This is a genomic window from Streptomyces sp. BE20 (assembly GCF_036322525.1).
In the GTDB taxonomy this organism is placed as follows: Bacteria; Actinomycetota; Actinomycetes; order Streptomycetales; family Streptomycetaceae; genus Kitasatospora.
Genome location: NZ_JAQYWW010001090.1, coordinates 57,672 through 173,014 on the forward strand (window position 1 = coordinate 57,672; position 115,343 = coordinate 173,014).

The 115,343-nt window shown below is 72.4% G+C and carries 100 protein-coding genes and 1 tRNA gene (2 of these 101 cut by a window edge); 43 read left to right on the forward strand and 58 right to left on the reverse strand.

The window, feature by feature from the left end:
* From PUR61_RS31795 to PUR61_RS31805, 3 genes are all read left to right on the forward strand, one after another.
* Positions 1-327 carry the 3' end of a helix-turn-helix domain-containing protein gene (locus PUR61_RS31795; protein WP_329882960.1) on the forward strand. Its footprint begins 1,047 nt before the window's first position, so the window shows 327 of its 1,374 coding nt (coding positions 1,048-1,374); its start codon lies beyond the left edge, outside the window; its stop codon occupies positions 325-327.
* 157 nt (positions 328-484) lie between these two features.
* A complete protein-coding gene (locus PUR61_RS31800) occupies positions 485-1,060 on the forward strand; it encodes a DUF4240 domain-containing protein (protein WP_329882961.1) in 576 nt (191 codons plus the stop codon).
* A gap of 173 nt (positions 1,061-1,233) precedes the next feature.
* Positions 1,234-2,613 (forward strand): pyridoxal-phosphate dependent enzyme, encoded by a 1,380-nt coding sequence (locus tag PUR61_RS31805; protein WP_329882962.1) that lies wholly within the window; start codon positions 1,234-1,236, stop codon positions 2,611-2,613.
* 43 nt (positions 2,614-2,656) lie between these two features.
* On the opposite strand, the gene PUR61_RS31810 is transcribed toward PUR61_RS31805, so the two are convergent.
* Complete coding sequence (locus PUR61_RS31810; protein WP_329882963.1) at positions 2,657-3,229, reverse strand: dihydrofolate reductase family protein; 573 nt, start codon at positions 3,227-3,229, stop codon at positions 2,657-2,659.
* A gap of 346 nt (positions 3,230-3,575) precedes the next feature.
* On the opposite strand from PUR61_RS31810, the gene PUR61_RS31815 reads away from it, so the two are divergent.
* From PUR61_RS31815 to PUR61_RS31825, 3 genes are all read left to right on the forward strand, one after another.
* Complete coding sequence (locus PUR61_RS31815) at positions 3,576-3,938, forward strand: type II toxin-antitoxin system RelE/ParE family toxin (protein WP_329882964.1); 363 nt, start codon at positions 3,576-3,578, stop codon at positions 3,936-3,938.
* A gap of 62 nt (positions 3,939-4,000) precedes the next feature.
* The gene (locus tag PUR61_RS31820) at positions 4,001-4,417 is read left to right on the forward strand and encodes a helix-turn-helix domain-containing protein (protein WP_329882965.1); all 417 of its coding nucleotides are present in this window, start codon (positions 4,001-4,003) and stop codon (positions 4,415-4,417) included.
* Positions 4,417-4,899, forward strand: a complete 483-nt coding sequence (locus tag PUR61_RS31825; RefSeq protein WP_329882966.1) for a hypothetical protein — start codon at positions 4,417-4,419, stop codon at positions 4,897-4,899. The genes PUR61_RS31820 and PUR61_RS31825 overlap by 1 nt, the downstream gene beginning before the upstream one ends.
* Before the next feature lie 356 nt (positions 4,900-5,255).
* Here the strand turns inward: PUR61_RS31825 and PUR61_RS31830 are convergent, their stop codons facing one another.
* The 4 genes from PUR61_RS31830 to PUR61_RS31845 form a co-directional block, all read right to left on the reverse strand.
* Positions 5,256-5,753 (reverse strand): ATP-binding protein, encoded by a 498-nt coding sequence (locus PUR61_RS31830; protein WP_329882967.1) that lies wholly within the window; start codon positions 5,751-5,753, stop codon positions 5,256-5,258.
* Between the two features lie 177 nt (positions 5,754-5,930).
* Complete coding sequence (locus PUR61_RS31835; protein WP_329882968.1) at positions 5,931-7,229, reverse strand: L,D-transpeptidase; 1,299 nt, start codon at positions 7,227-7,229, stop codon at positions 5,931-5,933.
* A 211-nt stretch (positions 7,230-7,440) separates the two neighbouring features.
* The gene (locus PUR61_RS31840; RefSeq protein WP_329882969.1) at positions 7,441-8,730 is read right to left on the reverse strand and encodes a L,D-transpeptidase; all 1,290 of its coding nucleotides are present in this window, start codon (positions 8,728-8,730) and stop codon (positions 7,441-7,443) included.
* A gap of 244 nt (positions 8,731-8,974) precedes the next feature.
* The gene (locus PUR61_RS31845; RefSeq protein WP_329882970.1) at positions 8,975-10,294 is read right to left on the reverse strand and encodes a L,D-transpeptidase; all 1,320 of its coding nucleotides are present in this window, start codon (positions 10,292-10,294) and stop codon (positions 8,975-8,977) included.
* Positions 10,295-11,070: 776 nt separating this feature from the next.
* On the opposite strand from PUR61_RS31845, the gene glgX reads away from it, so the two are divergent.
* The 4 genes from glgX (at position 11,071) to PUR61_RS31865 (ending at position 18,224) form a co-directional block, all read left to right on the forward strand.
* Positions 11,071-13,332, forward strand: a complete 2,262-nt coding sequence (gene glgX, locus PUR61_RS31850) for a glycogen debranching protein GlgX (RefSeq protein WP_329882971.1) — start codon at positions 11,071-11,073, stop codon at positions 13,330-13,332.
* Positions 13,333-13,547: 215 nt separating this feature from the next.
* Entirely contained in the window at positions 13,548-15,374 is a 1,827-nt protein-coding gene (locus PUR61_RS31855; protein ID WP_329882972.1) for an ABC transporter ATP-binding protein, read from the forward strand.
* A complete protein-coding gene (locus PUR61_RS31860; protein ID WP_329882973.1) occupies positions 15,371-17,350 on the forward strand; it encodes an ABC transporter ATP-binding protein in 1,980 nt (659 codons plus the stop codon). Before PUR61_RS31855 ends, PUR61_RS31860 begins: the two co-directional genes overlap by 4 nt.
* 121 nt (positions 17,351-17,471) lie before the next feature.
* Entirely contained in the window at positions 17,472-18,224 is a 753-nt protein-coding gene (locus PUR61_RS31865) for a class I SAM-dependent methyltransferase (protein ID WP_329882974.1), read from the forward strand.
* 150 nt (positions 18,225-18,374) lie between these two features.
* Here the strand turns inward: PUR61_RS31865 and glgP are convergent, their stop codons facing one another.
* Positions 18,375-21,149 (reverse strand): alpha-glucan family phosphorylase, encoded by a 2,775-nt coding sequence (glgP, locus tag PUR61_RS31870; protein WP_329882975.1) that lies wholly within the window; start codon positions 21,147-21,149, stop codon positions 18,375-18,377.
* A gap of 1,035 nt (positions 21,150-22,184) precedes the next feature.
* On the opposite strand from glgP, the gene PUR61_RS31875 reads away from it, so the two are divergent.
* The 8 genes from PUR61_RS31875 (at position 22,185) to pyk (ending at position 36,113) form a co-directional block, all read left to right on the forward strand.
* Entirely contained in the window at positions 22,185-24,140 is a 1,956-nt protein-coding gene (locus PUR61_RS31875; RefSeq protein WP_329883199.1) for an alpha-1,4-glucan--maltose-1-phosphate maltosyltransferase, read from the forward strand.
* On the forward strand, positions 24,137-25,861 hold the full coding sequence (gene treS / locus PUR61_RS31880; RefSeq protein ID WP_329882976.1) for a maltose alpha-D-glucosyltransferase: 1,725 nt from the start codon (positions 24,137-24,139) through the stop codon (positions 25,859-25,861). The genes PUR61_RS31875 and treS overlap by 4 nt, the downstream gene beginning before the upstream one ends.
* Positions 25,862-26,101: 240 nt before the next feature.
* Entirely contained in the window at positions 26,102-27,592 is a 1,491-nt protein-coding gene (locus PUR61_RS31885) for a maltokinase N-terminal cap-like domain-containing protein (RefSeq protein ID WP_329882977.1), read from the forward strand.
* A gap of 151 nt (positions 27,593-27,743) precedes the next feature.
* Positions 27,744-30,278 (forward strand): 1,4-alpha-glucan branching enzyme, encoded by a 2,535-nt coding sequence (gene glgB / locus PUR61_RS31890; protein WP_329882978.1) that lies wholly within the window; start codon positions 27,744-27,746, stop codon positions 30,276-30,278.
* 146 nt (positions 30,279-30,424) lie between these two features.
* Entirely contained in the window at positions 30,425-31,105 is a 681-nt protein-coding gene (locus PUR61_RS31895) for a hypothetical protein (protein ID WP_329882979.1), read from the forward strand.
* Positions 31,106-31,214: 109 nt separating this feature from the next.
* Complete coding sequence (gene pta / locus PUR61_RS31900) at positions 31,215-33,377, forward strand: phosphate acetyltransferase (protein WP_329882980.1); 2,163 nt, start codon at positions 31,215-31,217, stop codon at positions 33,375-33,377.
* On the forward strand, positions 33,374-34,588 hold the full coding sequence (locus PUR61_RS31905; protein ID WP_329882981.1) for an acetate kinase: 1,215 nt from the start codon (positions 33,374-33,376) through the stop codon (positions 34,586-34,588). The genes pta and PUR61_RS31905 overlap by 4 nt, the downstream gene beginning before the upstream one ends.
* 94 nt (positions 34,589-34,682) lie before the next feature.
* Positions 34,683-36,113 carry a pyruvate kinase gene (gene pyk, locus PUR61_RS31910; protein WP_329882982.1) on the forward strand — a complete coding sequence of 477 codons (1,431 nt, stop codon included), beginning with the start codon at positions 34,683-34,685 and terminating at the stop codon, positions 36,111-36,113.
* A 94-nt stretch (positions 36,114-36,207) separates the two neighbouring features.
* Here the strand turns inward: pyk and PUR61_RS31915 are convergent, their stop codons facing one another.
* The 4 genes from PUR61_RS31915 to PUR61_RS31930 form a co-directional block, all read right to left on the reverse strand.
* Positions 36,208-37,686, reverse strand: coding sequence for a hypothetical protein (locus tag PUR61_RS31915; protein ID WP_329882983.1), 1,479 nt, complete (start codon positions 37,684-37,686; stop codon positions 36,208-36,210).
* A complete protein-coding gene (locus tag PUR61_RS31920; RefSeq protein ID WP_329882984.1) occupies positions 37,683-38,321 on the reverse strand; it encodes a DUF6114 domain-containing protein in 639 nt (212 codons plus the stop codon). The genes PUR61_RS31915 and PUR61_RS31920 overlap by 4 nt, the downstream gene beginning before the upstream one ends.
* A 130-nt stretch (positions 38,322-38,451) precedes the next feature.
* The gene (locus tag PUR61_RS31925) at positions 38,452-39,117 is read right to left on the reverse strand and encodes a DUF6230 family protein (protein WP_329882985.1); all 666 of its coding nucleotides are present in this window, start codon (positions 39,115-39,117) and stop codon (positions 38,452-38,454) included.
* A gap of 636 nt (positions 39,118-39,753) precedes the next feature.
* Entirely contained in the window at positions 39,754-40,749 is a 996-nt protein-coding gene (locus PUR61_RS31930) for a tetratricopeptide repeat protein (protein ID WP_329882986.1), read from the reverse strand.
* Positions 40,750-41,252: 503 nt separating this feature from the next.
* Between PUR61_RS31930 and PUR61_RS31935 the strand changes: the two genes are divergently transcribed.
* Entirely contained in the window at positions 41,253-41,813 is a 561-nt protein-coding gene (locus PUR61_RS31935) for a TetR/AcrR family transcriptional regulator (protein WP_329883200.1), read from the forward strand.
* 97 nt (positions 41,814-41,910) lie between these two features.
* On the opposite strand, the gene PUR61_RS31940 is transcribed toward PUR61_RS31935, so the two are convergent.
* The 3 genes from PUR61_RS31940 to PUR61_RS31950 all read right to left on the reverse strand — a co-directional run bounded on the left by PUR61_RS31940 (position 41,911) and on the right by PUR61_RS31950 (position 44,773).
* Positions 41,911-43,596 carry an acyl-CoA mutase large subunit family protein gene (locus PUR61_RS31940; RefSeq protein WP_329882987.1) on the reverse strand — a complete coding sequence of 562 codons (1,686 nt, stop codon included), beginning with the start codon at positions 43,594-43,596 and terminating at the stop codon, positions 41,911-41,913.
* A gap of 220 nt (positions 43,597-43,816) precedes the next feature.
* On the reverse strand, positions 43,817-44,158 hold the full coding sequence (locus PUR61_RS31945) for a DUF3817 domain-containing protein (RefSeq protein ID WP_329882988.1): 342 nt from the start codon (positions 44,156-44,158) through the stop codon (positions 43,817-43,819).
* Positions 44,159-44,233: 75 nt separating this feature from the next.
* Positions 44,234-44,773, reverse strand: coding sequence for a MarR family winged helix-turn-helix transcriptional regulator (locus PUR61_RS31950; protein WP_329882989.1), 540 nt, complete (start codon positions 44,771-44,773; stop codon positions 44,234-44,236).
* Between the two features lie 491 nt (positions 44,774-45,264).
* Here PUR61_RS31950 and PUR61_RS31955 point away from each other — a divergent pair, with 491 nt between their 5' ends.
* Positions 45,265-46,902 carry a M4 family metallopeptidase gene (locus PUR61_RS31955; RefSeq protein WP_329882990.1) on the forward strand — a complete coding sequence of 546 codons (1,638 nt, stop codon included), beginning with the start codon at positions 45,265-45,267 and terminating at the stop codon, positions 46,900-46,902.
* A gap of 485 nt (positions 46,903-47,387) precedes the next feature.
* Positions 47,388-49,001: a M4 family metallopeptidase gene (locus PUR61_RS31960; protein WP_329882991.1), complete on the forward strand. Its 1,614-nt coding sequence runs from the start codon at positions 47,388-47,390 to the stop codon at positions 48,999-49,001.
* 124 nt (positions 49,002-49,125) lie between these two features.
* Here the strand turns inward: PUR61_RS31960 and PUR61_RS31965 are convergent, their stop codons facing one another.
* Positions 49,126-49,449: a DUF3817 domain-containing protein gene (locus PUR61_RS31965; protein ID WP_329883201.1), complete on the reverse strand. Its 324-nt coding sequence runs from the start codon at positions 49,447-49,449 to the stop codon at positions 49,126-49,128.
* Between the two features lie 231 nt (positions 49,450-49,680).
* On the opposite strand from PUR61_RS31965, the gene PUR61_RS31970 reads away from it, so the two are divergent.
* The 4 genes from PUR61_RS31970 to PUR61_RS31985 all read left to right on the forward strand — a co-directional run bounded on the left by PUR61_RS31970 (position 49,681) and on the right by PUR61_RS31985 (position 52,637).
* Positions 49,681-50,319, forward strand: coding sequence for an AIM24 family protein (locus PUR61_RS31970; protein ID WP_329882992.1), 639 nt, complete (start codon positions 49,681-49,683; stop codon positions 50,317-50,319).
* Complete coding sequence (locus PUR61_RS31975) at positions 50,319-50,969, forward strand: AIM24 family protein (RefSeq protein WP_329882993.1); 651 nt, start codon at positions 50,319-50,321, stop codon at positions 50,967-50,969. Before PUR61_RS31970 ends, PUR61_RS31975 begins: the two co-directional genes overlap by 1 nt.
* A gap of 257 nt (positions 50,970-51,226) precedes the next feature.
* Positions 51,227-52,027 (forward strand): AIM24 family protein, encoded by an 801-nt coding sequence (locus tag PUR61_RS31980; RefSeq protein ID WP_329883202.1) that lies wholly within the window; start codon positions 51,227-51,229, stop codon positions 52,025-52,027.
* Between the two features lie 85 nt (positions 52,028-52,112).
* The gene (locus PUR61_RS31985; protein ID WP_329882994.1) at positions 52,113-52,637 is read left to right on the forward strand and encodes a MarR family winged helix-turn-helix transcriptional regulator; all 525 of its coding nucleotides are present in this window, start codon (positions 52,113-52,115) and stop codon (positions 52,635-52,637) included.
* 115 nt (positions 52,638-52,752) lie between these two features.
* Here the strand turns inward: PUR61_RS31985 and meaB are convergent, their stop codons facing one another.
* Positions 52,753-53,709 (reverse strand): methylmalonyl Co-A mutase-associated GTPase MeaB, encoded by a 957-nt coding sequence (gene meaB / locus PUR61_RS31990; RefSeq protein WP_329882995.1) that lies wholly within the window; start codon positions 53,707-53,709, stop codon positions 52,753-52,755.
* 79 nt (positions 53,710-53,788) lie between these two features.
* On the reverse strand, positions 53,789-54,982 hold the full coding sequence (locus tag PUR61_RS31995; protein ID WP_329882996.1) for an acetyl-CoA C-acetyltransferase: 1,194 nt from the start codon (positions 54,980-54,982) through the stop codon (positions 53,789-53,791).
* A 258-nt stretch (positions 54,983-55,240) separates the two neighbouring features.
* Here PUR61_RS31995 and mce point away from each other — a divergent pair, with 258 nt between their 5' ends.
* The 3 genes from mce to PUR61_RS32010 all read left to right on the forward strand — a co-directional run bounded on the left by mce (position 55,241) and on the right by PUR61_RS32010 (position 62,037).
* On the forward strand, positions 55,241-55,684 hold the full coding sequence (mce, locus tag PUR61_RS32000) for a methylmalonyl-CoA epimerase (protein WP_329883203.1): 444 nt from the start codon (positions 55,241-55,243) through the stop codon (positions 55,682-55,684).
* Between the two features lie 657 nt (positions 55,685-56,341).
* Positions 56,342-61,000: a hypothetical protein gene (locus tag PUR61_RS32005; RefSeq protein ID WP_443035279.1), complete on the forward strand. Its 4,659-nt coding sequence runs from the start codon at positions 56,342-56,344 to the stop codon at positions 60,998-61,000.
* A gap of 107 nt (positions 61,001-61,107) precedes the next feature.
* A complete protein-coding gene (locus PUR61_RS32010) occupies positions 61,108-62,037 on the forward strand; it encodes a cellulose-binding protein (RefSeq protein ID WP_327680760.1) in 930 nt (309 codons plus the stop codon).
* Positions 62,038-62,232: 195 nt separating this feature from the next.
* Here PUR61_RS32010 and PUR61_RS32015 read toward each other — a convergent pair whose 3' ends face one another.
* Positions 62,233-62,544 (reverse strand): hypothetical protein, encoded by a 312-nt coding sequence (locus PUR61_RS32015; protein WP_329882998.1) that lies wholly within the window; start codon positions 62,542-62,544, stop codon positions 62,233-62,235.
* Positions 62,541-63,338, reverse strand: a complete 798-nt coding sequence (locus PUR61_RS32020; RefSeq protein ID WP_329882999.1) for an alpha/beta fold hydrolase — start codon at positions 63,336-63,338, stop codon at positions 62,541-62,543. The genes PUR61_RS32015 and PUR61_RS32020 overlap by 4 nt, the downstream gene beginning before the upstream one ends.
* Positions 63,339-63,430: 92 nt before the next feature.
* Between PUR61_RS32020 and PUR61_RS32025 the strand changes: the two genes are divergently transcribed.
* Together PUR61_RS32025 and PUR61_RS32030 are read left to right on the forward strand one after the other, a co-directional pair.
* Positions 63,431-64,435 (forward strand): ABC transporter ATP-binding protein, encoded by a 1,005-nt coding sequence (locus tag PUR61_RS32025; RefSeq protein WP_329883000.1) that lies wholly within the window; start codon positions 63,431-63,433, stop codon positions 64,433-64,435.
* 1 nt (position 64,436) lies between these two features.
* Positions 64,437-65,201 carry an ABC transporter permease subunit gene (locus PUR61_RS32030; protein WP_329883001.1) on the forward strand — a complete coding sequence of 255 codons (765 nt, stop codon included), beginning with the start codon at positions 64,437-64,439 and terminating at the stop codon, positions 65,199-65,201.
* 91 nt (positions 65,202-65,292) lie between these two features.
* On the opposite strand, the gene PUR61_RS32035 is transcribed toward PUR61_RS32030, so the two are convergent.
* Positions 65,293-65,616 (reverse strand): ATP/GTP-binding protein, encoded by a 324-nt coding sequence (locus tag PUR61_RS32035; RefSeq protein WP_380361044.1) that lies wholly within the window; start codon positions 65,614-65,616, stop codon positions 65,293-65,295.
* Positions 65,617-66,003: 387 nt separating this feature from the next.
* On the opposite strand from PUR61_RS32035, the gene PUR61_RS32040 reads away from it, so the two are divergent.
* Positions 66,004-67,152 (forward strand): LLM class flavin-dependent oxidoreductase, encoded by a 1,149-nt coding sequence (locus tag PUR61_RS32040; protein WP_329883205.1) that lies wholly within the window; start codon positions 66,004-66,006, stop codon positions 67,150-67,152.
* Positions 67,153-67,445: 293 nt separating this feature from the next.
* On the opposite strand, the gene PUR61_RS32045 is transcribed toward PUR61_RS32040, so the two are convergent.
* The gene (locus PUR61_RS32045) at positions 67,446-67,838 is read right to left on the reverse strand and encodes an SCO5389 family protein (protein WP_329883002.1); all 393 of its coding nucleotides are present in this window, start codon (positions 67,836-67,838) and stop codon (positions 67,446-67,448) included.
* A gap of 514 nt (positions 67,839-68,352) precedes the next feature.
* Between PUR61_RS32045 and nucS the strand changes: the two genes are divergently transcribed.
* A complete protein-coding gene (gene nucS / locus PUR61_RS32050) occupies positions 68,353-69,012 on the forward strand; it encodes an endonuclease NucS (protein ID WP_329883003.1) in 660 nt (219 codons plus the stop codon).
* A gap of 73 nt (positions 69,013-69,085) precedes the next feature.
* On the opposite strand, the gene PUR61_RS32055 is transcribed toward nucS, so the two are convergent.
* The 5 genes from PUR61_RS32055 to PUR61_RS32075 all read right to left on the reverse strand — a co-directional run bounded on the left by PUR61_RS32055 (position 69,086) and on the right by PUR61_RS32075 (position 75,348).
* Positions 69,086-71,497 carry an ATP-binding protein gene (locus PUR61_RS32055; RefSeq protein ID WP_329883004.1) on the reverse strand — a complete coding sequence of 804 codons (2,412 nt, stop codon included), beginning with the start codon at positions 71,495-71,497 and terminating at the stop codon, positions 69,086-69,088.
* Positions 71,498-71,689: 192 nt separating this feature from the next.
* Positions 71,690-72,022: an STAS domain-containing protein gene (locus PUR61_RS32060; protein ID WP_329883005.1), complete on the reverse strand. Its 333-nt coding sequence runs from the start codon at positions 72,020-72,022 to the stop codon at positions 71,690-71,692.
* Positions 72,023-72,438: 416 nt separating this feature from the next.
* The gene (locus tag PUR61_RS32065) at positions 72,439-73,308 is read right to left on the reverse strand and encodes a 3-hydroxyacyl-CoA dehydrogenase family protein (RefSeq protein WP_329883006.1); all 870 of its coding nucleotides are present in this window, start codon (positions 73,306-73,308) and stop codon (positions 72,439-72,441) included.
* 181 nt (positions 73,309-73,489) lie between these two features.
* Positions 73,490-74,140, reverse strand: coding sequence for a response regulator transcription factor (locus PUR61_RS32070; protein ID WP_329883007.1), 651 nt, complete (start codon positions 74,138-74,140; stop codon positions 73,490-73,492).
* Positions 74,137-75,348 carry a sensor histidine kinase gene (locus tag PUR61_RS32075; RefSeq protein ID WP_329883008.1) on the reverse strand — a complete coding sequence of 404 codons (1,212 nt, stop codon included), beginning with the start codon at positions 75,346-75,348 and terminating at the stop codon, positions 74,137-74,139. The genes PUR61_RS32070 and PUR61_RS32075 overlap by 4 nt, the downstream gene beginning before the upstream one ends.
* Positions 75,349-75,506: 158 nt before the next feature.
* Between PUR61_RS32075 and PUR61_RS32080 the strand changes: the two genes are divergently transcribed.
* A complete protein-coding gene (locus PUR61_RS32080) occupies positions 75,507-76,106 on the forward strand; it encodes a hypothetical protein (RefSeq protein ID WP_329883009.1) in 600 nt (199 codons plus the stop codon).
* 25 nt (positions 76,107-76,131) lie between these two features.
* Here the strand turns inward: PUR61_RS32080 and PUR61_RS32085 are convergent, their stop codons facing one another.
* The 26 genes from PUR61_RS32085 to PUR61_RS32210 all read right to left on the reverse strand — a co-directional run bounded on the left by PUR61_RS32085 (position 76,132) and on the right by PUR61_RS32210 (position 104,293).
* On the reverse strand, positions 76,132-76,704 hold the full coding sequence (locus tag PUR61_RS32085) for a cob(I)yrinic acid a,c-diamide adenosyltransferase (protein WP_329883010.1): 573 nt from the start codon (positions 76,702-76,704) through the stop codon (positions 76,132-76,134).
* Positions 76,705-76,912: 208 nt separating this feature from the next.
* Complete coding sequence (locus PUR61_RS32090; RefSeq protein WP_030302766.1) at positions 76,913-77,413, reverse strand: DUF2550 domain-containing protein; 501 nt, start codon at positions 77,411-77,413, stop codon at positions 76,913-76,915.
* Positions 77,414-77,561: 148 nt separating this feature from the next.
* A complete protein-coding gene (locus PUR61_RS32095) occupies positions 77,562-77,945 on the reverse strand; it encodes a F0F1 ATP synthase subunit epsilon (RefSeq protein WP_329883011.1) in 384 nt (127 codons plus the stop codon).
* Positions 77,946-78,131: 186 nt separating this feature from the next.
* Positions 78,132-79,577 carry a F0F1 ATP synthase subunit beta gene (atpD, locus tag PUR61_RS32100; RefSeq protein ID WP_329883012.1) on the reverse strand — a complete coding sequence of 482 codons (1,446 nt, stop codon included), beginning with the start codon at positions 79,575-79,577 and terminating at the stop codon, positions 78,132-78,134.
* Between the two features lie 2 nt (positions 79,578-79,579).
* A complete protein-coding gene (locus PUR61_RS32105; protein ID WP_329883013.1) occupies positions 79,580-80,494 on the reverse strand; it encodes a F0F1 ATP synthase subunit gamma in 915 nt (304 codons plus the stop codon).
* A 32-nt stretch (positions 80,495-80,526) separates the two neighbouring features.
* On the reverse strand, positions 80,527-82,101 hold the full coding sequence (atpA, locus tag PUR61_RS32110) for a F0F1 ATP synthase subunit alpha (RefSeq protein WP_329883014.1): 1,575 nt from the start codon (positions 82,099-82,101) through the stop codon (positions 80,527-80,529).
* 156 nt (positions 82,102-82,257) lie between these two features.
* Positions 82,258-83,073 carry a F0F1 ATP synthase subunit delta gene (locus PUR61_RS32115; RefSeq protein WP_329883015.1) on the reverse strand — a complete coding sequence of 272 codons (816 nt, stop codon included), beginning with the start codon at positions 83,071-83,073 and terminating at the stop codon, positions 82,258-82,260.
* The gene (locus tag PUR61_RS32120) at positions 83,070-83,627 is read right to left on the reverse strand and encodes a F0F1 ATP synthase subunit B (RefSeq protein WP_329883016.1); all 558 of its coding nucleotides are present in this window, start codon (positions 83,625-83,627) and stop codon (positions 83,070-83,072) included. The genes PUR61_RS32115 and PUR61_RS32120 overlap by 4 nt, the downstream gene beginning before the upstream one ends.
* Positions 83,628-83,661: 34 nt before the next feature.
* Positions 83,662-83,898, reverse strand: a complete 237-nt coding sequence (gene atpE / locus PUR61_RS32125; RefSeq protein WP_329883017.1) for an ATP synthase F0 subunit C — start codon at positions 83,896-83,898, stop codon at positions 83,662-83,664.
* Between the two features lie 95 nt (positions 83,899-83,993).
* Positions 83,994-84,806, reverse strand: coding sequence for a F0F1 ATP synthase subunit A (atpB, locus tag PUR61_RS32130; RefSeq protein WP_329883018.1), 813 nt, complete (start codon positions 84,804-84,806; stop codon positions 83,994-83,996).
* A 285-nt stretch (positions 84,807-85,091) separates the two neighbouring features.
* Complete coding sequence (locus tag PUR61_RS32135; protein WP_329883019.1) at positions 85,092-85,535, reverse strand: hypothetical protein; 444 nt, start codon at positions 85,533-85,535, stop codon at positions 85,092-85,094.
* A gap of 291 nt (positions 85,536-85,826) precedes the next feature.
* A complete protein-coding gene (locus tag PUR61_RS32140) occupies positions 85,827-87,188 on the reverse strand; it encodes an MraY family glycosyltransferase (protein ID WP_329883020.1) in 1,362 nt (453 codons plus the stop codon).
* A 160-nt stretch (positions 87,189-87,348) separates the two neighbouring features.
* Complete coding sequence (glyA, locus tag PUR61_RS32145; protein WP_329883021.1) at positions 87,349-88,641, reverse strand: serine hydroxymethyltransferase; 1,293 nt, start codon at positions 88,639-88,641, stop codon at positions 87,349-87,351.
* Positions 88,642-88,803: 162 nt separating this feature from the next.
* On the reverse strand, positions 88,804-89,445 hold the full coding sequence (locus tag PUR61_RS32150) for an arsenate reductase/protein-tyrosine-phosphatase family protein (protein WP_329883206.1): 642 nt from the start codon (positions 89,443-89,445) through the stop codon (positions 88,804-88,806).
* A gap of 29 nt (positions 89,446-89,474) precedes the next feature.
* Positions 89,475-90,122 carry an L-threonylcarbamoyladenylate synthase gene (locus PUR61_RS32155; protein ID WP_329883022.1) on the reverse strand — a complete coding sequence of 216 codons (648 nt, stop codon included), beginning with the start codon at positions 90,120-90,122 and terminating at the stop codon, positions 89,475-89,477.
* 46 nt (positions 90,123-90,168) lie between these two features.
* Positions 90,169-91,035: a peptide chain release factor N(5)-glutamine methyltransferase gene (gene prmC, locus PUR61_RS32160; RefSeq protein WP_329883023.1), complete on the reverse strand. Its 867-nt coding sequence runs from the start codon at positions 91,033-91,035 to the stop codon at positions 90,169-90,171.
* A gap of 58 nt (positions 91,036-91,093) precedes the next feature.
* Entirely contained in the window at positions 91,094-92,170 is a 1,077-nt protein-coding gene (prfA, locus tag PUR61_RS32165) for a peptide chain release factor 1 (protein ID WP_329883024.1), read from the reverse strand.
* 139 nt (positions 92,171-92,309) lie between these two features.
* Complete coding sequence (gene rpmE, locus PUR61_RS32170; protein WP_030057539.1) at positions 92,310-92,531, reverse strand: 50S ribosomal protein L31; 222 nt, start codon at positions 92,529-92,531, stop codon at positions 92,310-92,312.
* Positions 92,532-92,679: 148 nt separating this feature from the next.
* Positions 92,680-93,903 (reverse strand): LCP family protein, encoded by a 1,224-nt coding sequence (locus PUR61_RS32175; RefSeq protein ID WP_329883025.1) that lies wholly within the window; start codon positions 93,901-93,903, stop codon positions 92,680-92,682.
* Between the two features lie 181 nt (positions 93,904-94,084).
* On the reverse strand, positions 94,085-96,202 hold the full coding sequence (gene rho, locus PUR61_RS32180; RefSeq protein ID WP_329883026.1) for a transcription termination factor Rho: 2,118 nt from the start codon (positions 96,200-96,202) through the stop codon (positions 94,085-94,087).
* A 632-nt stretch (positions 96,203-96,834) separates the two neighbouring features.
* The gene (gene thrB, locus PUR61_RS32185; protein ID WP_329883027.1) at positions 96,835-97,770 is read right to left on the reverse strand and encodes a homoserine kinase; all 936 of its coding nucleotides are present in this window, start codon (positions 97,768-97,770) and stop codon (positions 96,835-96,837) included.
* Between the two features lie 340 nt (positions 97,771-98,110).
* On the reverse strand, positions 98,111-99,208 hold the full coding sequence (thrC, locus tag PUR61_RS32190; RefSeq protein WP_329883207.1) for a threonine synthase: 1,098 nt from the start codon (positions 99,206-99,208) through the stop codon (positions 98,111-98,113).
* Between the two features lie 9 nt (positions 99,209-99,217).
* Positions 99,218-100,510 (reverse strand): homoserine dehydrogenase, encoded by a 1,293-nt coding sequence (locus PUR61_RS32195; protein ID WP_329883028.1) that lies wholly within the window; start codon positions 100,508-100,510, stop codon positions 99,218-99,220.
* A gap of 138 nt (positions 100,511-100,648) precedes the next feature.
* Positions 100,649-102,043, reverse strand: a complete 1,395-nt coding sequence (lysA, locus tag PUR61_RS32200; RefSeq protein WP_329883029.1) for a diaminopimelate decarboxylase — start codon at positions 102,041-102,043, stop codon at positions 100,649-100,651.
* A gap of 86 nt (positions 102,044-102,129) precedes the next feature.
* A complete protein-coding gene (gene argS / locus PUR61_RS32205; protein WP_329883030.1) occupies positions 102,130-103,791 on the reverse strand; it encodes an arginine--tRNA ligase in 1,662 nt (553 codons plus the stop codon).
* A gap of 73 nt (positions 103,792-103,864) precedes the next feature.
* Complete coding sequence (locus PUR61_RS32210; protein WP_380358329.1) at positions 103,865-104,293, reverse strand: response regulator; 429 nt, start codon at positions 104,291-104,293, stop codon at positions 103,865-103,867.
* 232 nt (positions 104,294-104,525) lie between these two features.
* On the opposite strand from PUR61_RS32210, the gene PUR61_RS32215 reads away from it, so the two are divergent.
* Both PUR61_RS32215 and PUR61_RS32220 read left to right on the forward strand, forming a co-directional pair.
* Positions 104,526-104,597, forward strand: a tRNA-Arg gene (locus tag PUR61_RS32215).
* Between the two features lie 96 nt (positions 104,598-104,693).
* Positions 104,694-104,882 (forward strand): hypothetical protein, encoded by a 189-nt coding sequence (locus PUR61_RS32220; RefSeq protein WP_329883032.1) that lies wholly within the window; start codon positions 104,694-104,696, stop codon positions 104,880-104,882.
* A 51-nt stretch (positions 104,883-104,933) separates the two neighbouring features.
* Here the strand turns inward: PUR61_RS32220 and PUR61_RS32225 are convergent, their stop codons facing one another.
* Positions 104,934-105,377 carry a MarR family winged helix-turn-helix transcriptional regulator gene (locus PUR61_RS32225; RefSeq protein ID WP_329883033.1) on the reverse strand — a complete coding sequence of 148 codons (444 nt, stop codon included), beginning with the start codon at positions 105,375-105,377 and terminating at the stop codon, positions 104,934-104,936.
* Between the two features lie 89 nt (positions 105,378-105,466).
* Here PUR61_RS32225 and PUR61_RS32230 point away from each other — a divergent pair, with 89 nt between their 5' ends.
* Positions 105,467-107,161 carry an FUSC family protein gene (locus tag PUR61_RS32230; protein WP_329883034.1) on the forward strand — a complete coding sequence of 565 codons (1,695 nt, stop codon included), beginning with the start codon at positions 105,467-105,469 and terminating at the stop codon, positions 107,159-107,161.
* Positions 107,162-107,209: 48 nt separating this feature from the next.
* Here the strand turns inward: PUR61_RS32230 and PUR61_RS32235 are convergent, their stop codons facing one another.
* Genes PUR61_RS32235 through PUR61_RS32245 form a run of 3 tightly spaced genes read right to left on the reverse strand, consistent with a single transcriptional unit; the run spans position 107,210 to position 108,110 of the window.
* Positions 107,210-107,482 carry a hypothetical protein gene (locus PUR61_RS32235; protein WP_329883035.1) on the reverse strand — a complete coding sequence of 91 codons (273 nt, stop codon included), beginning with the start codon at positions 107,480-107,482 and terminating at the stop codon, positions 107,210-107,212.
* Positions 107,479-107,697, reverse strand: a complete 219-nt coding sequence (locus PUR61_RS32240) for a hypothetical protein (protein WP_329883036.1) — start codon at positions 107,695-107,697, stop codon at positions 107,479-107,481. The genes PUR61_RS32235 and PUR61_RS32240 overlap by 4 nt, the downstream gene beginning before the upstream one ends.
* Positions 107,698-107,741: 44 nt before the next feature.
* Positions 107,742-108,110, reverse strand: a complete 369-nt coding sequence (locus PUR61_RS32245) for an ATP-binding protein (RefSeq protein WP_329883037.1) — start codon at positions 108,108-108,110, stop codon at positions 107,742-107,744.
* A 298-nt stretch (positions 108,111-108,408) separates the two neighbouring features.
* Here PUR61_RS32245 and PUR61_RS32250 point away from each other — a divergent pair, with 298 nt between their 5' ends.
* The 7 genes from PUR61_RS32250 to PUR61_RS32280 all read left to right on the forward strand — a co-directional run bounded on the left by PUR61_RS32250 (position 108,409) and on the right by PUR61_RS32280 (position 112,144).
* Complete coding sequence (locus PUR61_RS32250) at positions 108,409-109,272, forward strand: helix-turn-helix domain-containing protein (protein ID WP_329883038.1); 864 nt, start codon at positions 108,409-108,411, stop codon at positions 109,270-109,272.
* Complete coding sequence (locus tag PUR61_RS32255) at positions 109,265-109,456, forward strand: DUF397 domain-containing protein (RefSeq protein WP_329883039.1); 192 nt, start codon at positions 109,265-109,267, stop codon at positions 109,454-109,456. Before PUR61_RS32250 ends, PUR61_RS32255 begins: the two co-directional genes overlap by 8 nt.
* Before the next feature lie 312 nt (positions 109,457-109,768).
* Positions 109,769-109,960 carry a hypothetical protein gene (locus tag PUR61_RS32260; RefSeq protein ID WP_329883040.1) on the forward strand — a complete coding sequence of 64 codons (192 nt, stop codon included), beginning with the start codon at positions 109,769-109,771 and terminating at the stop codon, positions 109,958-109,960.
* The gene (locus PUR61_RS32265; protein WP_329883041.1) at positions 109,944-110,471 is read left to right on the forward strand and encodes a DUF6879 family protein; all 528 of its coding nucleotides are present in this window, start codon (positions 109,944-109,946) and stop codon (positions 110,469-110,471) included. The genes PUR61_RS32260 and PUR61_RS32265 overlap by 17 nt, the downstream gene beginning before the upstream one ends.
* Complete coding sequence (locus PUR61_RS32270) at positions 110,468-111,301, forward strand: helix-turn-helix domain-containing protein (protein WP_329883042.1); 834 nt, start codon at positions 110,468-110,470, stop codon at positions 111,299-111,301. Before PUR61_RS32265 ends, PUR61_RS32270 begins: the two co-directional genes overlap by 4 nt.
* Before the next feature lie 84 nt (positions 111,302-111,385).
* Positions 111,386-111,625, forward strand: a complete 240-nt coding sequence (locus PUR61_RS32275; RefSeq protein WP_329883043.1) for a DUF397 domain-containing protein — start codon at positions 111,386-111,388, stop codon at positions 111,623-111,625.
* 78 nt (positions 111,626-111,703) lie between these two features.
* Positions 111,704-112,144 carry a hypothetical protein gene (locus tag PUR61_RS32280; RefSeq protein ID WP_329883044.1) on the forward strand — a complete coding sequence of 147 codons (441 nt, stop codon included), beginning with the start codon at positions 111,704-111,706 and terminating at the stop codon, positions 112,142-112,144.
* 119 nt (positions 112,145-112,263) lie between these two features.
* Here PUR61_RS32280 and PUR61_RS32285 read toward each other — a convergent pair whose 3' ends face one another.
* The 3 genes in view from PUR61_RS32285 to PUR61_RS32295 are tightly spaced (at most 14 nt apart) and all read right to left on the reverse strand, a layout consistent with a single transcriptional unit that may run on beyond the window.
* Complete coding sequence (locus PUR61_RS32285; protein WP_329883045.1) at positions 112,264-112,953, reverse strand: alpha/beta hydrolase; 690 nt, start codon at positions 112,951-112,953, stop codon at positions 112,264-112,266.
* Between the two features lie 14 nt (positions 112,954-112,967).
* On the reverse strand, positions 112,968-114,278 hold the full coding sequence (locus PUR61_RS32290) for a beta-ketoacyl-[acyl-carrier-protein] synthase family protein (protein WP_329883046.1): 1,311 nt from the start codon (positions 114,276-114,278) through the stop codon (positions 112,968-112,970).
* Positions 114,275-115,343, reverse strand: the 3' portion of a protein-coding gene (locus PUR61_RS32295) for a beta-ketoacyl synthase N-terminal-like domain-containing protein (RefSeq protein WP_329883047.1). It continues 215 nt past the right edge of the window; only the last 1,069 of its 1,284 coding nucleotides appear in the window; its start codon lies beyond the right edge, outside the window; the stop codon is at positions 114,275-114,277. Before PUR61_RS32295 ends, PUR61_RS32290 begins: the two co-directional genes overlap by 4 nt.

Here is a 115,343-nt window from a genome sequence, read left to right on the forward strand (position 1 = left end):
CCGGCGGCCTTCGCCGTCGACCTGGACGCGGCCGCGCCCCGGCCGGTGCCCGTCCCGGCGACGGAGGGCAACACGAGGGGAAAGTCCTCCGACTTCCCGTACCGGGTCTCGTCCACCGACCCGCAGGTGCTGAACGTCGACGCGTCGACGGCCGGCCAGGACGTCAGCTGGTACCTGGAGGTGGTGTGGAGCAGCGGCGACCGCCAGGGCACCCTCACCGTCAACGACCACGGCAAGCCCTTCCGCACGGTCGGCCTGCGCGGTGCCCCCGGCTACTTCTGGGCCGACGGCACCCGTGGCTGGACCCGCACGCCCACCGACGACTGAGCCCGGTGGGAGCAGGGCACCGGACGGGACCGGCCTGCCACCCCCGTCCCCGCTCCCCCTCCGCTCCGTCAGCCCCCTCCGCTCCGTCCACCCTCTCCGCTCCGTCAGCCCCTCCGCTCCGTCCGTGACTGTCGGACCTCCCTGGTTGAGTGCCGCCATGACCACCGGTGCACGCCTGCTCCCCGCCATGCCGCTCGACGACTTCTGGGCGATCGTCGAGACCGCCGCCGCCCGGGCCTCGGCGGAGCGGCCGTTCGCCGGCCGGCTCGCCGCGCTGCTCGCCTCCCGGCCCCGCCCGGAGATCGCCGCGTTCGAGCGGCGGTTCGGCGAGCTGCACGGGGCGCTGTACCGGTGGGACGTGTGGGGCGCGGCCTACGTCATCGGCGGCGGCTGCTCCGACGACGCGTTCACGGACTTCCGCGCCGGGGTGATCTCGCTCGGCCGGGACTGGTACGAGCGCGTGCTCGCCTCCCCCGACAGCCTCGCCGGGCACCCGGTGGCGCGCGGCAGCGACCCGGAGGAGCTGGAGGAGCTGCTCTTCGACGAGGAGGCCAACTACGCGGCGCACCGCGCGTTCGAGCGGACCCCCGGCGAGGAGGACTGGGACGCGCTGACCGCCGGCGGACCGCCCTCCGGGCGCACCGCACCCGACATGGGCGAGGGGTTCGACTTCGACGACGGGGACGAGGTCGGCCGCAGGCTCCCCGGCCTGGCCGCACTGTTCCTGGCCTAGGGTCCGCCCTCGGACCGCCGCCGTCCGCCGTCCGCCTGGCACCGCCCGCCCACCGGCCGTTCCCTGCGGCGACCGAACGATCGCCGGGAAGCGGCCTAACGGTGCGCGGGGCTGGGCAGGCTCGGTCGGACGTCGGGTCGACGACGGTCGCAGAACGAGCTGAGGAGCCGGCGATGGCCGCAGTGCACGAATCCGTACTCGACGCGATCGGCGGGACACCGCTGATCCGTCTCGCCCGACTCGGCGCCGGACTCGCCGCGCCGGTCTACGCGAAGGTCGAGTTCCTCGGCATCGGCGGCAGCGTCAAGGACCGCGCCGCGCTGTCCATGGTGCTGGCCGCCGAGCGGGAGGGCCTGTTGAAGCCCGGCGGGACGATCGTCGAGGCGACCTCCGGCAACACCGGCATCGGCCTGGCGCTCATCGGGCAACAGCGCGGGTACCGGGTGATCGTGGGGGTGGCCGACAAGGCCGCGCCGGAGAAGTCGGACATCCTGCGGGCGTACGGCGCGGAGGTGGTGCTCGCGCCGACCGTCCTGCCGCTGGAGGACCCGGCGCACCTGTTCAACGTCGTCCGGCGGCTCGCCGAGGAGATTCCCGGAGCCTGGTTCGCCAACCAGTACGACAACCCGGCGAATCCCGACGCCCATGTGCGGACCACCGGGCCGGAGGTCTGGGAGCAGACCGGCGGCCGGGTGACCCACTTCGTCGCGGGGGTCGGCACCGGCGGCACCATCACCGGTACCGGGGAGTACCTCAAGGAGGTCTCGGGCGGCGCGGTGACCGTCGTCGGCGCCGACCCCGAGTCCTCGGTCTACGGAGGCGGGGACGGCAGCCCGTACTTCGTCGAGAGCATCGGCCACTTCGTCCACCCCGCCACCGCCGAGGACCGCTGGCCGGCGGCCTACCGGCCGGACGTCGCGGACTCCTTCGAACGCATCCCGGACCGCGAGTCGCTGCTGACGGTGCGCAGACTCGCCCGCGAGGAGGGCATCCTGGCCGGACCGTCGTCCGGCACGGCGGTGGCGGCGGCCCTGCGGGTGGCACGGCGGCTGGGCCCGGACGACCTGGTCGTGGTGCTGCTGCCGGACTCGGGCCGCTCGTACCTGTCCAAGGTGCACAGCGACGCGTGGATGCGGGAGTGGGGCTTCCTGGAGGAGCCGGACGGCCTGCGGCCGCTCCTGGCCGGTGCCGGGCCGCTGGTCACGGTCGACGCCGCGGCGACGGTCGGCGAGGCGACGCGGGCGCTGCGCGCGGTACCGGACGGCGTGGCCCCGGCCGTCCTGGCACGGGCGACGCGCCCGTACGGGGTGAGCGTGATGGAGGTGGTCGGCTCGGTGTCCCGGGAGGTGCTGGCGGCGGCGCTCGCGGACGGCACCGCCAAGCCGGACGCCCCCTTGGGCGCACTGATCGGGCCGGCGCTGCCGACGGTGGGCGTCGGGCAGTCGGCGGCCGAGGCCCGCGCGGCGCTGGGGGAGGCGCATCCGGGCGTGCTGGTCCTGGTGGACGGCCGGGCGGCCGGGGTGCTGCCGAGGTCGGCCCTCGGCAGCGGATAGGACGGGCCCGGCGCGGACCGCCCGGTCGCGGCCGGGTCCCCGGTCAGCGGACGACGTCGAACACGTTCTTCTGCAGGCCGTTGGGGTAGGCCTCGTGCTCGACCAGCTTCAGCTTCTGGACGTCCTTGTCGGTGGCGCTGAACAGCCGCTTCCCGGCGCCGAGCAGGAGCGGGAAGACCAGCAGGTGGTAGCGGTCGATCAGACCGGCGTCGGAGAGGCTCCGGGTCAGGGAGGCACTGCCGTGGATGATGATCGGTCCGCCCTCGGTCTCCTTGAGCGCGGCCACGTCGTCGACCGAGCGCAGGATCGTGGTCTCGCCCCAGCCGGTGACCAGGCCGTCCTCGGTGAGCGTGGTCGAGACGACGTACTTCGGCATCACCTTGTACTCGGCGAAGTCCGCCATGTCCGGCCACACCGCGCTGAACGCCTCGTAGCTGGTCCGGCCCAGCAGCATCGCGGCGGCCTCCTGCTGCTCCCGGCCCTTGATCTCGAATGCCTCGGGGAGGAACTCGACGTCCTTGAAGGTCCAGCCGGAGTTCCGGTATCCGGGCTCGCCGCCCGGAGCCTCGACGACGCCGTCGAGCGAGATGAAGGCGGTGCTGATCAGGGTTCGCATCTGAACGTCCTCGGTGACTCGTGTCCGCTTCCCGGCATGTCCGACCGGTGCGCCCCGACGGCGTCGGCGGCCGCCGGCTTACCGGTCATGATCTATGACTGCCGATCAGGGACGAAGTCATCGGTCCGCACGGTGTTTCTTCGCCGGGAGCCTTCGCCGGGAGCCTTCGCCGGATTCGCGGACCGGCGCCGGGCGGTCCGCCCGTCCCGGCATGCCGGGCGCGTCCGGGCGCGTCCGGGCTCGTCCGGGCGCGTCCGGGCCGCCCTCAACCGGGAACCGGCGCACAGACGTTGATCGGCCCGCCGCCTAGACTGCCCGGAAGGGCGGACGGAGGGGGTGGGGCGGGGTGTCGACGGCACGGGACTGGGCGTTCTACCAAGGCGTCGACGGATCGGCGCCGGTGCAGAAGGAACTGCAGAAGGCCGATCTCGCCCCGCACGAGCGCGCCCGGCTGTTCGTCCTGCTGAACCGCGTCAAGGAGCGGCAGACGCTGCCGGGCGACGTCAAGGACCTGGGCGACGACCTGCTGGAGGTGCGCCTCACCGGCGACCACCGCACCTTCCGCCTGCTCTACGCGGAGGAGTCGGGGGGCCTCGTCCTGCTCGCCCTGTCGTTCTTCCAGAAGAAGTCCCAGAAGACCCCGTCGAACGAGCGCGGCACCGCCTCGAAACGGCTCCGGGAGTGGCGGCGGAGGTCACCGAACGGATGAGTTCCCGGTTCTCGGTATCGGTTTTGGGCGATACTGTGGGAGCACTCGGAGGGGAGGCGGCCATGGCATCGACACTGCATGATCTTCTCGGCATCGACCCGGACGATCCCCGCACCGCAGCCGCACTGGACGACGCGACGGCCTACGCCGAGCTGATCGAGACCCTGGTGGTGGCCCGCCGGAAGTGCGGGCTGACCCAGCGCGACGTGGCGGAGCTGATGGGCACCTCCCAGTCGACGGTCTCCGAGTTCGAGCGCGCCGGCGGCGACGCCCGCTACTCGACGCTCCAGCGCTACGCCCGGGCCGTCGGCGCCCGGCTCCACACGCTGGTCGACCACACCTCCGCCGACCTGACGCCGGTCTGGACGCCCGCGCCCGTCGAGGTGCGGGTGCAGGTCCGGGTGGCGACCCGCGAGGGCGCTCGACGGCCCCGGACGACGGTCTGGACGGACGGCGACGCCCGGTCGGTGACCGTCTGATGACGCCGCCCGCCGCCCGCCGCCCGGTCCGGCGGTTCGGGAGCTTCCAGGAGCTCGCCGAGGCCGCCCAGCTGGACGACGTCGTCTTCCTGGAGGTGGGCGGGAGGCGGCTGTTCGACCGGCCGGAGCCCCGGCCGGAGGAAGAGCTGCGCACCGCGCTGTCGGTCTGGCTCCGGCAGGGCGACGACGGCGCCACCCTGGAGGTGCGCTGCCGGCTGGAGCTGGCCGCCGCCCAGGCGGACTTCGTCGTCGACGCGGTGGCGGCGTTCTCGCTCGGCGGGCCGTTCGAGCTGGGGGCCGAGGCGCAGCAGTGGTTCGTCGACCAGATCGGCGTGACGGTGCTCTACCCGTACCTCCGGGAGTCGGTGCACAGCACGGCCGCCAAGCTGGGAATCGACACCCCGCTGCTCTCGGTGCGCAGCACGTGGCCGTCGGCACATCCCGCACACGCCGCACACACGGGTCATTCCGGCCGTGAATAGCTCCGATCGTGAATAATCTCAGGCGCCAGCGTGAACCTATGCAAATTCCCAAGGTGAACTAAGTTACAAACCTTGCAATCGAAGCCACTCGGTTTGCCCACATGCTGAGATCCGTGCGATAGTCGACATGTCCGACGGCGGGCGACGACAACCCGCCGCGGGCACACCGAGACCACGGCTGGCCCGACCTGGCGCAGCCGTCGCCCATCGCGCGGCACGCACCCCCTTGGCCGGCGCGATGACCTGCACGGGCCCCCAGCCACCGGACCACGGTGAATCGGGGGCCCTGCGTGTTTCCCGGGCCCGTTCGAGCCGCCGGGGCCGTTCGAGCCCCCGGTCCGTTCAGACCGCGGCCCTCAGTGCCGCTCGCGCACCTTCAGCTCGAACCAGACGCCCTTGCCGCGCGGCATCAGGTCGGCGCCCCAGCGGTCCGCCAGGTCGTCGACCACCTTGAGTCCGCGCCCGCGCTCGTTGATCGGCAGCGGCTCGGCCAGGATCATGCACGGCAGCGCCCGCGACGAGTCCCGCACCTCGACCCGGAGCCAGCCGGGTTTCCGCGACACCTGGAGTCCGATGGTGCGCCCGGCGGCATGCCGCACCGCGTTGGCCACCAGCTCGCTGGTCAGTAACTCGCCGACCTCCAGCTGCTGGTGCAGCTCCCAGGTCTCCAGCACCGAGAGCACCAGCCGGCGCGCCACCGGGCCGGACTCCGGCCGGGAAGGCAACCGCACCTCGCCGGACGCCGACTGGTCGCACAGCCTGCCGACGTACATCCGCTCCAGCTCCTCCGAGCTGAGCCGCTCCAGGGCCGCCAGCGCGTCCTGGAAGCACGCCCACGACGCGTCAGCAATCAAGCTGGACGCGAGAAGTGATGACTGATCTGTTTCGCCCCAACCCGCCATGCGGTCCATCATTGCGGAACGCAAGCGGCCGCGTACGGACAATGACCAAACGATCACTACCCGCCGGGCATATGCCGCGAGCAACCCGGGTCCGGCGGACGTCAAGCCCGGGTTGCCGCGTACCGCCTCCTACCAGGCACTCCAGTCCAGGTTCCAGCCGCTGAGGCCATTGTCCGGGGCGACCTGACCGCGCGAGGAATTCTTCACCGACACGACGTCCCCGATCAGCGAGCCGTCGTAGAACGTGCCCGCCGAGGTGCCCGCACCGCCGCCCTTGACGTCCTTCAGGCCCACGCAACCGTGGCTGACGTTGTCGGCGCCGAAGGCGTTGCTCCAGTAGTTCCCGTGCACGTACGTACCGGAGTCGGTGAGCCGCATGGAGTGCGGCACCTGCAGGTCGTAGGGGTCGCCGGTCATACCGGGCATGCTGCTGGACTGCATCCGCACCACGCCCTCCTTCGACATGACGACCATGGTGCCGTTCCAGGTCGGGTGCTCGGGCGAGCCGGAGGTGATGTCGACGACCGAGCTCTGGCCGTCCTGGACCACCGTCATCCGGTGGGACTTGGCGTCAACCGTCGAGACGCGGGATCGCCCGATAGTGAAGGGCTCGTCCCGGTCGACACCCCCGTAGACGCCCGCGGCGATCTCCACGCTCTTCAGCCGGTACTGGACCGTGACCTTGGTCCCCGGCGTCCAGTACTTCTCCGGACGGAAGTCCAGCCGGCGGTTGCCGAACCAGTGGCCCTTCACCACGGTGCCGTTGTCGGTCTTGAAGGTGATGCCCTTCGCGACCGCCTCCTTGTTCTTGACGTCCTTGTCGAAGGTCACCGAGACGATCATGCCGACGCCGTAGGTGGCGTCGTCGACGATGTTGTCGCCGGCCTTCGCCTCGCGCTCCGGCGTCAACGTGCTGAAGCTGCTGTCCGCCGACGCGACCACGCCGCCGGCGTCCACCGCGAGCGCGCTGACCTGGTACGCGGTGCCGACCGCCAGCGGACCGGACGGGCTCCAGCTCGACCCGTCGGCGGCGATGACACCGGCCACCTCCTTGCCGGCCCGGTCGTTCACCTTCACGGTGGTGAGCCTCCCGCCGGCCACCGCGACCTTGAGCGCGCCGTCCGGGGCGACGTCCACGGACCCGCTCTTCGGCTGGACGTCCACCACCGCCTGCGAGACCTTCGGCGTGGCGCTCGGCGTCCCGGTGCCCGGCGCAGCCGCACCCGGCGTCCCCGTGCCCGCCGGGGCGGCCCCGGCGTCCGGACCGCCCGAGGCCGGAGCCGCCGCCGACGAGGCCCCCGCGGCCCCGCCGACACCCAGCTCGGCCCTGGCCGCGCTCCCGTCCCCCCCACCGCCGCCACAGGCGCTGGTCAGCACCAGCGCACCGCCGACCAGACCGGCGGCCACCATCCTGCGTATCGACCTCACCGTCGCTCCCTCCCTCGGTCCCGCGCGCGCGACCCCGCCCCGGTGCCGGGGTGTCGGGGGACCCGACAGATACACGCGGCAGCCACCGGAAAGGTTGCGCCGTTCGGGGGGCGATCGGCCCGGAAAACACGACCGGCCCGACCCCAACGAGTGAGGATCGGGCCGGTCGGTTGCCGAACCGGGACTGCACCAGTCTACCGGCGGGTAGGAGCTACCAGTTGGGCCAGAGGATGTTCCAGCCGCTCAGCCCGTTGTCGGGGGCGACGGTCTTCTCCTTGGAGTTCTTCACGGTGATGACGTCACCGATGATCGAGTCGTTGAAGAACTTGCCGGCCACCGAGGTGTCGCTGCCGCCCTTCTCGTCCTGCATCGAGATGCAGCCGTGACTGGCGTTGCTCTTCCCGAACGGGTTGGCCCAGTAGTTGCCGTGCACGAAGGTGCCGGAGGTGGTCAGCCGCATCGCGTGCGGCACGTCCGGGATGTCGTACTCGCCGCCGAGACCGACGGTCTGCGAGTTCATCCGGGTGACCTTCTCCTTGCTGGAGACCACCATGGTGCCGTTCCAGGACGGGTTCTTCTCGTCCCCGAGGGTCACCGGCACGGTGTGGCTCACGCCGTCCCGGGTCACCGTCATCTGGTGCGAGGCCGAGTCCGCCACGGAGACCTGCGCGCGGCCGATGACGAAGGGCTCGTCCTTCTCGACGTCGCCGTAGACGCCGGGGGCCACCTCGACGTTCTTCAGCCGGTACTTGATGGTCACCTTGGTGCCCGGCGTCCAGTACTTCTCGGGGCGGAAGTCCACCCGGCGGTTGCCGAACCAGTGGCCCTTCACCTCGGTGCCGTTGTTGGTCTCGAAGGAGATGCCCTTGAGGACCTCGGCCTTGTTCTTGATGTCCTTGTTGAAGACCACCGAGACGATCATGCCGACGCCGTAGGTGGCGTTGTCGGCGATGTTGTCGTTGGTGGAGACCTTCTTGTCCGGCGTCAGTGTGGTGAACGAGGTGGTGGACGCGGCCACCAGGCCCTCGGCGTCCGCGGCCTGCGCGTTCACCTTGTACGCCATGCCGACGGCCAGCGCGCCGGCCGGCTTCCAGCCCAGGCCGTCCGGGGTGATGGCGCCCGCGACGGGCTTGCCCTCCTTGTCGGTCACCTCGACCGTGGTGAGCTTGCCGTTGGCCACCGACACCTGGAGCGCGTTGGTCGGCGCGACGTCCTGGGCGCCGTCCTTGGGCTCGACGGTCAGCACCGCCGTCGAGGTCTTCGGCGCCGTCGAGGTCTGCGCGGGCGACGGCGTCCCGCCGTTGCCGCCGGCCCCGCCGTCGGCGCCGGCCGTCGCGGCAGCGTCGCCTCCCCCGGTCGCCTTGTCACCGCCGCTCTTGTCGTCGTTGCAGGCCGCAGTGAGCAGCAGCACCCCGCCCATCGCCAGCGCCACCGCACTGCGACGCAGACGGCGGCTGGTGGTGGTACGTATCGCGGCGTCGGCCGCCCTAACCGGCTTCACGGTTTCTCCCCTCCCGGTGTCCACCCTGATGGACGCGCTTCCGCCCGGGTGGGTTGCACCGGACCGGTGATCTTCCGCGCCGGGCTTCGGCGCGGCAAGCAGGATAGCTCGGCCGAACGGGTGAACCCCGGGGAGGATCCCGGTGAATACGGGTGAATGCGGGTGAAGATCCCCTGCACGGGATCGCCACACGTGGCCGGGCGCCGTCGACGGCCTTCGGCCCGACGGCCCGCGGGTCCGTGACCTACGGGTCGGTGACCGGCGCCCCGGACAGCGAGGGCCCCGCGGACCGGCTCGCCGGACGGCTCGCGGCGGGAGACGCGAAGGGGCTCACGGACGGGCTCACGGACGGACCGGCCGCCGGGGCCGACGACGGGCCGGTCGGCGCACCGGTCACCCCGGCCGCACCGGTCGGCACGCCCGCGACAGGGGACGGCCCGGCGGAAGGGGCGGCCGCGGCACCGGAGGGGCTCGCGGAGAACTGGAGGGCGCTTCCCGCCACCCACTGCGCCCAGGGCAGGTTCCAGCCGTTCAGTCCGTTGCTCGGCGGGACGGTGTCCCCCGTCGATGCCTTCACCTCCAGCACGTCCCCCGGGACGGTGTGCTCGAACAGCCAGCCCGCCGGGCTCTCCTTGCTGGCGCCGCCCTTCACGTCCGCCAGCCCGATACAGCCGTGGCTGGTGTTCGCGGTACCGAACACCCCCGGGTTCGCCCAGTAGTTGCCGTGCACGAACGTGCCCGAGTTGGTCAGCCGCATCGCGTGCGGCACGTCCTTGATGTCGTACTCGTCGCCCATCCCGACCGTCTGCGAGTTCATCCTCGTCACCCGGTACTTCTCCGACACCACCAGCACGCCCCGGTAGGTCGTGTGCTTGGCGTCGCCGCCGGACACCTTGAGCGTGCGCACCACCTTGCCGCCCTGGCCGGCCCGGACGGTGAGGGTGTGGGCGTCCAGGTCCACGGTGGAGACCTGCGCCCGGCCGATCGTGAACCGGACGTCCTTCGTCTGGGTGCCGAACTCGCCCGGCGCGCCCTGCACGTCCTTCAACCGCAGCGCCACCGACACCCTGGTCCCCGCCGCCCAGTAGGCCTTGGGCCGGAAGTCCAGGCGCTGGCCGCCGAACCAGTGCGCGGCCACCTCCACCGGCGGGTCCGCGGTCACCACCACCGCGCGCTCCACCGCCGCCCGGTCGGTGATCGTCCTGCTGAACCGCAGCGAGACCGGCATGCCGACGCCCACCGTCGAACCGTCCTCGGGCGTGAAGAACGCCACGAAGGTGTGCGCCCGGGCCATCGTCGAGAAGTCGGAGTGCTGGGCGGCCTTCTGGCCCTGGTCGTCCTCGGCCACCGCGTCCAGGGTGAAGGCGGTGGCCAGCGGGAGCGGGCCGGACGGCGCCCAGCTCGTGCCGTCCTCGGCGATCGCGCCCGCCACCTCGTTGCCCCGGGTGTCCGCCAGCCGGACGGAGACCAGTCGGCCCTGGGCGACGGTCACCCGGGCCGGGCCCTCCGGCGGGACGTTCTGGGCGTTGTCGGCGGGCAGCGCGGTGATCACCGCGCGGGACACGGGCGGCGGACCCCCCGCGCCCGGCGGGGCGGCGTCGCCGCTCGGGGTCCTCGGTGCACCGCCGCCCGAGCAACCGGCCAGCACGACCAGGCAGCACCACGACGCCGCCGCCCGCCGCGCCCACATCAGTCCTCGGGGCCGCATACCCGGGGCCTCCCGCCGTTTCCGTCCGATACCTCCCACAACGAGGGCAATCCCGGCGGGACACGCGGACACGCCGGAGAATCCCACCCCGGTGGCCGAGAGCACCCCGAGCCTTGACGCCGGGCATGTGGAACGACCGACGTGTCTGCCTCCTCCCCGCGCCTCCCGGTGAGGGCCGACCCGCTTCCCCCACGGAAAGTCGGCCTCGCCGACTTCCCGGTCCGCTGTCGTGGGCGGATGCCGGGATTCCGTGCTCCGGCTCCTACGCCTCCTCCTCTTCGAGGACGCGGCGTTCGACGCCGATCTTCGCGTGCTCGAACCCGTCCTCCTCGACGAGGACCGGGCGGCCTCCGAGAGGGGTCCCGACGGATACGCGCGCAGGGCTCGTGGACGCGGGCCGTGCCCCTTCCCACCGGTCCCCGCCCGCCGGTCACGGCGGGTCGGCCGGTCCGCTCGCACCGCGGAGGCGGCCGACGTGGGTGGCTGCTGCGGGGGACGTCGGACCCGCCGGCTTTCCGTGCGCCCGCCCGCCATCCGCCGGTAAGAAACCGTTCAGCCGCATCCACCCGGTGCGATCAGGGAAAGAGACCCCTCACGGGGTACGGGACACCCCGGCCAGGGAGGGCACCGCCATGGCGTCAGGGCAGGAGCTGGAAACCGCGGCGCGCGCACACGGCACGGCGCGCGGAGCGGCACACGGCGCGGCGCACGGCGACGGGCCGCCGTGGCCGGGCAGCTGGCAACCGCTCGGCGCCCGGTTCCGCACCGAGCCGGACGGCCTCCGCGGCACCAACTTCGCGCTCTGGGCGGCCGGCGCCGAGGCCGTGGAGCTCTGCCTCTTCGACGAGGACGACCGGGAGACCCGGCACCGGCTCACCGAGCAGGACTTCCAGGTCTGGCACGGCTTCGTCCCGGGCGTGCTCCCCGGCACCCGGTACGGCTTCCGCGTGCACGGCCGCTGGGACCCGTGGACCGGCGCCCGCTGGAATCCGGCCAAGCTGCTGCTCGACCCGTACGCCCGCGCGGTCGACGGCTGTTACACCTCCCACGACGCGGCCTGCGCCGCCGCCCGCGGCTGGCCCGAGGCGGAGGTCGCCGACACCGTCCGGGACAACCGCGACTCGGCCCCGTACGTGCCCAGATCCGTCGTGGTCCAGGACGACGACGACTGGTACGACGACCACCGCCCGAAGACCCCGTGGGCCGAGACCGTCCTCTACGAGGTGCACGTGCGGGGCTTCACCCTCCGCCACCCCGGGGTCCCGCCCGAACTGCGCGGCACCTACGCCGGTCTGGCGCACCCTGCCGCCGTCGCCCACCTTACCGGCCTGGGCGTCACCGCGGTCGAACTGCTGCCCGTCCACCAGCACGTCAGCGAGGACCACCTCCAGGCCCGCGGGCTGGTGAACTACTGGGGCTACAACACCGCCGCCTACTTCGCCCCGCACGCCGGCTACTCCGCCGCAGGCTCGCGCGGCGGCCAGGTGGGCGAGTTCAAACGGATGGTGCGCGCGCTGCACGCGGCCGGGATCGAGGTGATCCTCGACGTGGTCTACAACCACACCGCGGAGGGCGCCGAGCTCGGCCCCTCGCTCTCGCTGCGCGGGATCGACAACTCGGGCTACTACCGCCTGCCGCCCAACCGCCCGCGCGGCTACGCCGACTACACCGGCTGCGGGAACACCCTGGACACCCGCCGACCGCAGGTGATCCGGCTGATCACCGACTCGCTGCGGTACTGGGTCACCGAGATGGGCGTGGACGGCTTCCGATTCGACCTGGCGGCCGCGCTGGCCCGGGGCGGCGACGCCGTCGACATGGACCACCCCTTCCTCGCCGCCGTCGCCCAGGACCCGGTCCTGAGCCGGGTGAAGCTGATCGCCGAGCCCTGGGACGTCGGCCCCGGCGGCTACCAGGTCGGCGGTTTCCCGCCGCTGTGGGCCGAGTGGAACGACCGCTACCGGGACACCGTGCGGGACTTCTGGCGCGGCGCCCGCCCGGACGTCCGGGAGCTGGGCTACCGGCTCACCGGCTCCTCCGACCTCTACCAGCGCGGCGGGCGGCGGCCCTACGCCTCGGTCAACTTCGTGACGGCCCACGACGGCTTCACCCTGCGCGACCTCGTCTCGTACGACCGCAAGCACAACGAGGCCAACGGCGAGGCCAACCGGGACGGCACCGACGACAACCGGTCCTGGAACCACGGCGCCGAGGGCGAGACCGCCGACCCGGCCGTCAACTCCCTGCGGCAACGCCAGCTGCGCAACCTGACGGCCACCCTCCTGCTCTCGGCCGGCGTCCCGATGCTCACCGCCGGCGACGAGTTCGGCCGCACCCAGGGAGGCAACAACAACGCCTACTGCCAGGACAACGAGGTCGGCTGGGTGGACTGGTCGCTGCTGGCCGACCCGGCCTGGCGCGGGCTGTACGAGTTCACCGCGCGCCTCGTCCGGCTGCGGCGCGCCCACCCGGTGCTGCGGCAGCGGGCGTTCTTCTCCGGCCGCGCCCCCGCCCCCGGCGGCCAGCCGGACCTGGCCTGGTTCACCGCGCTCGGCAAGGAGATGACCGAGGCCGACTGGTTCACCCCGACCGCCGGTCTGGGCATGCTGCTCTCGGGCGCGGCGATGTCCGAGCGGGACCGGTACGGCCGGCCCCTGCGCGACGACAGCTTCCTCCTGCTGCTCAACTCCGGGCCCGAACCGGTCACCTTCACCCTGCCCGGGGAGCCCTGGGCGGCGCCCGGCGCACGGTACGAGACGGTCGTGGAGACGGCGGCGGACGACACCGGCACGCACCTCCCGCAGGACGCGGTCGTCCTGGCCGGGCGCTCGCTGCGGCTGTTGCGGACACCGGACGGAGGCGGCCGTCCGTCCGGGCCGTCCGCCGGCGCCTGACCCCGGACGCCCCGCCGCCCCCGGAGGCCACGGAGAGCCGGGGAGGGCCAGGGAGGGCCGGGGAGGCCCACCGAGGGTCACCCGTCACCCCGTCACCGGAGCCGCCGGAGCACCACGGCCGGAACACCGCCGCCGCCGGGTCCGTGGCCGGTATTCGACGACAGGTCCGAAAAACCGGATGAGAAATGACGGCCACCCGGCCTACCCTCACGGCGATGGCCGAGAACCAGACTCCCGACTCCGCGCCCGCCCACCGGTCGACGGTGCGCTCACTGCTGCGCCTGTGGCCCTACGTCCGCCCGATCCGCGCCCGGCTGGCCATCTCGGTCAGTGCCGCACTGCTCGCCGCGTTCAGCGTGCTCCTCGTCCCGATCGTGCTCGGACGGATCGTCGACGGGCCGATCGCCGAGCACGACCTCGGCGGGCTCTGGCCGCTGGTCGGCCTGCTGCTCGTGCTGGGCCTCGCCGAAGCGGCCCTCTTCTACACCCGCCGGGTGGTACTGGCCAGACCGCTGTCCAGGGTGGAGACGGCGATGCGCGGCGACCTCTTCGCCAAGCTCCAGCGGCTGCCGGTCTCCTTCCACGACCGCTGGGGCTCCGGCCAGCTGCTCTCCCGCGCCACCTCCGACATGTACACCATGCGGCTGTTCCTGGCGTTCCCACTGGTCTTCCTGATCGTCAACTCGGTCACCTTCCTCGCCGGCACCGGCCTGATGTTCACCCAGGACTGGCGACTCGCCCTGATCGCGCTCGTCCCCGTGGTGCCGCTGTTCCTGCTCACCCGCCGCTTCGAGTCCGGCTACTCCGGTGCCGCCCGCCTAGCGCAGGACCAGAACGGCGACCTCGCGACCGTCGTCGAGGAGTCCGTCCTCGGCATCCGCATCCTCAAGGCCTTCGGCCGCCACCGCTCGATGGCCGAGCGCTTCCGCGACCACTCGCGGGACCTGCGCCGCACCGAGCTGAAGAAGGCCGGACTGCTCGCCAACCTCTGGGCGCTCATCGTCGGGCTGCCCGAGCTGGCCCTCGGCTGCGCCCTCGCCGCCGGCGCCTACCTCGTCGCCCACGACGAGCTGAGCGCCGGCACCCTGGTCGCCTTCCTCTCGACCGCGCTCGCGCTGCGCTGGCCGGTCGAGTCGCTGGGCTGGCTGCTCGCGTACGCCAACGAGGCCGCGACCGCCACCGACCGGTTCTTCGAGGTCATGGACGAACCCGAGACCGAGGCCGGCGCCCCCGGGGCCGACCTCGCCGCAGCCACCACGGCCACCGCCACGGCCGCCGGACTCGACGGCATCCGGCTCACCGGCGTCCGCTTCCGCTACCCCGACGCCCCCGCCGACACCCCCGACCTGCTCCGCGGCATCGACCTGCACATCCGCAGCGGCGAGACGATGGCCCTGGTCGGCGCCACCGGCAGCGGGAAGACCACGCTCACCGCCCTCCTCCCCCGGCTGTACGAGGCCACCGGCGGCACCATCACCCTGGACGGCCGGGACATCCGCGAGCTCGACCGGACCCGGCTGCGCGAGCTGGTCGCGGTGGCCTTCGAGGAACCCACCCTGTTCTCCGCCACCGTCCGGGAGAACGTGCTGATGGGTGCTCCGGGCGCCGGGGACGACCGGCTGCACGCCGCGCTCGCCACCGCCCAGGCCGGCTTCGTCGAGAAGCTGCCGGAGGGCGTCGGCACCGAGGTCGGCGAGCAGGGCCTGAGCCTCTCCGGCGGCCAGCGCCAGCGGCTCGCCCTGGCCCGCGCGGTGGTCGGCGATCCGGCCTTCCTCGTCCTGGACGACCCGCTCTCCGCGTTGGACGTGCACACCGAGGCGCTGGTCGAACGCGCGCTGCGCCAGGTCCTCGGCTCCGCGACCGCCCTGGTGGTCGCCCACAGGCCGAGCACCGTCATGCTCGCCGACCGGGTGGCGGTGCTCGTCGACGGCCGGATCGAGGCGGTCGGCACCCACCAGGAGCTGCTGCACGGCTCCCCGCACTACCGCGAACTGATGTCGGGCGAGGCCGCCCTCGTCCCCGAGGGGAGCACCGCCCGATGACCACCACCGTCGAACCCGCCGGCCGGAAGGCGGGCGACACCGGGACGGCCGATCCGAAGGCCGCCGACCCGAACCCGACCGACGCCGAGGCCCACGGCAGGACGTCGGTGGACGCGAAGTCGGTGGACGTGAAGTCCGCCGGCACGAAGTCCGCCGGTCCGGGCGCCCCGGGCGACGAGGAGGAGCTGCCGCCCCCACCGGCCGACGAGGAGGACATCCCCGTCCCGCCGGGCGCGCCCGGGGTGCTGCTCCGCTCGCTGCTCGGCCCGCACCGGGGCCGGGTCGTCGCCGCCATGGCGGTGATCCTGCTCCAGCAGGCCGCCCTCCAGGCCGGACCGCTGCTCGTCGCGGTCGCGATGGACCGCGGCATCCCCGCGCTGCGCGACGACGACGCCGGACCGCTGATCGCGGTGATCGGCGCGTACCTGGGCTGCGCGCTCCTGGGCACCGTGCTCCAGTGGACGTTCATCAAGATCAGCGCCCGGGTCAACCAGGACATCCTGCTGGAGCTGCGCGGCCGGATCTTCCGGCACGCCCAGCGGCTCAGCCTCGACTTCCACGAGCGCTACACCTCGGGGCGGATCATCTCCCGGGCCACCAGCGACGTGGACGCGCTGCGCGAGCTGCTCTCCGAGGGGCTCCAGGAGCTGCTCACCGTCTTCCTCTCGGTCTGCTCGATCTCGGTCATCCTGCTGGTGCTCGACTGGCGGCTCGGCCTGGTCACGCTGGCCTCGTTCCTGCCGCTCTGGCTGGTCGCCCGGTCGTTCCGGCGCCGTTCGCGCCGGGTCTACCGCCGCTCGCGCACCTCGGCGGCCTCACTGATCGTCCGCTTCACCGAGACGATGAACGGCATCCGCCCGGTGAAGGCGTTCCGCCGCGAGCGGGCCAACGACGCCGCCTTCGGCGTGGTGAACCGCCAGTCGGCGACCGCCACCGCGGACGGCCTCCTGGAGATCGCCCGGTACGTCGGCCTCTCCCGCGGTACCGCCAACGTCTGGACCGCCGGGACGGTGCTGCTCGGCGCCTACCTGGTGACCGACGGCAGTGTGGCGCTGGGCGTGCTGACCGCGTTCGTGATCTACCTGCGCCGGCTGTACGACCCGATCGACCAGCTGGCGATGTTCCTGAACAGCTACCAGTCGGCCGCCGCCGCGCTGGAGAAGATCGCCGGACTGCTGGCCCACGAGCCGACCGTCGCGGAGCCGGCCGAGCCGAAGGAGCTGCCCGCGACGTCCTCCCTGGGCCGCGAGGTGCGCTTCGAGAAGACCCGGTTCGCGTACCGCACCGGCAAGGAGGTGCTGCCGCCCTTCGACCTGGTGCTGCCCGCCGGCCGGACCGTCGCCGTGGTCGGCGCGACCGGGGCCGGCAAGTCGACGGTGGCCAAACTGCTCGCGCGGTTCTACGACCCGACCGAAGGCCGGATCACCCTGGACGGGGTGGACCTGCGCGACCTGGCCGGCCCCGAGCTGCGGCGCGGGGTGGTGATGGTGACCCAGGAGTCCTTCCTGTTCTCCGGCACGGTCGCGGAGAACATCGCGATCGGCCGGCCCGGCGCCACCCGGGACGAGGTCGAGGAGGCCGCCCGGGCGATCGGCGCGCACGCCTTCATCGCCGAGCTGCCGGACGGCTACGACACCGACGTGCGCAAGCGCGGCGGGCGGATCTCGGCCGGCCAGCGCCAGCTGGTCGCCTTCGCCCGCGCCCTGCTCGCCGACCCGGCGGTGCTGATCCTGGACGAGGCGACCAGTTCGCTGGACGTGCCGGGCGAGCAGGCGGTGCAGCGGGCGATGCGCACCGTGCTGGCGGGCCGGACGGCCGTGATCATCGCGCACCGCCTCTCCACCGTGGAGATCGCCGACCGGGTCCTGGTGATGGATCAGGGCCGGATCGTCGAGGACGGCACGCCGCGCGAACTGATCGACGGCGCCGGCCGCTTCGCGGAGCTCCACCAGGCCTGGCGGGACAGCCTGGTCTGACTCCGACCTGCCGCCCCCTTCAAAGCCCGTAAGAGACTCTGGACCCTTTCATCCATTACCGAAAGGGTCTAGAGTCGTTTCCGGGCCTTACCGATCCGTGTTCGGGACCGAAGGAGCGACCATGGTCGACCGACAGCACTGGGAGCAGTGGCAGCGCAGCTGGGACCGCCAGCAGGAGTGGTACCTGCCCGACCGCGAGGAGCGGTTCCGGGTGATGCTCGACGTCGTCGAGGCGGTGACCGGGCCCGAGCCCCGCGTCCTCGACCTCGCCTGCGGGACCGGCAGCATCACCGAGCGGCTGTTCGCCCGGCTGCCCGGCGCCGTCAGCGTCGGCGTCGACCAGGACCCGGCGCTGATGACCATCGCCCGCGGTGTCCTCGGCGACGACCGGCGGTTCACCCTCATGACCGCCGACCTCAAGGACCCGGAGTGGGCCCGGGCCCTGCCGCCCGGGTCGTTCGACGCCGTGGTGACCGCGACCGCCCTGCACTGGCTGCCCACCGACGACCTGGTCCGGCTCTACGGCGATCTCGCCGGGCTGGTCCGGCCCGGCGGCGTCTTCCTCAACGCCGACCACACCCCCGAGGCGTCGATCCCGCTGCTCAGCGCCGCCGACGCGGCCCTCCGGCACCGGCGCCAGGAGCGCGAGACGGCCGAGGGCGTCCTCGACTGGGAGGGCTGGTGGATCGCCGCCGCGGCCGACCCGCTGCTCGCCGAGCAGGTGGCCGCGCGGAACGCGATGTACGGGTCGCACGCCGACGGCGCGTCGCATCCGGCCGACTGGCACACCGGGCGGCTGGTCGAGGCCGGGTTCCGCGAGGCCGGGGTGGCGTGGCGCTCCGTCAGTGACGCCCTGGTCGCGGCGGTCCGCTGACGCCGCGAACGGCGGGTCCCCGGCCACCGGGGGCCGTCGGCCACGGCCCCCGGCCCGGCGGTGAGCCACCGCGGACGGTGCGGCGGGGCGGCGCGCGACACCCGACGGGGCGGGGACCGGACCGCCCGGCTCCCCGCCCCGCCGGCGGGTTCAGCGCAGCAGCCCGGCGTCCATCCCGGACGCCTCCGGGGGCAGCGCGACCAGTCCCAGCTCGGCCGGCGAGGCCAGCCTCGGATGGGCCGGCAGCACCCGGACGGTGTAGCCGAACGGACCGGTGCGGCAGAGCTCCAGGGAACCCTCGTACCTCGTCCGCCCGTCGAGGTCGGGCCCGCCGACCGGTTTGAGGGCGAGCAGGCAGCCGTCCGAGATCCGGTCCGACTCGTCGACCCGGCCGGAGACGGCCTGCACCTCGACGTCCGCGGGTTCCAGCGGACCGAGCGCGACCTGCACCCGCAACGCCAGCGAACTCCCCAGTTCCTGCGCCTCGTCCGGGCAGTCCGCCTCGACGTGCTCCACCCGGACGGCCGGCCAGCCCTCCCGGACCCTGGCCTTCCAGGCGGCCAGTTCACGCGCTCCGGCGTGCGGGACGGCGGTCGGCCCGGTCTCCAAGCCCCCCGCTTCACCGACGACACCCGCCTCCGCCGCCGTCCCGACGACCCCGGCCGCCCCGACGACCCCTGCCGTCCCGACGGCCGGGCCGGCCGCCGCCAGCTCGCGCTGGGCGACCGCCGCCGGGGCGTAGAGCCGCTCCACGTACTCGCGGACCATCCGGCCGGCCAGCACCTTGGGACCGAGGGTCACCAGGGTGTGCCGGACCATCGCGATCCACCGGTGCGGCAGCCCGTCGCCGCCCCGGTCGTAGAAGCGGGCGGCCACCTGCTCCTCGATCAGGTCGTACAGCGCGGCGGCCTCGATGTCGTCCCGCCGCTCGGCCTCCCGGCTCTCCGGGTCGAGCACCCCGTCGCCGGTGTCGGCCGTGGGGATCGCCCAGCCGTTCTGGCCGTCGAACCACTCGTCCCACCAGCCGTCCAGCACGGACAGGTTGAGGCAGCCGTTGAGCGCCGCCTTCATCCCCGAGGTGCCGCAGGCCTCCAGCGGGCGGAGCGGGTTGTTGAGCCAGACGTCGCAGCCCGGGTAGAGGTGCCGGGCCATCGCCATGTCGTAGTCGGGCAGGAAGACGATCCGGTGCCGGACGGCCGGGTCGTCGGCGAAGGCCACCATCTGCTGGATCAGCCGCTTGCCGCCGTCGTCGGCCGGGTGGGCCTTGCCTGCGACCACGATCTGGACCGGTCGGGTCGGGTGCAGCAGCAGGGCGCGCAGGCGCTCCGGGTCGCGGAGCATCAGGGTGAGCCGCTTGTACGAGGGCACCCGGCGGGCGAACCCGATGGTGAGGACGTCCGGGTCGAGCACCGAGGCGACCCAGCCGAGTTCGGCCTCACCGGCGCCGCGCTGGCGCCAGGAGGCGCGCAGCCGGCGGCGGGCCTCGTCGACCAGCTGGGCGCGCAGGGTGCGGCGCAGCTCCCAGATCTCGGTGTTGCCGATCCGCTCCAGGCCGGTCCAGCGCTGGGTGTCGCCGGTGGTCATGGCCGCCTCGGCGCGGTCGGCGCCGATCTCGGCGGCGCCGAGCCGGACCACCGCCGGGTCGATCCAGGTCGCCGCGTGGACGCCGTTGGTGACGGAGGTGATCGGGACGTCGGCGGTGTCGAACCCTGGCCAGAGGCCGCTGAACATGGACCGGCTGACCTCGCCGTGCAGGGTGGAGACGCCGTTGGCGCGCTGGGCGAGCCGCAGACCCATGGCAGCCATGTTGAACAGCTTGGGGTCGCCGCCGCGCCAGCTCTCGGCGCCGAGTGCGAGGACCTGCTCGACCGGGACGCCGGGCAGGGCGGTGTCGCCGCCGAAGTGCCGGGCGACCAGGTCGCGGTCGAACCGGTCGATGCCGGCCGGGACGGGCGTGTGGGTGGTGAAGAGGGTGCCGGCCCGGACCGATTCCAGGGCCGCTGCGAAGTCGAGTCCGGCGTCGGCGACGAGCTCGCGGATCCGCTCGACGCCGAGGAAGCCGGCATGGCCCTCATTGGTGTGGAAGACCTCGGGGGCGGGGTGGCCGGTGAGCCTGCCGTAGGCGCGGACGGCGCGGACACCGCCGATCCCGAGCAGCATCTCCTGAAGGAGCCGGTGCTCGCTCCCGCCGCCGTAGAGGCGGTCGGTGACGTCGCGCTCGGCGGGCGAGTTGGCCTCGATGTCGGAGTCGAGCAGCAGTAGCGGGACGCGCCCGACCTGGGCCTTCCAGACGTGCGCGGCCAGGGTGCGGCCGCCGGGCAGCGCGAGGTCGATCCGGCAGGGGGTGCCGTCGGTCTCGCGGAGCAGGGTGACGGCCAGCTCGTCCGGGTCGAGCAGCGGGTAGCGCTCCTGCTGCCAGCCGTCCCGGTCGAGGGACTGCCGGAAGTAGCCGTGCCGGTAGAAGAGCCCGACGCCGATGATCGGGACGCCGAGGTCGCTCGCGGCCTTGAGGTGGTCCCCGGCGAGGATGCCGAGGCCGCCGGAGTACTGGGGCAGCGCGGCGGCGATGCCGTACTCGGGCGAGAAGTAGGCGACGGCGGCGGGCAGCGGGACGTCGGCCGCCTGCCCGGCCGACTGGTACCAGCGCGGGCCGGCCAGGTACTCCCGGAGGTCGTCGGCGAGGTCTCCGAGTCTGCGCAGGAAGCGCCGGTCGGTGGCGAGCGCGGCGAGCCGGGCGGCCGGGACCTCCCCGAGCAGTCGCACCGGGTCCTCGCCGGTCGCGGCCCAGACCTCCGGGTCCACGGACCGGAAGAGGTCCCTGGTCTCGGGGTGCCAGGACCAGCGCAGGTTGAGGGCCAGCTCGTGCAACGGCTGGAGTTGTTCGGGCAGGACGGTGCGGACGGTGAATCTGCGGATTGCCTTCACGGCGTGAAGCGTAGCCGCGGCCACTGGCATGATGGTGCGTCAGTTGGTCTATTCGACCTCCGTTCGGCCTATTGATGAGATCGCATTCGGCGCATTGGGCTGCACGGGGGGCGCACGAGGCGCACTTTTCCGGGAGCCGCGCCACCAATACGTGAACACGGCGGAAAAGATCCTTTTCCGGTGACGGTTCCGACCCCGATCACGCCCGAAACTACTGTCATACCGCTGCGAAAGTCGTGTCGCCGATGCGACGATGAGCCAAGGTCGTTGATGCTTCGGGGTGTGCGGAGACGGGTGGCGCTCCCCCGAGAAGCAGCACGTCCGAATCCTTTTCGCGTTGACCGTTCCCCTTCTTCCTTGGTCCATTCGGCGCTCACCGCGCACCGACGCGTGTCCTCGGACTCGGCCTGCTCGTTCACGGGTGGGTTGGGTCACCCAGGGGTGTGCCCCGAGAGGCGTGCGCCGGGACGCGCGCGGGCTCTCGGGGGTCCCGCCACGGGCTCGGCGGGAGCGGGGCAGGTTGCCGGGGACGGCGGCGCGGGCAGGCTTCCGGTCGCACGTCCTCCCCACCCAGCAGTCCTCCCGGTACTCCCCTGGCCCCGCCGGCCCGCGGGAGCTGCCGCCGATCTCGGGCAGGAGTTTGGCATGCACGGCGACACGCGGGACCAGTCCACACCGGTGGCCGACAGCCCCGACGCAGCGGTCGCGGAATCGGCCGGACGGATGGATTCTGACATCCGGACAGACGCGTCGATGCCGGGTCCCCGGGGAGCCGGGGCTATCCGTACGGAGCGAGCGGACGAACCGGCCCGACAACCCGGGGCCGAGGAGAGCCGACCTGCGGCACCGCGCAAGCGCACCACCACCACACGGCGCAGCGCGACCGCCGCCGAGCCCGCCACCGCGAAGGCCGGGACCGGCACCGAGCCGGTCGGCCGCGGCGCCGCGACACGCAAGCCCGCCGCCGGCAAACCCGTCACGAGCAAACCCGCCGCCCGCAAGCCCGCCGCCCGCAAGACGACAGAGAGCGACACCGTGATCGGCCGCATCCCCGTCCTGGACGTCAGCCCCCTCGTAGACGCCGGCCGCCGCCCGGCCAAGGCGGTGGCCGGCGAGACCTTCCTGGTCACCGCGACCGTCTTCCGCGAGGGCCACGACGCGGTCAACGCCAACGTGGTCCTGCGCGACCCGCGCGGCCGCAGCGGCCCGTGGACGCCGATGCGCGAGCTGGCCGAGGGCACCGACCGCTGGGGCGCGCACGTCACCCCGACCGCGCCGGGCCGCTGGTCGTACCTGGTGGAGGCGTGGTCCGACCCGGTCGCCACCTGGCGCCGGACGGCGTCGATCAAGCTGCCGGCCGGGATCGACACCGCGCTGGTCCTGGAGGAGGGCGCCCAGCTGCTGGAGCGGGCCGCCTCCGGGGTGCCGAAGAAGGACGGTCGGGCCCAGGTACTGGCCGCGGTCGACGCGCTGCGCGACCCGGGTCTGCCGCCGCTCTCCCGGCTGGCCGCCGCGCTCGCCCCGGACGTCCAGGAGCTGCTGGCCCGGTTCCCGCTGCGCGAGCTGCTGAGCGCCTCCCGCCCGCTCCCGCTCCAGGTGGACCGGGAGCGGGCGCTGTTCGGCTCCTGGTACGAGTTCTTCCCCCGCTCGGAGGGGGCGGTGGTCGACCCGTCGGGCGTCGAGCCGCCGCGGTCCGGCAGTCTCCGGACGGCGGCCGAGCGGCTTCCGGCGGTCGCCGCGATGGGCTTCGACGTGGTCTACCTGCCGCCGGTCCACCCGATCGGACGAGCCTTCCGCAAGGGGCCGGACAACACCCTGACGGCCGGTCCGCACGACGTCGGCTCGCCGTGGGCGATCGGCTCGCCAGAGGGCGGCCACGACGCCGTCCACCCGGACCTCGGCACCATCGAGGACTTCGACCACTTCGTGGCCGAGGCGGCGGCGCTGCACCTGGAGGTGGCGCTGGACTTCGCGCTGCAGTGCTCGCCGGACCACCCGTGGGTGAACAAGCACCCGGAATGGTTCAGCCACCGCACCGACGGCACCATCGCCCATGCCGAGAACCCGCCGAAAAAGTATCAGGATATTTATCCGATCAACTTCGACCAGGACATGGACGGAATCGTCAAGGAGACGATCCGGGTGCTCCGGTTCTGGATGGCCCACGGCGTGCGGATCTTCCGGGTCGACAACCCGCACACCAAACCGGTGGCGTTCTGGGAGAAGGTGCTCGCCGACATCGCCCGCACCGACCCGGACGTGGTGTTCCTGGCCGAGGCGTTCACCCGCCCCGCGATGATGCACACCCTGGGGAAGATCGGTTTCCACCAGTCGTACACGTACTTCACCTGGCGCAACACCAAGCAGGAACTCATCGAGTACCTCACCGAACTCTCCGGTGACGCGGCCGCCTACATGCGGCCCAACTTCTTCCCCAACACGCCGGACATCCTGCACGACTTCCTCCAGCACGGCGGTCCGGCCGCGTTCGCGGTGCGCGCCGTACTGGCCGCCACCCTCTCCCCCAGCTACGGCGTGTACGCCGGCTACGAGCTGTACGAGAACGAGCCGGCACACCCCGGCTCCGAGGAGTACCTGCACTCGGAGAAGTACGAACTGCGCCCCCGGGACTGGAGCCGCACCGACACCCTCGCCCCGCTGCTCACCGTCCTGAACCGGCTGCGCCGCCGTCACCCGGCCCTCCAGCAGCTGCGTTCCCTGCGCTTCCACCCCACCGACAACGACCAGGTGCTCGCCTACTCCAAGACCGCCCTGACGCCCGACGGCCTCACCGACCACGTCATCACCGTGGTGAACCTGGACCCGCACCACGCCCAGGAGGCCACCGTCACCCTCGACGGGGAGGGGCCGTACGCGGTCCACGACGAGCTCACCGGCGCCGCCTACACCTGGGGCCGGCACAACTACGTCCGGCTCGATCCCTCAACCGAGCCGGCTCACCTCCTCACGGTTCGGAGGAACCCAGCGTGACAGTGAACGAGCCCGTTCCCGACACCTTCCCCGAGACCTCGAAGAAGAACCTGGACCCGGAATGGTTCAAGCGTGCGGTCTTCTACGAGGTGCTGGTGCGGTCCTTCCAGGACAGCAACGGCGACGGGGTCGGGGACCTCCGGGGGCTCACGTCCAAACTCGACTACCTGCAGTGGCTCGGGGTCGACTGCCTCTGGCTGCCGCCGTTCTTCGCCTCACCGCTGCGCGACGGCGGGTACGACGTGGCGGACTACAAGTCGGTCCTGCCCGAGTTCGGCGACCTCGCCGACTTCATGGAGTTCGTCGACGCCGCCCACCTGCGCGGCATGCGCGTGGTCATCGACTTCGTCATGAACCACACCAGCGACCAGCACCCGTGGTTCCAGGCCTCCCGGGAGGACCCGGACGGCCCGTACGGCGACTTCTACATGTGGGCCGACGACGACAAGCAGTACCCCGACGCCCGGATCATCTTCGTCGACACCGAGACCTCCAACTGGACCTACGACCCGGTGCGCAAGCAGTACTACTGGCACCGGTTCTTCTCGCACCAGCCGGACCTCAACTACGACAACCCGCGCGTCCAGGACGAGATGATCGCCGGGCTCCGGTTCTGGCTCGACCTCGGCATCGACGGCTTCCGGCTGGACGCGGTGCCGTACCTGTTCGCCCGCGAGGGCACCAACTGCGAGAACCTGCCGGAGACCCACGAGTTCCTCCAGCGGGTCCGCAAGGAGATCGACGCCAACTACCCGGACACCGTGCTGCTCGCCGAGGCCAACCAGTGGCCGGAGGACGTCGTCGACTACTTCGGCGACTTCGCCTCCGGCGGCGACGAGTGCCACATGGCGTTCCACTTCCCGGTGATGCCGCGGATCTTCATGGCGGTCCGCCGGGAGTCCCGGTACCCGGTCTCGGAGATCCTCGCCAAGACGCCGAGCATCCCGCGCGGCTGCCAGTGGGGCATCTTCCTGCGCAACCACGACGAGCTGACCCTGGAGATGGTCACCGACGAGGAGCGCGACTACATGTACGCGGAGTACGCCAAGGACCCGCGGATGCGCGCCAACGTGGGCATCCGCCGCCGGCTCGCCCCGCTGCTGGAGAACGACCGCAACCAGATCGAGCTGTTCACCGCGCTGCTGCTCTCCCTCCCCGGCTCGCCGGTGCTCTACTACGGGGACGAGATCGGCATGGGGGACAACATCTGGCTCGGCGACCGGGACGGCGTCCGGACCCCGATGCAGTGGACCCCGGACCGCAACGCGGGTTTCTCGTCCGCCGACCCGGGCAGGCTCAGTCTGCCGCCCATCATGGATCCGGTGTACGGCTACCAGGTGACCAACGTCGAAGCACAGCAGAGCAGTTCGAGTTCACTGCTGCACTGGACGCGTCGCATGATCGAGATCCGCAAGCTCAACCCGGCCTTCGGCCTCGGGACGTACACCGAACTGCCCTCCAGCAACCCCGCGGTGCTGGCCTTCGTCCGTGAGCACGAAGGGGACCTGGTCATGTGCGTGAACAACTTCTCGCGGTTCGCACAGCCGACCGAACTGGACCTGAGGCAGTTCGGAGGACGCTACCCGGTCGAGCTGATCGGCGGAGTGCGCTTCCCCTCGATCGGCGAGTGGCCGTACCTGCTCACCCTCGCCGGGCACGGCTTCTACTGGTTCCAGCTCCGCCGGCCCCCCCGGTTGAGCGGAACCAGGCATCCGAAGTAACGATCCGGCAGCCGCCGGAAGCACATCGAACCCTCCGGGGGCGCGAGTTCGAACCCGCGCCCCCGGAGTTCTCTGCACCACCGCGTACGGAGAACAGCCCAACGGCCACCCACACGAAGGCGTGACACCCGGGCGCAACGCTCGCGTGCCGTCGCCGCCGCGCCGCCGCAATCCGGAAGACTGACGGACCCGGCCAGACCCGTCGGGCAGTCCGCCCGCCTCTTCCGGGGAAAGGGAGTCATGTCCGAAACCTCCCGTTCTCAAGCTCCACTGCACCGTGACACCCCCGCCGGCTCCGCCGTGCCGGTCGGCACGCGAGGCGCCGGGGCCCGGAGAACCGCCCTGGGGGTCAGCGAACTCGTCCAGGCGGCTCTGCCCCTGATCGCCGAGTGGCTCCCCACCCAGCGCTGGTACGCCGGCAAGGGACGGCCGATCACCGGCCTCACCCCCCTCGTCGGCACCCCCCTCCAGGTCGGCGACCCCGCCCTGCTGCACCTGCTGCTCCGGGTCGAGCACGCCACCACCGCCGGCGCGCCGCACGGCGACCTGTACCAGCTGCTGCTCGGCATCCGCTCGCAGGGCCCGGCCGGCATCGAGCCGACCGCCGTCCTCGGCCGGCTCACCCAGGGCCCGTACGACGGTGCGGCCCTCTACGACGCCGTGCACGACCCCGAACTCACCGGTCGGCTGCTCGAACACCTCGCCACCGGCGACCGGTTCGGCTCGCTGTCGTTCCGCCGCACCCCCGGCTCCGGGCTTCCCACCAACCTCCCGGGCCGCGCCTCCACCGCCGAGCAGTCCAACAGCTCGGTCATCTACGGCACCTCCTACATCCTCAAGCTGTTCCGGCGCATCCACCCCGGCACCAACCCCGACCTCGAACTCTCGCTGGCGCTCTCCCGGGCCGGCTCGACCCGCATCCCCCGGGTCGCCGCCTGGTTCGAGAGCCGTCTGGAGCGCGCCGAGCCGGCCACCCTCGGGCTGCTCCAGCGCTACCTGCCCGAGGCCGAGGACGGCTGGGAACTCGCGCTCGACCAGGTCGGCCGCCTCAAGGGCGACCCGTCCCCCGGCAACTTCGCCATCGAGGCCCACCGGCTCGGCCGGGCCACCGCCGAGGTCCACCGGGTACTGGCCCGCTCGATGCCCGTCGCCCGCCTCGACCGCGCGCAGACCCGACGGCTGGCCTCCGCGATGACCGACCGCCTCGACAGCGCGGTCGCCGCCGTCCCCGGGCTGATGCGCTACCGGGCCGCGCTGCGCTCCGCCTTCCAGCAGATGGCCGACGCCCACCCCGACGGCCTGCCGGTCCAGCGGATCCACGGCGACCTGCACCTCGGCCAGGCCATGCGCACCCCGCACGGCTGGGTGCTGCTCGACTTCGAGGGCGAACCCGCCAAGTCGGTGACCGAGCGGCGCGAACCGCAGACGGCGCTGCGGGACGTGGCAGCGATGCTCCGTTCCTTCGACTACGCCGCCGCCCACCTGCTCGCCGGCGGGCCGTCCGACCCGGAACTGGCCCACCTCGCGGCCGCCTGGGCGCAGCGCAACCGCACCGCCTACAGCGCCGGATACACCGCCGGCGGCGGCACCGACCCGGCCGCCTCCCCCGAACTGATGCGCGCCCTGGAGATCGACAAGGCGGTGTACGAGGTCGTGTACGAGGCCCGGCACCGGCCGAGCTGGCTGCCGATCCCGCTCGCCGCCATCAACCGCCTGGCGCTCACCGTCTGATCCCGCTCCGTCCGGCTCCGTCCGGCTCCACCTGTCGCCACCCGCTGTCCCCCGCTCCACCCGAGTCCACCCTCATCCGCCGGAACCAGCCGCCGGCGAGTTCACCGACGCCCCTCCGAACCCGCCGGCCCCGATCCAGGAGGTCCTCGCAGTGACGCCGCTCGACCCGCCAGGCCGCACCACCCGCACCGTGCCGGCCACCTTCCTGGCCGGCCCGGACTCCCCGCAGCGCGAGCCCGCGACCGCCCGGCGGGCCGAGCCGCGGCCGCCGGCCGTACCGGCCCCGGCCAACGCCGCCCCGGCCAACGCCGCGCCGGCCCCGGTCGGGGCCCCGGTCGCCGGCCCCGAGGCCCGCGACGCCCCCGCCGGCACCAGGACCGCCGCCGCGGCAGCCGGGGTCTCGGCCGGGCGCCCGGCCGACACCGGGACCACCGACCGGGCGGGTGCCGCCGCCGAGGCCGCCGCACCGTCCGGGGCACTGCGGCTGCCCGAGGCGCCGCTGCCGCCCGCCGAGGTCGACCGGCTGGTCGGCGGACAGCACCACGACCCGCACTCCCTGCTCGGCGCCCACCCCGTGCACGGCGGCACCGCCATCCGGGTGCTCCGCCCGTTCGCCGAACGCGTCGTCGTCGAGACCGCGCTCGGACCCGCCGAGCTCACCCACCAGCAGAGCGGCCTCTTCACCGGGCTGCTCCCCGGCACCGGACCCGCCGCGTCGGACCCGGTCGACTACCGGCTGCTGGTCAGCTACCCGGGCATCGAGCCGATCCGCCAGCACGACGGCTACCGCACCCCGCCCACCCTCGGGGACCTCGACCTCCACCTGATCTCCGAGGGCCGGCACGAGCAGCTCTGGCAGGCCCTCGGCTCCCACGTGCGCACCGTCGACGGGGTCGCCGGCACCGCCTTCGCCGTCTGGGCGCCGAACGCCGCCGGGGTCCGCCTGATCGGCGACTTCAACCACTGGGACGGCTCCGGCCACCCGATGCGCTCGCTCGGCTCCTCCGGCATCTGGGAGCTGTTCGTGCCCGGCCTCGGCGAGGGCACCCAGTACAAGTACGAGATCCGCACCCGGCAGGGCTGGATCCTCGACAAGGCGGATCCGCTCGCCCGAGCCGCGCAGATCCCGCCCGGCACCGCCTCGGTCGTCACCACCTCCGCCCACCGCTGGCAGGACGACGAGTGGATGGCCGGCCGGGCCCGCACCGCACACCACCGCGCCCCCATGTCGGTGTACGAGCTGCACCTGGCGTCCTGGCGCCCCGACCTCACCTCGTACCGCGCCATCGCCGAGGAACTCCCCGGGTACCTCAAGGAGTTGAACTTCACCCACGTGGAGCTCATGCCGGTCATGGAGCACCCCTTCGGCGGCTCCTGGGGCTACCAGGTGTCCGGCTACTACGCGCCCACCGCCCGGCTCGGCACCCCCGACGACTTCCGGCACCTGGTCGACACCCTGCACCGGCACGGCATCGGCGTCATCGTCGACTGGGTGCCGGCGCACTTCCCCAAGGACGACTTCGCACTCGCCCGGTTCGACGGCGAGCCGCTGTACGAGCCCGCCGACCCGCTGCGTGCCGAGCACCCCGACTGGGGCACCCTGGAGTTCGACTACGGCCGCGTCGAGGTGCGCAACTTCCTCGTCGCCAACGCGGTCTACTGGTGCGAGGAGTTCCACATCGACGGCCTGCGGGTCGACGCCGTCGCCTCGATGCTCTACCTCGACTACTCGCGCGAGGGCGGCGCCTGGACCCCCAACCAGTACGGCGGGCGGGAGAACCTCGACGCGGCCTCGTTCCTCCAGGAGATGAACGCCACCGTCTACCGCCGCTGCCCCGGCGTCATCACCATCGCCGAGGAGTCCACCGCCTGGGACGGCGTCACCCGGCCCACCGACAGCGGCGGCCTCGGGTTCGGCCTCAAGTGGAACATGGGCTGGATGCACGACTCGCTGGTCTACATCGGCAAGGAACCGGTGCACCGCAGGTACCACCATAACGAGATCACCTTCTCGATGGTGTACGCCTACTCCGAGAACTACATCCTGCCGATCTCGCACGACGAGGTGGTGCACGGCAAGCAGGCCCTGGTCTCCAAGATGCCCGGCGACTGGTGGCAGCAGCGCGCCAACCACCGCGCCTACCTCGGCTTCATGTGGGCCCACCCGGGCAAGCAGCTCCTCTTCATGGGACAGGAGTTCGCCCAGGGCGCCGAATGGGACCACGAGCAGGGCCCGCAGTGGTGGGTGCTCGACGAGCAGTGGCCCGCCCACCAGGACCACCTGGGTGTCCGCCGCCTCGTCCGCGACCTCAACCGCCGCTACCTCGACGCCCCCGCCCTCTGGGAGCTGGACACCACCCCGGCCGGATTCCGCTGGCTCGACGGCGGCGCCGCCGAGGACAACCTGCTCTCCTTCGTCCGGTACGCCGCGGACGGCACCCCGCTGGTCGCCGTCTGCAACTTCTCCCCCGTGGTCCGCCACGGCCGGCGCGTCGGCCTGCCCGCCCTCGACGGCCGCGACCAGCTCTGGGAAGAGGTCCTCAACACCGACGCCGAGACCTACGGCGGCAGCGGCGTCGCCAACTCCCGCCCCGTGAAGTCCGAGCCCGTCGAGTGGAACGGCCAGCCCCGCAGCGCCGAACTGGTCCTCCCCCCGCTCGCCACCCTCTGGCTGCGCCCCGTCTGACGCTCCCGGCGGGTGCCGGCCCCGGGCCCGGCACCCGCCCCCGCGGCGCGGTCGCGCCCCGTGGCAGGGGCCGTTGTGCCTGGCGGCGGTGGCCCCTAGGCTCCCCCGGGCGGTTACTGATCGTCGGCGGCTGGGGGGCCTCGCGCGTGGCAACGTTCCTGGGGTGGGCCTACGTTCTGCTGCCCCCGGCCTGCTGGGCGGTGCTGGCGCGCACCCGCACGACCGGAGCGACGGTCGGCGCCGTCCTCGCCGGCCTGGCGGCCGTCCCGGTCGGACTGGAACACGGCTGGTTCCACAGCCGGGCCACCGCCGAGTCCGAGGCCGGCTATCCGCTGGCCGCCGGCCTGGTCGTCCTGGCCGGTGCGCTGGTCGAGCGGCGGCGGTGCGGCCCCCGGCCGTCCCCGGAGTACAGCCGCCCGGTGGCCGTCGCGACCCTCGCCACCGCCGCCCACAGCCTGATCGGCCTCGTCATCGGCCTCCTCTACCAGCTGGCCGTCCACGAGCCGTACTCCCCCGCCCGGGCCGAGTTCTCGCTGCCGGCCGGGCTCACCGTCGAACACGACAGCGGCGACGATCCCCGCTGCGCCCTGCACTTCTGCGTCCGCGAACTCACCCTCGGCAGCCCCGAGGGCCTGCCCGGCTCCGAGGTGGGCCGCCGGGTGCGCGAACGGCTCGCCGCCGACGGCTGGCGGCCCGGACCGAACGACACCCTCCGCCGCCGGCACGGCTGGCTGCTGGACAAGCGGGTGACCGTGCTCCGCCTCGACGAGCTCGACCGGGGAGCCGTGGTCGAGCTCGTCGGCCCGGACCGCTTCTCGCCCCTGTGACCTTCGCCCCTTGCCGGGGTACGACCACTCTGCTCGCGGACGGGCGTTCAGGGTGCGAAGGTATGGTCGATATGACCACTTTCTGAGACGACGGGACGGAGAGAGCCACGTGGCGCGCAGCGTGTACGTGACCGGGATCGACCGGGGGGACGGGCGACAGGCGGTGGAGCTCGGGGTCATGGAGCTGCTCACCCGCCAGGTGGACCGGGTCGGGGTGTTCCGTCCGCTGGTACACGCGCACGCGCCCGTGGGAGCGGCTTCCGGCCGCCCGGCCGGGGGAGAGCCCGGGTCGGACCACGTGGTCGAGCTGCTGCGGGCCCGGTACCGGCTGGACCTGCCGGCCGGCGAGCTGTACGGGCTGACGTACGAGGAGGCCGCCGCGCTCCAGGCCGCCCAGGGACAGGACGAGCTGGTCTCGGTCCTGGTGGACCGGTTCCGGGCACTGGAGCGGCGCTGCCAGGCCGTACTGGTGCTGGGCACCGACTTCGCGGACACCAACATCCCGGACGAGCTGGCCTTCAACGCCCGGCTCGCCAACGAGTTCGGCGCCGCCGTCCTGCCGGTGGTCGGCGGGCACGGCGAGGACGCCGCCACGGTGGTCGCCGAGGTCCGCAACGCCCACCGGGCCTACACCGACCTGGGCTGCGAGACCCTGGCGATGGTCGCCAACCGGGTCGCACCGGGCGCCAAGCAGCCGGTCCAGCGCAAGCTCACCGAGAAGCTGCCGATCCCCGCGTACGTCATCCCCGAGGAGCCGGCGCTGGCCGCGCCGACCGTCGCCCAGCTGGTCGAGGCGACCGGCGCCGAGGTGCTGATCGGGGACGCCGCCGGCCTGGCCCGGGACGTCCGCGGCTTCGTCTTCGGCGGCGCCATGCTGCCGACCTTCCTCGACGCGCTGACCGAGGGCGCCCTGGTGGTCACCCCCGGGGACCGCGCCGACCTGGTGATCGGCTCGCTGGCCGCGCACGCCGCCGGCGCGCCGCCGATCGCCGGCGTGCTGCTCACCCTCGGCCAGCACCCAGGGCCGAACGTGATGGCACTCGCCGCGCGGCTGGCCCCCGGCACCCCGGTCGCGGTCGTGCCGGAGGGCAGCTGGCTCACCGCCGCCGCGCTCACCCACCTGGAGGGCAAGCTCTCCGCAGCCAGCCCACGGAAGGCCGACATCGCCCTCGGCCTTTTCGAACTGCACGTGGACACGGCCGAGTTGACCAACCTGATCGAGGTCGGCCGGTCCGAGCGGGTGACCCCGATGATGTTCGAGCACGCGCTGCTGGAGCGGGCCCGGGGCGCCCGCCGGCACGTCGTGCTGCCGGAGGGCACCGAGGAACGGGTGCTGCGCGCCGCCGAGATCCTGCTCCGCCGCAACATCTGCGACCTCACCCTGCTCGGCGAGGTCGACGCCGTCCGCCGCAAGGCCGCGGGCCTGAGCATCGACCTCCCGGCCGAGAACCCGGCCGCCGACCGCGCCCAGGTCCGGATCGTCGACCCGACCACCAGCCCGCTGCGCCGCCAGTTCGCCGAGCTGTACGCGAAGCTGCGGGCGCACAAGGGGATGACCGTCGAACTGGCCCTGGACGTGGTCACCGACGTCTCCTACTTCGGCACCCTGATGGTCCAGGAGGGCATCGCCGACGGCATGGTCTCCGGCGCGGTGCACTCCACCGCGGCCACCATCCGGCCCGCCTTCGAGGTGATCAAGACCTCGCCGGGCGCGGCCATCGTGTCGAGCGTCTTCTTCATGTGCCTGGCCGACAAGGTGCTGGTGTACGGCGACTGCGCCGTCAACCCGGACCCGGACGCCCAGCAGCTGGCCGACATCGCCATCCAGTCGGCCGCCACCGCCGCCCAGTTCGGCGTCGAGCCGCGGGTCGCGATGCTGTCCTACTCGACCGGAACCTCCGGCTCGGGTGCGGACGTCGACAAGGTCCGCAGGGCCACCGAACTCGTCCGCGAGCTGCGCCCGGACATCCTGGTCGAGGGGCCGATCCAGTACGACGCGGCGGTCGACGCCCACGTCGCGGCCACCAAGTTGCCGGGGTCCGAGGTGGCCGGCCGGGCCACCGTGCTGATCTTCCCGGACCTCAACACCGGCAACAACACCTACAAGGCCGTCCAGCGCTCGGCCGGCGCGGTCGCCGTCGGCCCGGTGCTCCAGGGACTCCGCAAGCCGGTCAACGACCTCTCGCGCGGTGCGCTGGTGCAGGACATCGTCAACACGGTGGCGATCACCGCCATCCAGTCCCAGGAACGCCGCGAAGGAGCAACGGCATGAGTGAAGGTACCCGCGTCCTGGTGCTGAACGCCGGCTCCTCGTCGGTCAAGTACCAGCTGATCGACATGCTGGACGGCGCCCGGCTGGCCTCCGGGCTGGTCGAGCGGATCGGCGAGGCCGGCGGCCGGCTGGTGCACACCCCGCGCGGCGGCGCCGAGCGGGAGAGCGTCCAGGTCTTCCCCGACCACGGCGCGGGGCTGAAGGCGGTCGCCGAGGAGCTGGCCGCCGACGGCCTCGGGCTGGACTCCCCGGAGCTGGCCGCGATCGGCCACCGGGTGGTGCACGGCGGCCTGCGGTTCACCGAGCCGACCGTGATCACCGACGACGTGCTCCGGGAGATCCGCCGACTGATCCCGGTCGCCCCGCTGCACAACCCGGCCAACATCACCGGCATCGAGGTGGCCCGCGCGCTGCGGCCCGACCTGCCCCAGGTCGCCGTGTTCGACACGGCCTTCCACGCCTCGATGCCGGAGCACGCCGCCCGGTACGCGGTGGACAAGGAGGTCGCCGACCGGCACCGGGTGCGCCGCTACGGCTTCCACGGCACCTCGCACCAGTACGTCTCGCGGGCCACCGCGCGACTGCTCGGCAAGGACCCGGCCGAGGTGAACGTGATCGTGCTGCACCTGGGCAACGGCGCCTCGGCGTCGGCGGTCGCGGGCGGCCGGTGCGTGGACACCTCGATGGGGCTGACCCCGCTGGAGGGCCTGGTGATGGGCACTCGTTCGGGTGATATCGATGCGGGCGTGGTCTTCCACCTGCACCGGGTCGGCGGGCTCTCGATCGACGAGATCGACGACCTGCTCAACCGTCGCAGCGGCCTGCTGGGCCTGTGCGGCGACAACGACATGCGCGAGATCATGCGCCGCGCGGAGGAGGGCGACGAGGACGCTCGGCTGGCGTTCGACGCCTACATCCACCGGCTGCGCAAGTACATCGGCGGGTACTACGCGGTGCTCGGCCGGGTGGACGCGATCGCCTTCACGGCGGGTGTCGGGGAGAACGCGGCACCGGTCCGGGCGGCCGCCACGGCCGGCCTGGACGGGCTGGGCATCGCGGTCGACCCGGAACTCAACTCGGTACGCTCGCGCGAGCCCCGGCTGATCTCCCCCGAGTACGCACGGGTGGCGGTCGCCGTCGTGCCCACCGACGAGGAGTTGGAGATCGCCCGGCAGACCTTCGCCCTGGTGCACCGGTCGTCCGAAAACTGACCCCCCGTCGTCTCGCTCCCCGGAATCCTTCGTCGGCGATTCCTCTCGATTCGGGCCGAATGCACCTATAACACGAACGGATAGACTGATCGATATGCGCCGAGCGAAAATTGTCTGCACCCTGGGTCCGGCGACGGACTCCTACGAACAGCTGAAGGCCATCGTCGAGGCGGGCATGAACGTCGCCCGACTGAACATGAGCCACGGCACCCACGCGGACCACGAGGAGCGGTACCGCAAGGTCCGCCAGGTCTCGGAGGACACCGGCAAGGCCATCGGCGTCCTGGCCGACCTCCAGGGTCCCAAGATCCGTCTGGCGACCTTCGCCAACGGCCCGGTGACCGTCGACAACGGCGACGAGTTCACCATCACCACCGAGGACGTCCCCGGTGACCAGCACATCTGCGGGACCACGTACAAGGGCCTGCCCGGCGACGTCAAGGCCGGCGACCCGATCCTGATCAACGACGGCGTCATCGCCCTGGAGGTCGTCAGCGTCGACGGCCCGCGGGTGCGGACCGTGGTCGTCGAGGGCGGCGTGCTCTCGAACAACAAGGGCATCAACCTTCCCGGCGCGGCCGTCAACGTGCCCGCGCTGTCCGAGAAGGACAAGGACGACCTGCGCTTCGCGCTGGAGCTGGGCGTCGACATGGTCGCCCTCTCGTTCGTCCGCAACGCGGCCGACGTCAAGGACGTCCACGAGGTCATGGACGCGGTCGGCATCCGGGTGCCGGTCATCGCCAAGATCGAGAAGCCGCAGGCCGTCGAGGCCATGGAGGAGATCGTCCTCGCCTTCGACGCCATCATGGTCGCCCGCGGTGACCTGGCCGTCGAGTACCCGCTGGAGCGGGTGCCGCTGGTCCAGAAGCAGCTCATCACGCTGGCCCGCCGGAACGCCAAGCCCGTCATCGTCGCCACCCAGATGATGGAGTCGATGATCCACGCCTCGCGCCCGACCCGCGCCGAGGTCTCCGACGTCGCCAACGCCATCCTGGACGGCACCGACGCGGTCATGCTCTCCGCCGAGTCCAGCGTGGGCAAGTACCCGATCGAGACCGTCCGCACCATGAGCCGGATCTGCGAGAAGGCCGAGGAGGAGCTGCTCTCCCAGGGTCTCCAGCCGCTCAACCCGGGCCGCAAGCCGCGCACCCAGGGCGGCTCGATCGCCCGCGCCGCGTGCGAGCTGGGCGACTTCCTCAACGGCAAGGCGCTGGTCGCGTTCACCAAGTCCGGTGACACCGCGCGCCGGCTCTCCCGGTACCGCTCGCCGATCCCGGTGATCGCGTTCACCCCGGACAACGCCACCCGCAACCAGCTCTCGCTGAGCTGGGGCGTCGAGGCCCACGTGACCGAGCAGGTCGGCTCGACCGACGAGATGGTGGCCCAGGTCGACGGCGAACTGCTCCGCATCGGCGAGCTGACCGAGGGCGACACCGTCATCGTCACCGCCGGCTCCCCGCCCGGCGTCCCCGGCAACACCAACATGGTCCAGGTCCACCACCTCGGTACCCGCAGCGACAAGTAGTCCCCCGCACGACGCCCGTGGGGCGGCTCCTCCGACCGGAGGGGCCGCCCCACGGGCGTTCGGTGCCGGTGTCCGGGCCGGAGCCCGCCCGGGGCTACTTCGCGTTGCCCACGTACGGGGTGTCGTCGTTGTAGAGCTGCATACCGGGGATCGTCAGGGTGCCGCCGAACTGACCGGCCTGGACGGCGGTGACGCCGGTCAGCTCCAGCCAGAGCGGCAGTTGGAGCTGACCTATCAGGTCGTACAGCCACTGCGGCAGGGGCCCGTCCGGCGTGAGGGTGAGCTCCCCCAGGTCGATCGGGATCGGCAGGCCCAGCACCTTGGACAGGTGGCCGGAGAGCCGCTCCACGTACATGGTGACGGTGCCGCTGCGCATGGTCGAGACCGAGCCGGGCGCGCCCTTGACGTGGAAGGTCTTGTCGTTGCCCTCCAGCGTCGACATGTGCAGGTTCTCGATGTCGACGCTCTCGACCTCGAACTTCAGCACCCGCTTGGTGCCGGTGGGCGTCTGGACGTTGACCACACCGAGCAGCACCGCGTGGTTCAGCACCAGCCGGGAGGTCTGCAGGGTCCAGTTCTGGTCCGGGACGAGGATCGGGTTGTCCGGCGGCTTGCCGGCCGGGTTGAGCGCCTTGGTGTCGACCAGGCAGTTCGGGTCCTTGGTCGGCGTGGCCGAGGCCGGACCGGAGGGCGTCGGGGTACCCGGCGCGGAGGACCTGGCCGGGGCCGACGGCGAGGAGCTCGCCCCGGAGCCCGCGGAGGAACCGGCGGTGGGCTTGGTGGAGGGCTTGGCGGCGGGCTTGGCCGAGGCCGAACCGCTCGGTGCTCCGGACGGGGTGCTGCTCGGGACACCGCTCGCCGTACCGCTCGGGGTGACGGGCGCAGGCGCGGTGGCGGTCGGCGCCGGTGCGGTCGGGGCGGGTCCGGTCGGCGAGGGCGCGGGGGCGGCCGGGGCCACCGCGTGGACGCCGGCGGACGGCGCCGCGGTCGGGCTCGGCGCACCGCCCGGGCGGACCAGGTCGATGACGCCCCCGACGATGTCGTCGATGAGCCCGGCCCGGGTGGCCCCGCCCGCGGTGCCGGCGGTCGCGGCCGGCGGCGGGGTCGCGGCCGGCGGCCGAGGTGCCGACGGCGCGGCAGTCGTCGGCGCGGCGGTCGGCGGGACGGCGGGCGTGGGGACGGCGGGCGTGGGGACGGCGGGCGTGGGGACGGCCGTCGGGGCCGTGGCCGGCCCACTCGCCGGTGGGGTCACCGGAGCGGTCGCCTCGGGAAGCGGGACCGACGGGCCCGGGATCGGCGGCGGCAGCTCGCTCTTCGGGACGGGCGTCTCGGCCACCTTCGGCGGCAGCGGCGCGGCGTCCGGCGCGGTGGCGCACGGCTTGCTCGCCGAGGTCTCGGCGATGGCCGAGCCCGGCGTGTAGGCGGCGGCCATCAGCAGGGCGGTCGGTACCGCGGCCATCGCCAGCGCGCGGCCGCGCAGGCGGATCCGGACGGGTGTCCGGGGCGCCGCGTGCCGGGCGGAGCGCGGGGCGGGAACGACGGGATCGCCCTGCCGCTCGTCGGGCTCGGTCACCGAACCTCCTCGGGCTCGCCGGCCTGCGGCGGAACTGTTCCCTCGGCGGGGGGCCCGGCCGGGCCTCCGACCGACGGTTCACCCTGGGCGGGGACGACCGGGAGCGGCGCGGTGGCGGCCTCGGCGGCGGTCCCCTCGGCGGCGAACGCCCCGGCGGCAGTCGTCCCGGTGGCGGTCCTCTCGGCGACGCCCTGGTCGGCCCCCGGGTCGACGGCCTCGACCGCCGCCTCCGGCACCGGCGCCCAGGCCATCATCAGCCCGCCGCCGATGAGCCCGGGCAGCAGGGCCAGGCCGAAGCCGGCCAGGTTCGAGACCGGGATCGAGACGAGGATGAGCAGCGTGGTGGCGACGCCCGCGAAGATCCGCACGGCGGGCTGGAACCAGGCGGTGAAGCCGAGCAGGATCAGCAGCACGCCGATGATCAGCGAACCGGCGCCCGCCGTGGTCGACATGGCGATGGTGACGCCGCCCAGCGACAGGTTCGCATAGGGGAAGTACAGGATCGGGACGCCGGCGATCATGGCCAGCAGACCGCCCCAGAAGGGCCGGGTACGACGGAATTCGCGGAAGTTCCGCCAGAGCCATCCGACCGGGTTCCGGTGTTCGGGCCGAGCGTCGGCCGTTGCGCTGGACATGGTGCAGCTCCTCGATGTCTCTACGAGGGAGAAACAGTGGCGTGGGGCCGGGACCGGCGGTCGCCCGCCGCCCCCGGCCCTGAAGGACCCCTCACTCGGGTGCGCCGACCGGCGCACCGTCAGACGAGGCTCAGAAGCACTCGTTGCCCGGGCCGTCGCCGCTCTTGAGCTTGAGGCTCAGACCGTTGAGGACGAAGGTGCCGGCCGACGTGGCGCGTGCGACCTGCTCGACGCCGGTGAGGTCGGCCTCCCTGGCGGCCTGGGCGAAGCCGACGGCGCCGGTCGGAAGCTTCTTGCCGGCTTCCTTGAGGGCCGGGTGGCCCTTCCAGCCCTGGGTCGCCGAACCGGTGAGGGTCGAGGCGTCCTGACCGATGTTGATGTCGGTGAACTTCGCGTCGGCCTTCAGCTGCTCCAGGTCGATCAGCAGGTTGTGCGCGGTGACCGGCTTGTCCTTGTCGGTACCGGCGTTCAGCTGGAGGGTGATCTTGCCGAGGCCGAGCGCCGAGAGGTCGGTCACCACCGACTGGCAGAGGTTCTCGATGATGGCGTCGTCGAAGGCCGAGACGGCGACCGGGTGCGGCGTGCCGTTGGCCTCGATGTCGACCGTGCCGAACTGGGCGAAGTTGGTGCCCTTGAGGTGCGAGGTCTTCACCTTGAACTGCTGGCCCGAGATGCTGAACGACGCCGCGAGCGCGCTGTTGGCGATCGAGACGCCGACCATCGCGGTGGCCGCGACGCTCGGCACCATCACCAGGGCGAAGCGCTTCCAGCGGGTCTTGCCGTGGGTCTGGGACATGCGTGTCCTCCTATCGGACGTACATCTCCGGCTCCCCGGCGGTGCGTCCCGCACCGGTGGGGGGCCTGGGATGGGAGAGAGCTACGTCCTCGGTAGCGGAGAGCGCCGTGACAACACGGGCGATCCCCCCGAGCGACAACCAGTGACCGCGCGGGCAGCGCGGCCTGACGAAGGACAGGAACCGCCGTGGGACCGCGGATACCCCCCTGCCTTCATGCCGGCGGCCGGGGCCGACGGCTGCCCGGTGGGGATCCCCCGCTCCGTCGTCCCCGGCCGGCTGCCGGGAGTTGGAGTGTGGGGACCGGGCGTGCCGATGCTGCTCGAATCCCGGGCTGAGCACAAGAGGTTCATTACTGACGGGTAATCCAACAGCGGACGGCGATGATCATGGAATCAGCCACATGAACACACAGAGTCACGAATTGAAGGAATCGTGACGGCGAAATCCCCCGGAAACATCAGTGAAACACCCGTGGACGGTCACATGTCGTGACCGTCCACGGGTGTTGTCAAGATTTGGTAAACCTCTGGCGCGGCGACCGGATTGTCGCCAAATCACCAGCGGCACCGCAGGTCGTCCACCGTGCCGGAACAGCGCCCTCCGGCCCGCCCGGCGGGCCCCGGAACGACAGGGCCTCAGAAGAGCACGCGCGCCAGTGCCTGGCGGGCCGCCGTGACCCGCGGGTCCTCGGTGCCGATGACCTCGAACAGCTCCAACAGCCGGACCCGGACGGCGTTCCGCTCCTCGCCGAAGGTCCTGCCCACCGTGTTGACCAGACGGCCGAACGCGTCCTCGACGTGCCCGCCCACCAGGTCCAGGTCGGCCGCCTGCAGCTGCACCTCGACGTTCTTCGGGTCCGCGGCGGCCGCGGCCCGGACCGCCTGCAGGTCCAGACCCTCCACCCGGCGGAGCAGTTCCGCCTGGGCCAGGCCGAGCTTCGCCTCGGTGTTGCCCGGCTGCTCGGCCAGCACGTTCTCGTACGCCTGGACGGCGCCGCCCAGGTCGCCCCGGTCCAGCGCGTCGTGCGCCGCCGCCAGGGCCGGGTCCTCGGGCCTGCCCGGCGCCTCGGCGGACTCGGCGCCGCCCGGCAGACCGGCACCGCCGACGATGCCGAAGCGCTGCTCGGCGACCAGGATCAGCTGGTCCAGCACCTTGCGGACGTTGGCCTCGTTCTCGGCGCCCTGGAAAAGGGGCACCAGCTGGCCGGCCACCACGGCCATCACGGCCGGGATGCCCTGGATGCCGAACTGCTGGGCGATCAGCTGGTTGCTGTCGACGTCGATCTTGGCGAGCACGATCCGGCCGGCGTACTCCTCGGCCAGACGCTCCAGGATCGGACTGAGCTGCTTGCAGGGCCCGCACCACTCGGCCCAGAAGTCGATGACGACCGGCACCTCGGTGGAGCGCTGGACGACCTCGGTCTCGAAGGTGTCCTCGGTGACATCGATGACGAGCGGGTAGTCGGCCCCGACCGGGGCGACTCCGTCCTCCTCGGCGGCGGCCGCCTGGCGGGCCCGCTCGGCCCGGGCCTGCTCGGCCTTCTGGGCAGCTTCGCCGGCTGCCTTCACTGCGGCGAGATCGACCGCACCGCGCAGGGCGGAGCTGTTGGGACGCGAATTCCGTGGCTGCATGGCACCATCCTCCCCCGTCCGCCCTGCCTGCGGGCACCACCTTCCGGAAAACCGACCCGCGCGGGCTGCGCGGCCTCGATTCCCCCGGTGGAGAACCCGACCCCCGATAACCTGAACCGTTCGGCGCGGATCCCCATCCGCACCCGTGCCGCTCCCGTCCCACGGGGTGGCGGCGCCTGGTCGTCGTCAGCTTTCGCTACGAGTCGTAGCGTAACTGGATCGAGGGCACCCGCCGCAACCCCCGCCGGCACTCCCGCAACGTGAGCTGCCCCACTTTCCGGCTCGGCCCGGCTGACCTGGACACGGTGAAGTCGCTACCGTTACCAGCCCCACCCATGTTACTTACCGGTAAACTGCAAGGAGGCCCGGTGCCGGCCCCCCAGCCCCCCGTGACCCCGGCGCACCCGGCCCGCCCGGACGAACCTCCGGAAACCCCGGAGAACTCCGACGGCGCGACCGTCCGCGCCAAGGGTCGTCCACGCAGCGCGGCCGCCGACCGCGCCATCCTGGACGCCACCCGCGAGACCCTCGCCGACCTCGGCTGGGGCGGTCTCACCATGGGCCACGTCGCCACCCGCGCGGGCGTCGCCAAGACCACCCTGTACCGGCGCTGGCCGTCCAAGAACGAGCTGGTGGTGGACGCCGTCGCCAGCCTCTTCGACGAGCTGGTGATGCCCGACCTGGGCAGCCTGCGGGCCGACATCGAGGGCGTGGTCGCCCAGTTCGCCGACCTGCTGGCCCGACCGGAGACCCAGGCGGCCCTGCTCGCCCTGTTCGCCGAGGGCACCCGCGACCGGCAGCTGCGCCGGCGGATCCGCGAGGCGATCGTCGACCCCCAGAAGAGACTGGTCCGGCAGGGCAGGGCCGCCGCCCAGGCGCGCGGCGAGCTGGCCCCGGACTGCGACGAGAAGACCGCCGGGGAGGAGATCGACATCATCTTCGACACCATCGCCGGGACGGTCGAGCACCGGGTGCTGGTCAGCGGCGAGCCGATCACCGGCGAGTGGACCCGGCGGTTCACCAACCTGCTGCTCGGGCCGTTCCCCAGCCTGCTGGCACCCTGACGGCGCCGCCGGAGCCGTCCGGCGGCGCCCCGACGGCCGAGAGCCGCCCCGCACACGGAGGTGCGGGGCGGCTCTCGGCCCGCCGGGGCGGGCGGGGTCAGAACCGGGCGGTCTCCCGGTAGATGCCCCACTCGTCGCGCAGCGCGTTGCAGATCTCGCCCAGGGTCGCCTCGGCCCGCACCGCGTCCAGCATCGGCGGGATCATCGACGCACCGGACCGCGCGGCGGCCAGCATCGCGTCCAGCCCGGCCCGGACCGCGGCGTCGTCCCGGGCCGCCTTGCGTGCGCCCAGCACCCGCACCTGCTCGCGTTCCACCTCGTGGCTGACCCGCAGGATCTCCAGCTCGGGGGTGACGCTGCGCGGGTGGCAGTTGACGCCGACGACCCGCTTCTCCCCCTTCTCCACCCCCTGCTGGTACTGGAAGGCCGCCTCGGCGATCTCGCCGGTGAACCAGCCGTCCTCGATCCCGCGCAGGATGCCGGAGGTGATCGGGCCGATCTCGTGGTCGTCCCGGCCCTTGTCGAGGATCTTCCGGAAGATCTCCTCGGCCTGCTGCTCGATCCGGTCGGTGAGCGCCTCGACGTACCAGGAGCCGCCCAGCGGGTCGGCCACGTTGGTGATGCCGGTCTCCTCCATCAGCACCTGCTGGGTGCGCAGGGCGATCTCGGCGGCCTGCTCGGAGGGCAGCGCCAGGGTCTCGTCCAGCGCGTTGGTGTGCAACGAGTTGGTGCCGCCGAGCACCGCCGAGAGCGCCTCGACGGCGGTGCGGACGACGTTGTTGTACGGCTGCTGGGCGGTGAGCGAGACGCCGGCGGTCTGGGTGTGGAACCGCAGCCACTGCGCCTTGTCGGTCTTCGCGCCGAACCGGTCGCGCATCCACCGGGCCCAGATCCGCCGGGCGGCGCGGAACTTGGCGATCTCCTCGAAGAAGTCCAGGTGCGCGTCGAAGAAGAAGGAGAGGCCGGACGCGAAGTCGTCCACGTCCATGCCCCGGGAGAGGCCCAGCTCGACGTAGCCGAAGCCGTCGGCCAGGGTGTACGCCAGCTCCTGCGCGGCCGTGGCCCCGGCCTCGCGGATGTGGTAGCCGGAGACCGAGAGCGGCTTGTACGCCGGGATGCCCTCGGCGCAGTACTGCATGAGGTCGCCGATCAGGCGCAGGTGCGGCTCCGGGGCGAAGAGCCACTCCTTCTGGGCGATGTACTCCTTGAAGATGTCGGTCTGCAGGGTGCCGTTGAGCACCGCCGGGTCGACGCCCTGGCGCTCGGCGGCGACCAGGTACATGCAGAAGACCGGGACGGCCGGGCCGCTGATCGTCATCGAGGTGGTGACCTCGCCCAGCGGAATGCCGCCGAACAGCACCTCCATGTCGGCGGCCGAGTCGATGGCCACGCCGCAGTGGCCGACCTCGCCGAGCGACTTGGGGTCGTCGGAGTCGTACCCCATCAGCGTGGGCATGTCGAAGGCGACCGAGAGGCCGCCGCCGCCGGCCTCCAGGATCATCCGGTACCGCTCGTTGGTCTGCTGGGCGTTGCCGAAGCCGGCGAACTGGCGGATGGTCCAGGTCCGGCCGCGGTAGCCGGTCGGGTGCAGGCCCCGGGTGTACGGGTACTCGCCCGGCCAGCCGATCCGCTCGAATCCCTCGTAGGCCTGCCCGGGGGCCGGCCCGTAGACGGGCTCGACCTCGTCCCCGGAGAGGGTGGTGAAGTCCGCGTCCCGCTTGCGGGCGCTGTCGTACCGCTGCTGCCAGCGCTGACGTCCGCGCTCGATCTCCTCGGCGTCCATGACCCCGAACTCCGCTCCGTACGGCCGCCGCACCAGCGGGCGACACTGCTGTTAGGACGTCCTACTAATTTACTCGGACGTCCTAGTAATTGTCGACGGACGTCCGGTACGACATGCGGGGAATTCGGCGGCCGACGGGCGGCCCCCGGGCGGAACGGGGTACGGCACGCAGGAGGGCGCCCTCCCCGACGGGGGAGAGCGCCCTGTGGAACACCTGCGGTCAGACGCCCGCGGGCTGGCGGGCGGCGTCGCCGGACGGCAGCTTCGCGGCGGCCTCGGCGACCACCTTGCGCTCCGCGACGAAGGAGGCGAACGGGATGCAGCCGGCGGCCAGGGTCAGGATCATCCGGCCCAGCGGCCACTTGAGCTTCTGCCCGAGCATGAAGGTCACCACGAAGTACCCGATGTAGAGGTAGCCGTGCAGCATCGCCACGTACGTGGTCGCGTCCTCGGCCGCGTCGAAGCCGTACTTCGCCACCATGAAGCCGCAGAACACCAGCAGAGCCGCACCGGTCGCAATGGCCAGGGCCCGGTACCAGCCCAGCAGGGGGGTCGCCTTCATATCTTCAATCGCCTCGCTCGGCAGGATCGGGGGGCACGCCCGTTCCGCGCACCGCTCCCACGAGGGTAACCGTCCTCACGCCCCGCCCCGCGCAGGCCCCTCGGCCTCCGCCTCGTCGAAGTCGCCGGCCGCCACCCGCAGCGGACGCAGCAGGTCGAACACCTCGCGGCACTGGTCCGCGTCGTACTCCTCCAGGCCGAACTCCACCGACATCAGCCCGCGGGTGGCCTCCTCGACGACCTCGCGGCCGCGCGCGGTGATCGTCGCGAGCACGCCGCGGCCGTCCAGCGGATTGGGGCGGCGGGCGACCAGGCCGGCCCGCTCCAGGCGGTCGACCGTGTTGGTGACGCTGGTCGGATGGACCATCAACCGCTCGCCGACCTTGGAGAGCGAGAGCTCGCCGGTCCGGCTGAAGGTGAGCAGCACCAGCGCCTCGTAGCGGGCGAAGGTCAGTCCGTACGGCTTGAGGACCGCGTCCACGCGGGCGAGCAGGATCTGGTGGGCGCGCATGATCGAGGTGATCGCCGCCATCGAGGGGACGGCCCCCCAGCGGCGGGTCCACAGCTCGTCGGCGCGGGCGATCGGATCGAAGTCGAGTGCGAGGGGCTTGGCCACGCCCTTACCGTACCGGCGGGTGGGGCTGGTGCTACCAGGCGTCCTGATGGTGGACAAGTGCGACACGTGGCGGGATCACGCCAGCCGGTCCACCAGGTCCGGACCAGGACGTTGCGCGGATGTGAACCCCCGCCAACCCGCAGGCCGGGTCCGGTGGTTGGCCGACGAACCGACGTCCGGCCCGGGATCAGGCCTCGGTTCGGACGGTGACCCGCCGCGCGAAGGGTGATCCGTCCCCTTTTGTCGCCCTGTTCACGATCCGCCGCATTGGCGAGACCTGGCCAATCGATGAAGCAGACCTGTCATTTCACTTGTTGGATTGTCATGCTTTCGCCCAGCCCCGTCCGGCGATCACCACCCCCACTCACCGGTGACCGCCGGGGACCGCACGGAGCAGCACGTCAGCGCCCGTTCCGCCCCTCAGGTGCCAACCCCGGCATCCCGGAGCGAGGTGCGACCGCGCACACGCGGTTTTCCGGAAGGACCTGTACGTGAAGCGAAAGCTCGCAGCCGGCGCCGTACTCTCCGCCACCGCCCTCCTCACCGGCGTCATCCAGGTGAGCACCGCGGCCCAGGCCACCCCGACCCGGTCCGCCCAGGCGCAGGCCGCGCAGCACCGCGCCGACCTGATCGCGCCGGCGGGCGGCCGGTCCGGCCCGCTGGCCGGGGCGCTCGCCCTGGGCGGCCAGGAGACGCTGGTCGCCAAGGACGCCGTCGTGGACGCCGACGGCACCCGACACCTCCGCTTCGAGCGCACCTTCGCCGGCCTCCCCGTGCTCGGCGGCGACCTGGTGGTGCACCAGGCGCCCGACGGCGCGGTGAAGGCGGTCGACAAGGCCGTCGCCGCGCAGATCTCGGTGCCCAGCCTGACCCCCGGGATCCCCGCCGACCAGGCCGCCTCGCAGGCCACCGGCGCGGTGCAGTCCACCGTCGGCATAGCCGCCGACAAGGACGAGTCCCCGGTGACCGAGGTCCGCCGGGCGGGCGCCGCCCAGCTGGTCGTCTGGGCCGCCGACGGCAACCCGCGCCTGGCGTACCGGACCACCGTCGAGGGCCTCCGCGCCGACGGCACCCCGAGCAGCCAGCTGCTGGTCACCGACGCCGCCACCGGTCAGGTGCTCTCCAGCCACGAGCAGGTGCAGACCGCCTCCGGCACCGGCACCGGCGTCTTCGTCGGCAGCGTCCCGCTGACCACCTCCACCGCGAGCGGCGGCTACTCGCTGAAGGACGCCTCCCGCGGCGGACAGTCCACCAGCGACCTCAAGGGCAGGACCTCCGGGTCGGGCACGCTGCTCACCGACGCCGACAACACCTGGGGCGACGGCACCGCCGCCAACCGCCAGTCGGCCGCCGTGGACGCGCAGTTCGGCGCCGCGGCCACCTGGGACTACTACAAGAACAGCTTCGGCCGCAACGGCATCAAGAACAACGGCGTCGGCGCCACCAGCCGCGTCCACTACGGCAAGAACTACGTCAACGCGTTCTGGAACGACTCCTGCTTCTGCATGACCTACGGCGACGGCGACGGCAACACGCACCCGCTGACCGCACTGGACGTCGCGGGCCACGAGATGACCCACGGCGTCACCTCGGCCACCGCCGGCCTCAACTACTCGGGCGAGTCCGGCGGCCTCAACGAGGCCACCTCGGACATCTTCGGCACCATGGTCGAGTGGTCCGCCGACCTCCCCGCCGACAAGCCGGACTACCTGATCGGCGAGAAGATCGACATCAACGGTGACGGCACACCGCTGCGCTACATGGACAAGCCCTCCAGGGACGGCGGATCGGCCGACTCCTGGTCCTCGGGCGTCGGCAGCCTGGACGTCCACTACTCCTCGGGCGTCGGCAACCACTTCTTCTACCTGCTGGCCGAGGGCAGCGGCGCCAAGGTGATCAACGGCGTCAGCTACAACAGCCCGACCTCCAGCGGCTCGACCCTCACCGGGATCGGCCGCACCAAGGCCGCGGCGATCTGGTACCGCGCGCTGACCGTCTACTTCACCTCCACCACCAACTACAAGGCGGCCCGCACCGGCACCCTCAGCGCCGCCAAGGACCTCTACGGCGCCGGCAGCACCGAGTACAACGCGGTGGCCGCCGCGTGGAGCGGCGTCAACGTCAACTGACGCCGCGTGCCGGACGCCCGGGGTCCCCACTGGGAGGGGAGGCCCCGGGCGTCCGGCGTTCCCGGACCTCCGCCACCGGCGGCCTCCGGGCGTCCACGCGCCGCCCGTACGCGCGAGCGCCGGGGGCGCGGGCACGGGCACGGGCGCGCGGTAGCAACGGCCGCCGGGCCCGGCAAGGCCCGTCGGCTGGCGGGATCCCGCCAGCCGGACGAACCGTCCCGAACCGGACACCCGGCGCTCCGTCACCTCCCGCACCTGCGCGTGGCGGGACCTGGCCAATCGCCGGCCGCACCCTGTTCTTTCACAACCTGCATTGTCATGCTTCTGACCACGCCCCGTCGGGCGGCCGTCGCCCCCACCCATCGACGGACCGCCAGGCCGCACGGGACAGCACGTCAACGCCCTACCGCCCCACGGCGCCAACCCCGGTGCCCCGGTATGCGGCGTGACCGCGCACCCGCGGTTTCGTGGAAGGAACCCCGTACGTGAAGCGAAAGCTGACAGCCGGCGCCGTACTCTCCGCCACCGCTCTGCTGGCCGGCGCCATCCAGGTCGCCGCCGCCCCCGCCCAGGCCGCGCCCCCCGCGCCGGTCCAGCAGCGGGAAGCCCTGATCGCCCTGGCCGGCCAGCAGGCCGCGCCGCTCGCCCAGGCCCTCGCGCTCGGCGGCCAGGAGACGCTGGTCGTCAAGGACGCCATCGTCGACGCCAACGGCACCCGGCACCTGCGCTACGACCGGACGTTCGCCGGCCTGCCGGTGCTCGGCGGCGACCTGATCGTGCACCAGAAGGCCAACGGGACGATCACCTCCGTCGACCGCGCCTTCGACGGCCGGCTCTCGCTGCCGAGCCTCACCCCCGCGCTCTCCGCCGGCACGGCCTCCACCCAGGCGGTCGACTCGGTCCGGGCCACCGTCGGCATCGCCGCCGACGCGGACGAGATCCCGGTCAGCCGGGTCGACGGCGCGAGCCCGCCCACCCTGGTCGTCTGGGCGGGCGACGGCAGCCCCCGCCTCGCCTACCAGACGGTGGTCCACGGCGAGCGGGCCGACGGCACCCCGAGCAGCCAGCGGCTGATCACCGACGCCGCCAGCGGCAAGGTGCTCTCCACCCACGAGGAGGTGCAGACCGCGACCGGCACCGGCAAGGGCGTCCACGTCGGCTCGGTCACCCTGACCACCACCCAGAGCGGCTCCACCTACCAGCTCAAGGACGCGTCCCGGGGCAACCAGTGGACCGGGAACGCGAAGAGCGGCAACGCGCTGTACACCGACGCGGACAACAACTGGGGCAACGGCCTCGCCTCCGACACCCAGTCGGCCGCGGTGGACGCGCAGTTCGGCGCCAGCGCCACCTGGGACTACTTCAAGAACACCTTCAACCGCAACGGCATCAAGAACAACGGTGTCGGCGCGAGCAGCCGGGTCCACTACGGCAACGCCTACGTCAACGCGTTCTGGCAGGACTCCTGCTTCTGCATGACCTACGGCGACGGCACCGGCAACTCGAACCCGCTGACCGCCATCGACGTGGCCGGCCACGAGATGGCCCACGGCGTCACCTCCGCCACCGCCAACCTCACCTACTCCGGCGAGTCCGGCGGCCTCAACGAGGCCACCTCGGACATCTTCGGCACCCTGGTCGAGTGGTACGCCAATCTGCCGGTGGACGTGCCGGACTACCTGATCGGCGAGAAGATCAACATCTTCGGCAACGGCCAGCCGCTGCGCTACCTGGACAAGCCCTCCAAGGACGGCTCGTCCAAGGACTCCTGGTACTCCGGCATCGGCGGCATCGACGTCCACTACTCCTCGGGCGTCGCGAACCACTTCTTCTACCTCCTCTCGGAGGGCAGCGGCGCCAAGGTGATCAACGGCGTCAGCTACAACAGCCCGACCTCCAACGGCTCCACGATCACCGGCATCGGCCGCGCCAAGGCCGGGGCGATCTGGTACCGCGCGCTGACCACCTACTTCACCTCCAGCACCAACTACAAGGCGGCCCGCACCGGCACGCTGAACGCCGCCAAGGACCTCTACGGCGCCGGCAGCACCGAGTACAACACCGTGGCCGCGGCCTGGAGCGCGGTGAACGTCAACTAGCGGTGAACGTCAACTAGTCGCCACCGGACCACTCCCGGAAAAGCGACAGGCTGCCGGGGCCCACTGGGAGAGGGGGCCCCGGCAGCCTGTCGGCGTTCGCGGCGGGGTCGGACCGGTCGGCGGCTCAGGCCGTGACGGGCTTCCCGACCGGGCCGCCGGCGCGCTCCTCCCTGGCGAGCATCCGCTCGGCGACGAAGCCGCCGCCGGGGAGCACCGAAAGGATGAACAGCACGGCGCCGCGCTTGACGTCCCACTTCTGCGCCTGCCAGGCCATGATCCAGAAGACCACGTACAGGATGAAGAGGATCCCGTGGATCATGCCCATCACGGGCACGCCGTTGAAGCTGGTGGTGCGCTTCAGCACCGAGCACAGCAGCAGGAGGAGGAAGGAGACCCCTTCGGGGCCGGAGACCAGGCGCAGGCGGTGGACGGCGCTGCTGTTCACGATGGGTACCTCGATGCGGGGGTCGGAGATCACTTGTGAATCGGCTCACAAGCGTCCGGCCCATTATCACCGAGCACATGTCCGGGTCCTCGGCCGGGGTCCGGAGCAGGGGCGCGGAGCCAGGGTGCGGAGCAGGGTCCGGAGCGGAGTCCGGACCCCCGCTTTGTCCCAGATGCGTACCAGAACACCCCCACCCCCTCCCCCGGGCCGCCCGCGGCCCGCTAGATTGCGCCCGTGGCACAGTTTCGACTCCAGGGGTCCAAGGTGCTCGCCGTCGACATGACGGGCGACGCCGTGAAGGCCAGAAACGGCTCAATGGTCGCGTACACCGGCCAGATGGGCTTCAAGAAGCTCAGCGGCGGCGGCGACGGCCTACGGGGCATGGTGACCCGCCGGTTGACCGGCGAGCAGATGACGGTCATGGAGGTGAAGGGACAGGGCACCTGCTACTTCGCCGACCGCGCGACCGAGATCAACCTCGTGCGGTTGAACGGCGAGACGCTGTACGTCGAGTCCGACAACCTGCTCTGCACCGAGGCGACGCTGAAGACCGGTACCAGCTTCACCGGGCTGAACGGCGTCTCCTCCGGCAACGGCCTGTTCACCACCAAGGTCGAGGGCCACGGCTGGGCCGCGGTCACCTCCAAGGGTCCGGCGATCATCCTCCGGGTCACCCAGGGCATGCCCCTGCGGGTCGACCCGGGTGCGTACGTGGCGCACACCGGCAACCTCAACCGCTCCATCAAGTCGGGCGCCGGCTGGAGCACCTTCATCGGCGAGGGCGGCGGCGAGGCCGTCCAGGTCGAGTTCGCCGGCGAGGGTCTGGTCTACGTGCAGCCGTCCGAGAAGCTGACCGTCGGGGGCGACGTCTGATGGCGTTCACGAAGATCAACAGCAAGATGATCGAAGCCGTGGTCGTTCCCGGCCAGCGGTTGTTCAGCCAGCGCGGCGCGATGCTCGCGTACCGCGGCGAGGTCCGGTTCACGCCGAACATCACCGGCGGGCAGGGCGGGGTCATGTCGATGATCGGCCGCCGGGTGGCCAACGAGGACACCCCGCTGATGAGCGTCGAGGGCCACGGCAGCGTGATGTTCGGCCACGGCGGCCACCACGTGCAGGTCATCGACCTCACCGGCGACACCCTGTACGTCGAGGCGGACCGGCTGCTGGCCTTCGAGGGCTCGCTCCAGCAGTCCACCATGTTCATGGGCTCGCAGGGCGGTGTGATGGGCATGGTCCGCGGTCAGGTGACCGGACAGGGCCTGTTCACCACCAAGCTGGACGGCCACGGCGCGGTGGCGGTGATGGCGCACGGCGGCGTCTTCGAGCTGCCGATCACCCCGCACCAGCCAGTGTTCGTCGACCCGCAGGCCTACGTCGCGCACCGCGGCCAGGTCCAGAACAAGCTGTCCACCGCGCTGGGGTGGCGCGACATGATCGGGCGCGGCTCCGGCGAGGCGTTCCAGCTGGAGCTGTCCGGGAACGGCGCGGTGTACGTGCAGGCGAGCGAGGAGAAGCTCTGATGTCCTACCCGCCGCAGCCTCCGTACGGGCAGGACCCGTACGGGCAGCCCACCCAGCCCGGCTACCCGCAGCCCGGTTACCCCCAGCAGGGGCAGCCCTACCCGCCGCAGGGGTACCCGCAGCAGGGACAGCCCTACCCGCCGCAGCCCCCGCCGGGCTACCCGCAGCAGGGGTACCCGCCGCCCCCGCAGCAGGGCTACCCGGCCCAGCCGCCGCAGCAGTACGCCCAGGAGCAGTTCGGCGGCGCCCAGGCCCCGCTGCCCAAGGCCCAGGACGGCTCCGGCCCGGTGGTGCACGACGTGCACAGCCTGCCGGTCAACGACAACGTCAACCCGTACGCCTTCTCGGTGGACCTCAACGGGTCGTACTTCCTGCAGAAGGGCAAGATGATCGCCTACTACGGCGACATCTCCTTCAAGGGCGTCGGCGCCGGCGCGATCGACCGGATGCTCGGGCAGCACTTCAACTCGCCGATGCACGCGGCGGACTGGGTGGTCGCCGAGGGGCGGGGCAAGCTGCTGCTGGCCGACCGCGCCTTCGACCTCAACTCCTACGACCTGGAGGAGGGCAACCTGACGGTCCGCTCGGGCAACCTCCTCGCGTACGAGCCCACACTGCGGCTCAAGCAGTCGATCATCCCCGGGTTCCTCACCCTGATCGGCAGCGGCAAGTTCGTCGCCGCCTCCAACGGACCGGTGCACTTCGTCGAGCCGCCGATCCGGGTGGACCCGCAGGCACTGGTGGGCTGGGCGGACTGCCCGGCGCCGTGCCACCACTACGACCACGACTACATGCACGGGGTGATCGGTGGCATCCGCCGGCTGACCGGGCTGGGCGGGGCGTCCGGCGAGGAGCACCAGTTCGAGTTCATCGGCGCCGGCCAGGTGCTGCTGCAGTCGACCGAGGTACTGATGGCCGAGCGCGCGGTCGGCCAGGTGCACGCCGAGGCCGGCGTGCCGATGGGCGGGGTGCCGCCGCAGCACGCCCAGGGCCACGGGGGCCCGAACGTGCCGGGCCTCGGTAACCTGGGCGACCTCGGACGCCGCTTCGGACTCTGAGCCGCCCCGGCCGGATCCGTACGCCGGCGTTCGTGAACGCCGGTAAATTCGTACAACATTGAACTAATTGGGGTATGCTGTGTCCATGGACACGCACACGATCGCCCCGGCCGACGTCTCCTCCTCGCAGCCCGCGGGCCCCGAGGAGGAGACCCCCTGGCTGTCCTCCCGGGAGCAGCGGTTGTGGCGGGCCCACCTGGAGGTCGCCAAGCTGCTCGACTACCAGCTCGGCCGCGAACTCCAGCCGCACAGCCTGGCGATCAACGACTACGAGATCCTGGTCGTGCTCTCCGAAGCCCCCGAGCGCCGGATGCGGATGACCGACCTCGCCACCGCGACCCTCCAGTCCAAGAGCCGGCTCTCGCACCAGATCACCCGGATGGAGAACGCCGGCCTGGTGCTGCGGCAGGAGTGTCCGGGCGACCGCCGCGGCCTGTACGCCCACCTCACCGAGCAGGGCTGGGAGACCATGCAGCGGGTCGCCCCGGACCACGTCCGCAGCGTCCGGGCACACTTCATCGACCGTTTCACGCCCGAGCAGCTGGACGCGATGTACGAGGCGCTCGCCCCGGTGGCCGAGCACCTGCGCGGGCTCCGCGGCCGTTCCTGACCCGGCCCCCGAACCACCGCGCGACACGGAACCGCCGCACGACACGGAACGAACCGCCGCGCGAGACGAAGGCCGGCGCCCCGCACGAGGGGTGCCGGCCTTCCGCACGGACCGGTCAGGCCGCCGTGAGCCCCGCGACCAGCCGGTCGGCCGCCCCGTACGGGTCCAGCTCCCCGGCCACCACCCGCTCGGCCAGGGTCGTCAGGTGCCGGTCGCCGCGCAGGTCGCCGATCCGGGCGCGGAGCGCGGCCAGCGCGATCGCCTCGATCTCGTCGGCCGCCCGGCGGCGGCGGCGGACGGCCAGCTCACCGTGCTCGTCCAGCCAGGCGCGGTGCTTCTCCAGCGCCTCGACCACGTCGTCCACGCCCTCGCCCCGGGCCGCGACGGTCTTCACGATCGGCGGCCGCCAGTCCCCCGGCTCGCGCGGCCCGCCGAGGCCGAGCATGTGGTTCAGCTCCCGGGCGGTGGCGTCGGCGCCGTCCCGGTCGGCCTTGTTGACCACGAAGAGGTCGCCGATCTCCAGGATCCCGGCCTTGGCGGCCTGGATGCCGTCGCCCATGCCGGGGGCGAGCAGCACCACGGTGGTGTCGGCCTGCGCGGCGATCTCCACCTCGGACTGGCCGACACCGACCGTCTCGACCAGGATGACGTCGCAGCCGGCCGCGTCGAGCACGCGCAGCGCCTGCGGGGCGGTCCAGGAGAGGCCGCCCAGGTGGCCCCGGGTGGCCATCGAGCGGATGAACACCTCGGGGTCGGTCGCGTGGTCCTGCATCCGGACCCGGTCCCCGAGTAGCGCGCCGCCGGAGAACGGCGAGGACGGGTCGACCGCCAGCACCCCCACCCGCTTGCCCAGCCGCCGGTAGGCGGAGACCAGCGCCGAGGTGGAGGTGGACTTGCCCACGCCCGGCGAGCCGGTCAGCCCGACGGTGTAGGCGCGCCCGGCGTACGGCGCCAGCGCGGCCATCACCTCGCGCAGCTCGGGTGCGGCGTTCTCGACCAGCGAGATCAGTCGGGCTACCGCCCGCGGACGGCCCTGCCGGGCCTGCTCGACCAGCGTCGGCACATCGATCATGGGTAGCTGCTCCTTGCGCCGAAGGGCTGCGGCCCGCTTGTGGCGGTCCGCAGCCCCTGAGTGGGTTTCCTGTGACGGGTCAGGCCTTGGGAACCCGGACGATCAGCGCGTCGCCCTGGCCGCCGCCACCGCAGAGCGCGGCCGCGCCGACACCGCCGCCGCGGCGCTGGAGCTCCAGCGCGAGGTGCAGCACCACCCGTGCGCCGGACATGCCGATCGGGTGCCCGAGCGCGATCGCGCCGCCGTTGACGTTGACGATCTCCGACGACACCCCCAGGTCCTTGGTCGACTGGTGGGCGACGGCGGCGAAGGCCTCGTTGATCTCGATCAGGTCGAGGTCCCCGACGGCGATGCCCTCCTTGGCGACCGCGTGCCGGATCGCGTTGGACGGCTGTGACTGCAGCGAGTTGTCCGGGCCCGCGACGTTGCCGTGCGCGCCGATCTCGGCGATCCAGCTCAGGCCCAGCTCCTCGGCCTTGGCCTTGCTCATCACGACCACGGCCGCGGCGCCGTCCGAGATCTGCGAGGAGGTGCCGGCGGTGATGGTGCCGTCCTTGGTGAAGGCCGGGCGCAGCCGGGCCAGGCCCTCGGCGGTGGTGTCGGCGCGGATGCCCTCGTCCTGGCTGAACAGGACCGGCTCGCCCTTGCGCTGGGGGACGGCCACCGGGACGATCTCGGCGTCGAAGACGCCGTCCGCCTGGGCCTTGGCGGCGCGCTGGTGCGAGGCGGCCGCGATCTCGTCCTGGACCTCGCGCGGGATGCCCAGCCGGGCGTTGTGCTTCTCGGTGGACTCGCCCATCGGGATGTTCTCGTAGGCGTCGGTCAGGCCGTCGTGGGCCATCGAGTCGAGCAGTTCGATCGCGCCGTACTTGTAGCCCTCGCGGGACTTCGGCAGCAGGTGCGGGGCGTTGGTCATGGACTCCTGGCCGCCCGCCACCACGATGTCGAACTCGCCGGCCCGGATCAGCTGGTCGGCCAGGGCGATGGCGTCCAGACCCGAGAGGCACACCTTGTTGATGGTGAGCGCGGGGACGCTCAGCGGGATACCGGCCCTGACGGCGGCCTGGCGGGCCGGGATCTGGCCGGCGCCGGCCTGCAGCACCTGGCCCATGATCACGTACTGGACCTGGTCGCCCGTGACACCGGCCCGTTCCAGCGCCGCCTTGATCGCGAAGCCGCCGAGTTCGGCGCCGGAAAAGCCCTTGAGCGAACCGAGCAGCCGACCCATCGGGGTCCGTGCACCGGCAACGATCACAGAGGTGGTGTTGGTCATAGGACGGGCCCCTTCGCACGTCGTGGCCAGGTGAGGATGCCGCTCAATGTACTGACCTGCCACCCGCCCGTCACCGGACCGACCGTGTGATCGAGCGCACTGACACCCTCCAGTCAACACCGTGTCAACCCGGTCCGGGTGAACGCTTGCCGCCGGGCCTCCGGTGTGAGCAGGCTCGCACCGGGATCGCTGGCGCCGCGGACCCGCATGCGCTGCACTGTTGCCGACCTGTCACCCGCGCCGCATCCGGAGGCCACCGTGCTGACCCGTATCGACCACATCGGCATCGCCTGCCACGACCTCGACAAGACGGTCGAGTTCTACCGCTCCACCTACGGCTTCGAGGTGTTCCACAGCGAGGTCAACGAGGAGCAGGGCGTCCGCGAGGCCATGCTCAAGATCAACGACACCGGCGACGGCGGCGCCTCCTACCTCCAGCTGCTGGAGCCGATCCGCGAGGACTCCCCGGTCGGCAAGTGGCTGGCGAAGAACGGCGAGGGCGTCCACCACATCGCCTTCGGCACCGCCGACGTGGACACCGACTCCGAGGAGATCCGCTCCAAGGGCGTCCGGGTCCTCTACGAGGAGCCGCGGATCGGCTCGATGGACTCCCGGATCACCTTCCTGCACCCGAAGGACTGCGGCGGCGTACTGACCGAGCTGGTCACCGCCGCGAAGCCGGGCGAGCACGAGGCCCACTGAGCGACGCCGGGTGCCGCCGGGCGGCGGCACCCGGCTCCTCCCCGCCGCTTCCCGGCCACTTCGGCGCCTCTCCCCGGCCCCGTTCCCGGCGGCCCCTTCGGCACTCCTCGGCCCCCCCGGACGCCCGTCCGCCGCCGCGCCACCGCCCCTCCACGCTCATGACCCGCCGGTAACCTCGGGCGGCGAGCCGGAAAACCCCCACGCGGCCATTCCCCCGCAAGGCGCTCCCACTACAATGCCCAGGTGCGCGAAGACTCCGGGGGACGGGGACGACGGGCACGGCCGAAGACAGGCCCGTCCGCCCCGGTGGGAGGCCCGTCGCAGGGGAGTCCATTTCGCGGGCACGGCTGAACAGTCGCAAGACGGATCTGTCACCATTCTCCACAAGGCAAGAGTTCGCCCAGGAGTCCACCCGGACAGGGGAACGCGGATCGACCGCGCTCCCAAGCCCCGGACTCCCACGACCGCGGCGGGTGCCCCCAAGGACGGGGCCGCCCGCACGAGCGCGGATGCAAGGACCAGTCGGACCAGCGCCCGGACAACGGGAGCACCGGACCGGCCGGGTCGAGGACGCGACCAGGAGATGGATGGGACCGCGGAGTGCGGGGCTACGACCGCTACGAGGTTGACGACCACCTCTCCCAGTTCGAGGCCGACATGGATCGGACTCGGAAGGAACGGGAAAAGGCAGTCGAGCATGCCGAGGACCTCGCCTACCAGGTAGAGGTACTCCGGGCCAAGCTGCACGAGTCCCGTCGCATGCTGGCCCAGCCGCGCGCTTTCGACGCCGTTTCCGGCCAGGCCGAGCAGATGCTCCGCACTGCCGAGATGCAGGCGCAGCAGCTGCGCGCCGACGCGGAACGCCAGCTTCGCGACTCCCAGGCCGCCACCCAGCGCATCATGGCCGAGGCCGCCGAGCGCACGGCCCGGCTGGAGGCCGAGCTGGCCGCCCGCCGCCGCCAGCTGGAGGACGAGCTCGCCGAGCTGCGGCGCAGCGCCGAACAGCACGTCAACGAGAACGTCAACTGGGCCGAGCAGACCCGGGCCGGCACCGAGCAGGAGGCCCAGCGCCTCCTCCAGGACGCCCGCGCCGAGGCCGACCGGATGATGGCCGCTGCCCGCGCCGAGGCCACCGCCCTGGCCGACCAGGCCCGGGCGCAGACCGCCGCCGACGTCGACGCCGCCCGCGGCGAGGCCCACGCCGCCGCCGAGGCCGCCCTCCAGCGCGCCCACACCGACGCCGAGCGGATGCTGCGCGCCGCCTCCGAGCAGGCCCAGCAGGCCGGCGCCCAGGCCGCCGCCGACGTCGACGCCGCCCGCGGCGAAGCCCAGCAGCAGCTGGCCGCCGCGCACGTCGCCGCCGAACAGCAGCTGACCGTCGCCCACGCCGAGATCGGCCGGCTCAAGGAGGAGGCCTCCGCCGAGCAGGCCCGCGGCGAGCAGGCGCTCGCCCACGCCCAGGCGGAGATAGCGCGGCTGCGCGCCGAGGCGATCGCCGAGGCCGAGCGGGCCCGACAGGAGGCCGCCGAACTGCGGGCCCGGGCCGAGGTCGCCGCCGAGCAGCTCCAGGCCGACGCCGAGGCCGCCGCCGAGCGGAAGGTCGCCGACGGCGAGGCCGCCAGCGAGCAGCGCTCGCAGACCGCCCGGGCCGAGGTCGCCCGGATGGTCGCCCAGGCCACCAAGGAGGCCGAGGCGATCCGCGCCGAAGCCTCCACCAAGCAGGCCCAGGCGGAAGCCGCCAAGGCCGCCGCCTCCGAGGAGAGCGAGCGGCTGCGCGCCACCGCCGAGTCGGTGGCCGGACAGCTGCGCGCCGAGGCCGAGGCCGCGATCGCCGAGCTGCGCGGCCAGGCCGAGCGGGACGTCGCCGAGCTTCGGGCGCACGCCGAGGCCACCGCCGCGCGGCTGCGCGGCGAGGCCGAGGAGGCCGGCCGGGCCGCCGGCGCCAAGGACGCCGCCGTCCACCTGGCCAAGGCCGCCAAGACCGCCGAGGAGATGCTGGCCCGGGCCGGCCGGGACGTCGAGGCGACCCGCACCGAGGCCACCACCGAGGCCGACCGGATCCGAACCGAGGCCGCCGCCGAGGCCGAGCGGCTGCGCGAGCAGGCCCGCGCGGCCGTCGAGGCCGCCCAGAACGCCGCCCTGGACGACGCCGCCGCCATCCGCGAGCGGATCCAGGAGATGCAGGACGAGGCCGCGCGGCTGCGCGCCGAGGCCGAGGAGATTCGCGCCCAGGCCGCCGCCGAGGCCGACCGGGTGCGCGGCGAGGCCCGCAGGCAGGCCGTCCTGCAGATCGAGGAGGCGGCGAAGAACGCCGAGGAGCTGCTCACCAAGGCCAAGTCCGACGCGGACGAGCTCCGCGCGGGCGCGGCCGGCGAGATCGAGCGCCTCCGCGCGCAGGCCAAGGAGCAGGCCACCGAGACCCAGGGGCGGGCCGAGCAGACCCTGGAGCGGGCCCGCACGGAGGCCGCGAAGATCACGGCCACGGCCGAGCAGCAGGGCCGGGGCGCGCTCGCCGCGGCCAAGGCCGCGGCTGCCGAGAACCGGGCCGCCGCCGAGCGCGAGACAGCCGAACTGCGCCGCGAGGCACACGAGTTCGACCAGCGGGTGCGTGCCGAGGCGGGCACCGCCGCAGAGGTCCTGCGGGCCGACGCGGAGGCCGAGGCGACCTCCGTCCGGGACGCCGCCGTCGCCGACGCGGAGCGGCTGAGGACCGAGACCGACACCGAGGTCGCCCGGAGCCGGGCCGAGGCCGAGGCCGCCGCCGAGGCGCTGCGCGAGGAGAGCCGGCGCGAACGCGAGGAGGCGTCCGCCGGTCTGCAGCGGGAGCGCGAGGAGACCGCCGAGCACCTGGCCGCCGCCACGGCGGCCCGTGAGCAGGCGGAGCAGGCCGCCACCGAACTCACCGACCGCACCACCGCCGAGACCACGGCACTGCGCGAAGCCGCCGAAACACACGCCGCCCGCGTCCGCACCGAAGCCGAACAAGCCGCCACCGAACTCACCGACCGCACCACCGCCGAAACCACGGCACTGCGCGAAGCCGCCGAAACACACGCCGCCCGCGTCCGCACCGAAGCCGAACAAGCCGCCACCGAACTCACCGACCGCACCACCGCCGAAACCACGGCACTGCGCGAAGCCGCCGAGGCACACGCCACCCGCGTCCGCACCGAAGCCGAACAAGCCGCCACCGAACTCACCGACCGCACCACCGCCGAAACCGCCCGGCTGCGGGCCGAGGCCGAGCAGACGCTGGAGGCCGCCCGGGCCGCCGCCGAGCGGCGCCGGGCCGAGGCCGAGAAGGCCGCCAAGGAGATGCGCGAGCGGGCCGAGGCCGAGCTGGCGCTGGCCGACGAGCAGGCCGGGACGGTCCGCGCCGAGGCCGGCCGGGAGCTGTCCGAGGCCCGCGCCACCGCCGATTCGATCCGCGCCGAGGCGGGCGAGGTGCTGGAGCAGGCCCGTCTGGACGGCGAGGACCTGATCGCCGCCGCCGATCTGGAGGCCGCCGCGCTGATCGAGGCCGCCGAGGAGGAGGCCGCCGAGGTCCGCCAGTCGGTGGCCGGCCTGCACGCGACCGCCTCGCAGCAGATCGCCGATCTGCGGGCCGCCGCCGAGCGGGAGGCCGCCGAGGTCAGGGAGCGGGCCGAGCAGGCCGCCGCGGACCTGCGCGACACCGCCGACCGGGAGACCACCGAACAGCGGGCGCTCGCCGACCGGGAGACCACCGAACAGCGGGCGCTCGCCGACCGCGAGACGACCGAGCTGCGCGAGCGCACCGACCGCGCGGTGGCCGAGCTGCACGACGCCGCCGACCGCGAGACCACCGAACAGCGGGCCCTGGCCGACCGCGAGACCGCCGACCTGCGCGCCCGGACCGCCGCCGAGACGGCAGCCCTGCGTGAGCAGACCGAGCTTGAGCTGACCGCCGAGCGGGAGGCCGCCGACGCCGAACTGTCCCGCCGCCACGCCGAGGCGCACGCCTACGACCAGCAGGTGCGGGCCGACGCCGAGGCCGAGCTGCACGCCGCCCAGGAGGCCGCCGAGCAGCAGCGCGCCGAGGCCGAGGCACTGGCCGCCCGGACGGTGGCCGCCGCCGGGGACCGGTCGGCCGCGCTGGTCGCCGAGGCGGAGGACTTCGCCGCCCAGCTGCGTGCCGAGGCCGAGGAGTACGCGTTCGCCACCCGCAGCCTCGCGGACGACTACGACACGGCGACCCACGCCCGTGCCGACGCCTTCGACGCCGAGATCCGCGAGGCCGCCGAGCACTTCGACAAGGCCACCCGCGACCAGGCGAAGTCGGTCCTGGAGAAGGCCTTCGCGGACGCCGAGTCGCTCGGTGAGGACGCCCAGACCACCGCGCTGGCCACCACGGCCGCCGCCGAGGAGCAGGCGGACGCGATGGTCGCGGCCGCCCGCAAGGAGGCCGACCGGCTGGTCGGGGCCGGCGAGGCGGCCGGTCAGGACGCGGTCGAGAAGGGCCGGGCCGACGCCGACGCGCTGCTCTCCGAGGCCCGCCGGGACGCCACGGCGATCCGTGAGCGTGCCGAGGAGCTCCGCGAGCGCACCGACGCCGAGGTCGAGGCCCTGCACGAGCGCGCCCGCAAGGAGAACGCGCAGGCCATGAAGTCGGCCGGCGAGCGGGTGGACGCGCTGGTGACGGCCGCCCAGGAGCAGCTGACCGAGGCCGAGGAGCAGGCGGTCGCCACCGTCGCCGAGGCCGAGGAGCGGGCGGCGGCGCTGGTCACGGGCGCCGAGGACCGCGCCAACGAGCTGACCTCGGTGGCGTCCGCGGAGGCCAGCAAGGTCCGGATCTCGGCCGTGCGCAAGGCCGAGGGCCTGCTCAAGGAGGCCGAGACCAAGCTCTCCGACTCGACCAGCCGCGCCGAGGCACTGATCATCAAGGCCGAGGCGAAGCTGAAGTCCTCCCAGGACGAGGCGGAGGAGCGGCTCGACTCGGCGGCGGCCGAGGTGGAGAAGCGGCTGCGGGCCGCCGACGAGGCCGCGGACGAGCAGGTCGAGCTGGCGAAGGCGGAGGCCGAGCGGCTGCTCGCCGAGGCACGGGCCGAGGCGAAGCGGGTCACCGACGAGGGCCGTCGCGAGTTGGACGAGCTGGTGCGCCGCCGCAAGGACATCAACACGGAGATCTCCCGCGTGCAGGACGTGCTGTCCGCGCTGGAGGCCTTCGAGGCGCCGTCGCCGGTCGCGCAGGCAAACGGGGGAAGCACCACCAAGAAGGACGGGGGTGCCAAGGCCGGTGCCGGAGTTGGCGCTCCCCGGTCGAGTGGCAATCGCTCCAAGAGCGCACCACCCGATTGAGCGGACATTGTCCGCGAGACAACGGCGTTTCGCCGTCGACACTCCGGTACCGTGTCAGGATTCCCTCAACCACCTCAGCGGTTTGACGACAGGAAGCCCAGAACCCCATGAGCGACAGTCACTCCCCTCACGGCTTCGACCTGGTGCGCCGTGGGTACGAGCGCGCCCAGGTCGACGAGCGGATCACCAAGCTGGTGGCCGACCGTGACAGTGCCTTGACCCGGATCAGCGCACTCGAGAAGCGCATCGAGGAGCTCCACCTGGAGACCCAGACCGCCCAGGCGGCGGTCGCCGAGGCGGAGCCCTCGTACGCGGGTCTCGGCGCCCGGGTCGAGAAGATCCTGCGGCTCGCCGAGGAGGAGGCCAAGGACCTGCGCGACGAGGCGCACCGCGCCGCCGAGCAGCACCGCGAGCTGGCCGAGGCGGCCGCCCAGCAGGTCCGCACGGAGGCCGAGAACTACGCCAAGGACCGCAAGGCCAAGGCGGAGGACGAGGGTCTGCGGATCGTCGACAAGGCCAAGAGCGACAGCGCCCAGCTGCGGGCCGAGGCCAACAAGGACGCCCAGAACAAGCGCGAGGAGGCGGACGCCCTCTTCGAGGAGACCCGCACCAAGGCCGCCCAGGCCGCGCTGGAGTTCGAGACCAACCTGGCCAAGCGCCGCGAGCAGTCCGAGCGCGACCTCGCCGCCCGTCAGGCCAAGGCCGAGAAGCGTCTGGCCGAGATCGAGCACCGGGCCGAGCAGCTCCGCCTGGAGGCCGAGAAGCTGCGGACCGACGCCGAGCGCCGTGCCCGTCAGACCGTCGAGACGGCCCAGCGCCAGTCCGAGGACATCGTGGCCGACGCGAACGCCAAGGCCGACCGGATCCGCAGCGAGTCCGAGCGCGAGCTGGCGGCGCTCACCAACCGCCGCGACAGCATCAACGCCCAGCTGACCAATGTCCGCGAGATGCTGGCGACGCTGACCGGCGCGGCCGTGGCCGCCGCCTCGCTGCCGGGCGACGACTCCCTGGGCGTGCCCGCCCAGCAGTCGCGCTGACGCCCTGACCGACGGGCCCCCACCCTCCGGGGTGGGGGCCCGTCGTGCTGTCCGGGACCGGCTCCCCCGTTTCCGGGGCCGCCTCCGGGGGCCGCCTCCGGGACCGGCGTGACCGCCGGCGTCACAGGGGCCCCGGAGGCCCCCAGGAAGCCCGGGGAGACGGCCGGGGGCTCCCCGGGCCGCCCCGGGGCGCGTTCAGCGCGGGTACGCGCCGTCCGGCCGCTGGTGCCCGCAGCTCAGTTGGTTGCCGTCGTCGTCCGAGACGGTGCCGAACCACGAGGTGCACCAGACCGACACCGAATCGGGCCAGTACTGCACCTCGAACGGGTGACCCGAGCCGTAGTCCCCGTACGAGGAGACGATGAACGTCTCCCCCGGACGCATCCAGTAGTCCTCTCCCAGTGGCTCCAGGGTCAGTTCGAGCAGTCCCTCGCCCCGGTTGGTCACCGGCATCCGGCCGGTCACCTCCAGCGCCGAGAAGTCCCAGCGCTCCCGCTCGTCCTTCATCCGGCGGCCACCCGGACCAGCAGCCGGCGCACGGCCGCGTTGAACGCCTCCGGCGCCTCGATCGCGCTCAGGTGACCCACCCCGGGGAGCACCGTCAGCTCCGCGTCCGGCCGGGCCCGCGCCATCAGCTCCGCCTCGGCGAGCGGCACGAGGCCGTCCTCCGCACCCGCCACCACCGTGGTCGGCACCCGCAGCCCGGCCAGGACGTCCAGCGTCTCCGGCCGGGCCGCCATGGCCCGCTGCGCCCACGCGACGGCGGCCGGCGGCGCGGCGGCGATCAGCGTCTGCACCCGGTCGGCCAGGTGCTGCGAGTCCGGGCCGAGCTGACCGGCCGCCATCCGTTCGTCGAGCAGCAGCCGGACGCTGTTCCGGGCCAGCACCGCGGAGGCGATCCGTTCCCGGTTGGCCCGGGCGGCCTCCGTGTCGGCGGTGGCCTTGGTGTTCGCCAGCAGCAGGCCCGCCAGCCGGTCGGGGTGGCGGCGGGCGAAGGCCAGCGCCACGTACCCGCCCATCGAGAGGCCCCCGAGCACCGCCCGGTCGACCCCGGCCGCGTCCAGCAGCAGGGCGACGTCGTCGGCGACCGCGTCCAGCGAGGGCTCGTCGGTGCCCAGCACGGTGCCTCCGAAGCCGCGCTGGTCGGGGGCGATCACCCGGGCCTCGTCCCCGGTCGGTCCGGGCAGCTCGTCCAGTTGGGAGGACCACATGGCGGCGTTGAGCGGAAAGGCGTGCAGCAGCACGAGGGGAGTTCCGGTACCGCTCTCGCGGACCGACACTGCGGAGGGGAGCTGGGTCATGGGCACACCGTATTCCGGTGCGCCCGGCGGGCCCACTCAGCGGGCCGCATTGTCCCCTTTGTCATAGCCTGACGGAGAGTAAGGGAGCGCGAATGATCGAGTTGCACGAGCTGACAAAACGTTACGGCAAGACCCTCGCCGTGGACCGGCTGAGCTTCAAGGTCCCCCAGGGCGTGGTCACCGGGTTCCTCGGCCCCAACGGCGCCGGCAAGTCCACCACCATGCGCATGATCCTCGACCTGGACCGGCCCACCGGCGGCCGCGTCACCATCGACGGCAGACGGTACGGGCAGCTCAGCGAACCGCTCAAGTACATCGGCGCGCTGCTGGAGGCCAAGGCCGTCCACCCGGGGCGCACGGCCCGGGACCACCTGCTCTGGCTCGCCCAGAGCAACCGCATCCCCACCCGCCGGGTCGACGAGGCGCTCGCCCTCGTCGGTCTCACCCCGGTCGCCCGCAAGCGAGCCCGGGGCTTCTCGCTCGGCATGGGCCAGCGGCTCGGCATCGCCTCCGCCCTGCTCGGCGACCCGGAGATCGTCATGTTCGACGAACCGGTCAACGGACTCGACCCGGAGGGCATCCTCTGGATCCGCAACCTGATGAAGCGACTCGCCGCCGAGGGCCGGACCGTCTTCGTCTCCTCCCACCTGATGAGCGAGATGGCAGTCACCGCCGACCACCTGGTGGTCATCGGCAGGGGCCGGCTCCTCGCCGACCTGTCGATGGCCGAGTTCATCCGCCGCAACTCCCGCTCCGCCGTCCGGCTGCGCACCCCCCAGCCCGAACGGCTGCTCGACGTCCTGGCCGGCGCCGGAGTGCGGCACGAACCGGGCCCGGACGGCTCGTACGAGGTCGTCGACGGCAGCCTCGCCGCACTCGGCGAGCTGGCTGCCGCACAGGGCGTGGTGCTGCACGAACTCAGCCCGCAGCAGGCCTCCCTGGAGGAGGCCTTCATGCAGATGACGGCCGACTCGGTGGAGTACCACGCCGGGGACGGCCCGGGCCGCGACGCGGCCGGCGCACCCGGCGTCTGGGGCGCCGACTGGCAGGGAGGCAAGGCGGCGCAGCCGGCGGCCCCCCGTACCGAGGAGAACTGAGATGGCGTCCTTCCCCGCGATCCTGCAGTCCGAGTGGACCAAGATCCGCAGCGTCCGCTCGACGATCTGGACGCTCGCCCTGACCTTCGTGATCACGCTCGGCATCGGCGCCCTGCTGTCGCTGCTCACCCGCAACAACTTCGAGGAGTTCCGGAGCGACGACAGCCCCTTCGACGCCACCGGCACCGCCTTCTCCGGCATCATCCTCGGCGAGCTGGCCATCATCGTCTTCGGGGTGCTGGCGGTCGGCAACGAGTACAGCACCGGGATGATCCGGGTCACCCTGGCCGCCGTCCCCCAGCGCGGCACGCTCCTCACCGGCAAGGCGGTGGTGCTCGGCGGACTCGCCCTGGCGGTCTCGCTGGTGACGGCGTTCCTCACCTTCTTCGTCGGCCAGGCCCTGCTCGGCGACCACTCCACCGACCTCGGCGAACCGAACGTCCTGCGCGCGGTGTTCGGGGCCGCGCTCTACCTGACGATGCTCTGCCTCTTCTCGGCCGGCGTCACCGCGATGCTGCACAACCAGACGCTGGCGCTGGGCGTGCTGGTCCCGTTCTTCTTCCTGCTCTCGCCGATCCTGTCGGCGGTGCCGAAGGTCAAGACGCTGGCCCACTACTTCCCCGACTACGCGGGCTCCCGGATGATGCTGGTGTACGAGCAGAACGGCCAGCCGTACGGGCCGTGGACCGGCTTCCTCATCTGCCTGGCCTGGACGGTCGCCGCCCTGGCCGGCGGCGCGCTGGTGCTGAAGCGGCGGGACGCCTGACGGCGCGCGCCGCCTCCACCGCCGCCCCCGCACAGTCCACGCCCCTTCCCCCTCCCGAGCCGCGGCCGGCCGGGGGGAAGGGGCGTCGCCGTCAGTACCGGGGCGCGCCGCGGCCGCGGAGCAGGTTCGAGGCCCGGCGCTCCCTGGCGCCCCAGCACGCCCGGTGCCAGTGCCGGCGGTCGTCCACCCCCGCGCCGTGCATCGGCCAGGCCACCACATGGCCGACACCGGGCGGGATCTCCTGGTCGCACCCCGGGCAGCGGTAGTGCCGGCCCGCCGTACCCGCCACCGTCTGCACCACCCAGTCCTCACCCTGGTAGTTGTCGGTGCGGCGCAGCGCACCCCCCGGCGGGGCGGCCTGCTCGGCCGGCTCGCGGTCGGCTGCGATCTTGATCCGGTTACGGCGGGGCGACACGGCGGGCTACCTCTCTACGGTGGTCGCGGAACCGTTCAAGCCTACGGCCGGGGGCCGCCCGCCGGGTCTCTATCACGGCATCGGACCGTGCTCCGGTGTTTCCCGTGATATCCACCCGTTCTTCTGGGAAATTGGTGGTTCGGCGTGCCATTGGCACATGACATGGGCTACTCACGAGGGGACAGGCGGGGCCCGCAGACCCTGCGCGCACCCGAGGAGGCTCTCAGTATGACCAGAACCAGCGCCCGCGCCGAGACCCGCCGACCCGTCGGGGTCCGCCCGCCGGCACCCGGCCCGGCGCTGACCACCACCGCCGCGACGGGCACCGCCGGCACTCCCCTGCCGACCGTCCAACGGGCCGGTGCCGCACCCGCGGACACCGCTCCCGTGCTCGTCGGCGCCTTCCTGCTCTCCGCACAGTTCCCGGGCCAGACCCACGGCGAGGCGCTGGACCGCACCGTCCGCGCCGCCGTCGAGGCCGAACGCGCGGGGCTGGACAGCGTCTGGCTCGCCGAACACCACTTCGTCCCGTACGGGGTCTGCCCGAACGCCGCCACCCTGGCCGCGCTGCTGCTCGGCCGCACCCGGCGGATCGGCATCGGGACGGCGGTCAGCGTGCTCTCCACCGTCCACCCGGTGGCCCTCGGCGAACAGGCCGCGCTGCTTCACCTCACGTCCGGCGGGCGGTTCACGCTCGGCGTGGGGCGCGGCGGGCCCTGGATCGACCTGGACGTGTTCGGTGGCGGCGTGGAGGCTTTCGAGCAGGGGTTCCCGGAACGACTCGACCTGCTGCTGCGCTGGCTGCGCGGCTCCCGGGTGGGCGCGTCCGGACCGCAGTTCGAGTTCCCCGAAGTGGCCGTGGTGCCCCGGGCCACCGAGCCGCCCCGCCGCCCCGACCTGGGCGCCTGGCTCGGCGTCGACGAACGCAGCGGGCTGCTCCGGTTCCCCCGCCAGCGTCAGGACGCCGACGGCCCCGGCGAGGAGCTCACCGCCGCCGGCCGACCGGTCGCCGGCCCGCCGGTGGTGGTCGCCTGCACCTCGCCGGGCGGGGTGCGGAACGCCGCCGAACGCGGCCTGCCGATGCTGCTCGGCATGCACTCCGGCGACGACGACAAGCTCCACATGCTGGAGCTGTATCGTTCCGCCTGGCTGGCCGCCGGGCGCAGCGAGGAGCAGCTGCGGCGGGTCGGCCGCCAGCACGTCGCGGCCGGCGTGGCCCAGGTGGACGACCGGACCTCGGCGGCCCGGGCCACCCTGCTGCGCGCGATGCCCGGGTGGTTCGAGTACGGGCTCGGTGCCCACCGCACGGTGGACGGCCGGGAACGCAAGATGCGCGACCCCCGCGAGTACACCGAACTCCTCTGCGACCTGCACGCGGTCGGCACGCCGAAGCAGTGCGCGGACCGGCTGCTGGCCACCGCCGAAAGGACCGGCATCCGCCGCTTCGCGCTGCTCGCCGAGGGAAGCGGCGACCACGAGGCCACCCTGCACAACATCGCCCGGCTGGGCTCCGAGGTGCTGCCGCAACTGAGCTGAAGCCGGTCGGACCCGGCCGCGCGCACCGGACCGAAGCGGCCCGGAGACGAGCGGGCGACACCCGCCCCGAGCAGGCCCGGAGGCGAGCGGGCGACACCCGCCCCGAGCCGAAGGGCCGCGCCGGTGCCGAAAGGGAGAAGCGAGGAAGCGACGAAGGAGCGCGGGAGCGCCGACCGTCGGCACCGGACCGAAGCGGCCCGGAGGCGAGCGGGCGACAACACGGCCCGGGCCGCCCGTCCCCCTTCGTGGGGGCGGGCGGCCCGGTGGCGTATCCGGCGCGAGCCGACCGGTGCTCAGCAGTCCCGCAGTTCCTCGGACTGGTTGAGCAGTTGCGCCCGAACGGAGGTGAACCGCTCGTACCGCTTCTTGTTGGCGGACGACGGCACGAAGACCGCCACCCGGTGACAGTTCTGGAAGGCCAGCTGGACACCGAAATGCCGCTGCAGGGCACCCCGGATGGCGTCACTGGCGAGCGCCCGAAGGAGCTGGCCACGGGCCTGCTCGCTGGGCGGAGGTACCTGGTTGTCGGCGAAGTCGGTGCCGTCGACCTTCGCCTGGGCGACCAGCGAGCTGATCAGGTCCCAGGCGTACGGCAGGGAGACGCGGACGCAGTCGACGAACTCCCGCTCGTCGACCTCGTCCCGCTCGGCCTTCTCCAGCAGGGCCGGTGAGACGTCGAGCGACATGGATTCTCCTCTCGCGGTCCACCCGCGCGGCGCACGGGTGGTGGTGCGTAGTCCAAGTCCGAGCTGAGGGTGAGGGTGAGGGTGAAGCGCGGGATGTCCGGAACACCGTCGGACGGGTGTGACGCCGTCGGACGGCCGTGTTTCCGGCACCGCGCCGAGGCGGGGGCGCCGAGGACCCGTTGAGGGACGTGGTCGGGGGCGCCAACCGCTCAGAACAGCGTGGCAGTCAACGGCGGACCGGACCGGTGGTTCCGGCTGATTGCTCCGGGAATGAGCCCCGGTGCACCAGATTGGCCGGATCCCGTCGGATCGTTCATCTGAAGTCTCCATCCCCGTTGACAGCGATCCCGCAAGCAAGCCGTCACACACCGTAGCTGCCAATGGTGGTGGCCGCCAGGGTGCCGGCAGGCTTTCGAGGGATCGCAGGGCATCCATGTTCGCGGGGTTCGCGGATTCTTCACCCGGCCGTCGCGGAATCGCATCAACTGGCCCCGGTGGGCTAGCGTGGTCGACCGTGCGTCTCGTAATTGCCCGCTGCTCAGTCGACTATGCCGGTCGGCTCTCCGCCCATCTGCCCTCCGCCACCAGGCTCATCCTGGTCAAGGCCGACGGCAGCGTCAGCATCCACGCCGACGACCGCGCCTACAAGCCGCTCAACTGGATGTCCCCGCCGTGCGTCCTCAAGGTCGCCGACGGGGTCTGGACGGTGGAGAACAAGGCCGGCGAGAAGCTCATCATCACGCTGGAGGAGGTGCTGCACGACTCGTCCCACGAACTCGGAGTGGACCCGGGTCTGATCAAGGACGGTGTCGAGGCACACCTCCAGGAGCTGCTCGCGGACCGGATGGAGGTGCTCGGCGCCGGCTGGTCCCTGATCCGCCGCGAGTACCCCACCGCGATCGGACCGGTCGACATCCTCTGCCGCGACTCGGACGGCGCGACCGTCGCCATCGAGATCAAGCGGCGCGGCGAGATCGACGGTGTGGAACAGCTCACCCGCTATCTGGAACTGCTCAACCGGGACCCCCTGCTGGCCCCGGTGAAGGGCGTCTTCGCCGCGCAGGAGATCAAGCCGCAGGCCCGTGTGCTGGCCACCGACCGGGGCATCGGCTGCGTGGTCCTGGACTACGACGCGCTGCGCGGCATCGACGACGACAAGCTGAAGCTGTTCTGACCCGCACCTGACCTGACCCGACCCGCCGACCCCACCCGCAGACCCGACCCGGTCGACCCGGCGTCGCCGACCGTCAGCCGGTCGGCGACGCGGACGTCGTGGACGCCGTCGGACTCCCCGAGTCCGGCGGCGTCGTCGTGGTCGAGGGGACCGTTGTCGTCGGGACGGTCGTCGGGGTCGCCGGGGGCTGGGTGACCGGCGGCGTGCCGCCTCCGGGGGGCTGCGTGGACCCTCTGCCCGCCGTTCCCCCGTTCGTGGTGCCGTTCCCGCCGGTGCCGACTCCGCCGCCCGTGCCGCCGCCCGGGGGCGGCGGGTTGCCGCCCGTTCCCCCCGCGCCGCCCGCCGACTGCGACTGGCCCGGGGCCGTGGACTGCGGGGCGGTGCTCGTCGTCCCCGTGCTCGGCGACCGGCTCGGCCGCTTCGACGCCGACGGCGAGGCCGACCGTGACCGCGAGGCGCCGGCGCCCGTCGAGGGCCCGTCCTCGGGCTCCTCGGCCGTGGGCGGGGCCGTCGGGGCGGAGGTCTCGGGCGCGGCCGTGGAGGAGGGCCCCGAGGCGGTCGGCCGGGGGCTGCCGGAGCGGGGCGACGGCCGGGTGCCGGTCGGCAGGGAGCCGTCGTCGCTGCTGCTGTGCGGATCCGTTCCCTTCGGCTCCCCGTCGGCCGTCATCGCGACCGCCGTACCGAGGACGCCCAGCGCGAGCACGGCCGCCGAGGCGGCGATCACCGTGCGCCTGGTGCGGCCGGGGCCCGTGGTGGTGGCCCTGAGCCGCAGGGGCACCTGGACGATGGCCCGGATGACGGGCCGGCGGGCGGACCCGGAGCCGGCCGGCGCGGCGGGCGGCAGCTGCCGGCCGTCGGCGCGCAGCAGGTCGAGCATCCGCCGGGCGCCGGCCGCCCCGCGCTGCTCGCCGAGGGCGGCCCGCAGGGCGAGTGCGGCCTCCAACTCGGCCGTGGCCCGGCCGGGTTCCCGCACACAGATCGCGTAGACGCCCAACTCGTGGTGGAACCACGCCTCGTCGACCCGCGCGCCGGCCTTCCGGGCGGCTTCCAGACCCAGTTGCAGGGCGCGTTCCCAGGCCCCCCAGCGCAGCGCCAGCGCCAGCGCCGGGGCGGCCGCCCGGGCCAGCCGCAGTACGGAGGCGTGCCGTCCCGCGGCCCGGTCGGCCAGGAGTACGCCGATCACCACCTCGGCCTCGGCGGCGATCTGCGCCAGCGAGACCGAGGAGTGGCCGACCCACCAGGCGAAGTGCTGCGCGGCGCCGTCGACGCTGCCGCGGGCGGGCCAGTGCGGGGCGAGCAGCTCCAGCGCCCCGGCGGTGAGCCGGTGGTGGCCGCCGATGGAGACGGCGAGCCCCGCGTCGGCGAGCTCGGCGAGCGCGTTCTCGCCCTGGCCGACGTCGATCAGCGCGGGCAGGTGCGGGGCGGTCGGGCACTCGCCGCCGAGCGCCACGGCGAGCCGCAGTACGGCCTGGGCGGTCTCCCCGAGGCCCTCGGCGAGCCGGACGGCGGGGAGCGTGGACTCGGCGACCGAGGGCAGCGGGACGTTCCCGCGCAGCGCGGCTTCACGGACCGCCGGGTCGGGGTCGTGGACCGGCTCCCGGACGGCTCCGAAGACGTCCATGCGGTCGTCCTCGGCGGCGACCAGGGCGTCCACCGCGACGTCCCGCTGCCGCAGCAGCGCGGCGGCCTGGACGAACCGCAGCGGCAGGCCCTCGGACTCGAACCAGAGGTCCACCGCCCAGGCCTTCTCGGCCGCGTCCAGGGGCCGCCCGGCCAGCCGGGCGGCGAGTGCCAGGCAGGCGGGCCGGGAGAGGCCGGCGACCAGGTGGTCGCGGAGCCGGGAGTCCGGCGTCAGCTGCGGGCTGTCGGGGGCGACGGAGATCAGGAAGGCGCAGTCGGGCGCGGCGGCGAGGAACTGCTCCAACTCCGGCCCGGAGGGCTCCACCTCGTCGACGACGACGATCGCGCCGACCCGGGCGAGGTGCTCGGCGAGCTGGGCCGGGTCGGGGCGGAAGCCGGGGGCGTGGTGGGTGGCCGCGAAGAGGTCCTGGAGCAGGTCGGCGGCGGTGCGGCGGTGGCCGCAGAGCTGGACGACGCCGCCGGGGGCGAGGTCGCCGGCCGACTCGGCGACGGCCGACAGCAGGGCGCTGCGGCCGGATCCGGCCTGGCCGACCAGGCGTATGGAGCGGCCCTCGGCGAGCAGGCCGAGCAGCTGGGCGACGTCGGCCTCGCGGTCGAGCAGCGGCAGGTCCGCGGGCCCGGCCCCGAGGGCGAGCGGGCCGACCTGGCGGCCGGCGTCACCGGACGGGCCGCGGGCGGGGCCGCTGCGCTCGGTCCGGCGGGGGCTGGGGCGCCACTCGTCGGGGCAGGGGCGCACCTCGGATCCCTCCGGGGTGCCGACGGTCACCAGCAGCCCGCCGGTGACCAGCTCACCGCTCCGGGCCCGTACGGCCTCCTGCCGGAACTCACCGGATGGCTGTCCCACGATCTGCTCCGCCCCACGCTCGCGCCGACGACTTCGTCCGGCCGCCCGCGGACCGGGGGCACCTCCCGGTCGAAGGCCGGGGGGCCGGGCTCGGCCCCGGCGGCCGTTTCCTGACGCCAGACTCTCGCACATCCGCGCCCGCCCGCACAGCGGCCTCCCGGCACCGGGCGTCCGCGGCCGCGCGACCGCCGGTCAGAGCACCGGCAGGGTGGCACCGCGGGGTTCGGCGATCATGCCCTCGACGGCGAGGATCCGGTGCAGCCGGGTGGCCACCAGCAGCCGCTGGAGCTGGGCCGGGACGGAGCGGAGCACCAGGCGGCGGCCGATCCGGCCGGCCCGGCGGTGGGTGCCCATGATCACGCCGAGGCCGGTGGCGTCCCAGAACTCCAGCCGGGCGAGGTCGAGCACGAGGTCGCCCAGGCCGCCGTCGACGGCCTGGTGCAGCCGGGCCCGCGCGTCGGCGGCGGTGCGCACGTCGAGGCGGCCTTCGATGGCCAGCGCCACGTGGTTGCCGGTGATGCGCATGCTCTCCTCCTCCGCGTGGCGGACCTGCGTGGCGGATCTGGTCGGGGTCGTCCCGCTGCGTCCGCCCCGGCCGTGCCGGGTCAGGATGCGGGGGTGTCGGTGTCGGTCGGTGGTCGATGTCGGTATCGATGACGGTGTCGATTCGGGCGGGCCTGCGGCCCCACGCCCGGCCCCGGCCGGAATCCCGGGTTCCCCCTCATCTGACGGCGAACCAGCCCCGCGGGTTGCTGGTTCCGGCCAGATCTGAAGCAACTTCACTCGTCCGAGGGAATATACGCAGGAACTCTCCACACCTACGCTCGATTACCGCCCAAATCACCCGTCTGCGACACCGGCGTGAGGAAACTCACCCACCCCGGAGCGGGGCCGTGCGGTGCTCCGACCGCACGGCCCGCGGGCTCAGCGGCGCCGACCGGTCACTTGGCCGGGTACGGGTAGAAGCCGCGGCCGCTCTTGCGGCCCAGGTCGCCGGCGGTGACCATGCGGGCCATGATCTCGGGGGCGGCGAACTTCTCGTCCTGGGTCTCCTCGTAGATGTTCCGCGCGGCGTGCAGCAGGATGTCCACGCCGGTCAGGTCGGCGGTCTCCAGCGGGCCCATCGGGTGGCCGAAGCCGAGCCGGCAGGCGGCGTCGATGTCCTCGGCGCTGGCGACGCCCGACTCGTACAGCTTGGCGGCCTCGACGACCAGCGCGGTGATCAGACGTGTCGTGACGAAGCCGGCCACGTCGCGGTTGACCACCACGACGTCCTTGCCGACGCCCTCGGCGAAGGCCCGGGCGGTGGCCAGCGTCTCGTCGCTGGTCTTGTAGCCGCGGACCAGCTCGACCAGCTTCATCAGCGGCACGGGCGAGAAGAAGTGCACGCCGACGACCGACTCCGGGCGGCCGGTGGCGGCGGCGATGCGGGTGATCGGGATGGCGGAGGTGTTGGAGGCGAGCACCGCACCCGGCTTGGCGAGCTTGTCGAGCTCCTTGAAGACGCCTTCCTTGACGTCCAGCCGCTCGAAGACCGCCTCGACCACGATGTCGGCCTCGGAGACCGCGTCCAGGTCGGTGGTGGTGGTGATCCGGCCGAGCGCCGCCTCGGCGTCCTCTGCGGTCAGCCGCCCCTTGGAGACGAACTTGTCGTACGAGGCGCGGATGCCCGCGAGGCCGCGCAGGAGCGCCTCCTCGGTGACGTCGCGCAGGACCACGGGGTGCCCTGCCTGCGCGGAGACCTGGGCGATGCCGGCGCCCATCAGGCCGGCACCGATCACGGCGATCCGCTTACTGGACACATTGCTCATGGCTTGGTCTCCCGATGCCGTCGCCGCCCTGGCGGGCGGGCCCTGAAGGCGGCTCAGGGCAGGGATCACCGGCGCCGAGCCGCGTCGCTCATGGGCCGGACTTTAGTGCCCGAACGGTCGACATGGGGCGATCCGAAGGTGTGATCTGCGCCGGACCCGAGCAGGCGAGAAGGTCAGCTGATCAGATCGTCAGCCCAAGGTCCTGGGCGAGGATCGCCGCCTGCACCCGGCTGCGCAGACCCAGCTTCGCCAGGATCCGGCTGACGTGCGTCTTGGTGGTCGCCTCCGCCATCTCCAGCCGCCGGGCGATCTCACCGTTCGGCAGGCCCGCGCCGATCAGGGTGAGCACCTCCCGCTCCCGCGGGGTCAGCCCCGTCACCGCCGCCCGGACCGCCGGCCCCACCTGACGCTCCGGACGGGCGAAGGTGCCGATCAGCCGCCGGGTCACCGAGGGGGCCAGCATGCCGTCCCCGCGCGCCACCGTCCGGATCCCCTCGACCAGGGTGTCCGCCTCCAGGTCCTTCAGCAGGAACCCGGCCGCCCCGGCCCGCAGCGCCCCGTAGACGTACTCGTCGAGGTCGAAGGTGGTCAGCACCAGCACCTGGGCCGCTCCGGCCGCCACCACCTCGCGGGTCGCCGACACGCCGTCCAGCCGGGGCATCTGGACGTCCATCAGGACCACGTCCGGCCGCAGCTCCAGCGCCAGCCGGACGGCCTCCTCGCCGTCCGCGGCCTGCCCGACCACCTCCAGGTCCGGCTCCGCCCGCAGGATCATCACCAGCGCCGCCCGCACGGCCGCCTGGTCCTCCGCCACCAGCACCCGGATCGTCATGCCCGCCCTCCCTCTCCCTCGGTCACCAGCGCCCGCGGCAGCACCGCCCGGACGGTCCAGCACTCGCCCTCCGGACCGGCCTCGAAGCCGCCTCCCAGCAGCGAGGCCCGCTCGGCCATGCCGACCAGCCCGGCCCGCGCACCCGGCAGCGACTGCCCCGCGCCGCGGCGGAACGGGCTCGACACCACGATCCGCAACTCCTCCGGCAGGAACTCCAGCAGCACCCGGACCTCGCCCGGCCCCGCGTGCTTGAGCGCGTTGGTCAGCGACTCCTGGACGATCCGGTACGCGGCCAGACCCACCGGCACCGGCAGCGAGCCGCGGTCGCCACGCTCGGTGAGCTCGAAGCCCAGCCCGACGTCCTGCCCGGCCGCCCGGGCCTTCGCCAGCAGCGCGTCCACCGCGTCCAGGTCGGGCGCGGCGTACGACGCGTCGGCCTCTCCCCCGCCGCTGTCCCGCAACAGGCCGATGATGCGGCGCATTTCGGTCAATCCCTGGACGCTGTTCTCCCGGATCACACCCAGCACCTCCACCAGCGGATCGTCCTCCGGACGCCGCTGGCGCCGGGCGACCGACTGCGCGCCGGTGGCGTGGATCGCGATGGCCGACAGGTGGTTCGCCACCACGTCGTGCAACTCCCGCGCCATCCGGGCCCGTTCGACGACGACGGCCTCCCGCCGGTCCATCTCGGAGAGCAGCGCGGTCTGCTCGGCCCGCAGCCGCTGGAACTCCGCCTCCTCGCGGTGCTTGCGCACGATGTCGCCGGTCCAGACCGGCGCCAGGTAGACCAGCGTGGTCAGCACCACGACGGCCACGGCCGTCGGCGCGTCGCTGTAGATCAGCACCAGGGTGGACAGCACCAGCACCGAGGCCGCACCGGTCAGGTGCAGCACCCGCGACATCTTCGGGTTGCCGTAGAGCACCGCGGCGTACAGCAGGTCGGTGTACATCAGGGTGGTCGCCAGGAGCGCGCCGTTGAAGATGCTGACCGCGAAGACGATCCCGCCGACCGTCGCGATGAGGACCGGCCTGCTCCGGCGGACCAGCTCCAGCGAGGCCATCACCACCAGCGGTGGGACGACCGCCCAGCGGGCGACGTGCTCGGAGCCGTCGTAGACCTTGACGGAGATCAGGAACAGCCCGCCGAGCAGCCCGAAGACCGCGATCGCCCGGTCTTCCTGCCGCGGAGTGAGAGTGGGTCTGCGCACAGCCCCATCAGATCATCCCCGGCCGGACCGGCGGCTCGGGTCCGGGGAGGAGTGCGCGTACATCGAAAGGTGCAGCCCGGACTCGGCTCCGGCGACGACGACGCGCGGACCGGCGCGCGGAAGGCTGGTAGCACCACCGAACAACCCGGAGGCCCGCCATGATCGTCACCCTCATCCTCGCCGCCGAGGTCGCCTTCTGGGTCGTCCTCGGGCTGGCCCTGACCGCCCGCTACGTGCTGCGGCTGCGCACGGTGAGCACGGCCCTGCTGATCGGCCTGCCGGTCCTGGACCTCGCCCTGTTCACCCTCGCCGTGCTCGACCTGCGCGGCGGCGCCACCGCGAGCTGGACGCACGCGCTGGCGGCGAGCTACGCGGGCTTCTCCCTCGGGTTCGGGCCGTCCCTGGTCCGCTGGGCCGACCGGCACTTCCAGTACCGCTTCGCCGGCGGCCCCAAGCCCGCGCGCCCTCCCAAGTACGGGCCGGCGCGGACCCGCTACGAGTGGCAGGTCGCCGGCCGCACCACGGTCTCGGCGGGCGTCACGCTCGGCCTGATCACCCTCATGGTGCCGCTCTCCGCCGGCGCCGCCGCCTTCTCCACCTTCACCGCCTGGTACCTGCGGCTGAGCATGGTGGCCGGGATCAACCTGATCGTGGCCGCCTGCTACGCGATCTGGCCGAAGGAGCCGCCGGCCGGCGCGATCGTCGAGGACGGCCACGTGGTCGGCTGGGAGATCCCGCGGCAGCACCAGCAGCTGTAGCGGCAGCCGTACCGGCGACCGCGGGTCAGCGGTTGTCGCCCGGCACCCAGAGCACGTCGCCGCGCTCCTTGTTGGCCGCCCGGGCCAGGATGAACAGCAGGTCGGAGAGGCGGTTCAGGTACTTGGCGGTCAGCGGGTTGACGCTCTCCCCGTGTGCCTCGATCGCCGCCCAGGTGGCCCGCTCGGCCCGGCGGACCACCGTGCAGGCCAGGTGCAGGTACGCAGCGCCCGCGGCGCCGCCGGGGAGGATGAAGCTGCGCAGCTTCTCCAGCGACTCCAGGTAGTGGTCGCAGTCCCCCTCCAGCTTGTCGATGTAGGACTGGAGCACCCGCAGCGGCGGGTACTTCGGGTCCTCCACCACCGGGGTCGCCAGGTCGGCGCCCACGTCGAAGAGGTCGTTCTGGATCCGGGTGAGCACCGTGACGACGTCCTCCGGCAGCGCACCCGCCGCGATCGCCACACCGATCGCGGCGTTGGCCTCGTTGGCGTCCGCGTACGCGACCAGGCGCGGATCGGTCTTGGTCGTACGGCTCATGTCGCCCAGCGCCGTGGTGCCGTCGTCGCCGGTCCTGGTGTAGATACGCGTCAGATTGACCATGGCGCCAAGACTAGCCGCGGGGTTAGGCGACGTTAACCCCTGACCTCCGGCCGGGGGGACCCCCACCCCGAGGGTCTCGCCGCTACGCGACGTTGACCTCCCCCAGCCTCCGGCCGGGGGGACCCCCACCCCGAGGGTCTCGCCGCTACGCGACGTTGACCTCCCCCAGCCTCCGGCCGGGGGGACCCCCACCCCGAGGGTCTCGCCGCTACGCGACGTTGACCCTCTGCCCGGGGGGTGCGGCTTCGAGCCAGGCGAGGAAGCCGGTCAGCGCGTCGTCGCTCATCGCGAGCTCCAGCGGCGCGCCGTTGTGGAGGCAGCGCAGCACGACCGAGCCGGAGAGCAGGGCCAGCTCCTCCTGCCCCTCGGGGTAGCGCCGGCCCAGCACCTCGATCTCCCGGCGCGGCAGGACCTTGCGGGGGCGCGGAGCGTACGAGAAGACCCGGAACCACTCGATGGAGTCGCCGCTGTACCGGCCGATACCAAAAACCCACCCCTTGCCGTCGGTCTGGGGGACCGGGGCTGAGGTGGGTTTGCCGTTCTCGTCGAGGTCGGGCTGAGTCGAGGCGTCGGCGGGCATTTTGAGCCGGTAACTGCAGTCGAACGTTCCGCCGACCCGCTGGATCACACGGCGGCGTACCGCGAACGCGACCAACCCGATCACACCGAGCGCCACGACCGCCGCACACACCACAAGGGCGAGGACCATGCTCACCTACCTCCTCGCTACCCGCGTTCCCCGTTTCGGTCGTACCAGGCGACCGCGTTGACCTACCAACTGAGACGACAGTCCCGGGGTCACGCTCAGGCGTCCCCGGGACCGTCGGTCGACCCCGCTCAGGCGGGGTCCGGCGCACTCAGGCGTGGGCCTTGAGGCCGCGCGCCGCGAACAGACGCACCTCGGCGCGACGCTCGGCGTGCGCGTCGAGGTCCGACTTGGCCTTGTCCAGTGCGCGCTCGGCACGCGCGACGTCGATCTCGTCCGCCAGCTCGGCGATCTCCGCGAGGAGGGACACCTTGTTGTCGGCGAAGGAGATGAAGCCGCCGTGCACCGCGGCGATCACGGTGCCGCCGTCCGTGGTCCGGATGGTGACCGGACCGGTCTCCAGCACGCTCAGCACCGGGGTGTGACCCGGCATGATGCCGGTGTCACCGGAGGCCGTACGGGCGACGACGATGGTGGCCGCACCGGACCACACCTTGCGGTCGGCTGCGACCAGCTCGACGTGCAGCTCAGCCAACGTGGGCTCCTAGGCTCATGCAACCCCCGATTACTCGGGAGTTTCGGTAAGAATAACGGGCCCGCGCCCCCGGCATGAAACCGGCGGCACGGATTTGACCGGAATCACAGCCGGTGCGACGTGAGGGGTGGGTCCCAGGGCTGGGGCCCACCCCTCACGATCACGCTCGACTGCTACCGGCCGCGATTACTTCTTCGCCAGCTGAGCGGCGTTGCGCTCCAGGTCCTCGATGCCACCGCACATGAAGAAGGCCTGCTCCGGGACGGAGTCGTACTTGCCGTCCGCGATCGAGTTGAAGGCCTCGATGGTCTCGGACAGCGGCACGGTCGAACCCTCGATGCCGGTGAACTGCTTCGCCACGTAGGTGTTCTGCGAGAGGAAGCGCTCGATGCGACGGGCACGGTGGACCGTGATCTTGTCCTCCTCCGACAGCTCGTCCATACCGAGGATGGCGATGATGTCCTGGAGGTCCTTGTACTTCTGCAGGATCCCCTTGATACGGATGGCCGTCTCGTAGTGGGTCTGCGCGATGTACCGCGGGTCGAGGATGCGGGACGTGGAGTCCAGCGGGTCGACGGCCGGGTAGATGCCCTTCTCCGAGATCGGGCGCGACAGAACGGTCGTCGCGTCCAGGTGGGCGAAGGTGGTGGCCGGGGCCGGGTCGGTCAGGTCGTCCGCGGGGACGTAGATCGCCTGCATCGAGGTGATCGAGTGACCGCGGGTCGAGGTGATGCGCTCCTGCAGGAGGCCCATCTCGTCGGCCAGGTTCGGCTGGTAACCCACCGCGGAGGGCATACGGCCGAGCAGGGTCGACACCTCGGAACCGGCCTGGGTGAACCGGAAGATGTTGTCGATGAAGAGGAGCACGTCCTGCTTCTCGACGTCACGGAAGTACTCCGCCATGGTCAGCGCGGAGAGCGCGACGCGCAGACGGGTGCCCGGCGGCTCGTCCATCTGGCCGAAGACCAGCGCGGTCTTGTCCAGAACGCCCGAGTCGACCATCTCGTCGATGAGGTCGTTGCCCTCACGGGTACGCTCGCCGACGCCGGCGAAGACCGACACACCACCGAAGTTCTCGGCGACGCGGTAGATCATCTCCTGGATCAGAACGGTCTTGCCGACACCGGCACCACCGAACAGACCGATCTTGCCACCGGTCACGTACGGGGTGAGGAGGTCGATGACCTTGATGCCGGTCTCGAACATCTCGGTCTTGGACTCGAGGTCCTTGAACTCCGGGGCCTTGCGGTGGATCGGCCACCGGACCTGGACCTGCGACTCGAACTCGTCCTTGTCGACGTTCAGCACCTCACCGAGGGCGTTGAACACCTTGCCCTTGGTGATCTGGCCGACCGGCACCGAGATCGCGGCACCGGTGTCGGTGACCTGCGAACCGCGGACCAGGCCGTCGGTCGGCTGCATCGAGATGCCGCGGATCAGGCCGTCGCCGAGGTGCTGGGCGACCTCAAGGGTGAGGACCTTCTTGCCCGTGCCGTCGGGGTTGTCCACCTCGACGCGCAGGGCGTTGAACATGTTCGGGATCGCGTCGACGGGGAACTCCACGTCGACGACCGGGCCGATGACCCGCGCGACGCGGCCCGTCGCCGTGGTCGGCTCAACAGTGGTAGTCATACTCATTCGCTCCCGCGGCTCGCGTCAGCGAGCGCGTTCGCGCCACCGACGATCTCGCTGATTTCCTGGGTGATCTCGGCCTGACGGGCCGAGTTGGCAAGCCGCGTGAGCGACTTGATGAGCTCGCCGGCGTTGTCCGTCGCGCTCTTCATCGCGCGGCGGCGGGCGGCGTGCTCGGAGGCAGCCGACTGCAGCAGCGCGTTGTAGATCCGGCTCTCCACGTACCGCGGCAGCAGAGCGTCCAGGACGCCCTCCGCCGACGGCTCGAAGTCGTAGAGCGGGAAGATCTCCGCCTTGGCGGACGACTCGTCGCTGAGCTGGACCTCGTCGAGCTTCAGCGGCAGCAGCCGGGCGTCGACCGCGGTCTGCGTCAGCATCGACTCGAACCGGGTCGAGATCACGTGGACCTCGTCCACGCCACCGGTCTCGGCCGTGAAGGCCTCGATCAGCGCGGCCGAGACGGCCTTGGCGTCCCCGTAGGTCGGCTTGTCCGAGAAGCCCGTCCAGGTCTCCGCGACGGCGAGGTCACGGAAGCCGTAGAACGAGACGCCCTTGCGGCCGACGACGTACGTCACCACGTCCTTGCCCTCGGACCGCAGACGCTCGGAGAGCGCCAGCGAGGCCTTGATGGCGTTGGACGAGTAGCCGCCCGCCAGACCGCGGTCCGCCGTGATCAGCAGGACTGCGGCACGCGTGGCGTTCGGGTTCTCGCTGGTGAGCGGGTGCTTGGCGTTGGACCGGGTGGCCACCGCCGTCACCGCCCGGGTGAGCTCGTCGGCGTACGGGGTGGAGGCGGCCACCGAGCGCTGCGCCTTGCCGATGCGCGCTGCGGAGATCATCTCCATCGCCTTGGTGATCTTCTTCGTCGCGGTGACAGAGCGGATCCGGCGCTTGTAGACCCGAAGCTGTGCTCCCATGGGTCGTTACGTCCTTTCCCTCGCTACCGGACTCAGGCCTGCTCGGAGAGCAGCTTGCCGTCAGCGGTCTGGTAGCCCTGCTTGAAGGCACCGATCGCGGTGGCCAGCGCGTCGACGGTGCCGTCGGCCAGCAGGCCGGTCTCGACGATGCCGGCGAGCAGGTCCTTGTGCTGCAGACGCACGTGGTCCAGGAACTCGCGCTCGAAGCGGCGGATCTCGGCGACCGGGACGTCATCCAGCTGACCGGTGGTGCCGGCCCAGATGGAGACGACCTGCTCCTCGACCGGGAACGGCTGGTACTGGCCCTGCTTCAGCAGCTCGACCATGCGCGCACCGCGCTCCAGCTGGGCCTTGGAGGCCGCGTCCAGGTCGGAACCGAAGCCGGCGAAGGCCTCCAGCTCACGGTACTGGGCGAGGTCCAGGCGCAGACGGCCGGCGACCGAGCGCATGGCCTTGATCTGGGCGGAGCCACCGACGCGGGAGACCGAGATACCGACGTTCACGGCCGGGCGGATGCCGGCGTTGAACAGGTCGGACTCCAGGAAGCACTGGCCGTCGGTGATGGAGATGACGTTGGTCGGGATGTACGCCGACACGTCGTTGGCCTTGGTCTCGATGATCGGAAGACCGGTCATCGAGCCGCCGCCGAGCTCGTCGTTCAGCTTCGCGCAGCGCTCCAGCAGGCGGGAGTGCAGGTAGAAGACGTCGCCCGGGTACGCCTCGCGGCCCGGCGGGCGGCGCAGCAGCAGGGAAACGGAACGGTAGGCCTCGGCCTGCTTCGACAGGTCGTCGAAGATGATCAGGACGTGCTTGCCGTCGTACATCCACTCCTGGCCGATGGCGGAGCCGGTGTACGGAGCGAGGTACTTGAAGCCGGCCGGGTCGGAGGCGGGAGCGGCCACGATGGTGGTGTACTCCAGCGCGCCGGCCTCCTCCAGGGCGCCACGGACGGACGCGATGGTGGAGCCCTTCTGGCCCACGGCGACGTAGATGCAGCGGACCTGCTTCTCCGGGTCGCCCGAGCGCCAGTTGTCGCGCTGGTTGATGATCGTGTCGACGGCCACCGCGGTCTTGCCGGTCTGGCGGTCGCCGATGATCAGCTGACGCTGGCCGCGGCCGATCGGGGTCATCGCGTCGATGGCCTTGATGCCGGTCTGCAGCGGCTGCTTGACCGACTTGCGGGCCATGACGCCGGGGGCCTGCAGCTCCAGGGCACGGCGGCCGGTGGAAGCGATGTCGCCCAGACCGTCGATCGCGTTGCCCAGCGGGTCCACGACGCGGCCGAGGTAGCCGTCGCCGACCGGAACCGAGAGGACCTCGCCGGTGCGGCGCACCGTCTGACCCTCCTCGATGCCGCCGAACTCACCGAGGATGACGACACCGATCTCGCGGGTGTCGAGGTTCAGCGCGAGGCCGAGCGTGCCGTCCTCGAACTTCAGCAGCTCGTTGGCCATGACCGAGGGCAGGCCCTCGACATGGGCGATACCGTCCGCTGCGTCAGTGACCGTGCCGACCTCTTCCACAGAGGCGGCGTCCGGCTGGTACGACTGGACAAAGTCGGCCAGCGCGTCCCGGATCTCCTCCGGACGGATCGTAAGCTCCGCCATCAGGCTTCCCTGCTCTCCTAGTTTGCGATCCTCGGCCCGCCATTGAGGGCCGCAAGTACTCGACTCTCGGCCGGGTCGTATGAACCGGCCGTACGATTTGCCGACTCCGGTGGAGCCGGTTCCCGACCGAGGGTCGGATGTGCTGCTTGGGTGTGTTCAGCCTTCGAGCGACTGGCGAGCGCCCTCAAGGCGGCTCGACACGGTGCCCTCGATGATCTCGTCACCGATCTGCACCCGGACACCGCCGACGACCTCGGGGTCGACGTCGATGTTCAGGTGGACCTGGCGGCCGTACAGCCGGCCGAGAGCACCCGACAGGCGCTCCTTCTGGCTGTCCGACAGCGGCACCGCGGTGGTGACCAGGGCCACCACTCGGCCGCGCCGCGCGGCGGCGAGCTTCGAGTAGGACTCGAGGCCCTGCTCCAGGCTACGGCCACGCGGGTTGTTGACCAGGCTGGTGACCAGCCGGACGGTGCCCGCGTTGGCGCGGCCGCCGAGCAGCTTCCTGATCAGCGCAGCCTTGGCGGCGGCGCCGGCCTTCGGCTCGGTCAGCGCGGAGCGCAGCTCGTTGGAGCCGCTCACCACCCGGCCGAACCGGAACAGCTCGTCCTCGACGTCGTCCAGGGCACCGGCCTTCTCGGCGGCGATGACCTCGGCGTACGAGGACAGCTCCTCGACCGCGTCGACCAGGTCACGCGCGCCCGACCAGCGGGAGCGGACCAGGCCGGAGACCAGGTCGACAGCCTCGCCGGAAACCTGGCCGGACAGCAGCGAGGTGACCAGCTGCGCCTTGTCCTGACCCGACCGGGACGGGTCGGTCAGCACGCGGCGGAACGACACCTCACGGTCCAGCAGGGCCGTGACGGCGGTGAGCTCCTCGGCGAGCTTGGCCGCGTCCACCGAGGTGGAATCGGTCAGGCTCTCCAGGTTCTGCCGCCCGGCGACGAGGGCCTCGCGGCTGGCGCCGATCACTTGGCCGCGCCCTGAGCAACGGCGGCCTTGGACTCCAGCTCGTCCAGGAAGCGGTCGATGACACCGCTCTGCCGGGCGGAGTCCTCAAGGGACTCGCCCACGATGCGGGACGCCAGCTGGGAGGCCAGCGAGCCCACGTCCTGGCGCAGGGCGGCGGACGCCTGCTTCTTGTCGGCCTCGATCTGGGCGTGGCCGGCAGCGACGATGGCCTCGCGCTGACGCTGGCCCTCCTCGCGCATCTCGGTGAGCTGGGCCGCGCCCTGCTCGCGAGCCTGCTCGACGATGCGGGCAGCCTCGTGACGCGCGTCGGCGAGCTCGGCGCGGTACTGCTCAAGCAGGGCCTGGGCCTCGGCCTGGGCGGCCTCGGCGCGCTCCATGCCGCCCTCGATGGCGTCCCGGCGCTCCGACAGCACCTTCTCGATGCTGGGGAGGAGCTTCTTGCCGAGCAGACCGAAGACGATGAAGAAGCAGATCAGGCCGATGATGATCTCGGGCCACGCGGGGAGGAGAGGATTCATCTTCTCCTCGGCCGCGAGCTGCGCCGCGATGCTCATATCTGGACCTTCCTCGAAAGGGTCTTCGGCGGGATTACTTGTTGCCGAAGACGAACGGCATGACGATGCCGATCAGAGCGAGGGCCTCGGTGAGCGCGAAGCCGATGAACATGTTGGCGCGGATGAGACCGGCCGCCTCGGGCTGGCGGGCCATGGCCTGGACACCGTTACCGAAGATCAGACCGACGCCGATGCCGGGGCCGATGGCGGCGAGGCCGTAGCCGATCGAGGCGACGGAACCGTAGACAGTGCCCTCAGCGAGGAAGCTCATTGCAGTTGTCCTTTGCAGGGGTGGTGAACCGGTGGTGATTGGCCACCGGGCATTCCGGGAGGTGTGGTTCGGGGGTGGGGCCGGGGGCCCCAGGCTCAGTGCGCCTCTTCGAGGGCACCGGCGATGTAGCTGCTGGCCAGCATCACGAAGATGTAGGCCTGCAGGAACTGGACCAGCAGCTCGAAGGCGGTCAGCGCGATGGTCACGACGAAGGAGGCCGTGCCGTACAGCGCGCCCAGGGTCGGGCTGAGCAGGTACCAGGAGGCGATGGAGAACATCACGATCAGCAGGTGGCCGGCGAACATGTTCGCGAAGGCTCGGACCGCGAGCGTGAAGGGGCGCACGAAGATGTTCGAGAAGAACTCGATCGGCACCAGGATGAACATGACCCAGCCGGGGATGCCCGACGGCCAGCAGAGGTTCTTGAAGCCGCCGACGAAGCCGTGCTTCTTGAAGGTCAGCGTCATGTAGGTGAGCCACACGACGGCTGCGAGGCCGGCCGGGAAGGCGATCGCCGCGGTCACCGGGAACTGGGCGAACGGGATGATCGACATGATGTTCATCAACCAGATGAAGAAGAACATCGAGACGAGCATCGGGACGTACTTCTCGCCCTTCTTGCCGATCGTCTCCAGAACGATGGAGCGCTTGACGAAGTCGTAGCCGATCTCACCGACCAGCTGCAGCTTGCCGGGGACGAGCCGCGGCTTCGCGAAGGCGGCCCAGAAGAACAGAACGACCAGTACCGCAACGATCATCGACAGCAGCATCGGCTTGTTGAACTCGAAGCTGCCGATCGTGAAAATCGGCTCGAACTGGAACTCGTTCAGACCCGGGGCCGGGAAGCCGCAGCCAGCGTCCCCGAAGTGGCAACTGCCTGAGGCGAGGGACGTGAGTTCAGCACTCACCACGGACTCCTTCGTCGTGACGCATGGTTACGGCAACCTCGGTGTGTCGGCGTGGCCTGCGACCACGGAGCGGCACTGGAACTTGATGGGTTTCTCGCCGACCCCGCCCGGCAGTGCGCTGCACCGCCGCGGGATCATCGAAGACTGCGCGGATCCGGGGGGCGATCGGTCCGCCGTGCGGACAGACCTGGCCTCTTCCCGTACTCCGTTGTTGCGACGGACGATAGCAGCCCGTCAGCGCGGCATAAACACCGCCCCCCTCGTTGGGGGGACAGAGGGGCGCCGTCACTGTTGACGCCCCTTGTCGGACGGCTTGTTGCCCTTGTTTTCAGAGGCGTTGGGGTCGACGTAGAACATCTTCGCCTTCAGTGCGCCGCGCACCTGGAACCCCGTCCAGATGAGTGCGCAGCCGAGCAGCGTGAAGGCGAAGGCCTGCCGGTTGAAGAGCTCGGTGTCCTTGAACACGGCCAGCACGATGCCGACCAGCAGGATCTGCGTCGTGTACACGAGCAGCGCCGCGGCCATCATGATGTGCGGGTTCGACCTGGTCAGCCGGTCGAGCGCGACCTGACCCGAGGTGAAGAAGGCCATCACCAGCAGCGTTCCGAAGAGGGCGCCGAGCAAGCCCTTGCCACCCGCGACTGCAAAGGAGATCGCCATGGCGAGGACTCCGGCGACCGCAGTGGGGATCGCGGCGCCTCGGAGGATCCGGGCGTCGTTGGACGGCATGTCGGCAACTCCGGCGGCATGTCGATGGCGGGGGGACGGGCACAGAACGTGATGGTGACACCGGACCGGAACCGCCGCGGACCGGCCGCTCTGCGGCGAGTCCGTCGAGGGAGACCGGCCAGGGACGGAAGTCATCCACCTGTGAGGTCTTTCGGCGTGTTCTCGGTACTCGTGAACGGTATCACAAACTATTTGATGAGAGCTTTACCATGAATGTGTGGTACCTGTCACACTGATGGCCCAACAGTGCCGCCGAACGGGTGAGGCGGCTTGACAGGACGTCACTTCGCCCTACCGGCCGCGCCCGTGGCCGTGGCCACGGCTTCCGGTCGCGGAGGAGCCCTTCGGCAGCCCCCCGAGCAGTCGCTTGTCCTCGGCGGACAGCTCGGCCATCGGTTCGGTGGCGGACTCCGAGGCGGACTCGGCGGTCAGGGCCGTGCCCTCCTCCTCGCGCACCGCCGCCGGGGCGGGCTTCCGGCCCGCCGGACGGCGGCGGTAGCGCGGCGGGACGAAGGCCTGCACCGCGCGCGGGGCCCGCGGCCGGAACCGCGGGGTCAGCAGCACCACCAGGCCGACCAGGCAGAGCCCGGCCAGCATCAGCACCAGGGTGCGGCCGGTGTTGGTGACCGAGAAGGCGACGGTCCCGAAGGCGATCAGCGCGGCCCAGAAGTACATGATCAGCACGGCGCGGCTGTGCGAGTGGCCGACCTGGAGCAGTCGGTGGTGCAGGTGCCGCTTGTCCGCGGCGAACGGCGACTGGCCGGCCCAGGTGCGGCGGACCACGGCGAGCAGCAGATCCGCCAGCGGCAGCGCGATGACCGTCAGCGGCAGCAGCAGCGGGATGTAGATCGGCACCAGGGCGTGCACGGTGAGGGTCTGCGAACCCGTCTCGCTGGTGATCAGGTCGGGGTCGACCCGGCCGGTGATCGAGATCGCCGCGACGGCCAGCATCAGGCCCAGCATCATCGAACCGGAGTCGCCCATGAAGATCCGGGCCGGGTGCATGTTGTGCGCCAGGAAGCCCAGGCACATGCCGATCAGCAGCACGCTGAAGAGCACGGCGGGGGCGGCGTCACTGATCGTGTAGCCGTACCAGAGCCGGTAGGAGTACAGGAAGAAGGCCATCGCGGCGATGCAGACCATGCCGCCGGCCAGGCCGTCCAGGCCGTCGATGAAGTTCACCGCGTTGACCATGACGACGACCAGGGTGACCGAGATGACCATGCCCTGGGTGGGGCTGACCGCGACCGGGCCGGAGCCGGGCACCGGCAGGGTGATCACCGTGACGCCCTGCCACACCATCACGCCGGCGGCGATCATCTGGCCGCCCAGCTTCACCAGCGCGTCCACGCCCCACTTGTCGTCCAGCACGCCGAGCAGCCACATGATCCCGGCGCCGGAGAGCAGCGCGCGGATGTCGGTGCCCTGCGAGAACACCTTGCTCAGGTTGTCCAGCTGGGAGGCGACCAGGATGCCGGCGCAGAGGCCGCCGAACATCGCGATGCCGCCGAGCCGCGGGGTGGGTTCGCGGTGCACGTCGCGGGCGCGGACCGGGGGCATAGCCCCCGCCGCGATGGCGAACTTCCGCACCGGGCCGGTCAGCAGGTAGGTGACGGCCGCGGTGCAGAACAGCACCAGCAGATACTCACGCACCACTGGCCTCCTGCTGCACTGTCCGACGGGTGGGTACCGAAGGTACGCCCGTGCCTGTCCGGGGTTCGAGGTGCGTCGCCACGGCACACACCTTATTGAGTCGGACGCCGGGTGCGTGCATCGCGGTTCGCCCTACCGGGTAGGAGATCGGTTCATCCGGTCAGCGGCGGCCCGCGAACGCCCCCGCCAGCTCCCGGACCCGCTCCCCCACCCGGACGTCCGTGCCCCCGGCGAGCAGCCGTCCGATCAGCCCGGCGATCTCCGTCAGCTCGCTCTCGCCCATGCCCTGGGAGGTCACCGTGCCGGTGCCCAGGCGGATGCCGGAGGCCTCGGACGGCGGCGCCTGGTCGTACGGCAGCGCGCACTTGCCGAGCAGCAGTCCGGCGACGGCGCAGCGACGCTCCGCCTCGGCGCCGCTCACCCCGAGCGGGCCGACGTCGACCGTCACCAGGTGGGTGTCGGTCCCGCCGGTCAGTGGACGCGCCCCCGCCGCTTCGAGCCCCGCCGCCAGCACCCGCGCCCCCGCGACGGTGCGGTGCGCGTACGCGCGGTAGGCGGGCGTGGCGGCCTCGGCCAGGGCGACGGCCTTGCCGGCCACCTCGTTCATCGCGGCGCCGCCCTGGGTGAACGGGAAGACCGCCCGGTCGATCCGGTCGGCCAGCTCGGCGGTGGAGAGCAGCAGGCCCCCGCGCGGCCCCCGGAGCAGTTTGTGGGTGGCGGCCACGGTGACGTCCGCGTACGGCACCGGGGAGGGTGCGAGGCCCGCCGCGATCAGGCCGGTGGTCTGCGCGACGGTGGCGACCAGGTAGGCGTCCACCTCGTCGGCGATTTCCCGGAAGGCGGCCCAGTCCGGGTGCCGGGGGTGCGAGATGGAGCCGGCCACGATGGCCTTGGGGCGGTGCAGGCGGGCCAGTTCGCGGACCTGGTCGAGGTCGACCAGCCCGTCCTCGCGGCGCACCCCGTAGCCGACGAACTCGAACCACCGGCCGGAGAAGTTGGCCCGCGAGCCGCAGCTGAGGTGGCCGCCGTGCTCCAGCGACATCGCCAGCACCGCGTCCCCCGGCCGCAGCAGCGCCGCGTAGGAGGCCAGCATCGCCGAGGTGGCCGAACGCGGCTGGACGTTGGCGTGCGGCGCCGTGAACAGCGCGCGGGCCCGGTCGACGGCCAGCAGTTCGGCGGCGTCGGCCAGCGCGCAGCCGGTGTGGTGGCGCCGGCCCGGGTAGCCCTCGGCGTACTTGTCGATCAGCGGGCCGGCGAGCGCGGCCAGCACGGCCGGGCTGGTGAGGTTCTCCCCGGCCAGCAGCTGGATCGTCTCGGCCCGCCGCTCGGCCTCGGCGGCGAGCAGGTCGGCGATCTGGGGGTCGGCCCGGTGGAGGACCTCGTCGGGCGCCCCGGACGCCCACCGGCGCCCCGTCGTCTCGGTGGAACCGGTCGCGGCATCGGTGACGGTCATGGCGGGGCTCCCGGGCGGCATGGGGCCACCTCCCGGTCGGAGGCCGGGAGAGGGTGAGGGTTCCTCCAGCGTAGGACCGGCCCCCGGGAGCGGCGCGGCGGCGCGGGCCGGGATGCACCCGCCCGGGCGCCCGGACGGTCACGGCCTACGGGGCCGCCCTGCTCAGTAGCGCGCGGGAACCCCGGTGAGCGCGGTGACCACCGGGTCGACCGCGTGGAATATCTCCTCGCCGCAGTTGCGGAACATGCCGATCGGCGCGCCGTACGGGTCGTGCACCTCGTCCGACTCGGGGGTGGCGGCGAGCAACCAGCCGCGCAGCGAGGCGGCGGCCCGGACCAGCGCGCGGGCGCGCTCGGTCACGTCGGCGCCGCGTCGCGGGTCCGGGAGGGTGCCGGGGTCGATCGTCCGGACCAGGCGGGTGAACTCCTTCATGGTGAAGGTGCGCAGGCCGGCCTCGTGCCCCATCGAGATGACCTGGGCCCGGTGGTCCAGGGTCGCGGTGAGCACCAGGTCGGCCTCGACCACGTGTTCGTCCAGCAGCTCACGGCCGGTGAAGCCGCCGCTGTCGGCGCCGTACTCGTCCAGCACCGTGGCGGCGTGGTCCTCCATCGGTGCGCCCTCGTGGCCCCAGGTGCCGGCCGACTCCACCAGGATGCGGCCGGCCACCCGCGGGTTCAGCCGGGTGTCCAGCTCACGCCTGGTGAGCCGCTCGGCGATCGGCGAGCGGCAGATGTTGCCGGTGCACACGTACAGGATCCGGAAGTGGTCCAGCGGCCTGGGGCCCACGGCCAGGTACGGCGATATGCCGGGCCCGGCATGGAGGGAGGCGGCCGTCAACTGCCGGCCTCCAGGTCGGGGACGACCTCCCTCAGCTGCTCGGCGGTGATCGCGCCGGCCCGCAGCAGCACCGGGACCTTGCCCGTGACATCGACGATCGACGAGGCCCGCGCGTGGTCGGCCGTGCCGCCGTCCAGGTAGACCGAGATGGCGTCGCCGAGCTGCTGCTCGGCCTCGTCACAGGTGGACGGCGACGGCCCGCCGGTCCGGTTGGCGCTGGAGACCGCCAGCGGGCCGGTGGTGTTCAGCAGCTCGATGGCGACCGGGTGCAGCGGCATCCGGACGGCGACCGTGCCCCGGGTCTCGCCGAGGTCCCAGCGCAGCGAGGGCTGGTGCTTGGCGACCAGGGTGAGCCCGCCCGGCCAGAACGCGTCGACCAGCTCCCAGGCCTGCTCGGAGAAGTCGGTGACCAGCCCGTGCAGGGTGGTCGGCGAGCCGACCAGGACGGGTGAGGGCATGTTGCGGCCACGGCCCTTGGCGGCGAGCAGGGCGGCGACGGCCTCCGGCGAGAAGGCGTCCGCACCGACCCCGTAGAGGGTGTCGGTGGGCAGCACGACGAGTTCGCCCCGGCGGATGGCAGAGGCGGCCTCGCGCAGGCCCGTCGCGCGGTCCCCTGCGTCGGCACAGTCGTAGCGGCGGCTCATCGGTGCGGTCCCCTTCCGAGACAACTCATCACGTGGACGGACGCGGTCACAGCGACGCCTTGCGCGCCGTGGTGAATCGCGGCCGGTTGTTCAGATCGCGGTGGTCGGCGGTGTCGGTCCAGCCGGCTTCCTCGTTGAAGATCCACGGGACCTGGCCGCCCTGGGTGTCGGCGTGCTCGATCACCACGGCGCCGCCCGGGCGCAGGAGCCTGGCGGCGACCCGCTGGATGCCCCGGATGGTGTCCAGGCCGTCCTCGCCGGAGAAGAGCGACATCTGCGGGTCGTGGTCGCGGGCCTCCGGCGCGACGTACTCCCACTCGGTGAGCGGGATGTACGGCGGGTTGGAGATGACCAGGTCGAAGCGGCCGTCCCAGCCGTGGTCGCCCTCGAAGGCGCGGGTGGCGTCACCCTCGTGCAGGGTGATCCGGGCGCGGTCGGGCGAGGCCCCGATGTTGCGCCGGGTGTACGGCAGTGCGCCCTCGTCGAGCTCGAAGGCGTGCACGGTGGAGCGCGGCAGCTCCTGCGCCAGGGCGAGCGCGATGGCGCCGGATCCGGAGCAGAGGTCGACCACCAGCGGCTCGGCCACGTCCATGTCGCGGACCGCGTCTATGGCCCACTCGACCACGGACTCGGTCTCCGGCCGGGGTACGAAGACACCGGGGCCGACCGCCAGCTCCAGGTAGCGGAAGAACGCCCGCCCGGTGATGTGCTGGAGCGGCTCGCGCGCCTCCCGCCGGGAGACGGCCTCCCAGTAGCGGGCGTCGAAGTCCGCGTCCTTGACCGTGTGCAGTTGGCTGCGCTTGACGCTGTGGACGTGTGCGGCGAGCTCCTCCGCGTCGAAGCGCGGCGACGGCACGCCGGCCGCGGCCAACCGCTGGGTGGCCTGGGCCACCTCGGCGAGTAGCAGGTTCATCCGTACGACCTCTTGCTTCCGCTCTCCGGCCTCGACGTCGGTCTCGCTGCCGCAGGTGTCAGTTCTGTTGGGCCGCGGCCAGCTTGGCCGCCGCGTCCGTGTCGACGCAGGACTGGATCACCGCGTTCAGGTCGCCGTCCAGGACCTGGTCCAGGTTGTACGACTTGAAGCCCGTGCGGTGGTCCGAGATGCGGTTCTCCGGGTAGTTGTACGTCCGGATCCGCTCGGAACGGTCCACCGTGCGGACCTGGCTGCGACGGGCGTCCGAAGCCTCCCGCTCGGCCTCCTCCTGCGCGGCGGCCAGCAGCCGCGAACGCAGGATGCGCATCGCCTGCTCCTTGTTCTGGAGCTGGCTCTTCTCGTTCTGGCAGGAGGCCACGATACCGGTCGGCAGGTGGGTGATCCGGACCGCGGAGTCGGTGGTGTTGACCGACTGCCCGCCGGGGCCGGACGAACGGTAGACGTCGATCCGCAGGTCGTTGGCCACGATCTCGACCTCGACCTCCTCCGCCTCGGGGGTGACCAGCACGCCGGCCGCCGAGGTGTGGATGCGGCCCTGCGACTCCGTGGCCGGCACGCGCTGCACGCGGTGCACGCCGCCCTCGTACTTCAGCCGGGCCCAGACGCCCTGACCGGGCTCGGTGCTGCCCTTGGTCTTGACGGCGACGGAGACGTCCTTGTAGCCGCCGAGGTCGGACTCGTTGGAGTCGATGATCTCGGTCTTCCAGCCGATCCGCTCGGCGAAGCGCAGGTACATCCGGAGCAGGTCACCGGCGAAGAGCGCCGACTCCTCGCCGCCCTCACCCGCCTTGATCTCCAGGATGACGTCCTTGTCGTCGTTCGGGTCGCGCGGGACCAGCAGCAGCCGCAGTTCCTCGGTCAGCTGCTCCCGGCGGGCCTCGGAGTCCTTCACCTCGGCCAGGAACTCCGGCTCCTCGGCCGCGAGTTCACGGGCGGCCTGGATGTCCTCACCGGCCTGCTTCCACTCCCGGAAGACCCGGGTGATCGGGGTCAGCTCGGCGTACCGCTTGGCCAGCTTGCGCGCGTTGGCCTGGTCGGCGTGGACGGACGGGTCGGCCAGCCTCGTCTCGAGGGCGGCGTGCTCGACGAGGAGCTCTTCGACTGCCTCGAACATGGGGTGGCCTTCTTCCCGGGGGTGGGTGGGTGGGATCGCCGCGGGTGCGGACCGAGGGTGCGGGGGGACGCGAACGGCGCCGGTCCCCAGCGCCCCCGGAACGAGTACGGGGGCGCCGGGAACCGGCGCCGAGGGAGCGCTAGGCCTTCGCGCTGTGCTGCTTGCCGAAGCGGGCCTCGAAGCGGGCCACGCGGCCACCGGTGTCGAGGATCTTCTGCTTGCCGGTGTAGAACGGGTGGCACTGCGAGCAGACCTCGGCGCGGATCTCGCCACTGGTCTCGGTCGAGCGGGTGGTGAACTCGGCGCCGCAGGTGCAGGTCACACGGGTGACCACGTACTCGGGGTGAACGTTGGGCTTCAAGGGGTTCTCCTAGGTTCGGGAGGGCACCGGGTCGGCGGCTGGGACGCCGCACGTGAACCGGGACCGACGGACCAGTCTGCCAGGACGGGTCGCTTCTTCCCAAACCGGGGGGCGTTCCGGGATATTCCGGGCCCCCGGCCGGGCGCGTTCACCGCCGGGCGGGAGCCGTCGGGACGGTCCCGGTGGCGGTCCCCGCGGGGGCACCGGCGGGAGCCGTCGCAGGGGCGGTGGCCGTGGCGCCGGGCGCCTTGGCGCGGCCGGTGGGGCCGGCGGGGCCCTTGACGGGGGCCTTGGGGGCGCCGGTGGGGGTGGCCGTGGGCGTGGCCTGCGCCGGGTTCTGCGGCTGCGCCACGACGACCGCCGACGGCAGCGGCCGGTCGCCCTTCAGGGCCGCCCAGACCTGGTCGGCCTGCGGCTGCTGCTGGACCACCCGGTCCGGGTCGCTCGGCGCGGTCACCACGGGCAGGGTGACCATGGTGAGCCGGTCCGGCCCGATGCCCTTGAGCTCTTCGGCGAGCCCGACGAGGGAGTTGACCGAGGCGAGCGCGGAGTCGGTGGTGATGCTGCGGGTCAGGGTGTCGCCGGTCGACCAGAGCTTGGCCGGGTTGGTCAGCAGCCCCGCCCCGCCGGCCTGGTCGAGCAGTGAGCGCACCATCTGCTTCTGCAGCTCGATCCGGCCGAGGTCGCTGCCGTCCCCGACGCCGTGCCGGGTGCGGACGAAGGCCAGCGCCTGCTCGCCGTCGAGGCGGTGCTCACCGGGCGGGAGGTCCAGCCCGCTGTCCTTGTCGCGGATGGCCACCGCGGTGGTCACGGTGACCCCGCCGATCGCGTCCACGACCCGGGCGAAGCCCTCGAAGTCCACCTCGACGTAGTGGTCCATCCGCAGCCCGCTGATCTGCTCCGCGGTCTTCACCGCGCACGCCGCGCCCCCGGTCTCGTACGCGCTGTTGAACATCGCGCGTTTCGCCGCCGGGGTGGTCCGCCCCCCGGCGTCGGTGCACTCGGGGCGCGGGACGAGGGTGTCGCGGGGTATCGAGACCACGTCGGCGCGCGAGTGGTCCTGGTTGACGTGCACGACCATCGCGGTGTCCGAGCGCGCCGTGCCGTCGGCGTCGCCGCCGGCCAGGCCGCCGTTGCCGCCGGCGCGCGAGTCCGAGCCCAGCACCAGCAGGTTGAACGACCCGTCGGTGGCCGTGGGCGGCCGGGAGGTGCCCAGCCGGGCGTCGATGTCGACGCTCTTGATGTTGGCGTTCAGTCGGTAGTACGCGTAGCCGGCCGCTCCGGCCCCGAGGACGACGAGCGCGGCGAACGCACACGCGGCCACGCGCAGGAGCCTGCGGCGGCGGTTCGGAACCCTCTTGTGCTCGGCCATACGATCCAGAATAAATCGGACAAGATGCTGTAAAGACCTCAAGATGTCCCGACTCTGGAACAAACCACCGAAATGGATCTTCCCGACAAACCTCCGGAGACCCCGCAGCCCCCGGAACACGACGAACCCCGGCCCGCTCGCGCGGGCCGGGGTTCCGTGTCGAGAAACCGTCTCGCGACGGTCAGTCGCCGGACCCGGGGGTCGTCTTGGCGATCTGCATCAGGAACTCGGCGTTGGACTTGGTCTGCTTCATCTTGTCCAGCAGCAGCTCGATCGCCTGCTGCGAGTCGAGCGCGTGCAGCACCCGGCGCAGCTTCCAGACGATCGCCAACTCCTCGCTGCCGAGCAGGATCTCCTCCTTGCGGGTGCTGGAGGCGTCCACGTCGACGGCCGGGAAGATGCGCTTGTCCGAGAGCTTCCGGTCGAGCTTGAGCTCCATGTTGCCGGTGCCCTTGAACTCCTCGAAGATCACCTCGTCCATCCGCGAGCCGGTCTCGACCAGCGCGGTGGCCAGGATGGTCAGCGAGCCGCCGTTCTCGATGTTGCGCGCGGCGCCGAAGAACTTCTTCGGCGGGTACAGCGCGGTCGAGTCGACACCACCGGACAGGATGCGGCCGGAGGCCGGCGCCGCCAGGTTGTAGGCACGGCCCAGACGGGTGATCGAGTCCAGCAGGATCACCACGTCGTGGCCAAGCTCCACCAGGCGCTTGGCGCGCTCGATGGCCAGCTCCGCCACCGTGGTGTGGTCCTCCGCCGGGCGGTCGAAGGTCGAGGAGATGACCTCGCCCTTCACCGACCGCTGCATGTCGGTGACCTCTTCCGGACGCTCGTCGACCAGGACGACCATCAGGTGGCACTCGGGGTTGTTGTGGGTGATCGCGTTGGCGACCGCCTGCAGCACCATCGTCTTGCCGGTCTTCGGCGGCGCGACGATCAGACCGCGCTGGCCCTTGCCGATCGGCGACACGAGGTCGATGATCCGGGTGGTCAGCACGCCCGGGTCGGTCTCCAGACGGAGCCGGTCCTGCGGGTACAGCGGGGTGAGCTTGTTGAACTCGGGGCGGCCGCGGCCGCTCTCCGGGTCCATCCCGTTGACGGAGTCCAGCCGCACCATGGCGTTGAACTTCTCGCGGCGCTCGCCGTCGCGCGGCTGACGCACCGCACCGGTGATGGCGTCGCCCTTGCGCAGGCCGTTCTTGCGGACCTGGGCGAGCGAGACGTAGACGTCGTTCTGGCCCGGCAGGTAGCCGGAGGTCCGCACGAACGCGTAGTTGTCGAGGATGTCCAGGATGCCCGCGACCGGGATCAGGACGTCGTCCTCGCCGACCTGCGGCTCGGCCGGGCCGGCCTCGAAGCCCTCGCGGCGGCTGCTGCCACGGCCACGGCGGTCGCGGTAGCGGCCGCGCCGGCCACGGCGCCCGTCGCCGAACTCGTCGTCGTCGAAGCCGCCCTGCGGCTGCGCCTGCTGCACCTGCTGCGGCTGGGCCTGCTGGCCGCCGCTCGGGCGGCTCTGCTGGCTGTCGCCCTGGGTGCTCTGGGCGCCCTGCTGCTGGGGGCGCTCGGTACGGTCCCGGCGGTTGCGGCGGTCGCGGCGCGACTCGCGCCCGTCGCCGTCCTGGCCGGCCTGGGCCTCGCCGGCCTCCTGGCGGCCCTCGCGCTCGCCGGCCTCGCGGCCACCGCGGCGGTCACGACGGTCGCGGCGGGTCTCGCTGCGACCCTCCTCGCGGTTCTCGAAGGCGCGGGCACCCTCGGGGCGGGCCTCGGCCTGCTTGGCCTCGGTCGCCACGGCGGCGGGCGCCTCGGCGGCCTCGGCCACCGGGGCGCCGGCGGCCGAGGTGGCCCGGCGGCGGGTCCGCTCGGTCCGGGCGGGCGCGGCGGTCTCGGCGGCGGCCTGGACCGGGATCTCGATCTGGGCCTGCGCCTCGGCGGCGGCGGGGGCCTCGGCCGCCGCAGCGGCGGCGGCCTTGGTGCGGCGGGCGGGCTTCTCGGCCGGCTCGGCGGCCTCGGCCTTGGCGGCGCGCTTGGCGGCCGGAGCGGCCGCGGCGGCGGTCCCGGCGCCGGCGAGCAGCGGGTCTCCGCCGCTCTTCTCCTTGATGGTCTCGATCAGCTGGCTCTTGCGCATGCGTCCGGTACCGGTGATGCCAAGGTCCGCGGCGAGCTTCTGCAGCTCGGCCAGGACCATGCCGTCCAGGCCCGCGGCAGCGGTACGACGGCGTCGCGCCGGAGCCGCGGGGGCGGCGGCTGCGTCCGACGCCTCGGCGTCCGGGCGCGCGCCCATCAGATCGGTGGTGTCGCTCACTAAGGGTCCTTCCCTGGAGCGGACGTCGGCCTGTCTGGCTCGGCGACCGGTTGTGCTGTCCTGACCAACGCTCGTCTGCGTCGGTCCGAGGCGGTGATCCCCCGGATGGCGGTGTGCCGGTCGGGGGAGAGCTGCGAGGTGCGGTGCATGAAGCACGGTGGTGCTGAGTGGCGTGGTGGAACGGTCGAACGTCGACCCGCCCCCAGCCTTCGGCCGGGTGGTACCCCCACCCCAGCTTTCGGCGGGGAGATTTCCCCACGCTGCCTGCGAATCCCGGGCCCCCGTCGCGTGACGGTGGCCCGTGCTCCGCCCGTCCTGTGCCTCAAGGTGGGAGGCCGCGGGTGGGAGTCAGGTGCCGTCACGGCTTCGGGATGCGGCCGCAAGTCGCGCAGGCAGGCTGCGTACGCGCTGCGGTGGGCTCCCGGAGAATCGTCGCCCCGTATATCGCCGGGACTCCGCTGGTGCGGAGTGCTGGGATCGGGACGCGGCGCACCTAGCCCCGGAGGGCACCTGGTGCAGCAATGAGGTTAACACTACCGACCCCCTCAGACATTCCCCAGCCTTGCGCTTGCCAATCGTGTCCGGACGGCCCGGCTCCGGCGCACCGGTCCGGGCCCGCTCCGAACGGGTGCTCAGACGTCGAGCGGGAGCACCGTGGCCCCGGTCCGGTCGAGCTCCAGCCGGTGCGCGGCGAACACCGGGCCGCCGGAACCGTGGCCCTCGGCGAAGGACAGGACCTTCTGCACGCCCGCCTCGTCGGTGAGCGCGAGCACGGTCGGACCCGCGCCGGAGATCACCGCGGCGACGCCCTCCGCGCGGAGCGCGCCCACCAGGGCGGCGCTGTCCGGCATCGCGGAGGCCCGGTAGTCCTGGTGCAGCCGGTCCTCGGTGGCGGCGAGCAGGAGCTCGGGGCGCCGGGTCAGGGCCTCGACCAGCAGCGCGGCGCGACCCGCGTTGACGGCGGCGTCGGCCAGCGGGACGGTCTTCGGCAGCAGGCCGCGGGCGGTCTCGGTGAGCACCTCGGTGGCCGGTACGAAGACCACCGGGACGACCTGGTCGGAGGGCTCCAGGGCGACCGCCCGGGCGGTGTCCTCCTCGGTCCAGGCCACCGTGAAGTTGCCGCGCAGGCAGGCCGCGACGTTGTCCGGGTGGCCCTCCAGCTCGGAGGCGAGGGCGAGCAGGGCGTCGTCGTCCAGCGCGGACGGGCCGCCGATGGTGACGGCGCGGGCCGCCACGATGCCGGCGCAGATCGCGGCGGACGACGAGCCCAGGCCGCGGCCGTGCGGTATGCGGTTGGCGCAGACCACTTCGAGGCCGCGCGGCTGGCCGCCGAGACGGTCGAAGGCGGCACGCATCGAGCGGACCACGAGGTGGCGCTCGTCGCGGGCCAGGCTGTCGGCACCCTCACCGGCGATGTCGACGGAGAGCCCGGAGTCGGAGACCCGGACGACCACGTCGTCGTACAGACCCAGCGCGAGTCCGAAGGCGTCGAAGCCGGGGCCGAGGTTGGCACTGGTCGCGGGGACCCGGACCCGGACGGCGGCGGCACGGAACGCAGGACCGGCCATGCGGTGGACTCTCCTGGGGAAATCGGGCGGCGCGAAGCGCGTCGGTGCGAGGGTGGGAGGGGGCCGCGGGCCCCGGCCGGGGCGGTCGGTCACAGTCGATGGTGCGGCTCCCGCGGTGGGGCCGGACCCGGGGCATGTGCCACACGGCCGAACCCAGAGTATCGAAGAGAGGTTCCACAGCGGTACACCCCGTGGGCCTTCCGTCTGGTGTGTTGCCGGTTCTGGCCGGAATCCATGCCGGAATCGGATCGGAATGCGCCGTGGAATTGACACAAAAGTGTCAGTCGAGAACGACGCAGGGCCGACCCCCGAAAGGGTCGGCCCGGCGTTCGGTCGCGGGTCAGTCGAGCAGGCCGAGGCGCTGCGCGGCGGTCTCCGGGTCGATCGGGACGATCTGCGGCTGCGGCGCGCCGGCCACCGCCCAGTCCGGGTCCTTGAGGCCGTTGCCGGTCACCGTGCAGACGATCCGCTGGCCCGGGTCGACCAGGCCGGCCTCCGCCTTGGCCAGCAGACCGGCCACCGAGGCGGCCGACGCGGGCTCCACGAAGACGCCCTCCTGCGAGGCCAGGAGCCGGTAGGCGGACAGGATCTGACGGTCGGTCACCTTGTCGATCAGGCCGCCCGACTCGTCCCGCGCGGCGAGCGCGTAGTCCCAGGAGGCCGGGTTGCCGATCCGGATCGCGGTGGCGATGGTCTGCGGCTTGAGCACCGGGGCGCCGTCCACGATCGGGGCGGAGCCGGCGGCCTGGAAGCCCCACATCCGCGGGGTGCGGGCGGCCAGGCCGTCCGCCGCGTACTCGCGGTAGCCCTTCCAGTACGCGGTGATGTTGCCCGCGTTGCCGACCGGCAGGACGTGGATGTCCGGCGCGTCGCCGAGCATGTCGACGATCTCGAAGGCCGCGGTCTTCTGACCCTCGATGCGAACCGGGTTCACCGAGTTGACCAGCGCCACCGGATACTTCTCGGACAGTTCACGCGCAAGGGTGAGGCAGTCGTCGAAGTTCCCGTCCACCTGAAGGATCTTGGCGCCGTGGACCAGCGCCTGGCCCATCTTGCCGAGGGCGATCTTGCCCTGCGGGACCAGCACCGCCGACACCATCCCGGCCCGCACCGCGTAGGCGGCGGCGGAGGCCGAGGTGTTGCCGGTGGAGGCGCAGATGACGGCCTGGGCGCCGTCCTCCTTCGCCTTGGAGATGGCCATCGTCATGCCGCGGTCCTTGAAGGACCCGGTCGGGTTGGCGCCCTCGACCTTGAGGTAGACCTCGCAGCCGGTGCGCTCGGAGAGCACCTGGGCGGGAACCAGCGGGGTGCCGCCCTCCAGCAGCGTGACCACCGGGGTGGCCTCGCTGACCGGCAGGCGGTCCCGGTACTCCTCGATCAGGCCGCGCCACTGGTGGGTGTGGGTGCCTCTGGCCGCGTTCTCGGCAACGCCGCTCATCATCTGTTCCTACTCCCCTTCGACCCGCATGATGCTGGCCACGTCGCGCACGCTGTCCAGTGCGCGGAGCTTGTCCACCGTCGCCGACAGGGCGGCGTCGGTGGCCCGGTGGGTGACCACGACGAGCGAGGCGTCGCCGTCGCGGCCCTGCTGGCGCACGGTGTCGATGGAGACCCCGTGCTCGGCGAAGACCGACGCGACCTGGGCGAGCACGCCCGCGCGGTCGTCGACGTCCAGGCTGACGTGGTAGCGGGTGATCACCTCGTCCATCGGCTTGGCCGGCAGCTGCGTGTACACCGAGTTGCCGGGGCCGGTGGCACCGGCGAGCTTGTTGCGACAGACCGCGACCAGGTCGCCGAGGACCGCCGAGGCGGTCGGCGCGCCGCCCGCGCCCGGGCCGTAGAACATCAGCCGTCCGGCCGCCTCGGCCTCGACGAACACCGCGTTGTACGCCTCGCGGACGGACGCCAGCGGGTGCGACAGCGGGATCATCGCCGGGTGGACGCGCGCGGTGACCGACTCGCCGTCGGCCGCCCGCTCGCAGATCGCCAGCAGCTTGACCACGCAGCCCATCTTCTTGGCGGAGGCGATGTCGGCGGCGGTCACCTCGGTCAGGCCCTCGCGGTAGACGTCCGCCGCGGTCACCTTGGTGTGGAAGGCGATACCGGCCAGGATCGCGGCCTTGGCGGCGGCGTCGAAGCCCTCCACGTCGGCCGTCGGGTCGGCCTCGGCGTAGCCGAGCGCGGTGGCCTCCTCCAGCGCCTCCGAGTAGCCGGCGCCGGTGCTGTCCATCTTGTCGAGGATGAAGTTGGTGGTGCCGTTGACGATGCCCAGCACCCGGTTCACCCGGTCACCGGCCAGCGACTCCCGCAGCGGGCGGATCAGCGGGATCGCACCGGCCACCGCGGCCTCGTAGTAGAGGTCCACGCCGGCCTCGGCCGCCGCCGCGTGCAGTTCGGTGCCGTCCTTGGCGAGCAGCGCCTTGTTGGCGCTGACCACCGAGGCGCCCTGCCGGAACGCCGACAGGATGAGGTGTTTGGACGGCTCGATGCCGCCCACCACCTCGATCACCACGTCGATGTCGCCCCGGTTGACCAGGGCCTCGGCATCGGTGGTGATCAGGTGGTCGGGCACGCCCGGCCGGGGACGGCCCGCCCGGCGGACCGCGACACCGACGAGCTCGACCGGCGCGCCGATGCGCGCGGCGAGGTCGGCGGCGTCTGTCGTCATGATGCGCGCCACCTCGGAGCCCACCACACCACAGCCCAGCAACGCCACCTTCAGCGGCCGCGTACGCATCATCCGACTCCGCTCTGCATTCATCGTGCTTCGGTTCGTCCGGCGGGATTTCATGCCCCCGCCGGACCTTCGGTCCGTACCAGTCTCCGGGACTTTCCGTACGGATCTACGGTCGTTCCATGATCTGAGACAAGGATTTCGTCATCCGATATCGAGACGCAGGAGATCCTCCTCCGTCTCGCGCCGGACGATCACCCGGGCCGCACCGTCCTTGACGGCCAGCACGGGAGGCTTCAGGGCGTGGTTGTAGTTGCTCGCCATCGAACGGCAGTAGGCGCCGGTGGCGGGCACCGCGATCAGGTCGCCCGGGGCCAGGTCGGCCGGCAGGAAGGCGTCCCGGACGACGATGTCGCCGGACTCGCAGTGCTTGCCGACCACCCGGACCAGCATCGGCTCCGCGTCGCTGGTGCGCGACACCAGGGCCACCGAGTACTCGGCGTCGTAGAGCGCGGTCCGGATGTTGTCGGACATTCCGCCGTCCACGCTGACGTAGGTCCGCAGGCCCTCCAGCGGCTTGACGGTCCCCACCTCGTACAGCGTGAAGGCGGTCGGGCCGACGATCGCCCGGCCCGGCTCGACCGACAGCCGCGGCACCCGCAGGCCCGAGGCGTCGCACTCGCGGCGGACGATGCCGGCCAGCGCGGCCGCGATCTCGGCCGGCTCGCGCGGGTCGTCGTCGCTGGTGTAGGCGATGCCGAGGCCGCCGCCGAGGTCGATCTCGGGCAGCTCGACACCGTGCTCGTCGCGGATCTCCGCCAGCAGGCCCACCACCCGGCGGGCGGCCACCTCGAAGCCCGCGGTGTCGAAGATCTGCGAGCCGATGTGCGAGTGGATGCCGCGCAGCTCCAGGCTCCCGCCGTGGGCGAGGACCCGGCGGACCGCCTCGGCGGCCGCGCCGCCGGTGAGCGAGAGGCCGAACTTCTGGTCCTCGTGCGCGGTGGCGATGAACTCGTGGGTGTGCGCCTCGACGCCGACCGTGACCCGGATCAGCACCTGCTGGCGCACGCCCTGGCGGGCGGCGATCGCGGCGAGGCGCTCGATCTCCTCGTAGGAGTCGACCACGACGTGGCCGACGCCCGCCTTCACGGCCTGCTCCAGCTCGTGGACGGACTTGTTGTTGCCGTGCAGCGCGATCCGCTCGGCGGGCATCCCGGCGCCCAGCGCCACCGCCAGCTCGCCCGGGCTGCAGACGTCGAGGTTCAGCCCCTCCTCGTGCAGCCAGCGCACGACCGCCTTGGAGAGGAACGCCTTGCCGGCGTAGTACACGTCCGCGTCGTCGCCGAAGGCGTCCCGCCAGGCGCGCGCCCGGGAGCGGAAGTCGGCCTCGTCCAGGACGTAGGCCGGGGTGCCGAACTCGGCCGCGATCCGGTTGACGTCGAGGCCGGCGACGGTGACGACGCCGTCGGCGCCGCGGGCGACCGTCTCCGACCAGACCTTGGGGTCGAGCGCGTTCAGGTCGGCCGGCGGGGCCTGGTAGTGGCCCTCGGGGAGCACGTCACCGTGCCGGGGGCCTGCGGGGTGTGCGGAGCGACTCATGTCCCTTGTGTCCTTGACCTATGGCGAGGGGCGGCGACGGTCCCCGTTGACCGTCCGCCGCCCCCGCTGTGCGCTTGGGGGTGGTGCTACATCCGCTCGGGCGCCGTCACGCCCAGGAGCGTGAGGCCGTTGGCCATGACCGTGCGGGTGGCCTCGACCAGCCAGAGCCGGGCCCGGTGCGTGTCGTTGAGCTCCTCGTCGCCCTTGGGCAGGAACATGCAGTTCTCGTACAGGCGGTGGTACTTGCCCGCGAGGACCTCCAGGTACCGCGCGACCCGGTGCGGCTCGCGCAGCTCGCCCGCCGTGGCCAGGACCTTCGGGAACTCGCCGAGGACGCCGAGGATGTCGTTCTCCCACTGGGTGGCGAGCAGCTCGGGTTTGAAGTCGGCGGCCGCGCCCTTGTCGACGCCGAGCTCGACGGCCTTGCGCGCGACACCGCACATCCGCGTGTGGGCGTACTGGACGTAGTAGACCGGGTTCTCGTTGGTCTGGCTGGTCAGCACGTTGATGTCGAGCGTGATGGTGGAGTCGGTGGGGGTACGGCCGAGGGTGTAGCGGGCCGCGTCCACGCCGATCCAGTCGACGACGTCGTCGATCGTGATGATGTTGCCGGCCCGCTTGGACATGCGGACCTCCTCGCCGTCGCGAATCATCTTCACGAACTGGCCGATCTTGACCTCGATGTTGCGGTCCAGGTCGTCGCCCGCGCAGGCCGCGATGGCCTTGAGGCGGTTGACGTAGCCGTGGTGGTCCGCACCCAGCATGTAGACCGAGACCTCGGAGCCGCGGTCCCGCTTGGAGAGGTAGTACGCGGCGTCGGCGGCGAAGTAGGTGGTCTCGCCGTCGGCCTTGACCAGGACGCGGTCCTTGTCGTCACCGAAGTCGGTGGTGCGCAGCCAGATCGCGCCGTCCTGGTCGAAGACGTGGCCCTGCTCGCGCAGCCGCTCGATGGCCTTCTCGACGGCGCCGGAGTCGTGCAGCGACTTCTCCGAGAACCAGACGTCGAAGTGGGTCCCGAACTCCTCCATCGAGCGCTGGATCTCGGCCACCATGAGCTTGAGGCCCTCGGTGCGGAAGGTCTGGAGCTGCTCGGCGTCGGGCAGGTCGAGCACGCCCGGCACGCCGTCCACGATCGCCTTGGCGATGTCCGCGATGTACTCGCCGACGTAGCCGTCCTCCGGCACCGGCAGCCCGTTGGCGGCGGCCTTCAGCGAACCGGCGAACTTGGAGATCTGCACGCCGGCGTCGTTGAGGTAGTACTCGGTGGTGACGTCGGCGCCGGTGGCGCGCAGCACCCGGGCCAGCGAGTCGCCGACGGCGGCCCAGCGGACGCCGCCGATGTGGATCGGCCCGGTCGGGTTGGCGGAGACGAACTCCAGGTTGATCTTCAGGCCCTTGTGGGCGTCGTTGTGCCCGTACGTGGCGCCGGCCTCGACGATGGTGCGGGCCAGCTCGCCCTGGGTGGCGGCGTCGAAGGTGATGTTCAGGAAGCCCGGCCCGGCGATGTCGACCTTGGCGACCCCGGGCAGCTCTCGCAGGCGGGCGGCCACCAGGTCGGCCACGGCTCGCGGCGGCCGGCCGGCCGACTTCGCGAGCTGGAGGGCCACGTTGGTCGCGTAGTCGCCGTGGTCCCTGTTCTTGGGCCGCTCGACCGTCACGTGCTCGGGCACGGCGACGGCCAGCTCGCCCGCCTCGACGGCGGCGCTCACTGCGGCCTGGACTGCCTGGGAAAGCTCTGCGGGGGTCACGACGCCAAGCGTAGGCGAGGTGGGAGGGGCGTCCGCCACTCGGTTTGCCGGTCGAGACGCCCGGGCGCCGTGCTCAGCCCCGATCGATACCGTCTGTTCGCTGAGGGCGAAATCCAGCCGCCTCCCCGGCGCCGTCGCCCAGCTCCCTCAGCCGCCGCACCAGCGCGACCAGGTCCGCCGGGTCGAAGGGCTTGCCCAGGTAACCGTCCACCCCGACCGACTCCCCCAGGTCCAGGTCCGCCGGCGTGCAGGCGCTCACGATCGCGATCGGCAGCCGCCGCGTGCCCGGCGCCGCCCGCAGCCTGGCCGCCGTCCGCAGGCCGTCCAGCCGCGGCATCACCACGTCCAGCGTCACCACGTCGGGCTTCACCCGGCGGACCACCTCCAGGCACTCGGCACCGTCGGCGGCGGTCACCACCTCGAAGCCCTCAAGCTCCAGGTTGACCCTGATCAGCTGACGGATCACCTCGCTGTCGTCCACCACGAGGACCCGCCCGGACACTCCCGACACCTCACCGAGGGTATCGGCGGGCCCGCCGCCCCGTCCGGCCTTTCCGCACTTCCGCTCCCCCCTGGCCGCCCCCTGTCCGCCCCCTCCCGCCCCGACCGGCCCCACCGGTCCCCCGACCCGTCACCCCGCCGCCCGCCCGACCTCCCGCGAAACCCGTGCACGGAGCACGGCCGGAGCCTGGTAATGTTCTCCACGTCGGAGCGAAGGCGACGACAACAAGCAGGCCCCCGTAGCTCAGGGGATAGAGCACCGCCCTCCGGAGGCGGGTGCGCAGGTTCGAATCCTGCCGGGGGCACTTCGCAAGAAGTGCTGAACAGGCCCAGGCCAGCGGTAAGTTACCGCGGGACTGGGCCTGATTCGTTTTCAGGACGCGCGGTGGGGCGGGGGCTTCATGGGCAGGCGCCGCTACGTGGCCAGGGGCGTGCCGGGCGGCTACCGGATCTGGGACAACAAGGTGCAGCGGTGGTGGGGCGACCACTACGAGCTTTGCCCGGACGACCTGCTCGTCGAGCTGAACGGCGCGGCGGACCCGGCCCGGCTCACCGCCCTGCTCAAGCGGTACCGGTCCCTGAAGCGCTAGTCGGGGCCGCTCCGGGTGGGGCGCCGGAGCCGGGCAGCCGGTCGGGGCCTGTCAGGGCCGGTCGGCGGTGTCGGCCAGGCGGTCCATCAGACGCGCGGCGAGGCGGAGGACCTCGCGTTCGGTCTCGGTGAGGGCCTCCAGCGCGCCCGCCAGCCAGGCGTCCCGGCCGGCCATGTCGTGGGCCAGCGCGGTACGGCCGTCCGCGGTGAGGTGGAGGACGGACTGGCGGCGGTCCCGCTCGTCCGGGACCCGGCGGAGCAGGCCGTCGCGCTCCAGTTCGGCGAACACCCGGGTGAGCGACTGCGGCTGCTGGTGGTCGGCCGCGGCCAGTGCCCCCGGCGACATCGGGCCGTGCCGGAGCAGGTGCCCGAGCACGCTCAGCTTGTTCAGGCTGAGGCCCTCCCCCGCACGCTCGGACCGCAGTCGGCGGGCCAGTCGGGTGGCGCCCTGGCGGATCTCCGCCGCCTCGCTGAGCCATGGCTGGTCGATCTCCATATTGCTACGCTAACACTTACCACTTCGCATGGGAGAACTCCGTCGGTTCCTCGGTCAGCGTCAGCAGGCAAGGGAGAAATCCGTACGTGATGAGTAAGTATTTCTCCGGGTTACGCCGGGCCGTCCGCTTCGACCCGGGGCTGCTGCTGCTCCGCGAGACCGCCGTCACCACGGCCGCCATGCTGGCCGCCTACGGCTCCGCGCTGCTGATCGAGCACCTCGCGCACCTTCGGGTCGACGTGGTCGTCCAGGCCGTGGTGCTGGCGGCCACCGCCGCACGGGTCCAGCTCACCGCCGACCGGTACGACCGGCTGCTGGGGCTCGCCGTCCTGCCGGCCGCCGCCGCGGGCGCCGCCGAGGTCGGACGGCTGATGACCCTCCACCCGAACCTCGGCGACGCCCTCTTCACCCTCGGGACGGCGCTGCCGATCTGGGTCCGCCGGTTCGGCCCGCGAGCCGGGCGGGCGGGCGGCCTGCTGGTGCTGCCGCTGATCGCCCTGCTGGTCATGCCGCCGGACGCCGGGCCGCTCCCCGGCCACGACCACACCCTGTGGGTCGCGTTGATCGCGCTGGTCTCCGGCGCCTGGGTGGCCGTGGCCCAGGCCGTCGCCGTCCGGACCGGGCTGGTGCCCGCCCCCGTCCGGCCGCCCGCACCGGCCCCGGAACCGGCCGACCCGGGCGGCGCGGCACCGGAACCCCGACCGGCGGCCAGGTGGCGGCCGCTCGTCCACACCCGGATGGCCCTCCAGATGGCGGGCGCCGTGGGCGGGGCGTTCCTCGCCGGGCGCGCCGTCTGGCCGGACCACTGGGCCTGGGTGGTGCTCACCGCGTTCATCGTGTGCAGCGGCGCGCGCGGCCGGGCCGACGTCCTCTTCAAGGGACTGCTGCGGGCGGTCGGCGCGGCTGCGGGCACGGTCGTCGCGACGGCCGTCGCGGGCGCCTTCGGCCCGCACGAGAACGCCGCCGTGGTGCTCATCTTCGCGGTCCTCGCGCTCGCCACCTGGCTGCGCGAACTCAGCTACGCCTACTGGGCCGGGTGCGTCACCGCCGTGCTCTCGCTGCTGTACGGGTGGTTCGGCCAGGGCTCGGACGACCTGCTGCGCACCCGGCTGGCGGCGATCGGCCTCGGCGCGGCCGTCGGCATCGCGGCGGCCTGGCTGGTCCTCCCGCTCCGGACCCGGGACGTGCTGCGGCGGCGCACCGCCGACGCGCTGGCCGCGCTGACCGACCTGCTGGGTGTCGCCGGTACCGACCGGCCCGCCCTGCTGCGCGGCCGGGCGCGGTTCGCGTACGGCGTCGAGCAACTCGGGCTGATGGCCCGCCCGCTGCGGGCCGAGCGGAGCGCAGGCCGGCTGACACGGCGGCTGACCGGGCGTGGGGGCGGGCGTGGGGGCGGGTCGCCGGCCGACCGGCCCTACCGGGCGGACGTGGTGGACGCCGTCAGCGCCTGCGAGGCCCCGCTGCGCGTGCTGGTGGACGGGGCGGTAGCCGACCCGGCGCTCTGGTCGGATCCCCGGGTGGCCCGGCTCAACCGGGCGGTGGCGGCGAACACCGCAGCGGTCCGCCGGTCGATCGGACGCCGTCCCGGACCGGGCTACCAGGCGGTCCGCGCACGGATCCCCCGGCAGGCCGGGGCGGCGCCGACGGGCACTCCCGAGCAGCTGCGGATGCTGGCGGCGCTGCTCACCGTCGACGACGCGCTCGGCACCATGGCCGGCGTGTTCGGCGACCCGCCTCCGGCTCCGCCCGAGGACGGGGGCGGCGGCGAGCCGGGGGCCTCCTGACGCTCCACCCCGCCGGAGGACTCCGACGGGGCGAGGAGGGCGGTTCGGTCAGCGGGGTATGCGGTGGCGGCCCCGGGGGTTCTGTCGCTGGTCGGGGATCGGATTGCTCTCGGGGCTGAAGTGGCCGGCCTGGCGGGCGATCCAGGCGTATTCGGTGGTGCCGTCGGGGTGGTGGCGCAGTTCCCAGCGGCCGTGGCGGGTGATGGGGGGTGGGGGTGGGGTGTCCTCGATCCGCAGGCTCGTGACCACGCCGACGACGACGGTCGCGAGGGCGAGGGCGAGGAGGACGGCGAAGGCGGTGGCGACGAGGTAGTCGGTCATCGGAGGTATCCGAGGTGGTGGGCGAGGCTTTCGAGGAGGTCACGGGCCTGGGCGCGGGTGAGGGGGACGGCGAGGTGGTCGCCGGGGGCGGCGTTGATGTCGAGGTCGACGGGGAAGCGGAGCTGGAGGTCGGCGTCGGGGACGGACTCGACGGTGAGGTAGGGGACGGTGGTGCGCTCGATGTGCGGGCGCGGGATGGGGACGACGACGCCCATCGTGGGGCGGCCCCTTCCCGAGGCGGGCGGGGTCGGTCGCCGGCTCACGCGGCGGCGTCCAGCTCGAACCAGACGCGCTTGCCGTTCTTGGCGGCGTCGGCACCGAAGCGGTGGGTGAGGGAGCGGACGAGGTGGAGGCCGCGCCCGGAGAGCTCGTAGGGGTCGGCGGAGGTGCGGGGTTCGGGGAGGGTGGGGCTGTCGTCGGCGACGGAGACGCGGACGGTGCGGGTGGGGAGGAGGACGACCACGACGGTCGGGGCCTGGCAGCCCGCGTGGCGCCAGGCGTTGACGTACAGCTCGTGGAGGGCGAGTTCGGCGTCCGCGATGAGGTCGTCGGGCCAGGAGGAGAGGGTGAGCGCGGTGCGCAGCTCCTCGCGGGCGGCGGACCAGTCGGGCGGGTTGAAGGCACGCATGGGGAACCTCCGAGTGAGGTCGTGCGAGTGGGGAGGGTGAGCGTCGGCGGATGCGTCACCGTGAGCCAGGCCCGGCCATGGCTGCTCTGCGGTGCAAGAGGGCAGCAGGCACCTACCGCCCCAACAGACGAGCGTTACTGACGATCCGTCGGATCGCTATGAGACAGACCATAGCTGACATCCATGATAAATTTTCCATGGATTCAAGATGTTCCCTCTAACGTGGCAGAGCCAGCCCGGATGGACCGCCATCCGACCGCGCGGCAGACTGTGAACACCCCTGCCCCGGAAGGACCTCATGGCTCGACCGAACCCCACGCTCCGTCAGCGACGGCTGGGTACAGAGCTTCGAAGAATGCGCGAGCAGGCCGGCTTCGGTGGCAGTGAGCTCGGCCGCGCTGTGGGCATGAACCCAGCCCAGGTCACACAGATGGAGTCCGGGAAGATCGGCATCAGCGTGGAGCGCCTGCACACCATCGCGGCAGCCTGCATGTGCGTCAACCGACCCCTGATCGATGCACTCGCGGACATCATTACCGATCGCAGCAAGCCCGGCTGGTGGGAGGAGTACCGAGATACCTTGGCAACGGACTTCCTGGAGAATGCCGAACTTGAGAGCCATGCGAACAGGCTGGCCACCTACACCATCACGTTCGTTCCCGGGCTCCTCCAGACCGGCGCCTACGCGTCTGCGGTGTTCTCGAACTCAATCCCACCACTGCCTCGCCACGAGGTCGATCTACGAACGGCATTCCGCATGCAACGCCAGCGGGTGGTCCGTTCCGGGGCGACGCCGTACACCGCATTCATCCATGAGGCCGCCCTGCGGATGCAGTTCAGCGGCACAGGAGTTCTGGCTGAGCAGCTCGAAGCTCTCGCTGAGGACTCCGAGCGGACGACTATCTCGGTTCGCGTGGTGCCATTCAGTCTCGCCACGTTGCCCAGCCCGAGCGAGAACTTCACCTACGCGGAAGGGCCGATCCCCGAGTTGGATACCGCTCAGATCGATACCGGCCCAGGTTGCCAGCTCTTCGATGCCCCGGCTCACGTTGCACGGTTCAGAGCCATCCTGACGAGGATGGATTCAAGTGCCCTCCCCGAAGAGGAATCTCGGGACTTCATTCGAGCGATCCGAGAAGAAGCGGAAGGCAACCATGGCTAGCCTCACGTGGCAGAAGTCCACCTACTCAGGCGCGAACAACGACTGCCTTGAGGTTCGGCCTGCCAACGGCCTGGTCGAGCTGCGGGAATCCGACGACGGCGACGTCATCCTCCGCGCCACCGCCGCCACTTTCGCCGACCTCCTCCGCACCATCAAAGCCGGCGAACTCGACCACCACGCCTGAGCATCGGCGGCCCCCTGCACAGGCAGGGGGCCGCCGATGAGGGGCCGCCCCTCCGCCCCTACCAAATCACCGCAGCAACCCCGCCCACACAGGAAGTCGGCCGGACCGACTTCCTGCGCGCACCAGTCTGCCGCGTCAAGCGCGGATCCGTCGGCGGGAGCTCGTCGGTCGGTCCCGGGCGGTGTGGCATGTGGACTCCGGAGCTCCTGTTCGAAGTCAGACCAGTTTCCAGTGCCGGAAACACAAGCCTCTTGCCTGCACCCCGGTCACCTCGGGAACATCGTCACGACACCGGGCGAGTGGGAGGCACCAGTGAAGCTGACGCGGCTTGTAGGTTCCTGCGACGAAGGCGATTGCCCCACGCTGTACTTGACGGACCGGGGCACACTCGCCGTCCAGGGTGAGCGAGTGACTGAGCACGACCTCCGGATTCCGGCTCATGAGACGCTGGTCGAAATCCCCGTCGAACTCATCCGAGAGACGATCCGTGACAACCTCATCTAGGACCCTCGGCGACTGGTTCTCGGAGTTCGGCCACGAGGCCTTCCGGCTGGAGACCTTGGACGACTACAGCCAGTCGGGCGGAGTGGACGCCTACCGGGCGTTCCTCGCCGGCGAGGAGCAGCCGGAGGCGTACAGGACGGCCGGCTGGGTCGGGACGGTGGCCGACGCCACCCAGGCCGGTAAGCGCATGTACCGGGTTCACATCCTCGCGCGCCCGCTCACCGACTACCTCCGGTTCGAGCTCGCATGGGGGTACCACCGGAACATGGCGGCCGGCGAGGAGTTCTACATCCTCGACACCACCGACCAGGAGAACCCCGTTCCGGAGGCGCCGGACTTCTGGCTGTTCGACAACGACGCCGTGGCGGCGATGAGCTACGACGACAACGGGAAGTACCTCGGGCTCGAATTCCTTGACAGCAGCAGGCTCGCCGAATTCAAGGCGTACCGCGATCTCGCGATGGCACGCTCCGTACCGTTCACCGAATGGTGGGCACAGTACAGCGAGTGAACAGATCACGGCTCGGGGCGGCACTGCGGGAACTCCGGAAGGCTTCCGGCAAGGAAGCCAAGGCGGTGGCCCGTGGCGCTGTCATGTCTCCGAGCAAGTTGAGCAAGATCGAGACCGGCAAGGTGTCGCCCGCCATCGTGGACGTGGAGCGCATCCTCACGGCCATAGCCGTCTCGGACGAGGTCAAGGCCGAGTACATGGACGCCGCGCGGGCAGAGGCCACGGAAGCGACGGCGTGGCGTCTGATCCGGCGCCTGGGCCACTACCGCAAGCAGCAGCAGATCAAAGCCCTGGACGACTCCACCCAGTTGCTTCGCGTGTTCCAACCTTCCCTTGTCCCCGGCCTGTTGCAGACCCCGGAATACGCGCGAGCGGTGTTCGGGAGAAGAGATCTCAGCGAGGAGCAGTTGTCGCGGGCCGTCGCAGCACGACTGGCAAGGCAGCAATCTCTCTACGACACCACCAAGACCCTGCGATTCGTCATGACCGAGCCTGTTCTCCGGTGGCGCCTGGTGCCTGCCGCCATGATGGCCGGGCAGCTGGACCGCATCATTTCCGTATCCCGCCTGTCCCATGTGGATATTCGGATTGTGCCACTGGCCGCACCTCAGACCGATGTGCCGGCGCACTCTTTCGTCATCCGAGATGATCGCATGGTCACGGTCGAAACCATCCATGCCGAGGTAGTGGTCACCGACCCGCGAGACACTGAAGCGTACGTCCAGAAATTCGATGGATTCGCAGCCAGAGCTTTGTCCGGCGATGATATGCGGCGCATGGTCGAAGGAATTCGGGACGAGTTCTTGAGGGAACAGGAAATCGCCTCGTAGCACCTGCTTTCCGCCCTTACATTGGTGGCCAGCCCGACAACAGGAGCCACCGCCTGGCTCCTGACGACGACAGGAGCCAATACGTTGCAGCAATTCGACCTGTACGAGATCGAGATCCCGCCGGACGCGGCCGCATACAGGGCCTGTGGCGGCAACCCGCAGTCGGAGCACGAGACCTGCGCGACCCTGCGCGAGGTGCCGGGTGTTGACGGCGGGCTGTGGGTGATGGGTGACACCAAGCGGCCCGGTGCGGAACTGAGGTTCAGCAGCGCCGAACTGGCCGTTGCCGGTATCGACCCGGCCCGGTTCGACACGGCGGTCTGACACTCTCCGGGCACGAATCGGCCCCGCTCCCAGTGGAATCGGGAGCGGGGCCGGCTCATTCACCAACGGTAGGCGCGAATGGATCACTGGCACAGGCCCGGCCTGCACTGGCACTGCTACACCTGGGTGGGCGGCAGGCGCCCCGAGGACACCGAACGACGGCCGCCCGCATTCCAGAACGGCGCCCGCTCGGTCTGGCACAGCCCCGCCCCGCCGCTGGAGGTCATGCACTGGCTGGCCAAACCGGCATCCCAGATCGGGCACACCACCGACGACCCAGCCGATGCCCTCGTCTGGCTCGGCAAGCAGCTCGCCGAAGCCCCCGCCCTGGACACCGACCTCTCACCCGCACTCCGTCTGAAGCACGCCGATGCCTTCCTCCGCAGCTATCCCCACGACGTGGTGTGGAACTACTGGACACCCGGCCGGCAGCTCCGGGCCACCGCCGCCGTCTCCTGCCCCCGAATCCACAGTCCGACCTCCGAGCCTCCCCCGCCCTGCCCCGGTCGGCAACGGTGATCCCCCGCGCAGGAAGTCGGCCTGGCCGACTTCCTGCGCGCGGAGCGGAGCCGTTGCGTGCCGCAGGGGCCGGGCTTCGAGAGGAGTCTCGAAGCCCGGCCCCCGTTCGGGCCCGCCGGTCAGCCCCCGGCGGGGCCGAGCACCCGGTCGAGGAAGGCGGGCAGCCCGCGCTTCACCCCACCGAACGCCTCGTGGCCGGCCCGGTACCGCTGCCAGCGCACCGGGTGCCCCCAGTCCGCCAGCACGTCCCGCACCTTCGCCCCGCTCTGCTCCGGGATCACCCAGTCGAACGCGCCGTGACCGATCCAGACCGGCAGGTCCGCCGCGACCGCCGACCGGCGGGAGGCCAGCAACGGGACGGCCTCCTCCGGGAGGAACGGCGCGTACAGCGCCAGCCCGGCCAGCCGCTGCGGGTACCGCAGGGCCAGCACCAGCGACATCAGCGCCCCCTGCGAGAACCCGGCGACCACCGTCCGCCCGGCTCCCACCCGGGCCGTCTCCTCGTCCAACACCGCGCGCAGCCGCCGCTCCACCGCGAGCACGCTCGGCAGCGACTCCGGACCGGGGTGGTCCAGCGAGAAGACGTCCTGCTGGAACCAGGCCCGCGCCGGATCGCCGGAGACCCGGCCGATCGGCCGCAGCGGCGCCCGCGGGAAGACCCCGCGGATCCCCGCCCGGTCCAGCCCCATCCGGTCGGCCACCTCGATCAGGCTCTCCGGCTCCTGACCGAGACCGTGCAGCCACAGGACGGTCGCACGGTGCCCGCCGACCGGCTCGATCACCTCGACCGGCAGGTCCACCGCGGGCACCGCCCTCCCGCCGCTCACCGGACCGGCGCCGGGCGCGGTCGTTCCGGGCGCCGGAAGACCATCGACGCGTACTGCCCGCCGAAGCCGAAGGAGTTCTTCAGCACCGTGCTCACCGGGCGCTCCACCGGGGTGAGTGAGGTCTTCACCGCGCAGGCCGGGTCGGGCTCGGTGCAGGTCACCACGGGCGGGATGACGCCCCGCCCGAGGGTGAGCGCCGCCGCCACCGTCTCCACCACCCCGGACGCGGCGGAGCCGTGCCCGGTGAGCGACTTCACCGCGCAGACGTCGAGTTCCGCCGTCCGCTCGCCGAACACCCGGTGCAGCGCCCGGGCCTCGGTGATGTCGTTGAGCTTGGTGGACGTCCCGTGCGCGTTGACGGTGTCGATGTCGTCCGGTGTCAGTCCGGACCCGGCGATCGCGGTGCGCATCACCCGCTCGACCATGCCGACCTGCGGCGCGGTGATGTGGGTGGTGTCCACCGCCAGGCCCCAGCCCCCGACCACGGCGTGCGTCTCGGTCACGCCCCGCCGGGCGGCGTGGGCCGCCGTCTCCAGGACCAGCGCGCCGGCCGACTCGTTGATCACCATGCCGGAGCGGCGCCGGTCGAACGGCATCGAGGAGTGGGCCGGGTCGCCCTTCCAGCGGGACAGCGCCATCAGCTGCCCGTACTGGGAGAGCACGTACTGGGTGTTGCGGGACACCGAGACCGCCACCACGGCGACCTCCACCCGGCCCAGCCGCAGCAGCCGGACCGCCTCGGCGATCGAGCGCAGGCCGCCGGAGCAGGTGGCCTCCACCCGGGAGGCGATCAGCGGGACGCCGAGGCGTCCGGCCAGTTCGACCGGGAAGGCCGAGTGGTCCGAGGTCTCCGCCGACAGCCGCCGGTTGCGCAGGTTCTCCAGCACGACGGCCGGGTCGTTCCCGATCCTCCGGTACCGCTCGCCGAGCTCCCGGAAGTGGACGGCGTAGTCCTGCGGGAAGGAGCCGCTCGGCCCGGGCCAGACCCGGGACCAGACCAGTCCGGCGGCCTCGCCGCCGATCGGGCCGGTGATCCCGGCGTCCCCGAGCGCCTGGTCCACCACGCAGTGCAGCAGGGTGTCGCCCCAGGTGCGGTCCGGGCCGCCCCAGCGCTCGGCGACCTCCTTCCGGACGTCGTCGGGGATGAGCCCGGCGGCCCAGCCGCAGGGCAGTCCGCCGAGGTCCATCCGGGTCTCGGCGACCACGCCCGACCGGCCGGCCAGGTTGGCCTCCCAGAAGTCCTCCACGGTCGCGCCGATCGGGGTGACCACGCCCATCCCGGTGATCACGATGTCGTCGTCCGTCATTGCTCCTCCTCCCGCCGTGCGTGGTGGTCGCCCGGGGCTCCCGTGGCGCCGCCGAGCACCAGGGCGCCCGCCGAGGCGGTGCCCCGGCCGTGGTCGACCCCGGTGATCAGCGCGGTGCCCAGGCCCGGCACCGGGCGGGCCGTCCCGGTCACCGTGTCCGGGCCTCCCAACCGGGGGTCGGGACGCCGCAGCAGGCCGACCGGCGGCAGCTGGCCGCGCCGCAGCGACTCCACCGCGAGCGCGGTGTCGATCAGCGCCGAACACTCGGTGGCGAGGCCCAGGGTGCCCTTGCTGCTCGTCACCGGCACCGCGCCGACCTGCGGCAGGACGGCCGAGCACTCCTCCCGGTCGGCGGTCTGCGAGCCCGAGCCGTGCGCCCACCAGAGGTCGGGCCGGCCGCCGGCCCGGCGGAGCGCCGCCCGCACCGCCAGGCCGGTCGCGCTCGCCCGGTCGGCGGCGACCACCGTCTCGCAGGCGAGCAGCCGGGCCAGGGCCCGGGGCGCCGGGGCGTCCGCCGGAGCGGCCCGCTCCAGCAGGACGGCGGCGGCGCCCTGGCCGAGCAGCGGACCGGCCCGGTCCTCGTCGAACGGGCCGCGGCCGGGGACGGCCTCGGTGCCGATCGGCTCGTCCCGGTCGAAGGAGGCGAGCGCGGTGACCGAGGACGGCGGAGCCACCCCGACCACCAGCACCCGCTCCAGCTCACCGCTCTCCAGCAGCCGCAGCGCGAGCGCCAGGGCGCCGAGGCCACCGGCCGCCACCTCGCCGTAGGCGGCGACGTTGGAGCCCCGGAAGCCGGTCGTCATGCAGACGAACTGGCCCAGCTGGGAGGGGATGCCGCGGATGTAGGAGTAGTCCGGCACCTCCTCGTAGAGCAGGGTGGCGAGGGGGCGCGGGTCGTCCAGGGCCATCCCGGCGAGTCTGGGCATCACGTCGCCCAGCTCGTCCCCGGTGCTGCCGACGGCCATCACGGTGCCGCCGCGCTCCGGGTCCCCCCAGCCGGGGTGGTCCGGGGCGTCCGGGTCGCGGCCGGCCTGCCGCAGGGCGAGCCGGGCCGCCTCGACCGCC

Coding starts and splice junctions, on each gene's coding strand:
- PUR61_RS31885 (WP_329882977.1), top strand. CDS start 26,102: ATGTCCGAAACCTCCCGTTCTCAAGCTCCACTGCACCGTGACACCCCC.
- PUR61_RS32235 (WP_329883035.1), bottom strand. CDS start 107,482: ATGACCGACTACCTCGTCGCCACCGCCTTCGCCGTCCTCCTCGCCCTC.
- thrC (WP_329883207.1), bottom strand. CDS start 99,208: ATGAGCGGCGTTGCCGAGAACGCGGCCAGAGGCACCCACACCCACCAG.
- PUR61_RS31855 (WP_329882972.1), top strand. CDS start 13,548: ATGGCCGAGAACCAGACTCCCGACTCCGCGCCCGCCCACCGGTCGACG.
- PUR61_RS32020 (WP_329882999.1), bottom strand. CDS start 63,338: ATGACCCAGCTCCCCTCCGCAGTGTCGGTCCGCGAGAGCGGTACCGGA.
- PUR61_RS31800 (WP_329882961.1), top strand. CDS start 485: ATGACCACCGGTGCACGCCTGCTCCCCGCCATGCCGCTCGACGACTTC.
- PUR61_RS31905 (WP_329882981.1), top strand. CDS start 33,374: ATGAGTGAAGGTACCCGCGTCCTGGTGCTGAACGCCGGCTCCTCGTCG.
- PUR61_RS31995 (WP_329882996.1), bottom strand. CDS start 54,982: ATGACCAACACCACCTCTGTGATCGTTGCCGGTGCACGGACCCCGATG.
- PUR61_RS32135 (WP_329883019.1), bottom strand. CDS start 85,535: ATGCCGTCCAACGACGCCCGGATCCTCCGAGGCGCCGCGATCCCCACT.
- PUR61_RS32155 (WP_329883022.1), bottom strand. CDS start 90,122: ATGAGCCGCCGCTACGACTGTGCCGACGCAGGGGACCGCGCGACGGGC.
- PUR61_RS31945 (WP_329882988.1), bottom strand. CDS start 44,158: ATGAAGGCGACCCCCCTGCTGGGCTGGTACCGGGCCCTGGCCATTGCG.
- PUR61_RS32025 (WP_329883000.1), top strand. CDS start 63,431: ATGATCGAGTTGCACGAGCTGACAAAACGTTACGGCAAGACCCTCGCC.
- PUR61_RS31985 (WP_329882994.1), top strand. CDS start 52,113: ATGGACACGCACACGATCGCCCCGGCCGACGTCTCCTCCTCGCAGCCC.
- thrB (WP_329883027.1), bottom strand. CDS start 97,770: ATGGCCGGTCCTGCGTTCCGTGCCGCCGCCGTCCGGGTCCGGGTCCCC.
- PUR61_RS32045 (WP_329883002.1), bottom strand. CDS start 67,838: ATGTCGCTCGACGTCTCACCGGCCCTGCTGGAGAAGGCCGAGCGGGAC.
- PUR61_RS31810 (WP_329882963.1), bottom strand. CDS start 3,229: ATGCGAACCCTGATCAGCACCGCCTTCATCTCGCTCGACGGCGTCGTC.
- PUR61_RS32105 (WP_329883013.1), bottom strand. CDS start 80,494: ATGGGAGCACAGCTTCGGGTCTACAAGCGCCGGATCCGCTCTGTCACC.
- PUR61_RS32240 (WP_329883036.1), bottom strand. CDS start 107,697: ATGGGCGTCGTCGTCCCCATCCCGCGCCCGCACATCGAGCGCACCACC.
- prmC (WP_329883023.1), bottom strand. CDS start 91,035: ATGAACCTGCTACTCGCCGAGGTGGCCCAGGCCACCCAGCGGTTGGCC.
- meaB (WP_329882995.1), bottom strand. CDS start 53,709: ATGATCGATGTGCCGACGCTGGTCGAGCAGGCCCGGCAGGGCCGTCCG.
- PUR61_RS32225 (WP_329883033.1), bottom strand. CDS start 105,377: ATGGAGATCGACCAGCCATGGCTCAGCGAGGCGGCGGAGATCCGCCAG.
- PUR61_RS32085 (WP_329883010.1), bottom strand. CDS start 76,704: ATGGTCAATCTGACGCGTATCTACACCAGGACCGGCGACGACGGCACC.
- PUR61_RS32195 (WP_329883028.1), bottom strand. CDS start 100,510: ATGATGCGTACGCGGCCGCTGAAGGTGGCGTTGCTGGGCTGTGGTGTG.
- PUR61_RS31805 (WP_329882962.1), top strand. CDS start 1,234: ATGGCCGCAGTGCACGAATCCGTACTCGACGCGATCGGCGGGACACCG.
- PUR61_RS31940 (WP_329882987.1), bottom strand. CDS start 43,596: ATGGACGCCGAGGAGATCGAGCGCGGACGTCAGCGCTGGCAGCAGCGG.
- PUR61_RS32070 (WP_329883007.1), bottom strand. CDS start 74,140: ATGACGATCCGGGTGCTGGTGGCGGAGGACCAGGCGGCCGTGCGGGCG.
- PUR61_RS31860 (WP_329882973.1), top strand. CDS start 15,371: ATGACCACCACCGTCGAACCCGCCGGCCGGAAGGCGGGCGACACCGGG.
- PUR61_RS31930 (WP_329882986.1), bottom strand. CDS start 40,749: ATGCAGCCACGGAATTCGCGTCCCAACAGCTCCGCCCTGCGCGGTGCG.
- PUR61_RS31820 (WP_329882965.1), top strand. CDS start 4,001: ATGGCATCGACACTGCATGATCTTCTCGGCATCGACCCGGACGATCCC.
- glgX (WP_329882971.1), top strand. CDS start 11,071: ATGGCGTCAGGGCAGGAGCTGGAAACCGCGGCGCGCGCACACGGCACG.
- PUR61_RS32060 (WP_329883005.1), bottom strand. CDS start 72,022: ATGCGCATCACCGGCAACCACGTGGCGCTGGCCATCGAAGGCCGCCTC.
- PUR61_RS31825 (WP_329882966.1), top strand. CDS start 4,417: ATGACGCCGCCCGCCGCCCGCCGCCCGGTCCGGCGGTTCGGGAGCTTC.
- PUR61_RS32290 (WP_329883046.1), bottom strand. CDS start 114,278: ATGACGGACGACGACATCGTGATCACCGGGATGGGCGTGGTCACCCCG.
- atpE (WP_329883017.1), bottom strand. CDS start 83,898: ATGAGCTTCCTCGCTGAGGGCACTGTCTACGGTTCCGTCGCCTCGATC.
- PUR61_RS32080 (WP_329883009.1), top strand. CDS start 75,507: ATGATCGTCACCCTCATCCTCGCCGCCGAGGTCGCCTTCTGGGTCGTC.
- PUR61_RS32005 (WP_443035279.1), top strand. CDS start 56,342: ATGGATCGGACTCGGAAGGAACGGGAAAAGGCAGTCGAGCATGCCGAG.
- PUR61_RS32250 (WP_329883038.1), top strand. CDS start 108,409: ATGGCTCGACCGAACCCCACGCTCCGTCAGCGACGGCTGGGTACAGAG.
- PUR61_RS32220 (WP_329883032.1), top strand. CDS start 104,694: ATGGGCAGGCGCCGCTACGTGGCCAGGGGCGTGCCGGGCGGCTACCGG.
- lysA (WP_329883029.1), bottom strand. CDS start 102,043: ATGAGTCGCTCCGCACACCCCGCAGGCCCCCGGCACGGTGACGTGCTC.
- PUR61_RS32245 (WP_329883037.1), bottom strand. CDS start 108,110: ATGCGTGCCTTCAACCCGCCCGACTGGTCCGCCGCCCGCGAGGAGCTG.
- pyk (WP_329882982.1), top strand. CDS start 34,683: ATGCGCCGAGCGAAAATTGTCTGCACCCTGGGTCCGGCGACGGACTCC.
- PUR61_RS31975 (WP_329882993.1), top strand. CDS start 50,319: ATGGCGTTCACGAAGATCAACAGCAAGATGATCGAAGCCGTGGTCGTT.
- PUR61_RS32175 (WP_329883025.1), bottom strand. CDS start 93,903: ATGGCCGAGCACAAGAGGGTTCCGAACCGCCGCCGCAGGCTCCTGCGC.
- atpD (WP_329883012.1), bottom strand. CDS start 79,577: ATGACTACCACTGTTGAGCCGACCACGGCGACGGGCCGCGTCGCGCGG.
- PUR61_RS31865 (WP_329882974.1), top strand. CDS start 17,472: ATGGTCGACCGACAGCACTGGGAGCAGTGGCAGCGCAGCTGGGACCGC.
- PUR61_RS32090 (WP_030302766.1), bottom strand. CDS start 77,413: ATGGTCCTCGCCCTTGTGGTGTGTGCGGCGGTCGTGGCGCTCGGTGTG.
- PUR61_RS31925 (WP_329882985.1), bottom strand. CDS start 39,117: ATGTCCCAGACCCACGGCAAGACCCGCTGGAAGCGCTTCGCCCTGGTG.
- PUR61_RS32030 (WP_329883001.1), top strand. CDS start 64,437: ATGGCGTCCTTCCCCGCGATCCTGCAGTCCGAGTGGACCAAGATCCGC.
- PUR61_RS32010 (WP_327680760.1), top strand. CDS start 61,108: ATGAGCGACAGTCACTCCCCTCACGGCTTCGACCTGGTGCGCCGTGGG.
- prfA (WP_329883024.1), bottom strand. CDS start 92,170: ATGTTCGAGGCAGTCGAAGAGCTCCTCGTCGAGCACGCCGCCCTCGAG.
- PUR61_RS32120 (WP_329883016.1), bottom strand. CDS start 83,627: ATGAGCATCGCGGCGCAGCTCGCGGCCGAGGAGAAGATGAATCCTCTC.
- atpA (WP_329883014.1), bottom strand. CDS start 82,101: ATGGCGGAGCTTACGATCCGTCCGGAGGAGATCCGGGACGCGCTGGCC.
- PUR61_RS32255 (WP_329883039.1), top strand. CDS start 109,265: ATGGCTAGCCTCACGTGGCAGAAGTCCACCTACTCAGGCGCGAACAAC.
- PUR61_RS32230 (WP_329883034.1), top strand. CDS start 105,467: ATGAGTAAGTATTTCTCCGGGTTACGCCGGGCCGTCCGCTTCGACCCG.
- PUR61_RS32015 (WP_329882998.1), bottom strand. CDS start 62,544: ATGAAGGACGAGCGGGAGCGCTGGGACTTCTCGGCGCTGGAGGTGACC.
- PUR61_RS32065 (WP_329883006.1), bottom strand. CDS start 73,308: ATGAGCAATGTGTCCAGTAAGCGGATCGCCGTGATCGGTGCCGGCCTG.
- PUR61_RS32280 (WP_329883044.1), top strand. CDS start 111,704: ATGGATCACTGGCACAGGCCCGGCCTGCACTGGCACTGCTACACCTGG.
- glyA (WP_329883021.1), bottom strand. CDS start 88,641: ATGACCGTCACCGATGCCGCGACCGGTTCCACCGAGACGACGGGGCGC.
- PUR61_RS31920 (WP_329882984.1), bottom strand. CDS start 38,321: ATGTCCAGCGCAACGGCCGACGCTCGGCCCGAACACCGGAACCCGGTC.